At 60.2% G+C, this 114,437-nt stretch carries 110 protein-coding genes and 2 tRNA genes (2 of these 112 cut by a window edge); 46 read left to right on the forward strand and 66 right to left on the reverse strand.

Features of this window, described 5'->3' with window-relative positions; all coding sequences use genetic code 11:
* From BLR71_RS07420 to BLR71_RS07445, 6 genes are all read right to left on the reverse strand, one after another.
* On the reverse strand, nt 1-165 hold the 5' portion of the coding sequence (locus tag BLR71_RS07420) for a BolA family protein (protein WP_092524674.1). The gene continues 90 nt to the left of window position 1, outside the view; 165 of the gene's 255 nt are visible here — the first part of the coding sequence; its start codon is at nt 163-165; its stop codon lies beyond the left edge, outside the window.
* A 151-nt stretch (nt 166-316) separates the two neighbouring features.
* Complete coding sequence (locus BLR71_RS07425; RefSeq protein ID WP_092524676.1) at nt 317-667, reverse strand: STAS domain-containing protein; 351 nt, start codon at nt 665-667, stop codon at nt 317-319.
* Nucleotides 664-1,332 (reverse strand): MlaC/ttg2D family ABC transporter substrate-binding protein, encoded by a 669-nt coding sequence (locus BLR71_RS07430; protein ID WP_092525082.1) that lies wholly within the window; start codon nt 1,330-1,332, stop codon nt 664-666. The genes BLR71_RS07425 and BLR71_RS07430 overlap by 4 nt, the downstream gene beginning before the upstream one ends.
* A gap of 26 nt (nt 1,333-1,358) precedes the next feature.
* The gene (gene mlaD, locus BLR71_RS07435; protein ID WP_092524678.1) at nt 1,359-1,823 is read right to left on the reverse strand and encodes an outer membrane lipid asymmetry maintenance protein MlaD; all 465 of its coding nucleotides are present in this window, start codon (nt 1,821-1,823) and stop codon (nt 1,359-1,361) included.
* Nucleotides 1,820-2,602, reverse strand: coding sequence for a lipid asymmetry maintenance ABC transporter permease subunit MlaE (gene mlaE / locus BLR71_RS07440; protein WP_092524680.1), 783 nt, complete (start codon nt 2,600-2,602; stop codon nt 1,820-1,822). The genes mlaD and mlaE overlap by 4 nt, the downstream gene beginning before the upstream one ends.
* Complete coding sequence (locus BLR71_RS07445) at nt 2,599-3,420, reverse strand: ABC transporter ATP-binding protein (RefSeq protein WP_092524682.1); 822 nt, start codon at nt 3,418-3,420, stop codon at nt 2,599-2,601. The genes mlaE and BLR71_RS07445 overlap by 4 nt, the downstream gene beginning before the upstream one ends.
* Nucleotides 3,421-3,577: 157 nt before the next feature.
* Between BLR71_RS07445 and BLR71_RS07450 the strand changes: the two genes are divergently transcribed.
* The 11 genes from BLR71_RS07450 (at nt 3,578) to BLR71_RS07500 (ending at nt 11,810) form a co-directional block, all read left to right on the forward strand.
* Nucleotides 3,578-4,537 carry a calcium/sodium antiporter gene (locus tag BLR71_RS07450; RefSeq protein ID WP_340147961.1) on the forward strand — a complete coding sequence of 320 codons (960 nt, stop codon included), beginning with the start codon at nt 3,578-3,580 and terminating at the stop codon, nt 4,535-4,537.
* Nucleotides 4,538-4,568: 31 nt separating this feature from the next.
* Nucleotides 4,569-5,549 carry a KpsF/GutQ family sugar-phosphate isomerase gene (locus BLR71_RS07455; RefSeq protein ID WP_092524684.1) on the forward strand — a complete coding sequence of 327 codons (981 nt, stop codon included), beginning with the start codon at nt 4,569-4,571 and terminating at the stop codon, nt 5,547-5,549.
* Nucleotides 5,550-5,558: 9 nt separating this feature from the next.
* Nucleotides 5,559-6,143, forward strand: coding sequence for a KdsC family phosphatase (locus tag BLR71_RS07460; RefSeq protein ID WP_092524686.1), 585 nt, complete (start codon nt 5,559-5,561; stop codon nt 6,141-6,143).
* A complete protein-coding gene (lptC, locus tag BLR71_RS07465) occupies nt 6,143-6,724 on the forward strand; it encodes an LPS export ABC transporter periplasmic protein LptC (protein WP_092524688.1) in 582 nt (193 codons plus the stop codon). Before BLR71_RS07460 ends, lptC begins: the two co-directional genes overlap by 1 nt.
* Nucleotides 6,721-7,248 carry a lipopolysaccharide transport periplasmic protein LptA gene (lptA, locus tag BLR71_RS07470; protein WP_092524689.1) on the forward strand — a complete coding sequence of 176 codons (528 nt, stop codon included), beginning with the start codon at nt 6,721-6,723 and terminating at the stop codon, nt 7,246-7,248. The genes lptC and lptA overlap by 4 nt, the downstream gene beginning before the upstream one ends.
* Before the next feature lie 8 nt (nt 7,249-7,256).
* Nucleotides 7,257-7,982, forward strand: a complete 726-nt coding sequence (gene lptB, locus BLR71_RS07475) for an LPS export ABC transporter ATP-binding protein (protein WP_092524691.1) — start codon at nt 7,257-7,259, stop codon at nt 7,980-7,982.
* 205 nt (nt 7,983-8,187) lie between these two features.
* Complete coding sequence (locus BLR71_RS07480) at nt 8,188-9,600, forward strand: RNA polymerase factor sigma-54 (protein ID WP_092524693.1); 1,413 nt, start codon at nt 8,188-8,190, stop codon at nt 9,598-9,600.
* A 156-nt stretch (nt 9,601-9,756) separates the two neighbouring features.
* The gene (hpf, locus tag BLR71_RS07485; protein WP_092524695.1) at nt 9,757-10,065 is read left to right on the forward strand and encodes a ribosome hibernation-promoting factor, HPF/YfiA family; all 309 of its coding nucleotides are present in this window, start codon (nt 9,757-9,759) and stop codon (nt 10,063-10,065) included.
* A 4-nt stretch (nt 10,066-10,069) separates the two neighbouring features.
* Complete coding sequence (locus BLR71_RS07490; protein WP_092524697.1) at nt 10,070-10,552, forward strand: PTS sugar transporter subunit IIA; 483 nt, start codon at nt 10,070-10,072, stop codon at nt 10,550-10,552.
* A gap of 77 nt (nt 10,553-10,629) precedes the next feature.
* A complete protein-coding gene (gene rapZ / locus BLR71_RS07495; RefSeq protein WP_092524699.1) occupies nt 10,630-11,535 on the forward strand; it encodes an RNase adapter RapZ in 906 nt (301 codons plus the stop codon).
* A 5-nt stretch (nt 11,536-11,540) separates the two neighbouring features.
* On the forward strand, nt 11,541-11,810 hold the full coding sequence (locus tag BLR71_RS07500) for an HPr family phosphocarrier protein (protein ID WP_092524700.1): 270 nt from the start codon (nt 11,541-11,543) through the stop codon (nt 11,808-11,810).
* Between the two features lie 128 nt (nt 11,811-11,938).
* Here BLR71_RS07500 and pmbA read toward each other — a convergent pair whose 3' ends face one another.
* Nucleotides 11,939-13,279 (reverse strand): metalloprotease PmbA, encoded by a 1,341-nt coding sequence (gene pmbA, locus BLR71_RS07505; protein ID WP_092524702.1) that lies wholly within the window; start codon nt 13,277-13,279, stop codon nt 11,939-11,941.
* A 66-nt stretch (nt 13,280-13,345) separates the two neighbouring features.
* On the opposite strand from pmbA, the gene yjgA reads away from it, so the two are divergent.
* A complete protein-coding gene (gene yjgA, locus BLR71_RS07510) occupies nt 13,346-13,849 on the forward strand; it encodes a ribosome biogenesis factor YjgA (protein ID WP_092524704.1) in 504 nt (167 codons plus the stop codon).
* 114 nt (nt 13,850-13,963) lie between these two features.
* Here the strand turns inward: yjgA and tldD are convergent, their stop codons facing one another.
* From tldD to BLR71_RS07545, 7 genes are read right to left on the reverse strand one after another with little or no spacing between them, the layout of a single operon-like run.
* Nucleotides 13,964-15,430 (reverse strand): metalloprotease TldD, encoded by a 1,467-nt coding sequence (tldD, locus tag BLR71_RS07515; protein ID WP_245696384.1) that lies wholly within the window; start codon nt 15,428-15,430, stop codon nt 13,964-13,966.
* On the reverse strand, nt 15,430-19,368 hold the full coding sequence (locus BLR71_RS07520) for a YhdP family phospholipid transporter (RefSeq protein WP_092524705.1): 3,939 nt from the start codon (nt 19,366-19,368) through the stop codon (nt 15,430-15,432). Before BLR71_RS07520 ends, tldD begins: the two co-directional genes overlap by 1 nt.
* Nucleotides 19,369-19,378: 10 nt before the next feature.
* Nucleotides 19,379-20,842: a ribonuclease G gene (rng, locus tag BLR71_RS07525; protein WP_092524707.1), complete on the reverse strand. Its 1,464-nt coding sequence runs from the start codon at nt 20,840-20,842 to the stop codon at nt 19,379-19,381.
* A 33-nt stretch (nt 20,843-20,875) separates the two neighbouring features.
* On the reverse strand, nt 20,876-21,466 hold the full coding sequence (locus BLR71_RS07530; protein WP_092524709.1) for a Maf family protein: 591 nt from the start codon (nt 21,464-21,466) through the stop codon (nt 20,876-20,878).
* Between the two features lie 29 nt (nt 21,467-21,495).
* Nucleotides 21,496-21,984, reverse strand: coding sequence for a rod shape-determining protein MreD (gene mreD / locus BLR71_RS07535; protein ID WP_422730762.1), 489 nt, complete (start codon nt 21,982-21,984; stop codon nt 21,496-21,498).
* A complete protein-coding gene (mreC, locus tag BLR71_RS07540) occupies nt 21,984-22,880 on the reverse strand; it encodes a rod shape-determining protein MreC (protein WP_281241761.1) in 897 nt (298 codons plus the stop codon). The genes mreD and mreC overlap by 1 nt, the downstream gene beginning before the upstream one ends.
* A gap of 34 nt (nt 22,881-22,914) precedes the next feature.
* A complete protein-coding gene (locus BLR71_RS07545) occupies nt 22,915-23,952 on the reverse strand; it encodes a rod shape-determining protein (RefSeq protein WP_092524713.1) in 1,038 nt (345 codons plus the stop codon).
* A 207-nt stretch (nt 23,953-24,159) separates the two neighbouring features.
* Between BLR71_RS07545 and gatC the strand changes: the two genes are divergently transcribed.
* From gatC to gatB, 3 genes are read left to right on the forward strand one after another with little or no spacing between them, the layout of a single operon-like run.
* Entirely contained in the window at nt 24,160-24,447 is a 288-nt protein-coding gene (gatC, locus tag BLR71_RS07550; protein ID WP_092524715.1) for an Asp-tRNA(Asn)/Glu-tRNA(Gln) amidotransferase subunit GatC, read from the forward strand.
* Between the two features lie 44 nt (nt 24,448-24,491).
* Nucleotides 24,492-25,952, forward strand: coding sequence for an Asp-tRNA(Asn)/Glu-tRNA(Gln) amidotransferase subunit GatA (gatA, locus tag BLR71_RS07555; RefSeq protein ID WP_092524717.1), 1,461 nt, complete (start codon nt 24,492-24,494; stop codon nt 25,950-25,952).
* Nucleotides 25,952-27,406: an Asp-tRNA(Asn)/Glu-tRNA(Gln) amidotransferase subunit GatB gene (gene gatB / locus BLR71_RS07560; protein ID WP_092525089.1), complete on the forward strand. Its 1,455-nt coding sequence runs from the start codon at nt 25,952-25,954 to the stop codon at nt 27,404-27,406. The genes gatA and gatB overlap by 1 nt, the downstream gene beginning before the upstream one ends.
* A gap of 114 nt (nt 27,407-27,520) precedes the next feature.
* On the opposite strand, the gene BLR71_RS17390 is transcribed toward gatB, so the two are convergent.
* The 11 genes from BLR71_RS17390 to hemA form a co-directional block, all read right to left on the reverse strand.
* Nucleotides 27,521-27,691 (reverse strand): DUF6435 family protein, encoded by a 171-nt coding sequence (locus tag BLR71_RS17390; protein WP_139172560.1) that lies wholly within the window; start codon nt 27,689-27,691, stop codon nt 27,521-27,523.
* 95 nt (nt 27,692-27,786) lie between these two features.
* Complete coding sequence (locus tag BLR71_RS07565) at nt 27,787-28,362, reverse strand: glycine zipper 2TM domain-containing protein (RefSeq protein ID WP_092524719.1); 576 nt, start codon at nt 28,360-28,362, stop codon at nt 27,787-27,789.
* Nucleotides 28,363-28,753: 391 nt separating this feature from the next.
* Nucleotides 28,754-29,839 carry an ABC transporter substrate-binding protein gene (locus BLR71_RS07570; RefSeq protein ID WP_092524721.1) on the reverse strand — a complete coding sequence of 362 codons (1,086 nt, stop codon included), beginning with the start codon at nt 29,837-29,839 and terminating at the stop codon, nt 28,754-28,756.
* A gap of 103 nt (nt 29,840-29,942) precedes the next feature.
* A complete protein-coding gene (locus BLR71_RS07575) occupies nt 29,943-30,746 on the reverse strand; it encodes an ABC transporter permease (protein ID WP_092524723.1) in 804 nt (267 codons plus the stop codon).
* Nucleotides 30,743-31,666: an ABC transporter permease gene (locus BLR71_RS07580; RefSeq protein WP_092524725.1), complete on the reverse strand. Its 924-nt coding sequence runs from the start codon at nt 31,664-31,666 to the stop codon at nt 30,743-30,745. The genes BLR71_RS07575 and BLR71_RS07580 overlap by 4 nt, the downstream gene beginning before the upstream one ends.
* Nucleotides 31,663-32,814, reverse strand: a complete 1,152-nt coding sequence (locus tag BLR71_RS07585; protein ID WP_092524727.1) for an ABC transporter ATP-binding protein — start codon at nt 32,812-32,814, stop codon at nt 31,663-31,665. Before BLR71_RS07585 ends, BLR71_RS07580 begins: the two co-directional genes overlap by 4 nt.
* Nucleotides 32,815-32,991: 177 nt before the next feature.
* Nucleotides 32,992-33,744, reverse strand: a complete 753-nt coding sequence (locus BLR71_RS07590; protein ID WP_092524729.1) for a HesA/MoeB/ThiF family protein — start codon at nt 33,742-33,744, stop codon at nt 32,992-32,994.
* Nucleotides 33,745-33,843: 99 nt separating this feature from the next.
* Nucleotides 33,844-34,344, reverse strand: a complete 501-nt coding sequence (locus BLR71_RS07595) for an Lrp/AsnC ligand binding domain-containing protein (RefSeq protein WP_092524731.1) — start codon at nt 34,342-34,344, stop codon at nt 33,844-33,846.
* Nucleotides 34,345-34,579: 235 nt separating this feature from the next.
* Nucleotides 34,580-35,419, reverse strand: coding sequence for a peptide chain release factor N(5)-glutamine methyltransferase (prmC, locus tag BLR71_RS07600; RefSeq protein WP_092525090.1), 840 nt, complete (start codon nt 35,417-35,419; stop codon nt 34,580-34,582).
* Nucleotides 35,420-35,439: 20 nt separating this feature from the next.
* Entirely contained in the window at nt 35,440-36,528 is a 1,089-nt protein-coding gene (gene prfA / locus BLR71_RS07605; RefSeq protein ID WP_092524733.1) for a peptide chain release factor 1, read from the reverse strand.
* Nucleotides 36,529-36,553: 25 nt separating this feature from the next.
* Nucleotides 36,554-37,828, reverse strand: a complete 1,275-nt coding sequence (hemA, locus tag BLR71_RS07610) for a glutamyl-tRNA reductase (RefSeq protein WP_092524735.1) — start codon at nt 37,826-37,828, stop codon at nt 36,554-36,556.
* 232 nt (nt 37,829-38,060) lie between these two features.
* On the opposite strand from hemA, the gene BLR71_RS07615 reads away from it, so the two are divergent.
* From BLR71_RS07615 to BLR71_RS07660, 10 genes are all read left to right on the forward strand, one after another.
* On the forward strand, nt 38,061-39,833 hold the full coding sequence (locus BLR71_RS07615; RefSeq protein ID WP_092525092.1) for a tetratricopeptide repeat protein: 1,773 nt from the start codon (nt 38,061-38,063) through the stop codon (nt 39,831-39,833).
* Between the two features lie 37 nt (nt 39,834-39,870).
* On the forward strand, nt 39,871-40,467 hold the full coding sequence (lolB, locus tag BLR71_RS07620; protein WP_092524737.1) for a lipoprotein insertase outer membrane protein LolB: 597 nt from the start codon (nt 39,871-39,873) through the stop codon (nt 40,465-40,467).
* A gap of 1 nt (nt 40,468) precedes the next feature.
* A complete protein-coding gene (gene ispE, locus BLR71_RS07625) occupies nt 40,469-41,356 on the forward strand; it encodes a 4-(cytidine 5'-diphospho)-2-C-methyl-D-erythritol kinase (protein WP_092524739.1) in 888 nt (295 codons plus the stop codon).
* Nucleotides 41,357-41,447: 91 nt separating this feature from the next.
* Nucleotides 41,448-41,522, forward strand: a tRNA-Gln gene (locus BLR71_RS07630).
* Between the two features lie 69 nt (nt 41,523-41,591).
* Nucleotides 41,592-42,533: a ribose-phosphate pyrophosphokinase gene (locus BLR71_RS07635; RefSeq protein WP_175491630.1), complete on the forward strand. Its 942-nt coding sequence runs from the start codon at nt 41,592-41,594 to the stop codon at nt 42,531-42,533.
* A 123-nt stretch (nt 42,534-42,656) separates the two neighbouring features.
* Entirely contained in the window at nt 42,657-43,319 is a 663-nt protein-coding gene (locus BLR71_RS07640) for a 50S ribosomal protein L25/general stress protein Ctc (protein WP_092524743.1), read from the forward strand.
* A 154-nt stretch (nt 43,320-43,473) separates the two neighbouring features.
* A complete protein-coding gene (pth, locus tag BLR71_RS07645; protein ID WP_092524745.1) occupies nt 43,474-44,058 on the forward strand; it encodes an aminoacyl-tRNA hydrolase in 585 nt (194 codons plus the stop codon).
* 196 nt (nt 44,059-44,254) lie between these two features.
* Nucleotides 44,255-45,346, forward strand: coding sequence for a redox-regulated ATPase YchF (gene ychF / locus BLR71_RS07650; RefSeq protein WP_092524747.1), 1,092 nt, complete (start codon nt 44,255-44,257; stop codon nt 45,344-45,346).
* A gap of 124 nt (nt 45,347-45,470) precedes the next feature.
* Nucleotides 45,471-45,547 (forward strand) — tRNA-Met (locus tag BLR71_RS07655).
* Nucleotides 45,548-45,693: 146 nt separating this feature from the next.
* Nucleotides 45,694-46,632, forward strand: a complete 939-nt coding sequence (locus BLR71_RS07660; RefSeq protein ID WP_175491631.1) for a DMT family transporter — start codon at nt 45,694-45,696, stop codon at nt 46,630-46,632.
* A gap of 56 nt (nt 46,633-46,688) precedes the next feature.
* Here BLR71_RS07660 and BLR71_RS07665 read toward each other — a convergent pair whose 3' ends face one another.
* Nucleotides 46,689-47,987 carry a M18 family aminopeptidase gene (locus BLR71_RS07665; RefSeq protein WP_092524751.1) on the reverse strand — a complete coding sequence of 433 codons (1,299 nt, stop codon included), beginning with the start codon at nt 47,985-47,987 and terminating at the stop codon, nt 46,689-46,691.
* Nucleotides 47,988-48,117: 130 nt separating this feature from the next.
* On the opposite strand from BLR71_RS07665, the gene BLR71_RS07670 reads away from it, so the two are divergent.
* The gene (locus BLR71_RS07670; RefSeq protein WP_092524753.1) at nt 48,118-50,226 is read left to right on the forward strand and encodes a carboxy terminal-processing peptidase; all 2,109 of its coding nucleotides are present in this window, start codon (nt 48,118-48,120) and stop codon (nt 50,224-50,226) included.
* 497 nt (nt 50,227-50,723) lie between these two features.
* On the opposite strand, the gene BLR71_RS07675 is transcribed toward BLR71_RS07670, so the two are convergent.
* From BLR71_RS07675 to BLR71_RS07800, 26 genes are all read right to left on the reverse strand, one after another.
* Nucleotides 50,724-51,428 carry an RNA polymerase sigma factor FliA gene (locus BLR71_RS07675; protein ID WP_092524755.1) on the reverse strand — a complete coding sequence of 235 codons (705 nt, stop codon included), beginning with the start codon at nt 51,426-51,428 and terminating at the stop codon, nt 50,724-50,726.
* Nucleotides 51,429-51,563: 135 nt separating this feature from the next.
* Complete coding sequence (locus tag BLR71_RS07680) at nt 51,564-51,995, reverse strand: flagellar protein FlhE (protein WP_092524757.1); 432 nt, start codon at nt 51,993-51,995, stop codon at nt 51,564-51,566.
* Nucleotides 51,992-52,591: a hypothetical protein gene (locus tag BLR71_RS07685; protein WP_092524759.1), complete on the reverse strand. Its 600-nt coding sequence runs from the start codon at nt 52,589-52,591 to the stop codon at nt 51,992-51,994. Before BLR71_RS07685 ends, BLR71_RS07680 begins: the two co-directional genes overlap by 4 nt.
* Nucleotides 52,592-52,593: 2 nt before the next feature.
* Entirely contained in the window at nt 52,594-54,876 is a 2,283-nt protein-coding gene (gene flhF / locus BLR71_RS07690; RefSeq protein WP_092524761.1) for a flagellar biosynthesis GTPase FlhF, read from the reverse strand.
* Nucleotides 54,873-56,957, reverse strand: coding sequence for a flagellar biosynthesis protein FlhA (gene flhA / locus BLR71_RS07695; RefSeq protein WP_092524763.1), 2,085 nt, complete (start codon nt 56,955-56,957; stop codon nt 54,873-54,875). The genes flhF and flhA overlap by 4 nt, the downstream gene beginning before the upstream one ends.
* Before the next feature lie 38 nt (nt 56,958-56,995).
* On the reverse strand, nt 56,996-58,132 hold the full coding sequence (flhB, locus tag BLR71_RS07700; protein WP_092524765.1) for a flagellar biosynthesis protein FlhB: 1,137 nt from the start codon (nt 58,130-58,132) through the stop codon (nt 56,996-56,998).
* A 230-nt stretch (nt 58,133-58,362) separates the two neighbouring features.
* The gene (gene cheZ, locus BLR71_RS07705; RefSeq protein ID WP_092524767.1) at nt 58,363-59,049 is read right to left on the reverse strand and encodes a protein phosphatase CheZ; all 687 of its coding nucleotides are present in this window, start codon (nt 59,047-59,049) and stop codon (nt 58,363-58,365) included.
* Nucleotides 59,050-59,087: 38 nt separating this feature from the next.
* Entirely contained in the window at nt 59,088-59,477 is a 390-nt protein-coding gene (gene cheY / locus BLR71_RS07710) for a chemotaxis response regulator CheY (RefSeq protein WP_092524769.1), read from the reverse strand.
* Between the two features lie 57 nt (nt 59,478-59,534).
* Nucleotides 59,535-61,241: a methyl-accepting chemotaxis protein gene (locus BLR71_RS07715; RefSeq protein ID WP_092524771.1), complete on the reverse strand. Its 1,707-nt coding sequence runs from the start codon at nt 61,239-61,241 to the stop codon at nt 59,535-59,537.
* A gap of 55 nt (nt 61,242-61,296) precedes the next feature.
* Nucleotides 61,297-62,358, reverse strand: coding sequence for a protein-glutamate methylesterase/protein-glutamine glutaminase (locus BLR71_RS07720; protein ID WP_092524773.1), 1,062 nt, complete (start codon nt 62,356-62,358; stop codon nt 61,297-61,299).
* Nucleotides 62,359-62,499: 141 nt separating this feature from the next.
* Nucleotides 62,500-63,321 carry a CheR family methyltransferase gene (locus tag BLR71_RS07725; RefSeq protein WP_092524775.1) on the reverse strand — a complete coding sequence of 274 codons (822 nt, stop codon included), beginning with the start codon at nt 63,319-63,321 and terminating at the stop codon, nt 62,500-62,502.
* Between the two features lie 50 nt (nt 63,322-63,371).
* Complete coding sequence (locus tag BLR71_RS07730; protein ID WP_092524777.1) at nt 63,372-65,564, reverse strand: methyl-accepting chemotaxis protein; 2,193 nt, start codon at nt 65,562-65,564, stop codon at nt 63,372-63,374.
* A 95-nt stretch (nt 65,565-65,659) separates the two neighbouring features.
* A complete protein-coding gene (locus BLR71_RS07735; RefSeq protein WP_092524779.1) occupies nt 65,660-66,961 on the reverse strand; it encodes a methyl-accepting chemotaxis protein in 1,302 nt (433 codons plus the stop codon).
* A 342-nt stretch (nt 66,962-67,303) separates the two neighbouring features.
* Nucleotides 67,304-67,798, reverse strand: coding sequence for a chemotaxis protein CheW (gene cheW, locus BLR71_RS07740; protein WP_092524781.1), 495 nt, complete (start codon nt 67,796-67,798; stop codon nt 67,304-67,306).
* Nucleotides 67,798-69,954 carry a chemotaxis protein CheA gene (cheA, locus tag BLR71_RS07745; RefSeq protein WP_092524782.1) on the reverse strand — a complete coding sequence of 719 codons (2,157 nt, stop codon included), beginning with the start codon at nt 69,952-69,954 and terminating at the stop codon, nt 67,798-67,800. The genes cheW and cheA overlap by 1 nt, the downstream gene beginning before the upstream one ends.
* Nucleotides 69,955-69,993: 39 nt before the next feature.
* Nucleotides 69,994-70,923, reverse strand: a complete 930-nt coding sequence (gene motB / locus BLR71_RS07750; protein ID WP_092524784.1) for a flagellar motor protein MotB — start codon at nt 70,921-70,923, stop codon at nt 69,994-69,996.
* On the reverse strand, nt 70,920-71,798 hold the full coding sequence (motA, locus tag BLR71_RS07755; protein ID WP_092524786.1) for a flagellar motor stator protein MotA: 879 nt from the start codon (nt 71,796-71,798) through the stop codon (nt 70,920-70,922). Before motA ends, motB begins: the two co-directional genes overlap by 4 nt.
* Nucleotides 71,799-71,963: 165 nt before the next feature.
* A complete protein-coding gene (gene flhC, locus BLR71_RS07760) occupies nt 71,964-72,560 on the reverse strand; it encodes a flagellar transcriptional regulator FlhC (RefSeq protein WP_092524788.1) in 597 nt (198 codons plus the stop codon).
* On the reverse strand, nt 72,557-72,895 hold the full coding sequence (flhD, locus tag BLR71_RS07765) for a flagellar transcriptional regulator FlhD (RefSeq protein WP_092524790.1): 339 nt from the start codon (nt 72,893-72,895) through the stop codon (nt 72,557-72,559). The genes flhC and flhD overlap by 4 nt, the downstream gene beginning before the upstream one ends.
* Before the next feature lie 389 nt (nt 72,896-73,284).
* Complete coding sequence (locus BLR71_RS07770; RefSeq protein ID WP_092524792.1) at nt 73,285-73,557, reverse strand: EscU/YscU/HrcU family type III secretion system export apparatus switch protein; 273 nt, start codon at nt 73,555-73,557, stop codon at nt 73,285-73,287.
* Nucleotides 73,554-74,027 (reverse strand): flagellar hook-length control protein FliK, encoded by a 474-nt coding sequence (gene fliK / locus BLR71_RS17615; RefSeq protein WP_175491632.1) that lies wholly within the window; start codon nt 74,025-74,027, stop codon nt 73,554-73,556. The genes BLR71_RS07770 and fliK overlap by 4 nt, the downstream gene beginning before the upstream one ends.
* 854 nt (nt 74,028-74,881) lie before the next feature.
* Nucleotides 74,882-75,289, reverse strand: a complete 408-nt coding sequence (locus tag BLR71_RS07780) for a flagellar protein FliT (protein ID WP_092524796.1) — start codon at nt 75,287-75,289, stop codon at nt 74,882-74,884.
* Between the two features lies 1 nt (nt 75,290).
* Nucleotides 75,291-75,701 (reverse strand): flagellar export chaperone FliS, encoded by a 411-nt coding sequence (gene fliS, locus BLR71_RS07785; protein WP_422730765.1) that lies wholly within the window; start codon nt 75,699-75,701, stop codon nt 75,291-75,293.
* A gap of 66 nt (nt 75,702-75,767) precedes the next feature.
* Entirely contained in the window at nt 75,768-77,159 is a 1,392-nt protein-coding gene (fliD, locus tag BLR71_RS07790; RefSeq protein ID WP_092524800.1) for a flagellar filament capping protein FliD, read from the reverse strand.
* A gap of 169 nt (nt 77,160-77,328) precedes the next feature.
* Nucleotides 77,329-79,032, reverse strand: coding sequence for an HD domain-containing phosphohydrolase (locus tag BLR71_RS07795; protein WP_092524802.1), 1,704 nt, complete (start codon nt 79,030-79,032; stop codon nt 77,329-77,331).
* Between the two features lie 105 nt (nt 79,033-79,137).
* Nucleotides 79,138-79,371 (reverse strand): DUF2835 family protein, encoded by a 234-nt coding sequence (locus BLR71_RS07800; RefSeq protein WP_092524803.1) that lies wholly within the window; start codon nt 79,369-79,371, stop codon nt 79,138-79,140.
* A gap of 621 nt (nt 79,372-79,992) precedes the next feature.
* On the opposite strand from BLR71_RS07800, the gene BLR71_RS07805 reads away from it, so the two are divergent.
* The gene (locus BLR71_RS07805; RefSeq protein ID WP_092524805.1) at nt 79,993-81,177 is read left to right on the forward strand and encodes a FliC/FljB family flagellin; all 1,185 of its coding nucleotides are present in this window, start codon (nt 79,993-79,995) and stop codon (nt 81,175-81,177) included.
* A gap of 142 nt (nt 81,178-81,319) precedes the next feature.
* Nucleotides 81,320-85,786 carry an O-linked N-acetylglucosamine transferase family protein gene (locus BLR71_RS07810; protein ID WP_092524807.1) on the forward strand — a complete coding sequence of 1,489 codons (4,467 nt, stop codon included), beginning with the start codon at nt 81,320-81,322 and terminating at the stop codon, nt 85,784-85,786.
* A gap of 201 nt (nt 85,787-85,987) precedes the next feature.
* Here BLR71_RS07810 and BLR71_RS07815 read toward each other — a convergent pair whose 3' ends face one another.
* Both BLR71_RS07815 and BLR71_RS07820 read right to left on the reverse strand, forming a co-directional pair.
* Entirely contained in the window at nt 85,988-87,055 is a 1,068-nt protein-coding gene (locus tag BLR71_RS07815; protein ID WP_092524809.1) for an OmpA/MotB family protein, read from the reverse strand.
* Nucleotides 87,048-87,920 (reverse strand): motility protein A, encoded by an 873-nt coding sequence (locus BLR71_RS07820; protein ID WP_092525093.1) that lies wholly within the window; start codon nt 87,918-87,920, stop codon nt 87,048-87,050. Before BLR71_RS07820 ends, BLR71_RS07815 begins: the two co-directional genes overlap by 8 nt.
* 168 nt (nt 87,921-88,088) lie before the next feature.
* Between BLR71_RS07820 and BLR71_RS07825 the strand changes: the two genes are divergently transcribed.
* Entirely contained in the window at nt 88,089-88,481 is a 393-nt protein-coding gene (locus tag BLR71_RS07825; RefSeq protein ID WP_092524811.1) for a flagellar protein FlaG, read from the forward strand.
* Between the two features lie 198 nt (nt 88,482-88,679).
* Here the strand turns inward: BLR71_RS07825 and fliE are convergent, their stop codons facing one another.
* Nucleotides 88,680-89,009: a flagellar hook-basal body complex protein FliE gene (fliE, locus tag BLR71_RS07830; RefSeq protein WP_092525095.1), complete on the reverse strand. Its 330-nt coding sequence runs from the start codon at nt 89,007-89,009 to the stop codon at nt 88,680-88,682.
* A gap of 324 nt (nt 89,010-89,333) precedes the next feature.
* Here fliE and fliF point away from each other — a divergent pair, with 324 nt between their 5' ends.
* The 13 genes from fliF (at nt 89,334) to fliR (ending at nt 100,800) form a co-directional block, all read left to right on the forward strand.
* Entirely contained in the window at nt 89,334-91,124 is a 1,791-nt protein-coding gene (gene fliF / locus BLR71_RS07835; protein ID WP_092524813.1) for a flagellar basal-body MS-ring/collar protein FliF, read from the forward strand.
* Nucleotides 91,117-92,124, forward strand: a complete 1,008-nt coding sequence (gene fliG, locus BLR71_RS07840; protein ID WP_092524815.1) for a flagellar motor switch protein FliG — start codon at nt 91,117-91,119, stop codon at nt 92,122-92,124. Before fliF ends, fliG begins: the two co-directional genes overlap by 8 nt.
* Complete coding sequence (fliH, locus tag BLR71_RS07845; RefSeq protein WP_092524817.1) at nt 92,117-92,878, forward strand: flagellar assembly protein FliH; 762 nt, start codon at nt 92,117-92,119, stop codon at nt 92,876-92,878. The genes fliG and fliH overlap by 8 nt, the downstream gene beginning before the upstream one ends.
* A complete protein-coding gene (gene fliI, locus BLR71_RS07850) occupies nt 92,875-94,269 on the forward strand; it encodes a flagellar protein export ATPase FliI (RefSeq protein WP_092524819.1) in 1,395 nt (464 codons plus the stop codon). The genes fliH and fliI overlap by 4 nt, the downstream gene beginning before the upstream one ends.
* Entirely contained in the window at nt 94,266-94,724 is a 459-nt protein-coding gene (gene fliJ / locus BLR71_RS07855) for a flagellar export protein FliJ (protein WP_092524821.1), read from the forward strand. The genes fliI and fliJ overlap by 4 nt, the downstream gene beginning before the upstream one ends.
* A gap of 8 nt (nt 94,725-94,732) precedes the next feature.
* A complete protein-coding gene (locus BLR71_RS07860) occupies nt 94,733-96,145 on the forward strand; it encodes a flagellar hook-length control protein FliK (RefSeq protein ID WP_092524823.1) in 1,413 nt (470 codons plus the stop codon).
* Between the two features lie 183 nt (nt 96,146-96,328).
* Nucleotides 96,329-96,808 (forward strand): flagellar basal body-associated protein FliL, encoded by a 480-nt coding sequence (gene fliL, locus BLR71_RS07865; RefSeq protein WP_092524825.1) that lies wholly within the window; start codon nt 96,329-96,331, stop codon nt 96,806-96,808.
* Nucleotides 96,809-96,827: 19 nt separating this feature from the next.
* On the forward strand, nt 96,828-97,874 hold the full coding sequence (fliM, locus tag BLR71_RS07870) for a flagellar motor switch protein FliM (protein ID WP_092524827.1): 1,047 nt from the start codon (nt 96,828-96,830) through the stop codon (nt 97,872-97,874).
* Nucleotides 97,867-98,406, forward strand: a complete 540-nt coding sequence (fliN, locus tag BLR71_RS07875; RefSeq protein ID WP_092524829.1) for a flagellar motor switch protein FliN — start codon at nt 97,867-97,869, stop codon at nt 98,404-98,406. The genes fliM and fliN overlap by 8 nt, the downstream gene beginning before the upstream one ends.
* Complete coding sequence (gene fliO, locus BLR71_RS07880; protein WP_092524831.1) at nt 98,403-98,882, forward strand: flagellar biosynthetic protein FliO; 480 nt, start codon at nt 98,403-98,405, stop codon at nt 98,880-98,882. Before fliN ends, fliO begins: the two co-directional genes overlap by 4 nt.
* Nucleotides 98,879-99,658, forward strand: coding sequence for a flagellar type III secretion system pore protein FliP (gene fliP / locus BLR71_RS07885; RefSeq protein WP_092524833.1), 780 nt, complete (start codon nt 98,879-98,881; stop codon nt 99,656-99,658). The genes fliO and fliP overlap by 4 nt, the downstream gene beginning before the upstream one ends.
* 79 nt (nt 99,659-99,737) lie before the next feature.
* Entirely contained in the window at nt 99,738-100,007 is a 270-nt protein-coding gene (gene fliQ / locus BLR71_RS07890) for a flagellar biosynthesis protein FliQ (protein ID WP_092524835.1), read from the forward strand.
* A 4-nt stretch (nt 100,008-100,011) separates the two neighbouring features.
* Nucleotides 100,012-100,800, forward strand: coding sequence for a flagellar biosynthetic protein FliR (gene fliR, locus BLR71_RS07895; RefSeq protein WP_092524837.1), 789 nt, complete (start codon nt 100,012-100,014; stop codon nt 100,798-100,800).
* 191 nt (nt 100,801-100,991) lie between these two features.
* Here the strand turns inward: fliR and flgL are convergent, their stop codons facing one another.
* The 11 genes from flgL to flgB form a co-directional block, all read right to left on the reverse strand.
* Nucleotides 100,992-102,236 (reverse strand): flagellar hook-associated protein FlgL, encoded by a 1,245-nt coding sequence (gene flgL / locus BLR71_RS07900; protein ID WP_092524839.1) that lies wholly within the window; start codon nt 102,234-102,236, stop codon nt 100,992-100,994.
* Nucleotides 102,237-102,254: 18 nt separating this feature from the next.
* Nucleotides 102,255-104,150 carry a flagellar hook-associated protein FlgK gene (gene flgK, locus BLR71_RS07905; protein ID WP_092524841.1) on the reverse strand — a complete coding sequence of 632 codons (1,896 nt, stop codon included), beginning with the start codon at nt 104,148-104,150 and terminating at the stop codon, nt 102,255-102,257.
* A gap of 77 nt (nt 104,151-104,227) precedes the next feature.
* Entirely contained in the window at nt 104,228-105,274 is a 1,047-nt protein-coding gene (flgJ, locus tag BLR71_RS07910) for a flagellar assembly peptidoglycan hydrolase FlgJ (RefSeq protein WP_092524843.1), read from the reverse strand.
* Nucleotides 105,274-106,356 carry a flagellar basal body P-ring protein FlgI gene (locus BLR71_RS07915; RefSeq protein WP_175491633.1) on the reverse strand — a complete coding sequence of 361 codons (1,083 nt, stop codon included), beginning with the start codon at nt 106,354-106,356 and terminating at the stop codon, nt 105,274-105,276. The genes flgJ and BLR71_RS07915 overlap by 1 nt, the downstream gene beginning before the upstream one ends.
* Nucleotides 106,357-106,440: 84 nt before the next feature.
* Nucleotides 106,441-107,133: a flagellar basal body L-ring protein FlgH gene (locus tag BLR71_RS07920; RefSeq protein ID WP_245696374.1), complete on the reverse strand. Its 693-nt coding sequence runs from the start codon at nt 107,131-107,133 to the stop codon at nt 106,441-106,443.
* Between the two features lie 13 nt (nt 107,134-107,146).
* The gene (gene flgG, locus BLR71_RS07925) at nt 107,147-107,929 is read right to left on the reverse strand and encodes a flagellar basal-body rod protein FlgG (protein ID WP_092524847.1); all 783 of its coding nucleotides are present in this window, start codon (nt 107,927-107,929) and stop codon (nt 107,147-107,149) included.
* Between the two features lie 58 nt (nt 107,930-107,987).
* Nucleotides 107,988-108,737 (reverse strand): flagellar basal body rod protein FlgF, encoded by a 750-nt coding sequence (locus BLR71_RS07930; RefSeq protein ID WP_092524848.1) that lies wholly within the window; start codon nt 108,735-108,737, stop codon nt 107,988-107,990.
* Between the two features lie 20 nt (nt 108,738-108,757).
* Complete coding sequence (gene flgE, locus BLR71_RS07935; RefSeq protein WP_092524850.1) at nt 108,758-110,035, reverse strand: flagellar hook protein FlgE; 1,278 nt, start codon at nt 110,033-110,035, stop codon at nt 108,758-108,760.
* Nucleotides 110,036-110,155: 120 nt separating this feature from the next.
* Nucleotides 110,156-110,848 carry a flagellar hook assembly protein FlgD gene (locus BLR71_RS07940; protein ID WP_092524852.1) on the reverse strand — a complete coding sequence of 231 codons (693 nt, stop codon included), beginning with the start codon at nt 110,846-110,848 and terminating at the stop codon, nt 110,156-110,158.
* A gap of 4 nt (nt 110,849-110,852) precedes the next feature.
* Nucleotides 110,853-111,260, reverse strand: a complete 408-nt coding sequence (gene flgC, locus BLR71_RS07945; RefSeq protein ID WP_092524854.1) for a flagellar basal body rod protein FlgC — start codon at nt 111,258-111,260, stop codon at nt 110,853-110,855.
* 45 nt (nt 111,261-111,305) lie between these two features.
* Nucleotides 111,306-111,722 carry a flagellar basal body rod protein FlgB gene (flgB, locus tag BLR71_RS07950; protein WP_092524856.1) on the reverse strand — a complete coding sequence of 139 codons (417 nt, stop codon included), beginning with the start codon at nt 111,720-111,722 and terminating at the stop codon, nt 111,306-111,308.
* A 289-nt stretch (nt 111,723-112,011) separates the two neighbouring features.
* Between flgB and flgA the strand changes: the two genes are divergently transcribed.
* From flgA to ligB, 4 genes are all read left to right on the forward strand, one after another.
* Nucleotides 112,012-112,659, forward strand: a complete 648-nt coding sequence (gene flgA / locus BLR71_RS07955; protein ID WP_175491634.1) for a flagellar basal body P-ring formation chaperone FlgA — start codon at nt 112,012-112,014, stop codon at nt 112,657-112,659.
* A 117-nt stretch (nt 112,660-112,776) separates the two neighbouring features.
* Nucleotides 112,777-113,061: a flagellar biosynthesis anti-sigma factor FlgM gene (gene flgM / locus BLR71_RS07960; protein WP_092524860.1), complete on the forward strand. Its 285-nt coding sequence runs from the start codon at nt 112,777-112,779 to the stop codon at nt 113,059-113,061.
* Nucleotides 113,058-113,507, forward strand: a complete 450-nt coding sequence (locus BLR71_RS07965; RefSeq protein WP_092524862.1) for a flagella synthesis protein FlgN — start codon at nt 113,058-113,060, stop codon at nt 113,505-113,507. Before flgM ends, BLR71_RS07965 begins: the two co-directional genes overlap by 4 nt.
* Before the next feature lie 226 nt (nt 113,508-113,733).
* On the forward strand, nt 113,734-114,437 hold the beginning of the coding sequence (gene ligB, locus BLR71_RS07970) for an NAD-dependent DNA ligase LigB (protein WP_217629316.1). 1,012 nt of this gene lie beyond the right edge of the window; 704 of the gene's 1,716 nt are visible here — the first part of the coding sequence; it begins with the start codon at nt 113,734-113,736; the stop codon falls past the right edge of the window.

The raw sequence follows: 114,437 nt of genomic DNA on the forward strand, positions 1-114,437 counted from the left end.
TTCGGAAAGCGCGCCGTAAATCAGCTGCTGTCGCTTGACCGGCGTCAGGCCATTGAAGACCTCACCCACGGCGACGACCTGAAAGTTGCAGCCTTCACCCTGGATATGAAAGTCGCAGTCGGCAATGCGCGTCTCAAGCAGCGCCTTGACGTCTTGGGGTTGCATGGGGATGCCTCCTTGGAAACACGGGAAGGGTGCGGTGCAGACACGTCACCGCATCACGAGACGAAGAAAGGCTACATGGTAATCAAAAGCGCCGTCGATGGCGATGCCAGAAAGACACTGACGCTGTTGACCGGGGCCGAGGCCAAGCGGCTCAGTCGGCCATGGCGGTCTTGTGCGCGCCGGCCTGGGGCAGGAGCGCATCCAGACCGGCCAGCTCCGTAAGCTTGGCCAACGCCGGCGAAAGCCGCACCTCCGACACCTCGATCCCGGCACGCTGGGCGCTGCGCAGCCACTCGAGCATGACGCTCAGCGCAGCGCTGCTGACGCGATCGACGCCGCGCAGATCGAGCTCCAGCGCGCCACTAACCGGCTGATCGGCGATCCACTTGGCGCCTGCGGCGGCCAGCGGAGCGGCGGCCTCGAAGTCCACGTCTCCGCTGACGGCAAGCTTTCCCTCCACGGCGTCGAGGCATACATCATGTTCGTCGAAAAGACGGGTCATGCGCCCTTCCCTTCGTCAGTGACATCGACATCGGGCGACCAATTGTCGATGGTGGCATCGTAGTCGCGGCCGTTGTCGCGCATCGCCTGATCGAACTGGTTGCGGAAGGTCAGCCCCAGGTTGATGCCATTGACGATCACATTGACGACTTTCCACTGACCGTCGTCCAGACGCAACGAATAGCTGACCGGGTAAACGGTGCCATCGTTGGCGACCACTTCCATGTCGACACTGGCCTGATCGGCCTGACGGGATTCCTGCTGCTTATCGAGCACCCGCACCTCGCGGTAGTCGAAGGTCACCAGACCCTTGGCATAGGTATCGATCAGAGTCTGGCGGAAGGTATCGACGAAGCGCGAACGCTGGGCGGGCGTTGCGTTACGGAAATAGCGCCCCATGACGCTGGCGCCGATATAGCGAAAATCGGCCACATCCTTGAGGCTGTCGTTGACCAGTGACTCCAGCTCGCTGATGTGCTCGGAAAAGTAGCTGCGACGGCCCTCGATCTTGCCCATCAGATCGTCGATGCTGGTGCGAATCAGCTGCTCCGGCGTTTGGTCGGGCGCCTTCGACTGGGCCTGAGCAGGCAGCATCATCAGGCACAGCAACAGGGCCAGTACCGATCCGGAAAACCAGCGGGAAAAGAAGGTCGGTTGCGCTCGCATAAGTCGTCTCTCAAGGCAGAACATGATTAATCCTTGGCCATGTTGGCCACGAATTGCTGAATGAGTTGCTCCAGCACCAGCGCCGATTGAGTATCGGTGATGGTGTCGCCATCGGCCAGCATCTCTGGATCACCACCCACCGATAGGCCGATGTATTGCTCGCCGAGCAGCCCAGAAGTGAGGATCGACGCCGTCGTATCCTTGGAAAGCTGTCCCTCCAGACTGCTGTCGAGCGCCAGGGTCACACGAGCGTCATACCACTCGGTATCCAGCTCGATATTCTCCACGCGCCCCACGGTGACACCGGCCATGGTGACCCGTGCTCGCGACTTGAGGCCGCCGATATTGGCGAAGTTGGCCTGCAACGTATAAGTGTTTTTACCCCCGCCGACGGATAGGCCACTGACACTTATTCCCAGGAAAATAACCCCGAGAATCCCGGCCAGCATGAACAGCCCGACCCCAAACTCCATCATCTTGCTGCGCTTCATCCCAGTTCTCCAAACATCAGCGCGGTCAGCACGAAATCCAGTCCTAATACCGCCAGCGAGGAATACACCACCGTTCTTGTGGTAGCGCGTGAAATACCTTCCGAGGTTGGCACCAGGTCATAACCCTGGAATACCGCGATCCAAGTTACGACCAGGGCGAACACCAGACTCTTGAGCATGCCGTTGCCGATGTCGTCGACGAAGTCGACGCTTGACTGCATGTTGCCCCAGTAAGAGCCGTTATAGACGCCGAGCCACTCGACACCCACTAGGTGGCCACCCCAGATACCAATGACGCTGAAGCCAACGGTCAGCAGCGGCAGCGACACGAAGCCCGCCCAGAGCCGCGGCGCCACCACTCGCTTGAGCGGGTCGACGCCAATCATCTCCATGCTGCTCAACTGCTCGGTCGCCTTCATCAGGCCGATCTCGGCCGTCAGTGCCGAGCCGGCACGCCCAGCGAACAGCAGCGCCGCCACCACCGGCGCCAGCTCGCGCAGCAGCGATAGTGCTACCATCTGCCCCAGGGCATCTTCAGCGCCAAAATCCACCAGAATGGTAAAGCCCTGAAGGGCCAGCACCATACCGATGAAGAGCCCTGACACCAGTACGATGGCCAGCGACAACACGCCAATAAAGTGCATCTGACGCAGCCACAGCTTGAAGCCTTCGGCGGAGGGACGTCCCACCAGCGACTGTCCAAGGAACATGCCGGCGCGGCCCAACGCCTCGACTAGGTCGCAGCCATGGCGCCCAAGGCGAGTTATTCGCGTCATCATCGCCTCTCTCCCGCTTTACCCGCATTGAGCATATCGACATAAAAGTCGTCAGCCGAATAATGAAACGGCACCGGGCCGTCAGGCTCGCCGTGCATGAACTGGCTGACGCGAGGGTCCCGATCGACGTTGAGGCTCTCCGGCGTGCCATGCGCCATCACCTTGCCATCGGCGATCACGTAAACGTAATCGGCAATCGACAGCGTTTCCTTGATATCGTGGGAGACCACCACGGCGGTAAGTCCCAGCGCATCGTTGACACGACGAATCAGCTGCACCAGCACTCCCATGGAAATGGGATCCTGGCCGACGAACGGCTCATCGTAGAGGATAAGCTCCGGGTCCAGCGCCAGCGCCCGCGCCAGGGCGACCCGGCGGGCCATGCCCCCGGACAGTTCGGCGGGCATCAGCTCGCGGGCACCGCGAAGTCCTACGGCTTCGAGCTTCATCAGCACCACGTCGCGGATCATCGCGTCGGGCAGATCCGTATGCACGCGCAGCGGAAAGGCCACGTTCTCGAAAACGCTCAGGTCCGAGAAAAGCGCACCGCTTTGAAACAGCATCCCCATCCGGCGACGCAGCGCGAAGAGTTTCTTGCGGGACAGGGCATGGACATCATGACCGTCGATCGTCACTCGGCCGGCATCCGGCGTCAGTTGACCACCAATCAGCTTGAGTAGCGTCGTTTTGCCGGAGCCGCTCGGCCCCATGATTGCGGTAATTTTGCCGCGGGGGATGGTGAGATCCACGCCCCGAAAGATATCCCTATCGCCACGTGAAAAGCGCAGCCCTTCGACCACCACCAAGGGCGAATCATTCATGGCGTCCTAACCTCCACCCGAAAATTATCGAACATTGTATATTAACTGCCATGATCACCGCTAGCGCCAAGGGTGCGAGCGCCGATGTCACCTTGATTCGCGGCGCCCCAACGCGTTTAATTGGCCGCTCTTCACTGACCGACACGGACCCTTTTCGATGATGCTGCTACCCCTGTCTGCCGTCGCACTCGGCTTCGTTGGCCTGCTATGGAGTGCCGACCGCTTCGTGGGAGCCGCGGCCGCCACCGCTTACCGAGCGGGCATGAGCACGCTGCTGATCGGCATGACCATCGTTGCACTTGGCACTTCGGCTCCTGAAGTCATCGTCGCCATCATGGCCTCGTTGGACGGCACGCCCGATCTCGCCACCGGTAACGCCCTAGGATCCAACATCGCCAATATCGGTCTAGTGCTCGGGGTAACGGCCCTGATCGTGCCCATCCCGGTGCGCTTTTCGATCGTACGGCGTGAACTTCCCCTACTGCTCGGCGCCACCGGCCTTGCCGGCTATGCGCTGGCGGACGGCGACCTAAGCCGCTATGACGCCCTACTGCTCTTCGCCCTACTGGTATTCAGCCTGTGGTGGCTATTCCGCGCCGATGGCAACAGCGGCAGTGAGGAAACCCAGGACGGCGAAATTCCCGACATGGCGCTGCCCAAGGCACTGGCATGGCTAATAGGCACCCTGGTGCTTCTGGTCGCAAGCTCGCGGCTGCTGGTGTGGGGCGCCAGCGAAATTGCCAGCGCCTTCGGCGTCAGCGAACTGGTGATCGGCCTGACGGTCGTGGCCATCGGCACCAGCCTGCCAGAACTCGCCGCCTGCGTGGCCAGCGCCCTCAAGCGCCATCACGACATCGCCATCGGCAACGTCATCGGCTCCAACCTCTTCAACATGCTGGCCGTGCTGCCCATGCCCGGCCTGCTGGCGCCAGGCCCGGTCGATGCTCATGCGATCAGCCGCGATTACCCCACCATGCTGCTGCTGACCCTACTGCTCGGCTGCTGGCTGCTCTGGCAGCGTCACGGCAGCCTAGGCCGCATTCCCGGCGCCCTGCTGACCTTGATCTACGTTGGCTATCTGGGCCTATTGATCCAATCCAGCATCACGGGCGCTTGAGTGAAACCTGACAACGGGCAACAATTTCGCCATGACTGACACCAATGACTCGCCCCACCGGGCCAGTGCTCGCCGCACGCTGAACATCGAACGCGACGCCATCGAGGCTCTTAGCGCCCGCATCGACGACAACTTCGATCGCGCTTGCGAGCTGTTGCTCGGCTGCCAGGGCCGCGTGGTGGTGACCGGCATGGGCAAATCCGGCCATATCGGCGGCAAGATCGCAGCGACGCTAGCCAGCACCGGCACCCCGGCCTTCTTCGTCCACCCGGGCGAAGCCAGCCACGGCGATCTGGGCATGATCACACCGGGCGACGTGGTCATTGCCCTTTCCAATTCTGGCGAAACCGCCGAAGTGATGGCCCTGCTGCCGCTGCTCAAGCGTATGGGCGTTCCCTTGGTCAGCATGACCGGTCGCCCCGGCTCGAGCCTGGCCCGCCACGCTGAGGCTCACCTCGACGCAGGCGTGGAGCGCGAAGCCTGTCCGCTGGATCTGGCACCGACCGCCTCGACCACCGCGGCCCTGGTATTGGGCGACGCCCTGGCAGTGGCGCTGCTCGAGGCTCGCGGCTTTACTGCCGAAGACTTTGCCCTCTCGCACCCCGGTGGCAGCCTGGGCAGACGACTGCTGCTCACCGTTGGCGACCTGATGCACCAGGGCGAGCGTTTGCCCCAGGTACCGCTGGGCAGCCCACTGCGTGATGCATTGATCGAAATCACTCGCCAGGGACTCGGCTTTACCTGTGTGATCGACCGCGAAGGCCTGCTTGCGGGCGTCTACACCGATGGCGACCTGCGTCGCACCCTCGATCAGCACAGCAACCTGCACGCCCTGAGCGTCGATGAGGTCATGACCTCACCCGGCAAGCGTATCTCCGCCGACGTGCTTGCCGCCGAAGCCGTGCGTATCATGGAAGGCAGCCGCATCAGCGCGCTGGCCGTCGTCGATGCGCAAGGGCGCCCGATTGGCGCCCTGCACATGCACGACCTGCTGAGAAGCGGCGTCATCTAAGGAGATGTCATGACACCCGAGTCCACGCTCCCCCCGGAGCTCGTCGATCGCGCCCGCCAGATCCGCCTGCTGGCACTGGACGTGGATGGCGTTCTCACCGACGGCCGGCTCTATTTCCAGGCCGATGGCATCGAGATCAAGGCCTTCCACACCCAGGACGGCCATGGTATCAAACTGCTGCGCCAGGCCGGCATCGAGGTTGCCCTGATTACCGGGCGTGAATCGCCGATGGTCACCCAGCGCGCCGCCGCTCTTGGGCTAAAGCACGTCTTCCAGCACCGCGATGACAAACTCATCGCCCTGCGCGAACTGACACATAGCCTGGGGCTTGGCCTGTCTCAAGCCGCCTACTGCGGCGATGACCTTCAGGATCTGGCCGCTATCCAGGCCGCAGGCCTCGGCATCAGCGTGCCCAACGCCCCTTCCTACATGCGGCAGGCCGCCGATTGGGTCAGCGCACGCAGCGGCGGCCACGGTGCCGTACGCGATATCTGCGACACCCTGCTCGACACCCAGGGCCATTGGCCGGCGGTGCTCGAGTCCTATGCCGCCGGCGCATCGGGATACGCCACCGTGGCACCCGGTCGCTGCTGATGGCCATGCGTCTGCCTCGTCCCTCCCCCCGCGTCTGGCTAGCTCTGCTGCTGATCGTGCTGGGCGGCGTCCTGACCTTTATCGAGCAGAGCAACGTGCGCACGCCGGGGCCGGTGCCAACGGATAGTGCCGGCGAGCCGGACTTCTATCTCGAAGGCGTGAACCTGACCCGCTTCGATGCCCAAGGCCGGCCTCATCAGCGCCTGGCCACACCACGACTGGTACACACACCGCACAACGACATGACCCGTGCCGAGACCCCCAAGGCTCGCCTGCTCGACAATGATGGCGCCCTGTGGCTGGCCAGCGGCCAGGAAGGTACGCTGGGCGCAGATGGCAACCCGCTGGTGCTGCGCGGCGATGCTCATCTGGAGTCTCCAGGAGAAGGTTGGCAACTGGACACCAATGTTCTGCACATCGATACCGTCACCAACCACGCCTGGAGCGAAGGCGAAGCCCATATCACCCAGCCGCCCCAACGCATGCGGGGTGACAAGCTGGATGTATGGTTCGATGATGACCTGATGCGCCTGACCGGCAACGTTCACGGATTTCACCCTCCCAAGGAGCAAGCCCCATGATGAGACGCGACCTTAACCGCCGGGCTCTTGGCCTGCTGCTACCCGCCATGCTGAGCCTGGGCGCCGTACCGGCCCTGGCCCTCGAGGGTGATGCTAGCGCTCCCATCGAAATCGCCGCCGACCGCCTGGAACTCGACGACCAAGCAGGAACCGCCGTCTACACCGGCGATGTGGACATGCGCCAGGGCAGCATGAAGCTGACCGGCCAGCAGGTCACGATCAGCCGCACTGACCAGGGCGACGTGTCCCGCATCGAGGCCACCGGCAACCGAGCCTACATCGAACAGAAGCCAAGCCCGGATGCACCGCTGGCCAAGGGCTGGGGTCGCACCATCATCTATCACACCCTCGAGCGTCGAGTAGAGCTGATCAATCAGGCAGAGCTTCACCGCGGCCAGGACACCTTCACCGGTGCCAAGGTCGACTACTTCCTCGATCGTCGCGTGGTCGAAGCCACCAGCAATGGCGAGAGCGATGGTGGACAAGACCAGCGCGTCCGCATGACCCTGACACCTCAGCAATAAGGCCCGCCATGAAGACCCTGAGCGTTAACCACCTGGCCAAAAGCTACAAACGTCGCCGCGTGGTCAAGGACATCAGCCTGTCCATCGACCAGGGCCAGATCGTCGGCCTGCTGGGCCCCAATGGCGCAGGCAAGACCACCTCCTTCTACATGATCGTCGGGCTGGTGCGCGCCGATGCCGGCACCGTCCACATCGACGACCTGGACCTGTCCACCGCCGCCATGCACGAGCGCGCCCAGGCCGGCATCGGCTACCTGCCTCAGGAAGCCTCGATCTTTCGCAAGCTGTCGGTCAAGGACAACATCCTGGCCATTCTCGAGACGCGCCGCGACCTCAACCATGCCGGCCGCCAGGCCCGGCTCGAGGAACTGCTGAGCGAGTTCCACATCGACCATATCCGCGACAACACCGGCATGAGCCTGTCCGGTGGTGAGCGCCGTCGAGTCGAGATCGCCCGAGCACTGGCCACCGAACCGGCCTTTATCCTGCTCGATGAGCCTTTCGCCGGCGTCGACCCGATCTCGGTATCCGATATCAAGTCGATCGTCCGCGCCCTGCGCGAACGGGGTATCGGCGTACTAATCACCGACCATAACGTGCGCGAAACCCTGGACATCTGCGACAGCGCCTACATCGTGGGCGACGGTGAAATCATTGCCGAAGGCAATGCCGAGGCTATCCTCGCCAATCAGAGGGTCAAAGACGTCTATCTGGGCGAAGATTTCCGGCTTTAGCCCTCGCCGCAACACTTATTCAGTGCCTGAGTGAGGAGCCCAACGCCTGCCTTGGCGGCGGCGCAACGCCTCCACTTGGCACCAAGGGTGAAAATGCCCGTCTGTCAATGGCATGTTTATTGCAGACAAATCGCTCTCAGCGGCTTGCATGGTACCCGACCAGGGGCTAAGTTATTCATTCCATTTTGCTGACACCCGCCACGCCATGGTCATGAAACCCTCGTTGCAACTTCGCGTCGGCACCCAGCTGACCATGACACCTCAGCTTCAGCAGGCGATCGCCCTGCTGCAACTCTCGACACTGGATTTGCGCCAGGAGATTCAGCAGGCGCTGGAATCCAACCCGATGCTGGAACTCGATGAGGCCTATGGCGAGCAAGATGTGGCCGAGCCACGCGATGATGACTGGTCAACCGAGATTCCAAGCGAGCTATCGACCGACAGCGACTGGTCCGACACCTATCAGGACATGGCGTCGTCAGGCACCGGCTCAGAGGGCCCCGATCTCGATCGCAATGCCATCAGCGTCAGCCTGCACGACCATCTCGCCTGGCAGCTGGCCATGGCCGACGTCGATGACGTCGAACGCCAGATTGCCGAGAGCCTGATCGATGCCGTAGCCCCCAGCGGCTACCTGGAAGGCAGCCTCGACGAATTAACACAAGGCCTGCGTAGCCAGGGCCTCGACGGCCTCAAGGCCAGTGACGTCGAGCGGGTCCTGCTGCGCCTGCAGCAGTTCGAGCCCACCGGCATCTTCGCTCGCGATCTGCGCGAATGCCTGCTGCTCCAGCTAGGCGCCCTGCCGGCAGACACGCCTCTACTGCCCCAGGCCAAACGCCTGACTCGCCAGTTTCTCGAGGCCCTGGCCGGCGATGATCGCAAGCTGCTCAAGCGGCGGCTCAGACTCGACGACGAACAGCTTGACCAAGTGATCGAGCTGATCCGTACCCTCGACCCGCGACCCGGCCAGGCGTTCGACAGCGCCGGCAGCGATTACGTGATCCCGGACCTGATCGCCCGTCATAGCCATGAAGGCTGGCATATCGAGCTCAACCCCGAGGCACTGCCGCGGATGCGTATCCAGCCCGATTATGCCGCCCTGATTCGGCGTGCCGATAAAAGCGACGACAACACCTTCATGAAGCAGCATCTGCAGGAGGCGCGCTGGCTGATCAAGAGCCTGTCCAGCCGTAACGACACCCTGCTGCGCGTGGGGCGCGAAATCATGGCCCGTCAGCTCGATTTCCTCGATAAGGGCGAAGAGGCCATGAAGCCTCTGATCCTGGCCGACATCGCCGCGCAGGTCGACATGCATGAGTCGACGATCTCGCGGGTCACCACGCAGAAATTCATCCATACCCCGCGGGGCGTTTTCGAACTGAAGTATTTCTTTTCGAGCCAAGTTGGCGGCGAAGGCGGCGACGCCCACTCCAGTACGGCCATTCGCGCGCGGCTGAAGAAGCTGATCGGCAGCGAGCCGGCGCGTAAACCGCTATCCGACAGCAAGTTGGTCGATCTGCTGGCCGATAGCGGCATACAGGTCGCCAGGCGTACCGTGGCCAAGTACCGGGAAGCCATGGGCATTCCGCCATCCAGTGAGCGCAAGCGGCTTTCCTGATGCCGTCATTGATCTAGACTTGACGGCATAAACTATTGACCTGGCGGTGGAAAAACACCGAAAGTAGTGACGTTGGAAAAGCGCCTTGCGAAGGGGTATGCAGGGCGCCAAAAAGGGTTACAATCGATTGGCCAACCGCAGGATAAGGAGCGTGCCATGCAAGTCAACATCACCGGCCATCACGTCGAACTTACCGACGCACTGCGTGACTATGTGAACGAGAAGCTCGCCCGCCTGGAGCGTCACTACGACAACATCACCACCGTTCAGGCCACCCTTTCCATCGAGAAAGAGCGCCAGCAGGCAGCCTGCACCCTGCATGCAGCCGGTGCTGAATTGCACGCCGAAGCAGAAGACACCGATATGTACGCCGCGATTGACGCCCTCGCCGACAAGCTCGACCGCCAGCTTGTCAAGCACAAGGAAAAAGCACAGGCGCGCGCCCAAGGCGCAAGCGTTCGCTGACATCATGACGTTGGAATCCATCCTGCCCCCCGAGCGCGCCCTGTTCGGCGTGCCCGGGGGAAGCAAGAAGCGTGTGCTGGAATTCTTCAGCACCTTCATCGCCCAAAATACGCCCAGCCTGGACAGCCAGGAGGTCTTCAGCCGTCTGGTCGGCCGCGAGCGGCTGGGCAGTACGGGCATCGGCCATGGCGTTGCCATCCCGCATGCCCGCAACCCACACTGCAAGTCTCCGCTGGCCGGTTTCCTCAAGCTCAGCGAGCCCGTCGACTTCGATGCCATCGATGGAGAGCCCGTCGACCTGGTTTTCGTGTTGCTGGTGCCTGAACAGGCCGATGACGCCCACCTCGCCCTGCTTGGCCAGGTCGCAGCGGTCATGAACGACCCCAGTACACGCCAGCAGCTGCGCAAGAGCGAGACCCAGCGCCAGCTGTACGACACCTTGCTGGACGCCATCCGCCGCCACGCAAGCGAAGACCGTTCCGGCTAAGCGCCAGGCCTGCGTCTTACCGCACTCTCATACTCGTGATCACCACCGCCCTCTGACCCGGCAAGCAGGAGATACGCATGCAGCTCGTGATCATCAGCGGCCGCTCTGGTTCAGGCAAGTCGATTGCCCTGCAGGCCCTGGAAGACCTGGGCTACTATGCGATCGATAACCTGCCTGCCATGCTGCTGAGCTCCCTCGTCGACGAGCTGCAGCGAGACGAGACGCGGCGCGCCTTCAGTGCCGTCAGTATCGATGCCCGCAACCTTCCCGATGCACTGGAGCGCTTCCCTAGCCTGTTGGCCGACCTGCAGGCTCGCGGCATCCAGTGCCAGGTGGTCTACCTGACCGCCGAATCGAAGATTCTCCTCGAACGCTACTCGGCCACCCGCCGGCGCCATCCGCTGACCCGCGAGAGCCAGATGACGCTTGCCGAGGCCATCGACAGCGAAGAAGGCACGCTCGCCGGCATTCTGGATCTTGCCGACCTGATCATCGACACCTCGCGACTCTCGGTTCACGAGCTGCGGGGGCGTATCTGTGAACAGGTCGCCCAGCATCGCGACCAGCAAATGACCCTGACGTTCGAATCTTTCGGCTTCAAGGGCGGTGTGCCGCTGGATGCCGACACCGTATTCGATGCCCGCTGTCTGCCCAACCCCTACTGGGACCCGCGCCTGCGCCAGTCCACCGGACGCGACCCAGAGATCATCGAGTTTCTCGAAGGCTACGAAGACGTCGACCGGTTCGCTCGCGATACCATCGACTGGCTGACCCGCTGGCTGCCGGCCTATCAGGCCAGCCATCGCAGCTATATGACAGTGGCCATTGGCTGCACTGGCGGCCAGCATCGCTCGGTCTATCTCACCGAGCGGCTGGCCCGCCACTTCGCCACGCATCACCCTGGTGTGCGGCTGCGCCACCGTGAGCTGGGGATCCACACCTCCATCTCCAAGACCGACGCTTCAGGCCAGCAAGGACGCTGACAGCCATGCCAAAACGTGAGCTCACCCTCGTCAACAAGCGCGGCCTGCACGCGCGTGCAGCGACCAAACTGGTGCAGTGCTGCCAGGCCTATAAGGCCTGCGTCACCGTGTACCACCAGGGCCGAGACGCCGATGCCGCCAACGTCATGGCGCTGTTGATGCTCGCGGCCCCCTGTGGCAGCGCGCTGGAAGTTCACGCCGAGGGCGATGATGCCGAGGCGGTGCTGGAGGCGGTCGAGTCGCTCGTGGAGGCACGCTTCGACGAGGACGCCTGAACCACCGACGGCCACTATCGGCCGCACTCTTGCGCTCGTATTGCGACCGGCAAGAAGCCAAGAAGCCACCCCGAAGGGTGGCTTTCTTTTTGGCTAGTCTGTCACCGACCGAGGCCATCTTCTAGCGATCAGCCGCCGGCGATGGTCATCTCGTCGATCAACCAGCTGCCGCTATGCACGCTACCCCGCGTATCGATATCGTCACCGACGCCGATCAGCCCCGCGAACATCTTCGGCAAGCTGCCGGCAATGGTGAACTCTTCGACCGGGTACTGAATGCGCCCATTCTCGACCCAGAAGCCAGCGGCACCGCGGGAGTAGTCACCGGTCACGCCGTTGACCCCTTGGCCCATCAGCTCGGTGACCAGCACGCCACGATCCATCTTCTCAAGCAGCGCCTCACGGCTCTCGAGCGGCGCCTCCAGACGCACGTTTCGCGCTCCGCCGGCATTGCCGGTCGTGGTCATGTTCAAGCGCTTGGCGCTATAAGCCGACAGCATGTAGCTGGCGATGCGTCCCTGATCGATGAAGATATTGTCACGGGTATAGACGCCGTCATTGTCGAAGGGACTACTGGCCATGCCCCCCATCTCCCGGGGCCGCTCGAAGAGGCTGAACCAGTCAGGAAAGAGGCTGTCGCCGAGTCGATCGCAGAGGAAAGACGACTCGCGATACAGGGCGCCGCCAGCAAGCGCTGCCATCAGGTGGCCCACCAGGCCGCTCGCCAGGCTTGGATCGAACATCACCGGGAAACGGCCGGTGGTGGGGCGCTGGGCCCCTAGGCGGCGCAGGGTGCGTTCGGCGGCCGAGGCGCCGATCGCCTCGGCGCTGGCAAGCTTGCGTGGGTCCCGTTCGCTTGAGTAGTCATAGTCGCGCTGCATGCCGCTCTCGTCTTCGGCGATCAGCATGCAGGAGAGCGAATGGCGGCTGCCGCGCTGACTGCCGAGAAAACCGTGACTGTTGGCATAGACACGCACGCCTTCACCGCTGGAGAGCTCCGCCCCCTCGGACTTGCTGATGCCTTCCACCGCCCGACCGGCCGCCTCGCAGGCCAGGGCACGCTCGATGGCTTCATCGGTGGTCAGCGGCCAAGGGTGGTGGACATCCAAGTCCGGCAGCTCGCGGGCCATCAGCTCGGCCGGCGCCAGGCCGGCAAAATCGTCCTCACCCGTATGGCGGGCAATGGCCATGGCCTGATCGACGGCGGCGCGGATGGAGGCTTCACCGGCATCCGACGATGACGCCGTGCCCTTGCGCTTGCCCACATAGACCGTCACCGCGATGCCCTGGTCGCGGGACAGCTCGACGGTTTCCACCTCGCCAAGGCGCACGCTGACGCCGATCCCCTGATCGACGCTGGCACCCACCTCGCAGGCATCGGCGCCCAGGGAGCGCGCCTGGTCGAGCGCGGCCTGTGCCCGGGACTCCAGCAATGCCTGCTGGGCGGCGGCATCGAAAGCCTGAGTCATCTTGGTCTCCTTGTCGCGAGGCTGGCTGGTATACTGCGCCAACCTCCCAATGCTGATGGTAATGGCATGTCAATTGAAACGCCCGCCGACCACGACGGTCGGCAAAGCAAGACCCAGCGCAAACAGGAAATGCAGGCCCTGCAGGCGCTGGGCGAGAAGATCATCGCCCTCTCCGACGCGTGGCGTGCCCGGCTACCGCTCTCCGACGAGATGCTGGCCGCCGTCGAGGAAACCGCGCGTATTCGCTCCCACGAGGGGCGCCGTCGCCACATGCAGTACGTCGGCAAGCTAATGCGTCGCGAAGACGTGGCCGGCATTCAGGCGGTCTTCGACGAATTCGAGCAGGAGCAGCTGCGGCGCGACCACGCCTTCCACCGCCTGGAAGGGCTGCGTGACCGGCTGATCGACGATGATGACGCCCTCGAGCCCCTCATCGCCGAGTATCCCGACGTCGACCGACAGATGCTGCGTCAGCTGATTCGCAACGCACGCCGCGAGCGTCAACAGGAAAAGCCGCCCACTAGCGCACGCAAGCTGTTCAAGCTGATCCGCGTCACGGCCGGCATGTAAGCCCTCAAAGCGCCCTCTCGACCCGGCAGCGGCGTTGACGGTACTCTCAATGCTTTCAATGCCTGTGCCGGGCCGATGGCTCGCGCCGCTGGGGTGCGAGCTCAGCGGCATGCTTCACGAATCGGTGCCGCCGACGGTCAGCTCATCGAGCTTCAGCGTTGGCTGGCCGACCCCAACCGGGACACCCTGACCTTCCTTGCCGCAGACGCCGATACCGGTATCGAGCTCCAGGTCATGGCCGATCATCGACACGCGGCCCATGGCCTCGGGGCCGTTGCCGATCAGGGTCGCGCCCTTGACCGGCGCGGTGATCTTGCCGTCCTCGATCAGATAGGCTTCGCTCGCCGAGAACACGAACTTGCCCGAGGTGATATCCACCTGGCCGCCCCCGAAGCTGACCGCATAGATGCCCCGCTTGACGCTCTTGAGGATATCAGCGGGATCGTCTTGCCCGGCCAGCATGTAGGTGTTGGTCATGCGCGGCATGGGCATATGGGCATAGGATTCGCGACGCGCATTGCCGGTGGGCGACATGCCCATCAAACGCGCATTCAGCTTGTCCTGCATGTAGCCGGTCAGCACGCCGTCTTCGATCAGCGGCGTATACTGGCCCGGCGTGCCTTCGTCGTCGATGCTCATCGAGCCGCGGCGGTCGCTCAAGGTGGCGTCATCGACCACGGTCACACCGGGAGCGGCCACACGCTCGCCCATGCGTCCAGCAAAGGCCGAGCTGCCCTTGCGGTTGAAATCGCCTTCGAGGCCGTGCCCTACCGCCTCATGCAGCAGGATACCGGGCCAGCCCGCGCCCAGTACCACCGGTATCTGACCGGCCGGAGCGTCGATGGCCTCAAGATTGACCAGCGCCTGGCGCACGGCTTCGGTGGCGAAACGCTTGGGCGCGCCCTCGTCGCGCAGTCGCGCCAAGGGGTAGCGGCCGCCGCCACCGGCGCTGCCGCGCTCGCGGCGACCGTTTCGCACGGCGATCACGCTGACATTGAGGCGCACCAGAGGACGAATATCCGCGCCCAGGGTGCCGTCACTGGCGCGCACCAGCACCACCTCGTGCACGCCGGTCAGAGAGGCACTGACCTGGCTGACCGCCGGATCCGCCGCGCGGGCGACCCGATCGGCTTCCTTGAGCATCGCAATCTTGTCTTCCGCCGAGAGACCGGACAGTGGGTCGATCCCTGCATAGCGCTGCGCGGCGGTGGTCAATTGCGGTGCGACCTGGGTCAGCCGCGAGCCGCTTCGCGCAATCCCGGAGGCGGTGCGCCCGGTTTCACGCAGCGCATCGGCGCTGACCTGGTTGGAATAGGCAAAGCCGGTCTTTTCACCGGACATGGCGCGCACGCCGACGCCGCCATCGATGTTGTAACTGGCATCCTTGACCTCGCCATCTTCCAGCACCCAGCTTTCGTGCCAGCTGCGTTGGAAGTAGAGATCGGCAAAGTCGACGCCAGGACCCAAGGCATGCCCGAGGCCGGTGTCGAGCGCCGCCAGGTCGAGACCACCAGGGGCCAACAGGGTGCTGACGGCGCTGTCCAGCATGTCCTGGGAAGAGAGTTCGGAGGACTTGAGCATCATTCGGCACTTTCCAGAGAAATCCGCGGATCGGTCCATGGACCTTGCACGCGATAGTGGATTCGGGTCACGCGGTCGATGGCACGACCGAACAGGCGCTGGGCGAGGAACACCGCCCCGCCGATGACCGGACCACCGGCCACCAGCGCCGCCACGGGTAACGCCTGCGACACTGGTACTGTGATCGCCAGACGCTGATCGAGTTCACGCCGCGCCAGATCGACCTGACCCTCGAGACTGAACTGCGTCGCCGGTGCGTCGATCTGCACGGGACCGTGAGTCTCAAGAATCCCACCATACAGCGTCGCACTGCCGTTGACACGGTCGAAGGCCGTGCCCTGCCCGGTGACATCGGAGAAATCCAGCCGCAGCCGGCGCAGCAGATTATCGAAATTGAGCAAGCCTATCAGCTTGGCGGAACCCGACTGCAAGTTGAGGAAGCGGCCATCGAGCAGATTGACATCGAGACTCCCTCGGGAACGCACCAGCGCAAACTGCCAGGGCGCCCCTGGCCAGGCCAGCTGCGACTCGACGTGTGTCTCGGCATTGCGAATCGGCACGTCTTGGCCCAATGCGGCCAGCGCCGTGCCCAGATCTCCGCCATCCAGCCGCAGGCGAGAACGCGTCAGGCTCGAGTCGGAGCCAGCGGCTTCCCAGATCAGCTCGCCCCGGGCAGTTACCTGCCCAAGCGTCAGGCCAAGCGGCGCCAGCACAAGCTGAGACGGCGATGCCTGCCAGTTCAGGTTCAGTGGCCCGAGGGTGCTACCCAGCCGGGTCATCTCGGCGACCCGCAACCGGCCATCGGGCACTGCATCGATCCAGCCCGGCAGCGGCAGCGGCTCAGGCTCAACGGCGACCTCATCGAACACCTGGGTAGGCGCCTCGGGGGCCGGCCAGAGGCCGTCGAGTGACAACCGCGTAAGATCCACATTGACGGTTCGGGCCGCGGCGGGACGATAGTCGGCCTCACCCTTGGCGATACTGCCATCGAGGGTCATGTGCCAGTTACCGCCGCCCAGCGAATCGGCGTTTGCCTGGAGGGTTCCCAGACAGTGATTGTTCAGCGACAGGCAGGCCGTGGAAAGGCCGATAGTCGCCAGTGAATCTGCAGCCGCACGCTGGCTGCCACCTTGACGGCCGCTCAGGTGCTGCAAAGACAGGCCGCTCAGCGCGTCGACCCAGGGAGATATGGGCAGCCGGTTGGTCTGCCACTGCAGCGACCAGCCAGGACCGCGCGGCCAGCTCGGCTCGAGCGGCCAGTTCTCGAGCCATACCTGCCCCTGAGTGCCTGAAGGTGCATTGCGCCAGCGCAGGCGTGCGCGATCACGCAGAACCATCTCGCCGCGCTCCCGCGCCTGGTCAAAGTTAAGCGTTAGCGGGACCGCCTCACCGGCCCGCTTGCCAAAGGGGGGTGGCAGGTTCACGGCAAGACCCTCGAGGCGACTGTCCAAGGTCACGGTCGGCTTCTCGCCATTGATCGGCATACGCAGCGTATAGGGAAAATAGCCACTCACCAATGGCGCCAGATCAGGCGTGCCGGCCCATTCCAGCAGGCCGCGGGCCAGGGCACGGCCTGTTAGCGTCATCGACTGGGCATCGCCGTCAAAGTCAGCCAGCAAGGGGCCCTCGAAGGCCCGGGCGCCGAGCTCGCCGTACAAGCCTCCCTGGCGGTCGCGATAGCGATACGTCACATCGCCATTCACGTTGAAGACGTTGAGCCCTGCTGGGGCTAGCCCCAGACGAGGCTCATCGACGCTGGCACTGACATCCAGCGACAGCGCATCTGGCGCACCGAGATCCATGGCCAAATCGACCTTGCCGGCAAGGCTGCCTTGACCGCTCCAGTCTTCCCGACCGATATCCAGGTCGGGAATGGCGGCGAGAAAGTCGAGCAGCGCCGTGGTGCTGCCCTCGGCCTGACTGGAAACCTCCAGCTGCTCGTCGTTGAGGCTGACCGTTGCATCCCTAGCCTCGAGGCCGACCAGGCTGGCCTTTTCGACGTCGGCCGACAGCCGCTGATTGTCGAGGCGTAGCTGGCCCTCGACACCCTCGAGTGCCGGCCAGCCAGGAGCGAACGGCAGGGTGCCATCACGAATATCCAGCGCCAGCGACAGATCCACATCCTCGGTGTGCAGATCATCGGCCAGAGGCAGATTCAGCGACAGGCTGCCGTCATCGACGATGCCCGCCACGCCGAGCCCCAGCCACTCGGTAAGCTCCGCCGGAAGTGCCTTGACCGGCAACCAGTCGAGAAGGTCGATACGGCTGGCGTCGACATCGGTGAAGGCAAGATCCAACGCCAGATCACCCGGTGCGGTGCGCCCCGCTTCCAGGTCGAAGCTGCCTGTCACCGGTGCTCCCCGCCACTTGACCGCCAAGTCACGACCGGTAACGCTGACGCCCTTGTCCTGATAGACCCAACTGACCTTCCCGGAGGCCGATGACAGCGCCATCGGTGCGGCAAAGATGTCAGGGAAATTGAGCGCAGTCGGCGCGTCTCCGGTGTCGGCGAAACGGACGCTACCGGACAAGTCCTCTGCCTCGACCCAGGCATCCAAGGGACCGCCGCCCGGCGCGCCCTGCCAAGGGTCAACGGCCACATCATAAAGCGCGACCACAGCACGCCAATGGCCGTCGCGATGGCCGACCTCGAGGCCGCCCACCTGGCCTCTCGGCGCCAGACGACCCAGGACCCGCTGCAGGCCATCCGGCAAGGGAACACGGTCGCGCCAGGCCGCCAAGGCAGCAAGATCAAAGCGACTGGTCTTGAGCCACCAGCCATTTGCATCGCCGCTGGCCTGCCAGTGCCTGGGCAAGGGCCGCCCGGCCGCATCAGGCTTGCCACTGAGCGTCTCAGAGGCCCCTTCTTCAGCGCCTGAGCCTGTGCCAGCGCCTTGCGCGGCTTCATCAGGAGTGGCGTCTTGCTCCGCAGGCGCACCGGCATCGGTTGTCGTCACGTCGGTTTCCGAGTCGCCTCGCGTGTTCAACCAGGCCTGCCAGCCCTCGTCTCCTCGCAGCCACTGACCGGTCACGCGAATGTCCTGAAGGTCCAGCGGCTGCTGCTCGTGACTCAGTAGCAACCTGGGCACGTCCACGTCCAGGCGCACATCCTCCAGGGCACCGTGATGCCAGCGCCCCCAGAGCCTGGCCTCGCCCTGGGCCTCATCGACCTTCAATGGTTCATTCCGGCTCAACACACCGGCCAGTTCCACCAACTGATCGAGTTCCATCCGCGCCTGAAGGGCGGCATTGAAGTCAGCCAACCCACCCTGGCCGGGCAGTACTTCGAGCACCGCCGTCAGGGTCGCATCGGGATTGTTGGCCACGTGCAGTTGCCCCTCGATATGGGCACGACCGGCATCGCCGGCCATCAGCAGACGAGGCGCCTCAAATGCCAGGCGCCGATCGAGCCCGTGCAGCACGACACGAACGTTCTCGACCGCCAGACGCTGGCGCAGCAGAACGCCGACCCAATAATCGAGTCTCTCGAGGGTAAAACTGCCATCAGGGATGATTTCCGGCGGCAGCTCGGCTGGCTGCGGCCAGTGCCAGCTGCGATCCGGATTCTGATAGAGGTGCAGGGTGACGCCGCGAATCTTGGCATCATCGACCTGGGGCATGCCAAGCAGAGTGGCGATACCGTCGAGGCGCAGATGGGCACTGTCGATTTCGAGCAGCGGCCGCGCCGGCTCAGTCCGAGAAGCCAGGGTAAGCTGCCCAAGGCTCAGCGAAGGATCGAGGCCGTGAAAGCCGCCGCTGAGTTGCTCCATCTTGAGCTCGGCGTTGAACCGATCCGAGAGCAGGCTCTCGACTTCGGGGCGCAAGCGGTCAAGCTCGCTTGCCGCCAGCCGCAGGGTCAGCAGCAAAACGGCTAGCAAGGCCAACAGCACGGCAACGATGGTCAGTGCCCAGCGCGACAGGAGGCGAAACGGGCTCATGGCACGCCTCCTACATCAGTACGATATCGTACTGTTCCTGGGAATAGTGGGCTTCCACCTGGAAGCGGATCGTCTTGCCAATGAACACTTCCAGGTCGGCTACCGCGGCTGACTCCTCATCGAGTAGACGGTCGACCACCGCCTGGGCAGCCAATACCATATAGGTTTCAGCGCTGTAGGCTCGGTCTTCGCGCAGTATCTCGCGAAAGATCTCGTAACACACCGACTCCGGCGTCTTGAGCGTGCCGCGGCCATGACATACCGGACAGGCTTCGCAGAGAGTCTGCTCGAGGCTCTCGCGGGTGCGCTTGCGGGTCAGCTGTACCAGGCCGAGCTCGGTGACGCCGGTACACTTGGTCTTGGCATGATCACGCTCGAGCGACTTCTCAAGCATGCGCAGCACCTGGCGCTGATGCTCGGTATCGTCCATGTCAATGAAGTCGATGATGATGATGCCGCCGAGGTTGCGCAGCCGTAGCTGGCGAGCGATCGCCGTCGCCGCCTCGAGGTTGGTCTTGAAGATCGTTTCCTCGAGGTTGCGATGGCCCACATAGCCGCCGGTGTTGACGTCGATGGTGGTCATCGCCTCGGTGGGGTCGATCACCAGATAGCCACCCGACTTGAGCTGCACCTTGCGCCCCAGCGCCTTCTGGATTTCATCTTCGACGCTGTAGAGGTCAAAGATCGGCCGCTCGCCGGGATAGTACTCGATGCGCGACTCGGTGCCGGGCATGAACTCCCGGGCAAACTCGAGCAGTTTCTGGAAGTTTTCCCGAGAATCGATACGCACCCGCTCGATCTCGTCGCGCATCACATCGCGTAGGGTGCGGATGAACAGCGGCAGGTCATCATAGATCACGCTGGGAATACTGGCGGTATGCTTGCGCTCGCTGACCTTGCGCCACAGCCGCAGCAAAAAGTGCATATCGGCGTAGAGCTCGTCTCGAGTCACGCCTTCGGCGGCGGTGCGAATGATGAAGCCGCCGGTGACCTCTATCTCCTGCTCGGCCTGGCAGGATTCGGTCAGCTGGCGCAGGCGCTCCCGCTCGCCTTCGTCCTCGATGCGCTGGGAAACGCCGTTGTGAGACGCGTCCGGCATATACACCAGGTAGCGCGAGGGCACGGAAAGATGGGTAGTGAGCCGTGCGCCTTTCGAGCCAATCGGGTCCTTGGTGGCCTGCACCACCAGCGTCTGGCCCTCCTGAAGCAACTGGCTGATCGAGACCTGCTCGTCGGGCGGGGTGTTGGGCGCCATGACCTCATGAGCATGAATGAAGGCGGCGCGGTCGATACCAATGTCGACGAAGGCGGCTTGCATGCCGGGCAGTACACGCACCACCTTGCCCCGATAGATATTGCCGACGATGCCCCTGCGGCCGCTGCGCTCGATAAAGGCTTCCTGCAGGACGCCGTTCTCGACCACCGCCACGCGCGTTTCCATGGGCGTTAGATTGATCAGTACTTCACCGCTCATGCGGGCTTCCTTAATCATTTGCTCATACGGGTATTATGACACAGCTGCCGAATCGCTCATCCAAAGCGCCACGCCCTGGCGCTCGAGCAGTTCGGCGGTTTCATAGAGCGGCAACCCCACCACGGCGCTATGACTGCCTTCGATATGCGACACGAACACCGCCGCCCTGCCCTGAATGCCATAGCCGCCGGCCTTATCCTGAGGCTCGCCGGTCGCCCAGTAGGCGGCTGCCTCGGCGTGGCTGATCGCACGCAGGGTGACCCTCGTCGTGACGCAAATATCCAGCATCCCCTGTGGACCACTCACTGCCACCCCCGTCAGTACCTCATGGGTGTTGCCGGAAAGCATGGCCAGCATCTCGAGCGCATGGTCACGGTCACGGGGCTTGCCGAGAATTTCGCCTTCGAATACCACCGCCGTATCCGACCCTAGCACCGGAAGGTCAGAGAGCGCCGCCCCGGCACGCGCCTTCTCGCGGGCCAGACGACAGACATAGTCACGGGGCTGCTCCCCCGGCAGCGGCGTTTCGTCGATATCGACCGGGCGCACCTCACAGTCGACGTCGATCGATGCCAGTAACTCGAGTCGGCGTGGGGACGCCGAGGCCAGACACAGGATAGCCATGCGCTTCTCCTTTAGGTGACGGGCCTTCGTCAGGAAACGGCAAAGCGACGGCGCAGGGCCTGCAACATGGTGAACAACCAGGGCCACAGGACAGCACCGATCAATGACGGCAACAGGAAGGCCAGATGAATGGAAAAGGGACCAAACAGGGTCATCAGCCACTGATCGACCAGTTGCACGATGCCAAGCAGCACGAAGATCAGCACCGCTTGCTGCACCAGCGAATAGGCCCGCATGCGCTGATAAACCAGTGCCACCAGAAAGGCCAAGAGCGACAGCGTCAAGGCATTCAGCCCCAGCGGCGACCCCTCGATGAGGTCGAGCAGGATGCCCAGCAAGAAACCGTGAAATACGCCGACGCGCTGGGGCATCACCATGCACCAGTAAACCAGCATCAGACCCAGCCAGTCGGGCCGCCACATCAGCCACTTGTCGGCCAGCGGCATGACCTGCAGGCATAGCGCCAGCAGCAGCGTCGACCACACCAGCAGGTATCCACGCAGTCCCATGACAGCCATCAGCGCATCAACTCCTTGGGTAGGGGATCGAGGTCGAAGTCATCCGTCCAGAGCGCATCGCCGGCGGCAACATCGACATCGGGTGGAAACAGCAGCAGGAAGTGCCTGGCACGTTGCAGCTTCGCCACCGGCGTGGCCATCACCTTGGCAAAGGGCTCGCCAGGATCATGTGCCACCTCACTGACGCGCGCCACCGGGTAGCCGACCGGGAAGCGACCGGCGAGTCCAGAAGACACCAGCAGGTCGCCTTCGCGAATATCGGCGGTGTCCGGCACATGCAGTACGCGCATGGCGTCGAAACGCCCCGTGCCCTGGATGATGAATCGCAGCCCGTTACGGTTCACCTGCACGGGCATCGCATGATTGGCATCGGCGACCATCAGCACTCGACTGGTATAGGCGGACACCGAAGTGACCTGCCCCACCAGCCCTGACGCATCCATCACCGGCTGTCCCACATAGACGCCATCGCGACGACCGCGGTCGACGACCATCTGCTGGGTGAAGGGATCCGAATCCAGCGACAGGAGTTCTGCTGTGAGGAAGGGAATATCATCGCGCTGCGTGGCATTGAGGAGTTCGCGCAGCCGCACGTTTTCGGCGGTCAGGCTGGCCATCCGCTGGACGCGATGTGACAGCGTCAGCAACTGCTGGCGAAGCTGGCGATTCTCGTCGACAAGGGCACGCTGATCGGAGACCGCAAGCGAGCCCCATGACAGGACATCGCTGGGCAGGCTGACCAGCCACTGGATGGGCGCGACCGCTGTCGACAGCTGTGCCCGCAAGGCTTCGACCCGCGGCAGTCTATGTTCGGCAAACATCAACGCCAGAGCCAGAACCGCACACAGTAGCATGCGGTAACCGGGCACTGGCGCGTGCGTGAACAGCGGTTTGATAAGCGTTCCCCCGGGTCACGGCCTAGCGAACAGATCAGTCGCTGGAGAGCAGCTCGAAGGTATGCTGATCGATCATTTCCAGCGCCTTGCCGCCACCGCGCGCCACGCAGGTCAACGGGTCTTCAGCGACGATCACCGGCAGGCCGGTTTCTTCGGAAATGAGCTTATCGAGGTCGCGCAGCAAAGCACCGCCACCGGTCAGCACCAGGCCACGCTCGGCGATATCCGAGGCAAGCTCGGGAGGAGACTGCTCGAGGGCACTCTTCACGGCCGTGACGATGGCCCCGAGGGTTTCCTGCAGGGCGTCGAGGGCTTCATGGGAATTCAGCGTAAAGCTGCGCGGGATGCCCTCGGCCAGATTACGGCCGCGCACGTCGATTTCGCGCAGCTCGCCGCCCGGGTAGGCACAGCCGATTTCTTCCTTGATGCGCTCGGCGGTAGCTTCACCGATCAGGCTACCGTAATGACGACGCACATAGGCGGTGATGGCCTCATCGAAACGGTCGCCGCCGACGCGAATGGATTCCGAATAGACCACGCCGTTGAGCGAGATAATGGCAATTTCGCTGGTACCACCGCCGATATCGACGACCATCGAGCCCTGGGCCTCTTCGACCGGCAGGCCGGCACCGATGGCGGCTGCCATGGGCTCTTCAATCAGGAAGACTTCGCGGGCGCCTGCGCCCTCGGCAGATTCCTTGATCGCACGGCGCTCGACTTGCGTCGACATGCAGGGCACGCAGACCAGCACTCGAGGGCTCGGGGTCAGGAAGGTGCTTTGATGCACTTTGCGGATGAAGTGCTGAAGCATCTGCTCGGTCACGGTGAAATCGGCGATCACACCATCCTTCATCGGCCGTATGGCAGTGATATTGCCCGGCGTACGACCCAGCATGCGCTTGGCATCGATACCCACGGCAGCCACGGTGCGCATATTGCCCTGTTGGCGAATCGCCACCACGGAAGGCTCATCGAGCACGATGCCCCGTCCGCGAACATAGATCAGCGTGTTGGCCGTACCCAAGTCGATCGAGAGATCGCTGGAAAACAGCCCACGTAAACGTTTAAACATGGAAGTCTTTCACCTAGTGCAGACCGGAACCCTGTGCGGACGCAAACGGTACCATCGCCGCTTTAATGCAGCAAGCGACATCAGGAGCCAGTGCCAGAGTGCAGGCCCTGCCAGTTGGCCCAGGATATGGTACATTTTACGGTTATTTACTGCGGCAGACGCCAGCTCGGCGCCGCCGCCACGATCCATGCTCAAGGGATATCCACCATGGCGCTTGAACCGCAAGACGTGCAGCGCGCGGCGCATCTGGCCCGGCTGGGCCTTGATGACAACGACGCCGACCGCTATGTCGACGACCTGACCCGCATTCTCGAGATGGCCGACCAGCTTCAGGCGGTCGATACCGACGGCGTGGCCCCGCTGGCTCATCCTCTGGACGCGACCCAGCGCCTGCGTGCCGACGAAGTCACCGAAACCGACCAGCGCGAGCGTTTCCAACGCAACGCCCCGGCAGTCGAGAACGGCCTCTACCTGGTACCCCGCGTCGTCGAATGAGCCCTGCTCGCTGCCTGAATGCCTCATCTGGAGCCAAGCCTCACATGCATGACATGACCCTGACCGAGCTTGCCCGCGCCCTCGAGGCCGGCGAGTTCACCAGTCGCCAATTGACCGAATCACTGCTTGAGCGCATCGAACACCTCGACGGCGAGCTCAACAGCTTCATCAGCGTCACCGCCGAGCAGGCACTGGCCGCCGCCGATGCCGCCGATGACGCCCGTACCCGCGGCGAAGCCGGCCCGCTCACCGGCCTGCCGCTGGCCCTGAAGGACATCTTCTGCACCGAAGGCGTGAAGACCAGCTGCGGCTCGAAGATGCTCGACAACTTCATCGCCCCCTACGACGCCAACGTGGTCGAAAAGCTCAAGGCAGCCGGCACCGTTAGCCTTGGCAAGACCAACATGGACGAGTTCGCCATGGGCTCGTCCAACGAAAACAGCCATTATGGCCCGGTCAAGAACCCCTGGGACCTCTCCGCCGTGCCTGGTGGCAGCTCTGGTGGCAGTGCCGCCGCCGTGGCGGCGGGCCTGGTGCCTGCAGCGCTGGGTACCGACACCGGCGGCTCGATTCGCCAACCGGCGGCCTTCTGCGGCATTACCGGCCTGAAGCCCACCTACGGGCGCGTGTCCCGTTACGGCATGGTGGCCTATGCCTCCAGCCTCGATCAGGCCGGCCCCATGGCCCGCACCGCCGAGGACTGCGCACTGCTGCTGAGCGCCATCGCCGGTCACGACCTGCGCGATTCCACCAGCGTGGCTCGCGGCGTGCCCGATTACCGCGCCGAGCTTGGCACCTCGCTGTCCGGCCTCAAGATCGGCCTGCCCAAGGAATACTTCGGCGACGGCCTGGACCCGGCGGTGGAGAGCGCCATTCGCGAGGCGGTCAAGGTCTACGAATCGCTGGGCGCCACCGTGCAGGAAGTCAGCCTGCCGCATACCCACCATGCCATCCCGGCCTACTACGTGATTGCGCCGGCCGAGGCTTCCTCGAACCTGTCCCGCTATGACGGCGTGCGCTTCGGACATCGCTGCGACGCGCCCAAGGATCTCGAGGATCTCTATAAGCGCTCACGGGCCGAAGGCTTCGGCGATGAGGTCAAGCGCCGCATCCTGATCGGCACCCACACCCTTTCTGAAGGCTTCTTCGACGCCTATTACAAGAAGGCTCAGCAGGTCCGTCGCCTGATCCGCCAGGACTTCATGGATGCCTTCGAGGAAGTCGACGTGCTGATGGGCCCCTCGACGCCAACGCCGGCCTTTGACCTGGGCGCCAACAAGGACCCGGTGTCCATGTATCTGCAGGACATCTACACCATTGCCATCAACCTGGCCGGCATCCCCGGTATCAGCGTGCCGGCAGGTAACGTCGATGGCCGCCCGGTGGGCCTGCAGATCCTCGGCCCGCACTTCGCCGAATCGCAGCTGCTCAACGTCGCCCACCAGTTCCAGCAGGTCACCGACTGGCACCAGCAACGCCCGGCCTTCGGCAAGGAGAACGCATGATGCAATGGGAAACCGTGATCGGCCTCGAGGTCCACGTCCAACTGGCCACCCGCTCCAAGATCTTCTCCGGGGCCTCCACCGCCTTCGGCGCCGAACCCAATAGCCAGGCCTGCGCCGTGGACCTGGGCATGCCCGGCGTGCTGCCGGTGCTCAACGAGTCCGCCGTGGCCATGGCGGTGCAGTTCGGGCTCGGTATCGATGCCGAGATTCCCGAAGTCTCGATCTTCGATCGCAAGAACTACTTCTATCCGGACCTGCCCAAGGGCTACCAGACCAGCCAGATGTATCATCCGATCGTCGGGCCGGGCGAGGTCGAGATCACCCTCGATGACGGCGAGACGAAACGCATCCGCGTTCATCACGCCCACCTCGAGGAAGACGCCGGCAAATCGCTGCACGAAGACTTCCACGGCATGACTGGGGTCGACCTGAACCGCGCCGGCACACCGCTTCTGGAGATCGTCTCCGAGCCCGACATGCGCTCCGCCAAGGAAGCCGCGGCCTATCTGAAGGCGATTCACTCCATCGTCACCTACCTTGGCATCTCGGATGGCAACATGGCCGAGGGCTCGATGCGCTGCGACGTCAACGTCTCGGTGCGCCCCAAGGGTCAGGAGGCCTTCGGCACTCGCGCCGAGATCAAGAACGTCAACTCCTTCCGCTTCGTCGAGCGCGCCATTGCCTTCGAGGTCGAGCGCCAGGTCGAACTGCTCGAGGATGGCGGCAAGGTGGTGCAGGAGACTCGTCTGTACGACCCCGACGCCGACGAGACCCGCAGCATGCGCACCAAGGAGGAGGCCAACGACTACCGTTACTTCCCCTGCCCCGACCTACTGCCGGTGGTGCTCGACGACGCCTACGTGGATCACCTGCGCACCTCGCTGCCGGAATTGCCGGCCGAGAAGCGCGCGCGTTTCCAGAGCGAGCTGGGGCTGTCCGCCTACGATGCCGGCGTACTCTCGGCAACACGCGCCATGGCCGACTTCTTCGAGGGCGTGAAGGATGTCTGCGGCGATGCCAAGCTGGCCGCCAACTGGGTACAGGGCGAATTCGCCGGCCGCCTCAACAAGGAAGGTCTGGACATCGCCTCGAGCCCGGTATCGGCCACCCAGCTCGGCGAGCTGGTGGCCCGGGTCAAGGACGAGACCATCAACGGCAAGGCCGCCAAGCAGGTCTTCGCCGCGCTGTGGGACGGCGAAGGCGACAGCGCCGATGCCATCATCGAGGCCAAGGGCTTGAAACAGGTCACCGACACCGGCGCCATCGAAGCGATGATCGATCAGGTGATCGCCGACAGCCCGGTGCAGGTCGCCCAGTATCGCGACGCCGAGCCGGACAAGCGCGGCAAGATGATCGGCTACTTCGTCGGCCAGGTCATGAAGGCCTCACGCGGCACCGCCAACCCCCAGCAGGTCAACGGCCTGCTCAAGGAAAAACTCGACGCCCTGTGCTGAACCACCTAGGCCGCTAGATGGCAGACGCGGGCAGCGAGTGCCCCGCGCTAGCTGCAACGCAAGACGCCCCCTTTTCAGGGGGCGTTGTCGTATCTGGCAGTGGCGCAGGTCCGATCAGGCGTCCTTGTGCGCCTCGATTTCCTCGCGCAGGGCTTCCGCTTCTGCGGTCAGGCTCGCATTGGTGTGCATGTCGCCATTGCGGGCGGCCTCCATGGCCTGCTCGAGCTTGCGTTCATAGGCCTTCTGCAACTTCTTGGTCGGATCGCTCTTGAAGATCCCAAACATGGTGCCGCTCCTGCAGGAATGTACCCGTAGGCTACGCCAACATATGCACGATAGCTATACAAATATTGTACACCACCCTTGCAGCGACGAATCGACTAGCCTTGAGAATCGCTTCCGGCAGACGACTGGCCGACATGCCATTGGGGCTTACCATCCTGCATCAAGACGCGATCTCCCTGGGGCGCCTCATCGAGGCGGGCACTGAAGACCTGGCCATCGAGGCGGTACTCCACGTCATAGCCCAGGTGCTCCTGACGGGTGTCGGTGACGGTGTGGCACTCTTGCCGGGTAGTGGTGCTGGTCTGGCCGGATTCGATACGCCCTTGCACCTCACGCCCCGCCAGGCCACCGCCCACGGCGCCGGCCACGGTGGCAATCTTCTTGCCGCTGCCGCCACCGACCTGATTACCCAGCAGGCCACCAACGATGGCGCCAGCGGCGGTGCCGATGATGCGGTTGGGATCGCGGCTGGGCGCCTGCTGGCTAACCACCACGTCCTCGCAGACCTGACGCGGTGTTTCGACGGTTCGGGTTGCCGCATCGACCTGCAGGATGTCGGCATAGACCGGCTCGGGAGCCTGGGAATAGTTGCTGACCTGATAGGCCCCTACCGCCAATCCACCCAGGCCGAGAACTGACAGGGTGCTACCGATCACGATGGACTTGTTCATCACTCGCTCCTCACACGCAACAACAGGAATCGACCACACAAGGGTCGACAGAGAAATAAGAGTCGGCTCGGGGGAATCCAGGCATCGGAGTCTCGCCCCCCCCGGGGCACGCGCTGGCGCCAGGCGAGGTGACGGGAAAGGATGAGACGAGGACTCGGGCGACATCCTGCCGCTAACGAGTCGGAGACGGGCGGAGTATAGCCCAGGGATCATGCCGCAGACACAGGGCTCGCGCCAGCTGTGCGGTGTTTCCACACTTGCCGGCAGCCTGTCGCCATCCGCAGACGCGATGAGGCGCTGCCCCAAGCCCGCGACATTCATTCAATAGAACGAACAAGGGCCCGGCGCCGTAATGGCGGCCCCGAGCCCAGCAGAGATTATCCGTCGAGAATCAGCGCGCCTGCACTTCAGACCATAGCTGCTGGAAGATCTGCAGCTCGTCGCCTGAAAGGCTCGGGATAAAGCGCAGCCGCTGCATGTCCTCGTCGCTTGGCTGCACCGGCGGCTGGGTCAGTACCTCGTCCAGGTACGGCTCTGCCGCCGCGTTGGGGCTAGCGTAGTAGTTGTAGTTCGACAACTGGGCGCCTACCTCCGCTTCCAGCAGGAAGTCGATAAAGGCATGAGCGAGATCGGGGTTAGGCGCCTCGGCGGGAATCATCATGGCATCGACCCACATCTCGGCCCCTTCATCGGGGATCATGAAGGCGGTATTAGCGAAGCCCTCGGGATCTTCGTCCTTGAAGGCCAGATAGTCGCCGTTGAAGCTCATCGCCGCATGCACCACGCCGCGAGACAGCTGCTGCAGCGCCGGGGTGCCGTCGGTAAAGCCGCTGAAGTTGGCACGCCCTTTGGCCTCGATCAAAAGCTTCGCCGCCTCCCGCCAGGCATCCAGGCCGATGCAGTCATAGCCATGGCCCAGATAGGCACAGGCGCCGCCCATGGTCACCTGCCCATCGCCCGCTACCGCGAAGGGGTAATCCGGATTCTCGTTAGCATCGAACAATAGCGACCAGCTCTTCGGCGCGTCGGGGAAGGTGTCGGTGTTGTAGATGATGCCAGTGGTACCCCACTGGTAGGGCACGCTGTAGTCACCGCCCGGGTCGTAGCCGGGATCCTTGAAGGTATCCATGACGTTGCCGAGATGTGCCAGCTTCGACTTGTCCAGGGGCTGCACCAGGCCGGTCTCGATCAAGCGCGGCACATAGTAGTTGGACGGCACGATCACATCATACTGGGACACGCCGCCAGCATTGAGCTTGGCTAACATCTCCGGCTGCGAATTGAAGTAATTTTGCACCACCTCGACGTCATAGCGCTCCTCGAAGGCATCGATGATCGCCGGGTCCATGTACTCGGTCCAGTTGAACAGATAAAGCTTGTCGTCTGCGGCCTGAGCGCCGCCGGCCAGCATCAGGCCGACGAGTGGCAGGGCCGAAAGGGCCGAACGAAGGAAGGGGCGATGAAACGAGTGCGGCATGCGTGACTCTCCTGAGCAGCAGTGATGTGATGGTAAGCGCGATGAGATCGACGAAAGCGGCAGGGTGCCACGTCGAGGCCTCGCTGGCGACCTGTCTGGTTCGCTAGCCACGCCCCGCACGCTGACGGCCCAGCAGCAGGCTGGCCACGGCGACCAACGCCACGGCAGCGATCATCAGCGTCGCGATGGCATTGATCTCCGGAGAGACTCCCTTGCGGATCGCCCCCCAGATATAGATTGGCAGCGTGGCGCTCTCGGGGCCCGAGGTGAAGAAGCTGATCACGAAATCATCCAGCGACAGGGTGAATGACAGAAACACCCCCGAGATCAACGCCGGTCTCAGGGTCGGCACCAGAAAGTGGCAAGCCCGCTGCCAGGGCGAGGCATAGAGATCCTTGGCCGCCTCGAACAGGCTCGGATCGAGGCCCACCAGCCGCGAATAGACGATCAGCGCCACGAAGGGAATCTGGAAAGACACATGAGCGATGATCATGGTGCCAAGGCCCGGCGACAGCCAGCCGGTCAGACGCTCCACCTGCACGAAGAAGGCCATTTCGGCGATACCAAAGACGATATCCGGCAGCACCAGCGGCAAGTAGATCAGCACCACCAACCAGCCCAAGCGTCGCCAGCGATGATGGAACATGCCGTAGCCAATCAAGGTACCCAGCAACAGCGCAATCAGCGAAGACACCACCGCCAGCAGCAGGCTGTTGCCCAGCGCCGAGAGCAGCGCCTCATTGCCCATCAGGCGGTAATACCAGCGCAGCGAAACACCGGTAAAGTGGGCGGCACTATTGGAGGCGTTGAAGGAGTAGAGCACCACCACCGCCAGTGGCAGATAAAGAAATACCAGCGTCAGCCACCAGAAAACCCGCAAGCCGCGCCGCAGTCCATGACGGGTCATATCACCACCTCATTGCCACCGCCCAGACGCCGCCCCATACGGCGCATCACGTAGAGGCCGGCGAAGGTCGCCAGCAGCATCAGGATCGCGCCGGCGGCACCCAGCGGCCAGTTGGCACCCCCGGCGAACTGCCGCGCCACCAGGTTGCCGAGCAGCATATGCTTGCCCCCGCCCAGCAGCTCCGAGACGACATACATACCGAAGGCGGGAATCGCCACCAGTACGACGCCGGCCAGCAGCCCGGGCAGGGTCTGTGGGAAGACCGCGTGCCAAAAGGTGCGTAGCGGTGAGGCATAGAGGTCCTGCGCCGCCTCCACCTGAGAGATATCGAGCTTCTCGAAGGCGGCATAGAGCGGCAGCACCATGAACGGCAGGAAGTTGTAGACGAGCCCCAGGGTCACGGCGATATTGGACGGATAAAGCCCCATGTTGGGCGGAATCAGACTCAGCGATTCGGCCAGCCCCGCCAGCGGCGTGCCTGGCGCCAGCAGGTTCATCCAGCCGAAGGTGCGAATCACCTGATTGGTCCAGGACGGCACGACCAATGCCAGCAGCATCACCGGCCGCCAGCGCGCCTTGGCGGTGCTGATGTGGTAGGCCAGCGGATAGCTAATGGCCACCACCAAGAGGGTCGCGACCAGGGTCTGGGTGAGTGAGCGCAGCAGGGTGTAGAGGTTGGCCGGGCTCCAGCCCAGAATGCCGTAGCCGGCCAGCCGCTCGAAGGCATCCAGCGTCAGCGGCATCTGGGGCTGGCCATAGGGGCCGTTGGTCATGAAGGCCACGCTCATCAGATAGATGCCGGGCAACACCAGGAATATCAGCAGCCAGAGCGCCCCCGGTGCCACGGTCAGCAGCAGGTGGCCGGTCTCGCCAAGCGCCCTGCGCCCGCCGGGGGCCTGCGCAACGCGGGCCCCGCTCATGTGCCCGCCTCGCCTGCCAGCGTCACCAGATCCTCGGCCGCTACCGATACGCAGACGCGATCCCCTACGCTCGGCAACTGCCATCCCCGGTTATTGACCATCGCCTGCAGCTCGGCATCGCCCACGTCCAGGCGGTATTCGGCTTGGCTGCCCCGGTACAGGCAGTCGGTGACGCGAGCCGGCAGACAGTTGGTGCCGGCCTGATCCGGTGGCAGCAAATCGATCGTTTCGGGGCGTATCAGCAGCAGCGAGCCCTCGCCCGATGTCTCCGATAACTCGGCCTCCGATGCCTCGACCGTCAGCGCTCCCAATGCGGTGTTGAGCCGCACGCCGTCACGGTCAAGGATCGGGAAGAGGTTGTCATGCCCCATGAAGCGGGCCACGAAGGCATTCGCCGGCCGCTCGTAGATGTCTTTGGGCGAGCCCACCTGCTGAATGCTGCCCCCATTGAGCACGGCGATGCGATCCGACATCACCATGGCTTCCTGCTGGTCGTGGGTCACGAACAGGAAGGTCATGCCCAGGCGCGCCTGAACGCGCTTGAGCTCGACCTGAAGCTGGCCGCGCAGGCCGGCATCCAGGGCCGATAGCGGCTCGTCGAGCAGCAGCACGTTCGGCTCACAGACCAGGGCCCGCGCCAGCGCAATGCGCTGACGCTGACCGCCCGAGAGCTGATCCACCCGGCGCTCGATCAACCCGCCGAGCTGGATGAAGCGGGCGATATCGGCGACCCGAGCGTCCCGCTCGGCCTTGGAGACGCCCTGCATGCGAAGCCCAAAGGCCAGATTGTCGCGCACCGACAGATGCGGAAAGAGCGCATAGGACTGGAAGACGGTGTTGACGCTGCGCCGGTGCGCCGGCACCTGGGTGATATCGCGCCCACCAAGGGTCAGGCGACCGGCATCCGGCGACTCGAGTCCGGCGAGAATGCGCAAGAGGGTCGTCTTGCCGCAGCCCGAGGGGCCAAGCAGCGTGAAGAATTCCCCCTCGTGGATCGTCAGGTCGACGCCGTCCAGCGCCACGGAGTCGGGGCCGAAACGCTTGTGCAGGCCCTCGAGGTTGATCGCCGCCGCGGAGCGAGCGGCCGCCGGGGCTCGGTTGGTCAGGTCCTGGCGGGGCGGGGCACTCGCCGTGCTGGTCTCGCTCATCGCTCTCCTCGTCTTGTCGCATGCCGGCCTTCGCCGACCGGGTCATGGCCGGTCGCGCAGTCTATAGAAGTGTGCCGCCGGGACCAATAGGGACAGACGTCTTGCCGCCGTCACGCCGTATATTACTCACTTTGATCATCGCCAAACCTATCCACGGCGATGCGGGATCGCCTGGAATCAATACTGGCCGCAGACAGGGCAATCTGGGTCACGAGGCACACGAAAGCGTCGCCATTCACCTTTAAGGCCATCGAAGGTGGAAAGCCCTTGATGGGCGCTACCGGCACCGCTGAGCAGCTTGACCGCCTCCAGCGCCTGGAAGCTGCCGATCAGCCCCACCAAGGGCGCCACCACGCCGTTCTCGGCGCAACGTAGCTCCTCATCCTCCCCCGGCGCTCCGGGCGGATAGAGGCAGGCATAGCAGGGACTCTCCGGCTCACGAGGATCGAAGACCGCGAGCTGTCCGCCGAAGCGAATCGCCGCACCGGAGACCAGCGGCCGCCCCGCCGCCCGGCAGGCGGCATTGATGGCATAGCGCGAAGTGAAGCGATCGGTGCAGTCAAGCACCAGATCCGCCGCTTCGACGGCGCGTGCCAGCGCCTCGCCATCGAGGCGCTCGGTGATGGCGCTGATCCGGCAATCAGGATTGAGTGCCAGCGCAGCATCGCGAGCCGATTCGGCCTTGAGCCGGCCAATGTCCGCCTGGCCGTGGGCAATCTGGCGTTGCAGGTTGGAAAGCTCGACCGCGTCATCGTCGGCAAGCGTCAAGCGACCGACGCCCGCCGCCGCCAGGTAAAGCGCCACCGGCGAGCCCAAGCCGCCCGCGCCGATCACCAGCGCGTGGCTTGCAAGCAGGCGCTCCTGGCCTTCGATCTCGATCGGCTCGAGCATGATTTGGCGGCTGAAACGCAGCAGCGCCTGGTCGTTCATCGTCACGTGTCTTCTGGGCCTTTTCTCGGGTCATGTTCTCGGGTCATGCTCTGTGACCGGCCAGCGTCGGTCAGCAGGCGCGCCGCTCAGTACACATTCTCAGTATTCTTCGAGCTGCTCGACGTCCGGCACATGCAGGGTAAATTCTTCCTTGACCTCTTCCATGACCACATAGCTCTTCGACTCCTTGACGCCGGGCAGCGTCAGCACCACCTCGCCAAGCAGCTGGCGATAGGCCGACATCTCGGGAATACGGCACTTGAGGATATAGTCGAACTGCCCCGAGACCAGATGGCACTCTTGGACCTGGGGCAGCTTGCGCACGGCACGCCGGAACTCATCGAACACCGCCGGCGACTGGCTCTCGAGACTGATCTCGACGAACACCAGCAGCTTGGCCTTCAGGGCCTTGGGGTCGAGCACCGCCTTGTAGCCGCGGATGATGCCCGAGCGCTCCAAGCGTTTGACGCGCTCCAAGCAAGGCGTGGTGGAAAGGCCTACCTGAGCGGCCAAGTCGACGTAGGAAATGCGGGCATTGTCCTGGAGGGCACGCAGGATCTTCAGGTCGATACGGTCAAGCGAGCGGGTCTTGGCTTTCATGGTCATCCATTGTCCAAGCTCGAGACGCAGGCGACTGAGGTGCCGCCGCAGGATCGCCTGCGCTTCATGGCTTCAATAGTTGTTGGAAGGGGAAATGGACGAAAACCTCAGTGATTGGTCGGGCCAGATGCTGGCTTGTCAGAGGGCTTCGCCATTTTCTCCCATGTTTCCCATACAAGTACCATATCCGCTCTGGGCGGCGCGAGTCGCACCGCCAACGTTCTTTTCAAGGCGCCTATGCCGGCCAGCGCCCCAGGCTGACCCGATCGCGCGCGCCTAAATCCTCAAGGGTCGCGACGTCTAAATAGCCGGCGTCTTCGAGTGCCTGACGCACCGCCGCACCCTGCTCGAGACCATGCTCGAGCAACAGCCAGCCGCCTGGAACGAGATGATCCCGCGCCTCGCCCACCAGCCAGTAGAGGTCGGCCAGCCCCTCTTCGCCGGCCACCAGCGCCGAGCGGGGCTCGAAACGCACGTCACCCTGTCCAAGGTGGGGGTCGTCGTCGGCAAGGTAAGGCGGGTTGGCCACCACCAGCGAAAAGCACTCACCACTAAGCGCTGCAAACCAGTCGCTTTGCAGGAAGCGAACCCGGGATAGCCCCAGGGCTGCGGCGTTGTCTGCGGCCAGAGCAACGGCCTGCGGCGACAGATCGACCCCGGTCACCTGCCAGCCGGGGCGTTCACTGGCAAAGGCCAGCGCGATGGCGCCGGTGCCAGTGCCGAGGTCCACTAGCTGGCCCTTCTCGGCCGCGCCACGCGCGAGCGCCGCTTCGACCAGGCATTCGGTATCGGGGCGCGGAATGAGGGTGGCATCAGAGGTCTTGAGGGTCAGCCCCCAGAACTCTCGCTCACCGACCAGGTGAGCCACCGGCCGGCCCTGCGCCCTAGCGGCGATCAGGGCCTCGAAGCGCGCCCGCACCAGAGGTTCAGCGTCGCGGTCGCCCCAGGTGTAGAGCCAGGCACGGCTGACACCGAGCACATGGCACATCAGTACCTCGGCATCCAGCCTGGGGCTCGGCGAAGCCGCTGCCTTTAGACGCTCGGCGGCGCGGGCCAACAGCAGGTCGAGGCGCATCAGATTCTTCCCCTGCCCCATCAGGTTTCCTGCTGTAGGGCAGCGAGCTGCTCGGCCTGATACTCGTGAAGCAAGGGTTCGATGATCTCGCCAAGCTCGCCGGTCATCACCTCGTTAAGCTTGTATAGGGTCAGATTGATGCGGTGATCGGTAACGCGCCCCTGGGGGAAATTATAGGTACGAATACGCTCGCTGCGATCGCCGGAGCCCACCAGCGAGCGGCGCGTGTCGGCCTGCTCGCGCTGCTGATTCTCCAGCGCGCTCTGCTTGAGGCGCGCGGCCAGCAGCGACATGGCCTTGGCACGGTTCTTGTGCTGGCTACGTTCTTCCTGGCATTCGACCACCACGCCGCTGGGCAGGTGGGTGATGCGGATCGCCGAATCGGTGGTGTTGACGTGCTGGCCGCCGGCACCGCTGGAGCGGAAGGTATCGACGCGCAAATCGTTGCTGTTGATGTCGATATCGCCGACCTGGTCCGCCTCGGGCATTACCGCCACGGTGCAGGCCGAGGTATGAATACGCCCCTGAGACTCGGTGGCGGGTACCCGCTGCACCCGGTGGGCGCCGGATTCGAACTTGAGCCGGGCATAGACGCCGTCGCCCTTGATCCGCGAGATCAGTTCTTTATAGCCCCCCTGCTCGCCGTGACTGGCACTGACCACTTCGACTTTCCAGCCATGCTTCTCGGCATAGCGGGAATACATGCGAAATAGGTCGCCGGCAAACAGCGCGGCTTCATCACCGCCGGTGCCGGCACGGACCTCCAGATAGACACTGCGACCGTCATCCGGGTCCTTGGGTACCAGCAGCCGCTTGAGCGACTCCTCGAGGGCCGCCAGTCGCTCCTGGCCTTCGGCCTGTTCAAGCTCGGCAAGCTCGCGCATCTCGGCGTCGCTATCCTCGAGCAGGGCCTGGGCGGCCTCGACATTGCCCTCGGTCTCGCGGAATTCCTGCCAGGTGGCCACCAACTCTTCGAGTTCGGCATACTCACGGGAATAGTCGCGGAAGCGCGGCTGGTCGGCGATAACGTCGGGCTCGGCCAGCAGGGCCGAAAGTTCCTCGAAACGCTCGGCAAAGGTATCCAGGCGCTGACGCAATGTGGCTTTCATGAAGGGTCCTGTAGTCTGGTGTCGATCATCGAGGGTCCTGAGGGCCACGCTCGGCGTCGAAAAGCAGCGCCTCGGCGGCATCGATCAGATCCTGGCGCTCGGCTCCGGAGGCCTCGCGCAAGCCAAGGGTGGGAGCGTGCATGAGCTTGTTGGTCAGCTGACGAGCCAGGCGTGCGACGACCTTCTGCGGATCATCACCGCGGCTCAATTGCGCCAGCGCCTGCTCCTCGGACTCGGCGCGCATCTGCTCGCCCTGCTGCCGATAGCGGCGAATCAGGTCACCGGCGCCGCGCACTCGACGCTCGTGCTGCCAGCTACCGACACCGTGCTCGATCAGTACTTCGGCCTGGTCGGCCGCCACCTGGCGATGACGACGATTCTCTTCGATGACCTCCTGAAGGTCATCGACGGTGTAAAGGAAGACATCATCCAGTTCGCCGACCTGCGGCTCGATGTCACGGGGTACGGCAATATCGACCATGAACATCGGCCGGTGGCGACGCATCTTGATCGCCCGCTCGACCATGCCCTTGCCGAGAATCGGCAGCGGCGCCGCAGTAGACGAGATGACGATGTCGGCACGGGCCAAGGCATCGGGAATCTCATTGAGAGACATCGCCTCGCCGCCGAAGGAGTCCGCCAACTGCGCGGCCCGCTCACGGGTGCGGTTGGCCACGATCAGGGTGCGCACCCCGGCCTCTTTCAGATGACGGGCGACCAGCTCGATGGTTTCACCCGCACCTATCAACAGCGCCGTGGAGCGCTTGAAGTCATCGAAGATGCGGCTGGCCATGCTGACCGCCGCATAGGCCACCGACACCGGGTTTTCACCGATGCCCGTCTCGGTGCGCACCTGCTTGGCGACCGCAAAGGTGTGCTGGAATAGCCGCTCGAGCTCACCGCCCAGCCCTTGGTGACTACGCGCCACCTGGTAGGCATCCTTGAGCTGGCCAAGGATCTGTGGCTCGCCGAGCACCATGGAGTCGAGCCCCACGGCGACACGCATCAGGTGGCGAGCGGCGTCGCCGTCTAAATAATGATAGGCCGCCGCCGACAGTTGCTCGACGCTGAGCGCATGGAAGCGACTCAGCCATTCGAGGATCGCCGCCTCGCCGTCACGCTCGATCACGCAATAGAGTTCGGTGCGATTGCAGGTCGACAGCAACGCAGCCTCATGCACCTCTTTCAGAGCGCCTAGTTCGGTCAGAGCTGCTTCCAGCTGCGCCGGGGTGAAAGCGACTTGCTCGCGCACCTCGACCGCCGCTGTCTTATGATTGATGCCAAGGGCCAAAAGCGTCATGCAATCAGAGTCTTCGCTCAAGGGAGTGGGTGCGAATCACGGCGCGCGCCATGAGGCGCAGCAGGACAGCAGAAAAGCCTGCGTGAGACCTATATCAACGCCTGGAAAGTGGCCGCCGGATCGTCCGAAGGGGGTAATTCTATCACAGCCGACCCTTGGGACACGCCCCCATGGCTTTGCCCTTGCCCAGCAAGCCGTTATGCTGAACGCTGATTCCCTTGACGAGACGATCATGCGCGCACGCCTGCTCAAGACGGCCCTCATCACGGCGACCCTCGCGCTGCTTACGGCTTGCCAGGGCATGCCGATGACCCAGAGTGCCAACGACTCCGGTATTGACGACCCGATGCGGGGCGCGCCGCCGATTACCCAGGGCCTGGATGCTCAGGGGCTGCAGACCCTGCTGGTGGCAGAACTAGCCGGCCGTCGCGGTCAGTATGAGCGCGCCGCTCAAGGCTATCTCGACGCCGCCGAGCGCTATGATTCCGCCGCGCTAAGCGAGCGCGCCACCCTGGCGGCCCGCTTCAGCCAGCAGCCGGCGCTTTTCGAGACCGCCGCCCGCCGCTGGCATAAGCGCGCTCCCGACGCCGAAGCTCCGCTGCGCCTGCTGGCGAGCCTTGCCCAGCAGCGCGGTGACTGGCAGGCCGCCCTGGACTCTCGGCTGGCACTGGTCGCACAAGGCCATCCCGGGGAACTGGCAAGTTTTGCCGAACAGGCGCTGACTCAGGACGCTGACCCGCAGCCACTGGCCATTCGTCTGCGCCAGCATCTGCTAATAGCCGATAGTGATGCCCCCTACGCGTACGATGCGGTGCTGGCGACCGCCCTGCTCGAAGCCGCCAATGGCGAAGCCGCACAAGCCGATTCACGGCTAGCAGAGCTGGCCCTCACTCATCCCGAGCTCCCCGCGTTGTGGCTCACCCGCGCACGCATTGCCATGGAGCGCGGAAACCCGACGGCTGCGCGCCGCGCCGCCCAGCGTGGCCTGGACATCTCCCCCGACGACACTCGCTTTTTGCTGCTGCTGGCGCGAAGCGAGCTGGCACTAGGCCGAGTCGAGGCCGCGGAACGCCAGACCGATCGCATACTGACGCAACAGGGAGAGCAGCCGGAGCTGCGCGTGGGGCTGGCCCGCCTGTTCCTCGAAGCCGACCAACCCGCTCCGGCCCGCCGTCTGCTGCTACCGCTGATCGACGACGACACCACGCCTCCGGTGGCCTTCCTGCTGCTGGGCAGCATCGCCGAGCAGCAGGGCGAGATCGACAACGCCCTGCTCTATTACCGCCAGGTGCCAGAGAGCGATCAGTTTCTCAGCTCCCGCCTGCAGGCGGCGCGCATGTTGATCGATGCCAACCGTCTGGCCGACGCGCTGGACTTCCTGCGACTCGAGCGGCTGCGCCATGATGACCAGGCCACCGATATCGTTTCCCTCGAGGTCGAGCTGCTTGATCAAGAGGGAGAGCGCGCCGCCGCCGATGACGTGCTCGCCGAGGCCCGCGCTCGCCATCCCGACGACAACGGCCTGCTATACATGCAGGCCATGCGCAAATTCAACGACGGTGATCTGGAGGGCATGGAAGCCGACCTACGCGAGCTGATCGAGCGCCGCCCCGACAACGCCATGGCCTTGAACGCGCTCGGCTTTACCCTGGCCGACATGACCACGCGTTTCGGTGAAGCCTATGAGTTGATCGAGCGGGCCCATCGTCTGGCGCCCGACAACCCGGCCATTCTCGATAGCCTGGGCTGGGTCCTGCACAAGCAGGGCGAGAACGCCCGTGCACTGCCCTATCTCGAGCAGGCCTTCGCGATGATGCCGGATCAGGAAATCGCCGCCCATCTCGCTGAGGTGCTCTGGTCACTCGAGCGTAGCGCCGATGCGCGTCGCCTGGTCGAACGCAGTCTGGCTCGCTTCGAGGATCACCCCAAGCTCACCGAGCTGATACAGCGTATTCCCGCCCTGGCTCCTGAGGGCCTCGACGGAAATATCGACCCGCTACCCTGACCGACATTCTTGACCGCCCCTTGAACGAGAGCCCCCGATGACTCGACGCTTCGTCCTTTTGATCGCCCTGGCCCTACTGGCCGGCTGCGCCACCCGTGGCCCCGTCACCAGCGACAGTGCCGAGCGCGGCCCCTGGCAGGACCAGGTCACTCGCGTGCAGGCGCTGACCAGCTGGACGCTGGCCGGCAAGGTGGGGCTGAAGACCGCCGATGAAAGCACTAGCGCCAATTTGGACTGGCGTCATACGCCCAACTATTATCGACTGCTGATCAGCGGCCCCTTCGGAGCCGGCCGCAGCACCCTCGAGGGCACCGCTGAAAAGGTAACGCTGACCACCGGCGAAGGCCGCGTGAGTGCCGTAAGCGCCGAAGCGCTGCTTGACCAGCAGTTGGGCTGGTCGCTGCCGGTGTCATCGCTGGATCACTGGATTCGCGGCCTGCCGGCACCAAGCGATGCCTTTGAGCGTGAAACCGATGCCCTGGGCTACCCCTCCCAGATTCGCCAGGACGGCTGGACCATCGACTACTCGGACTGGATGCCAGCCGATGGACTATGGCTGCCACGCAAACTGAAGATGCAGCGCCCCGGCATCGAAGCCATCCTGATCATCAACGACTGGCAGCCGGAGGCCTAGGATGACTGAGGCAGGGACATCAGGGGCGGCCATTCGCCTCTCTCAGGACACGCTCAGCCTGCCGGCCCCCGCCAAGCTCAACCGCATGCTGCATATCACCGGGCGCCGCGCCGACGGCTATCATGAGCTGCAGACCCTCTTCCAGTTCCTGGATATTGGCGACACGCTGCATTTCACGCCTCGCGACGATGACGCCATTCAGCTGACACCGACGCTTGCCGGCGTGCCCGCCGAGGACAATCTGGTGGTGCGCGCCGCCCGGCTACTGCAAGCCGAGACGGGCTGTCGCCGCGGTGTCGATATCCATTTGGAAAAATGCCTGCCGATGGGCGGAGGCCTTGGCGGCGGAAGCTCCAATGCCGCGACCACCCTACTCGCCCTGAACCGACTCTGGGCGCTCGACCTCGACGAGGAGCGACTGGCCACCCTTGGCCTGAGCCTCGGTGCCGATGTGCCCGTTTTCGTGCGGGGCCATGCTGCCTGGGCCGAAGGCGTCGGCGAACGCCTGACGCCGGTCACCCTGGATACCCCCTACTTCGTGGTGATTCACCCCGGCGTATCGGTCGCCACGGCACGGGTCTTCCAAGCGCCTGAATTGACACGCGACACTGCGCCCATTAGACTTTCGCGCGCACTTGAGGGGGGCGCGTCGTGCTGGAAAAACGACTGCGAGACCACGGTTCGCAGGCTTTATCCGCAGGTCGATGAGGCCATCAACTGGTTGGCCCAGCGGGCGCCGACCATGCTGACCGGCACCGGCGCTTGTCTGTTCGGGCGTTTGACGAACGTCGAAGAGGCCGCTAGGATAGCGCGCCAAGTCGACCCACGCTGGCACGCTTTTACGGCGCGAGGCGTGAACATCTCCCCTCTGCATAAGGCTCTGGGGTGAGGCAATCAGCCTAGATTGCCCGCACGACGGCTGTTGTTCCCAGGCATTGATCTTGGGCAAGAGTGCAAGCTGAGTCGACAGGCAAGGTTACTGGGGTATAGCCAAGTGGTAAGGCACCGGTTTCTGGTACCGGCATTCGCAGGTTCGAGTCCTGCTACCCCAGCCATTCCCTCCCGAGTCGACCGCCCGTCAACATCCCTCATAGAGATTCCCAAGACTCCAAAGGTGGCTGCGCGTGTCTAAATTGATGGTTTTCGCCGGGAACGCCAATCCCGAACTTGCCCGCAAGATTGCCGAAGGACTCGACAATCGCCTCGGCCATGCCACGGTAGGCCAGTTCAGCGACGGCGAAATCGCAGTCGAAATCAACGAGAACGTTCGTGGCAAGGACGTCTTCGTGCTGCAGTCCACCTGCGCGCCCACCAACGACAACATCATGGAACTGGTCCTGATGATTGATGCGTTGCGTCGCGCCTCTGCCGCCCGCATCACGGCGGTGGTGCCCTACTTCGGCTACGCTCGCCAAGACCGCCGCGTCCGCTCGGCCCGCGTCCCCATCTCAGCCAAGATCGTCGCCGACATGATGGTCAAGGCCGGCGTTGACCGGGTGATGACCATGGACCTGCACGCCGACCAGATTCAGGGCTTCTTCGACGTGCCCGTCGACAACGTCTACGGCTCACCGATCCTGCTCGACGATATCGAACGCCAGAACTACGAAGACCTGGTCGTGGTCTCGCCGGACGTGGGCGGCGTGGTTCGCGCCCGCGCCATTGCCAAGCAGCTCAATGCCGATCTCGCCATCATCGACAAGCGTCGCCCCCAGGCCAACCAGGCCCAGGTGATGCACATCATCGGCGAGATCCAAGATCGCACCTGCGTGGTGGTGGACGACATGATCGATACCGCCGGCACCCTGTGCAAGGCCGGTGAAGCGCTCAAGGATCATGGCGCACGCCGCGTGGTGGCCTACGCCACTCACCCGATCCTGTCCGGCCCGGCGGTCGACAACATCACCGGTTCGGTACTCGACGAGGTCGTGGTGGCCGATACCATCCCGCTGTCCGAATCAGCACGCCGCAGCGGCAAGATCCGCCAGCTGTCGGTGGCCGGCCTGATCGCCGAGGCGATCCGCCGTGTCAGCAACGAAGAATCCGTCAGCGCGATGTTCCACTGACGCCCTGCTAAGGGGCATAGGGAATATCGCGCAGGATACGCGCGCCGTCAGGCGCTCTTGGAAACGTCAACGCTTGGTCGCGGGCTTGGCGTTCTCCTCATCAAACCACTGAGGTTTCATTCAATGTCCGATTTCAATCTTAATGCCAGCGTTCGCCACGACCTGGGGAAAGGTGCGAGCCGCCGCCTGCGTCGTGCGGACCTCTCCATTCCGGCGATCATCTACGGCGGTGAGACGGCTCCCAAGTCCATCGCTATCGACAAGGCCCCGTTCTACAAGGCCATCGAAGATGAGTCCTTCTTCTCCTCTGTGATCACACTGGACGTCGAAGGCAAGAAGGAGCAGGTCGTGGTACGCGACCTGCAGCGTCACCCCTTCAAGCCGCTGGTGACTCACGCCGACTTCCTGCGCGTCGACGCTACCCACGAGCTGACCCTGCACATCCCGCTGCACGTGGTCGGTGAAGACGCGAGCAAGGCGATCAAGGAAGAGGACGGCGAGCTGCACCAGCTGGCGTCCGACGTCGAGATCAGCTGCCTGCCGAAGGATCTCCCCGAGTATCTGGAAGTGGATATCAGCAACCTTGAGCTGGGCACCACCCTGCACCTGTCTGACCTGACCGTACCGGCGGGCGTGACCCTGGTCGCACTGACTCACGGCGAAGATCACGACAACGCCGTCCTCAGCGTGACCAAGGCCAAGGTTCGTGACGAGGAAAGCGAAGAAGGCGAAGAAGCCGAAGCACCGGCTGATAAGCCGGCTGAAGACGAAGGCGACGCCGAGTAATCGGCAGCGCCTGCGGGCATGTCGGCCAGCCGTCATGCCCGTTATCTTCTGAAAATCAAGCGCCTCGGCGCTTGATTTTTTTTGCCTGTCCCAAGCCTCGCCACCCACCTCGGCTTTTTACCCACGAGCGTCTAACACACGTGAGGACACCGGCATGAGTCAGATAAAAGCGATTATCGGCCTTGGCAACCCGGGTGCCGACTACGACGCCACCCGGCACAATGCCGGCGCCTGGCTGGTGGAGTCCCTGGCACGCGATCATCACGCTGCCCTGCGCCCAGAGCGCAAGTTCCTGGGCCTCTATGCCAAGATCACCCTGGCCGGCCAGGACCTGCACCTCTTGTACCCGCAGACCTTCATGAACAAGAGCGGCGGCTCCGTGGCGGCCCTGGCCAAATTCTTCAAGCTTGCACCCGAAGAGCTACTGGTCGCCCACGACGAGCTCGATATCGCCCCCGGCACGGCACGCTACAAGCAAGGCGGTGGACACGGCGGCCATAACGGCCTGCGCGATATCATCGCCGCCCTTGGCAACGCCAAGGACTTCCACCGGCTGCGTATCGGCATCGGCCATCCCGGCGAAGCCCGCCAGGTGGTGAACTATGTGCTGGGTCGCCCCGGCAAGGCCGAGCGCACCGCCATCGATGCCGCTCTGGACGAAGTCGAACGCACCCTGCCGGATGCCGTCGCCGGCGACTGGGCCAAGGCCATGAACCGCCTGCACAGCTTCAAGGCGTAAGAGAGAAGACGGAAGGGATAAGAGCGCGGCTGCGCCGCTGGAAGAAGGAAGACAGGCACTCCATGGCTGGATAGAGGCCCGCCGAGAGCCTCTTCCTTCTTCCCTCTTCCGACTTCCCCCTTCTGGCTCGCGCCGAAGGCGTCCCGTAGAATACAGGCCAATCACCATCATCGAACACTCTTTCCAGGAAGATCCCATGGGTTTCAACTGCGGTATCGTCGGCCTGCCCAATGTCGGCAAGTCCACTCTTTTCAATGCCCTGACCAAGTCGGGTATCGACGCCGAAAACTTCCCCTTCTGCACCATCGAGCCCAACGTCGGCATCGTGCCGATGCCGGACCCGCGCCTCGACAAGCTGGCCGAAATCGTCAAGCCCCAGAAGACCCTGCCCACCACCATGGAGTTCGTCGATATCGCCGGCCTCGTCGCTGGCGCCTCCAAGGGTGAGGGCCTGGGCAACAAGTTCCTGGCCAACATCCGCGAGACCGACGCCATCGCACACGTGGTGCGCTGCTTCGATAACGACAACGTCATCCATGTCGCCAACCAGGTCGATCCCGAAGCGGACATCGAGATCATCAACATGGAGCTCGCCCTGGCCGACCTGGATACCGTGGATCGCGCCATTCAGCGCCTGGTGCGCGTCGCCAAGGGCGGCGACAAGGAAGCCATCGCCACCAAGGCGATTCTCGAACGCATCCAGCCTCACCTGGCCGAAGGCCAGCCGCTGCGCAGCTTCGGCCTGGATGCCGATGAACAGCAGCAGTTGAAGAGCTTCGGCTTTCTGACCCTTAAGCCGACCATGTACATCGCCAACGTCAACGACGATGGCTTCGAGAATAATCCTTACCTGGACAAGGTCCGCGAGATCGCCGCCGCCGAAGGCGCCATGGTGGTACCGGTATGCAACCAGATCGAGGCCGAAATCGCCGAGCTCGAGGACGAGGAGCGCGCCATGTTCCTCGACGAACTGGGGATGGACGAGCCGGGCCTTGATCGCGTGATCCGTGCCGGCTACGAGCTCTTGGGTCTGCAGACCTACTTCACCGCCGGGGTCAAGGAAGTCCGCGCCTGGACCGTCAAAGTCGGCGCCACGGCACCCGAAGGCGCCGGCGTGATCCACACCGACTTCCAGAAAGGCTTCATTCGCGCCGAAGTGGTCGCCTATGACGATTTCGTGTCACTGGGAGGCGAGCAGGCCGCCAAGGATGCCGGCAAGTGGCGCCTGGAAGGCAAGGACTACATTCTCAAGGACGGCGACGTGGTGCACTTCCGCTTCAACGTCTAAGCAGTTGATGCCTCACCGCTAGCCCAAGCGACGGGGTCTCCGCTCAAAGGCGATGAAAAAAGCCGGTGTATCATGCCCTTATGGTTGACGAAGCACAGGCTCTTGAGTAGTATTCATCGCCGTTGGCTACATAGCTCAGCTGGTTAGAGCACATCACTCATAATGATGGGGTCCCCTGTTCAAATCAGGGTGTAGCCACCAAAATCCGAAAAACGCCCGAACGGCCAGCCGTTCGGGCGTTTTTTTTGACCCCTTCAGCCATACGTGACATCAATAGCGCTTAGCCCTGCATGCGCGCCCGCCACGAGTTCGGGCCATAGTGCGAGTCAATACGAAGGATTGTGATGATGTGGATTCCGCTGGCCTTCGTGCTGCTCTTCTCGACCGGCTTCATCTGCGCCCGACTGGGCACCATGGATGCCGAACCCTTCACCCTGCTCCTGGTACGCAGTCTGCTGGTACTTCCGGTACTGGGCATCATCCTGTGGGCACGCCGCGCGCCTAACCAGTGGGGCAACCGCGCACAGCGAGGCTGCCAAATGGGCGTGGGCATGCTGCTGCACGGCGCCTATCTGGGTGGCGTCTTCGCCGCGGTCAAGGCCGGGCTACCCGCTGGGCTCACGGCGCTGCTGGTCAGCCTACACCCACTAGCGACGGCCGCCCTGTCGTTGCCGTTGCTCGGCGTGCGCCTGGGCCCCAAGCAATGGTGCGGCCTTGCCTTGGGCGCGACGGGCGCCAGTCTGGTGCTAAGCGGTGGCTTGGAGGCATCTCACGGCTGGCCCCTGGTGGGTCTGGCTTGGTGTTTAATGGCCCTGGTTGGCATTTCCAGCGCCACTCTGTGGCAGAAACGACTGAGTGGCGGCATGGGAATGGTCGAGGGGTTGATTTTCCAGTACCTGGGGGCCGCACTGGTCTTCAGCGTCGCGGCCACCTGGATCGGCAGCTTCACCTTCGATCCCACTCCCCGCCTACTGCTGACACTTGCCTGGCTGGTCGGCGCAATCTCGGTGGGCGCCATCTGGCTACTGATGATCATGATCGCCCGCGGCGAAGCGCATCAGGTCGCCCGCACCTTCTTCCTCGTCCCGCCATGCGCAGCGGTCATGGCCTGGCTAATGTTCGACGAGCAGTGGACGCTGCCGATGATCATCGGCGCCGCCCTGGTGGTGGCGGGCCTGGCACTCGACCGCCCGGCGGCTAACCAGGCCAATGCTGCCCGAGGCAACGCCGCCAAGCCTAGCGCCAACCAAGGCAAATCAACGCACCCCGAGCAAACCACTAAATAGAGCGCCCGAGCCCACTCTTAGCTAAGTCGGAGGCCGGAGCACAGCCAACCCGCTTCTCAAACCAGCTCGGCGCGATTCAGATAGGCCGTCAGCACGCGAATCAACCGCTCGGCGTCTTCGCTGCCGGCCGTCTCGCGAATCGAGTGCATGCCCCACTGGGCGACGCCCACATCCAGCGTCGGCACACCGAGTTCGGTGGCGGTGATCGGCCCGATGGTGCTGCCACAGCCCATGTCGGCGCGGGTGACGAAGGTCTGCACCGGCACCTCGGCTTCCCGGCAAAGGTCGTGAAACAGCGCCGAGGTGGCACTATTGGTTGCATAGCGCTGGCTGGCATTGACCTTGATCACGGGGCCGCCGTTGATAGCAGGCCCATGGCCGGCATCATGCTTGTCCTTGAAGTTCGGGTGCAGCGCGTGAGCATTGTCGCAGGAGATCATTCTCGATGCCTGGATCAGGCGAATGAAGCCCTCGTCGCCCGCTTCGCCGAGCTGGGCATTGACGCGCCGCAGCACATCACCGAGGAAGGGCCCCTGGGCACCTGAGGCGCTGGCGCTACCCACTTCTTCATGGTCATTGGCCACCAGCACGGCGCCTTGCTCACCGTTGCAATCAAGCAAGGCTTCCAGGCCGATGAAACAGGACAGCAGGTTGTCGAGACGAGCACTGGCGATGAGCTCGCCCCGAGCACCTACGCGTGCCGGAGGCTGGGTGTCATAGAGCGCCAATTCGAAGTCCAGCGGCTCGGCGTCCTGAATGCCGTGCTGCGCGTCAAGCCAGCCTTTCAGCAGGCCATTGAAATCATCGCTGTCGCCACCTTGCAACAAAACCGCCGCCATCTCGGTCTGAGGGTTGATGGCGCGACCGCTGTTGGCCTCACGGTCGAGATGAATCGCCAGACTCGGCACGGTCGCCACCGGCCAGTCGACGTTGAGCAACACCCCCTCGATACGCCCATCGGGATGGCGCAGGTGCACTCGGCCGGCAAGCCCCAGATCACGATCGAACCAGGGTGCCAGCAGCACACCGCCATAGACCTGCACGCCTAGCTGCAGCCAGCCGGCGCTATGCTGGGCGGCATGGGGCTTCAAATGCAGCCCCGGGCTGTCGGTATGGGCCCCGATCATGCGCAGCGCTTCTAGCCGCCCCTTGGGCAGCTGCAGCGCAATAATCGAGGCGTCGTTGCGGGTCACGTAGACCCGCTCACCGGCCGCCAGGGTCCAGGGTTGTGTCTCATCCAGGCGGCGATAGCCGGCAGCTTCCAGGCGTTCCGCCATGTTGGCTACCGCATGCCAGGGGGTGGGAGAACGCTCGAGAAAGTCGAGCAGTCGATCCACGGGGGAGGCGTGATGCATGTTCATCCTCTTGAAGGGTCTGTGTCTGGCGACACAGGCTGCTACAATGGCCTCTCGGCTGTCGAGAGGCGGGTGACGAGCCGGGCTCAGCTAGGGACGAAGTGTACATGAAACCGGGAGTGCTTCATTGATGAGACGGATTGCAGCCATTGGGCGGATAGGCGCCATCACCCTGATGCTGATGACGCTGAGCGCCATGGCGATGGCCCAGCCGCACCCGAGCGAGGCGCAGGTACAGGTAGCGCCCGAAATCGCCGACTCCCTTCGCTACGGGCACTACGCGGATGTCAGCCTGACCGACAGCTGGTCGCAGCGTGCCTTCCAGCGCTACTTGGATATCCTCGACCCACAGCGATCCTACCTGCTCAAGCGTGACGTCAACGAGTTCCGCGACAGCCTAAGTGAGCGCATCGACGACGCCCTTTACGACGGGGACCTGGAACCGGCTTTTGCGCTCTATGAGCGCTATCAGGAACGCCTAGAGGCACGCCTGGAGTGGATTCTAGCCAAGCTCGATGACGGCCTCGACTACCGCTACGATACCGACGAGCGGCTGGCACTGGATCGCAAGGATGCGCCTTGGGCCGAGAAACAAGACGCCCTCGACGAGCTTTGGAACAAACGCCTCAAGAACTCGGCCCTGACCATGATGCTCAGCGGCCAGGAGGAGGCCGAGGTCGAAAAAACGCTACGCGATCGCTTCGAAGGCCAACTGAACCGCGTGCACCAGACCAACACCGAGGATATTTTTGGCCTGTTCATGGCTGCCGTGACCGGCACCATCGATCCTCATACCGAGTATCTGTCACCGCGCCAGGGCGAATCCTTCGATATCCAGATGCGCCTATCCCTCGAGGGGATCGGAGCCCTGCTGCAAGCCGATGGTGAATACGTCAAGGTCTCGAGTCTGGTAGCGGGTGGCCCCGCCGAGAAGGCCGGCGTTCTGCAACCCGCCGACCGTATCATTGCCGTCGGGCAAGGCGATGACGGCGAGATGACCAACGTGGTCGGCATGCGCCTCGATGATGTGGTCGACCTGATTCGCGGCCCCAAGGGATCAAAGGTGCTGCTGGATGTCGTGCCGGCCCAATCGGTGGACACCACACGCTCGCATATCGTCGAAATCGTGCGTGATACCGTCAACCTAGAGGACCAGGCAGCCAGCAGCGAGGTCATCGAGGTCAAGCGCGAAGACGGCACTCATCGCATCGGCGTGATCGACGTTCCCACCTTCTACGTCGACTTCGACGCCTGGCAGGCCGGCGAAGAAGATTACCGCAGCACGACCCGCGACGTGGCCAAGGAGATCCGCTCTCTCAAGGCGCAGAATGTCGAAGGGATCGTGCTCGACCTGCGCGACAACGGAGGTGGCGCCCTGCAAGAAGCCAACTCGCTGATCGGCCTGTTCATCGATCGCGGCCCCACCGTGCAGGTGCGCGACGCTAGCGGGCGCATCAGCCTGTATGGCGACACCGACAGCGGCGTTCTCTATGACGGCCCGCTAACGGTGCTGGTCAATCGTCTGTCGGCCTCAGCATCCGAGATCCTGGCGGGCGCCATTCAGGACTATGGTCGTGGCCTGATCGTGGGCAGCCGGACCTTCGGCAAGGGCACCGTGCAGACCCTCAACGAGCTCAGTCACGGCGAGGTCAAGCTGACCCGGGCCAAGTTCTATCGGATCTCCGGGGAAAGCACCCAGCACCGTGGCGTTGAGCCCGATATTACCTTCCCGAGCCTGATCGACCCGGACGTGATCGGTGAAAGCAGCCTCGACAACGCCCTGCCCTGGGACACCGTGCGTGCCGTGCAGTACCGGCTCTACGGAACGCCCTGGCGTCACCTCGAGGCCCTGGCCGCGTCGCATCGCGAGCGCATCGCCTCGCACCCCAATTTCGTCTACCTGGAAAAACAGGCCGAGCTCTCCCGCCAGCTACGCGATCAGCTCACCAGCGTCAGCCTGAATCGCGAGCAGCGTCAGCGCGAGATGCAGGCCCAGGAAGCCGAGCAACTGTCGCTGGAGAATCAGCGCCGTCGCGCCCTGGGGCTCGAGGAACTCGAAGACTGGAGTGATGCCCGCGGCGCCACCGATGAGTCAGAGACGGGTGCCGCACTGGATAGCGAGGAGTCCGCTCCCATCGACCGTGCCCAGCTCATCGAAAGTGCCAACATCCTGCTCGACTATTCTCATCTCAGTGAGGACGACAGCATGGATGGGCGCCAAATCAGCGGCATGCAGTAATCTCTGCCTCGGCAAAGGGCGCACCCAGCGGGTGCGCCCTTTTTCTAGCTCTCCTGTAACGCCCTCCCCGCTTTTTTTCTGATATCGCCTCCACTGACAGCGCCCACAGTCGACTTGCCCTGCTTTCTGGGCTGACAGCTCTCCTTCTGTGTCTCAGTAGATGCTCATGCGCGCCTGCCGGAAGCTCAATATGACGCCAGGTCTTACACCATCCGCCGTTCTTTCGCCGGTTCCATCACTGAACCGCGCACGAAGCTCGATCGGAAATGGACGGCTTAGGTGATGTTTTCGGGGCACGTCGCAGCGGTAAAACAGCGGAGCAGCGCGGGGAGAAAAGAGGATAGGCAGTCGGTCACTAGCATCCTGAAAGCGCGCTCAAGGCCGCCGGACGAGTGGTTGGCGCTCAGCAATACGAGGTTTATTGCCAAGCCAGGCTAGCGTTCAGGAGAGCCAGAGACGGGGATCGGAAAAGCCGCTAGCGAGCCACGGTACTGGCGTCAGTTATCGGTCACCATTCGCGCCCTAAGGCGACTCACGGCCTGACTGTGCAGCTGGCAGACACGGGATTCGGTCACGCCGAGTACTGCACCGATTTCCTTGAGGTTGAGCTCTTCCTGATAGTAGAGCGCCATCAGCTGTTTTTCACGCTCCGGTAAGGCACCAATGGCCTCTACCAGCTGCTCGCGCTGCTGGCTGTCGACCAGCGCCGCAAAAGGGGATTGCGGCGCGCCGGCCCCCGCCTGGGGCTCTCCGCCTTCGGTGACCAACTCCTCGAACGGCAACAGATGACCGTTATTGGTGTCGCTCAGTAACTGGCGATAGACATCCATCGGCATATCGAGATCAGCGGCAATTTCCCGCTCCTCCGGTGGCCGGCCCAGCTCCTGCTCGAGGCGACGCACGCTGGCATCCACGCTGCGGGCATTGCGCCTGACGCTGCGTGGCATCCAGTCCCGGGTTCGTAGCTCATCAATCATGGCGCCGCGGATACGCTGGCTGGCGAAGGTCGTGAAACTTGCGCCCGCCTTGGCGTCAAAGCGCCCCAAAGCATCCAGCAGTCCCACCATACCCGCCTGAATCAGGTCATCCAGCTCGACCGCCGCCGGCAGCTTGACCTGCAGCGAGAGTGCCTGACGCCGGACCACGGGCAGGTACTGTTCAAGCATTGCGTTTTGATCGATCTTGCCCTGTGCCGTGTACATCCTGTTGCCTCAAGGACCGACATGGAGCCGGAAAGCGTGGTTAGGACGACGCTCCGTACAACCGGAGTTCGATGAATTCTATTATTAAGCCTGTCTCACTCGATAGAAGGGCGAAATAGCCCCTAATGATGGCGGTTATTTCACTGATGAAGCGCCTCGGTTGCGATAGTTGACGATCACCTGCAGCCCCTCGACCTTGACCGCGCGGCGCTGGCCGTTAGGTAGCAGGAAGCGAAAGTGCAGCTCACTGCCAGCCTGCCAGGACATGGGGGCGGTGCGCCGCCCTCGGGTAGAAGTCAATGACAGGCACTCGCTACCCTGGCATAGCCATGCACGAAGCGCCCGGTCAGAGGGTAAGCGAAACCGCCAGCTAACCTCGCTGACCTGCCGGCCTGCCAGCCGTGAAGGATTAGCCGCAGAGAGAGCCTCAGAGCTTGTCACCCGCCCCGGCACGGCGACGGTCACCGAAGGGGCATTGGCCACCCAACTGCCGGCGGCCAGACACGCTGGCGCCATTCCGAGTATCATGGCGATACCGAGGAGTCGGATTGCCCAGAACTTGTTCATGGCGCCAGCACCAGCAGGTCGATATCGAAGGCTTCGCGTGCCATCTGCTGCAGATTGTTGAGCAAGCCCCGCCGCGAGGCGACCGGCGGATGCAGTGCCAGCATACGCTGGGGGCCGCCATTACGCCGCACGGCCTGCAGCACATTGAAGGCCTCGCGAAAACCATCACCGCCGGTCTCGACCCACAACGCCCAGCGTTTTTCCTGGCTGGCCAGTTGGGCCAGCCGCGAACTGTGGGCATCGCAGGCCACGACCTGCCAAGCCGCCGGATCCCCCACCCAGCGCCGTCCTTGCCGTGACCAACTGACCAAGGCCGCCTGCGCTTGCTCGACGCCACCGGCTCGTGGAAGCCCCACCACCATCAAAGGAATGGTCGGGACAGGCTCCGGTTCTGGTTCGGGCGTTGGCTCGCGTTGCGGTGCCGGCTCGGGTTCCGACGCCTGGTCCGGTTCCGGCATGACCGGGGCATCCACTGCACGGTCGCGAGCACCCGCCGGCGCCTGATCATCGGCGCGCACGGCCTCACCCAAGGCTTCATCGCCCGAGGCTCCACGCGCCTGAGCCCAGCGGCGCAGACCGGCTGCCTGGTCACTCATACTCAACGCCCTGCCTGTTCACTAAAGTGGCGAATCGCTTCACGGGCATCCAGCACCTGTATCAAGCCCTCGAGCAGGCTCTTGGCACGGCGTGGGCGACGACCCGCTTGCAGTCGCAACAGATGCGCACGCACGTCCATGGCCCAATCCTCTTCGGCATGCTCAAGATGCAGCGCCAGGGCGGCAATGCCGGTCGCCATGAATACCCGCAGCTCGCTGTCGATGGCGAGCGGGCCATGCCCGGCAAGCTGCCGCGATGCCTGGCGAGCAAGCGTCGGCAGCTCATCGTTGCCAAGCTGCTCGAGCAATGCCGCTCGCCCAGCCTCGACCGACCACCAGGCCGGCGACAAGGCGTAACGACGAGTCAGCACCATGCCGCTATCGCGTCCACGCACTTCGGCGAACCAGGCACACAAGGCATCGCCGCCATCTTCCCCAGCCCCATGGCTCAAGACCTCAAGCCGGCTCAGCATGACCTTGGCCACCTGGCCACGATAGCGAATCAGTGCAGGCTCGATGGTCTGTGCCTCTTCAGCCAACCCGCTAAGGGGCAGGCGCTCGCCGCGATACAGCACGCGGTTATTGCCCTGTGCTTGGCTCATCCAGCCGCTGCTGCGCGCTTTAAGCCAGGCTCTTGTTCGCACATCCGGCAGCCGTGGGAGCAAGTGAGCGCCTACTTTTAACGTCGTCTCGGCCCACTCCATGCGAGCGCATTGGCCCGCCATCAGCCGGTGCTCGGGAAACGGCTGCACCGCCGGACGCCCGTCGCTACCGAGGGCCAGATGAGGTAGCGCCCAGTCTTCCCCCTGAAGCGTCGACGAACGCGCCCACAATAGCGTGGTCACCGGTGCCGGCACCCGCGCATGTAGAGGCGACAAGCGCTCTGAGTGCAGGCTGGGCGGAAGTGAACTGATCGCCCAGGCATCGGCAAGGGTGTCGAAGCCGGGCACCCGGGCATGCAGCATTTCCCAGATACTGCCAAGCGCCCTGCCCTGGCCTAAAAGCGCCGGCGCGCCTCGACTGGTGCTGGCCTGTGGCTCATCGGCCTGGGCATCGGCGAAGGGTGAAGGAGTCCCTGCGGCCAGCGCCTCTCGGATCAATTCTTGTCCATCAGCCAGTGCCAGGTCTTCGGGGACCCGCTGGCCATGAGACACGAAGTGCAGCGTCAAGCCATGCCGGATCAGCGTATCCAGCGCGCCACCCAGCCTAGCGGCTTCGTCCTGCTTGGTGAGAATGGCATCCTCTAGGCGTCCGCCTACGGCGCGGGCAGACTGTAAGTAAGTGGTCACCACCTCGTCGATTGTCTCGCCTTGGCTTGCGGCATTGAGTAGCAGCACCAAGCGGACGTCACGACTGTCGCCACGCAGATGCGCAATCTGTTCAAGCAGCCGGCGATCACGCTGGCTCATGCCCACGGTATCGACGATGACCAAGTGCTTGTCTACCAGCTTGGGCAAGAGACTTTCCAGCGGTCGGTCGGCTTCGAGCGCATGCATTTCGATGCCCATCAGGTCGGCATAAATACGCAGTTGGTCCTGGGCACCGATCCGGTAGGCATCGGTAGTGACCAGCACCGCCTGCTCTGGACCATGGCGCATCACATAGCGGGCGGCGAGCTTGGCCGTCGTGGTCGTCTTACCCACACCGGTAGGCCCCACCAAGGCAATCACTCCCCCCTGGTCGAGCAGCGCCTCGGGCTCCGATGTAACGGCAAGCCGGGCCACCAGTTGGCGTTGGACCCACGCCCGCTGATTCTCCTGGGACGTGTCAGCGAGTTCTGCAGGCAAAGCCGCCAGCAGCTCGGCGACCAACTCGTGGCCAAAGCCCGATGCCAACAAGCGGCGACGCAGATCGGAGGCAGGACCAGGCCCGGCGCGGTCTTGCTGCCCGAGCATCTGGCGCATTTCCTGCATTTCACCCAGCAGTTGTTGGCTGAGGGCGGCGAAGTCCTGGGGCGAAGAAACACTGGCGGCTGGCGCAGCCGCGGGCGGCTCGACGGCTGGCCGAGCATGCGCCATCAGCCCTGAAGAGGCGCGATGGGCGGCTCGCCAGTCAGGAACGCCGTCGCTTCCAGCGGAGGGCGCCGATTGCGAGGCAGACGGTGCCTGACGGGCAGCCGGTTCTGGTATCGCTGTAGCATCGGCGGCGTCATCGGCCATTGCCAGTATCTCGACGCCGTCTGCGACCGGACGATTCGCGAGGATAAGCGCATCGTCACCCAGCAGTGCCCGCACCTGGCGCATGGCCTCACGGCTGGTCGCCCCCAGGAAGCGTTTCACGCTCATCGATCACCTCCCACCATGCTGGTAATCCTTAGCGTCCGATCGTCGGGTATTTCGGCCTGAGACATCACCACCAGATGGCGCAGGCGTCGGCGCAGGAAGCGTGAGAGCAGCGCACGCAGGCTGTGCTGGACCACCAGCACCGGCGGCTCGCCGCTCTGCTCCTGACGTTCCAACGCCTTGGTGGCTTGCTCCATCAGGGTCTCGGCGAGGCCAGGCTCCAGAGCGCCACCGCTGTTCATGGCCTGCATCAGCACCTGTTCGAGCTTGGCATCCAGCCCGATCACATTCAGATCTCCCTGGGCCGGGAACCATTGTTGGGTGATCGCACGCCCCAGGGCGACACGCACCATGGCCGTAAGATCGCTGACGTCCACCTGGCCACCGCCATGTTCCGCCAGCGTATCGAGAATGGTGCGCATGTCGCGAATCGACACATCTTCCTCGAGCAGTTGCTGAAGCAGCCGCTGCAGCTGGGTGAGGTTGACGATCTTCGGCACCACATCTTCTACCAGGGACTTGTCCTCCGCGCTGAGCTTGTCGAGGAGCTGTTGCACCTCTTGGCGCCCCAACATCTCGCCGGCATGCTGATGCAGCAAGTGGTTGAGGTGCGTCGCGATGACGGTGCCGGCATCGACCACGGTGTAACCATAGACTTGGGCGTGCTCGCGCTGCGCGGCCTCAATCCACACGGCGGGCAGCCCAAAGGCGGGATCCTCGGTCCGAGTGCCTTCGAGCTGACCCGAGACCTGGCCGGGGTCGATGGCCAACCACTTGCCGGGATAGGCTTCGGCTTGACCGATTTCTACCCCCTTGAGGGTGATCACATAAGTATTGGCGCCCAATTCGAGGTTGTCGCGGATATGCACGACTGGCGGCAGGAAACCGACTTCCTGGGCATATTTCTTGCGCACGCTCTTGATGCGCCCCAGCAGCTCGCCCTGCTGACGGTGGTCCACCAGAGGGATCAACCGGTGCCCCACCTCGAGGCCAAGGGTGTCGACCAGTTGGACATCGTCCCAGCTGGCTTCGGGGGCTTCCTGAGCGGGCGGTGGGGCAGTTGAAACCGCTTCTTCGGTGACGCGTTTTTGCTCGTTACGCTGCAGCCACCAGGCCAGGCCGCCGAGCAGCACGGTAAAGATCAAGAACACCAGGTTGGGCATGCCCGGTACCAGGCCCAGCAGCCCCATGACCCCGGCGGCCAGCCACAATACCTGGGGGTTGATGAATAGCTGGCTGATCATCTGCTGACCGACATCTTGATCGGTGGTCACCCGGGAGACGGTCACGCCAGCAGCGGTAGAGATCACCAGCGCAGGGATCTGTGCGACAAGGCCATCGCCGATGGTCAGCAGCGTGTAGGTCTTGGCTGCGGTAGCGAAGTCTAGGTCATGCTGCATCATGCCGATCAGCAGCCCGCCGATGATATTGACCACCATGATGACCAGGCCGGCCATGGCATCGCCACGCACGAACTTGCTGGCACCGTCCATGGAACCGTAGAAGTCGGCTTCCTGAGACACATCGGAGCGACGCTGGCGAGCTTCGTCCTCACCGATCAGGCCGGCATTGAGGTCGGCATCGATGGCCATCTGCTTGCCGGGCATGGCGTCGAGCATGAAGCGAGCGCCCACCTCGGCGATACGCCCGGCGCCCTTGGTGATGACCATGAAGTTGATGATGACCAGAATCAGGAACACCACCAGGCCAACAGCGAAGTTGCCGCCGACCAAAAACTGACCAAACGCCTCGATGACCTTGCCTGCCGAATCGCCCCCCTCATGCCCTTCCATCAGCACCACACGGGTCGAGGCCACATTCAATGACAGACGCAACAAGGTGGTAAACAGCAGCACGGCTGGAAAGGCCGCGAAGTCGAGCGGCTTCTGGGTGAACATGCTGACCAATAGCACCATCACCGCCAAGGCGATGTTAAAGGTGAAAAGAAGGTCCAGCGCGAAGGGAGGCAGCGGCAGGATCATCATCGACAGAATCATGATGATCAGCAGTGGGCCTGCCAGCAGCTTCATCCGCATGTCACCCAATAGATCCATGCGGCCCAGATAGTCTGTCAGCGCTCTCATCGAGGCTCCTTGGTCATTTCATCGCTCGGGGCGTCAGGCTAGGACCCATCATCCAGCTCGCTGGGGACCGGCAGATCATGAGGCGTCTCCGGCAACTCGCCGCCCTCTTCGCGAACACTCTTGAGGCGCATGGACCAGGCCAGAACCTCGGCCACGGCTGTGTAAAGCGCCATGGGCACCTCTGCATCGAGATCGACATGGCCGTGCAAGGCGCGGGCCAACGGCGGCGCTTCGAGCATCGGGACACCATGCTCTTCGCCCAACTCACGGATCCGCTTGGCGACCTCATCGGCGCCCTTGGCCACTACCCGCGGAGCGGCCATCTTGCTCTGGTCGTAGCGAAGTGCCACGGCATAGTGTGTCGGGTTGGTCACGATAACGTCGGCTTCCGGGACCTTGCTCATCATCCGGTTACGCGCCATGGCCTGTTGCTGCGAGCGAATGCGACCCTTGACTTGCGGATCACCCTCGGACTCCTTGTGCTCCCGCTTGACCTCGTCCTTGCTCATGCGCAACTTCTTGGTATGGCTCCATAGCTGAAAGGGGACATCGATGAGCACCGCCACGATCAGCGTCAGTATCATCAAACCGCTGGCCGTAGCGGCCAGGCTCATGGCATTGGCCAGGGCTTGCTTGACCGGCTGACTCATCAGCGACATGAACTCGCCTAGATGAGTCACCAGAAACCATGCCCCCACGCCGCCTACCAGCACCGACTTGGCAATCGCCTTGGCAAGCTCAGCCAGGGCTTGAGTCGAGAAAAGTCGCTTCAGGCCCTTGAGAGGATTCAGCTTGGAGAGCTGCGGCTGCAGCGACTTGGCCGATATCAACCACCCCCCCAGCAGAGCCGGCGCGGTCAAGGCCACGAACACCAGTAGCAGGAACAGCGGCAACAGCGAGAACAAGGCATTTTGCCCAAGCGTCCAGGCGTGGGTCAGCATGGGCATCACTTCGAGTGCCTGGCGACGCTCGAACAGAAACGACTGCTCCATCACCGTGCCAAGCTGGTTGTACAGACTGCTGCCCATCGACCACAGACCAATGACACCCGCCAACAAGAGCATGAAGGTCGCAAGCTCTCGCGAACGGGCTACTTGGCCGTCTTCACGCGCCTTCTGTTCTCGTCGGGGCGTAGGGTCTTCTGTTTTTTCGTCATCACTGCTTTCATCGGCCATAAGCCATAACCAGCGGGCCTTTGCGGAGAGGGCAATTCGATGCTGATCATTGTCGAGAAAGCGGGGAAGGGGCGATGCGTCAAATAACGCGACGTATTAGGCCTTATTCAGGCGCATGCGTCTTACCACTAAGCTTGAACAAGCATCAGTGAGGCGGGAGGAATGACCCAATGCGGTCTTTCATGCATGAAACTCCGCCGAACATGACGATGTTCGGCGGAGCTCAGGATTTAGAAACCCAGTTCATCCAGGAGGTCATCGACCTGGTCCTGACTGCTGACCACATCCGGCGCCTCCGGCTTGACCTGAGGGCCATTGAGAAGTGAGGCCTCACGCTTAGCATCAGCCTCCCACTGCCCTTCGGCGCGACGCTTCATCTCGTCGCGTCCCTGTTCGGCGGGCACGCTGTCGAGCAGCACCTGTACCAACTGATGCTCGATCTCGCGGATGACATCCATCATCTTCTTGATCACCTGGCCCGTCAGGTCCTGAAAGTCCTGGGCCATCATGATTTCCATCAGTTCCTTCTGCGTCCCTTGCGTGTTTTCGGGCACCTCAGCGAGATAGCTACGGGTATCAACCACCAGTTCGCGAGCTTCATCCAACTCTTTCGGCGCTTCGAACCACTCAGCCCAGCGCTTGTCGAGCGCCGTGGCCCGGGACTCGAGGTCATCCTGCAGCGGCTGGGCGCGATCAATGGCATTGAGTGCTCGGTCCGCCGCCTGTTCGGTCATCGAGGCCACGTAGTTCAGACGATCCCGCGCGTCCGGAATCGCCTCGGCCGCCTTCTCGATTTCCTGGTCAAGCCCGAGCTCGCGCATGTTCTCGCGCAGCATGCGCGTCAGTTGCCCAATGCGCTTCACCAGGTCTTCGCTGCCACCGCCGGTGGTAGACGCCTGTTGAGCATTTTCGCTCATGATCGTTTCTCCTGCCGAGGGCAAGCCCCTCGTCGTGATTACATGCCGAGCTTTTCGAAGATCTTGTTCAGCTTCTCATCGAGCGTCGCGGCGGTGAACGGCTTGACCACATAGCCATTGGCGCCAGCCTGAGCGGCGGCGATGATGTTTTCCTTCTTGGCTTCGGCGGTCACCATCAGTACCGGCAGATCTTTGAGGCTATCGTCGCCGCGAATCTGCTTGAGCATCTCCAGACCATCGAGATTCGGCATGTTCCAATCCGATACCACGAATTCAAAGCCGCCTTGCTTGAGCTTATTCAGCCCGTCCTGACCGTCCTCGGCCTCTTCCACATTCGTGAAGCCCAGTTCCTTGAGTAGGCTGCGCACGATGCGCCGCATGGTGGGAAAGTCGTCCACCACCAGAATTCTCATATCTTTATTGGCCATTTCAACCTCTTACGTCATGTCGTCATTATCAAGGCCGGCGGACGTGCCGGCCCGTTATCAGAATTCTTCCCAGTCGTCTTCGGCCGTGGCCTTGTGACGGGTTGCCGGCACCTGATGCGCGGGCGCCGAGCGCGTCAGTCCAGAGCGGCGCTCTTCCGAACGCCCGGGCTGAAAGGCCGTCTTCTCAGCGGGCAGTGCCTGAGCGGTGCCGCCCGCCAGACGGAAGACCGCCACCGCCTGCTCGAGACGACTGGCCTGCTCCTCGAGAGAAGCCGCTGACGCCGCCGCTTGCTGGACCAGCGACGCATTCTGCTGCGTCACCTGATCCATCTGGCCAACGGCCTGGGTGACCTGCTCGATACCGTCGCTCTGTTCCTGCGAGGCCGCCGAGATTTCATCCATGATGTCGGTCACACGCTTAACGGCATTCACCACTTCCTGCATGGTCTGCCCTGCCTGCTCGACCAAGGTGGAGCCTTGTTTGACCTGGCCCACAGAGTCGTCGATCAGGGTCTTGATTTCCTTGGCGGCCGAAGCGCTGCGCCCCGCCAAATTACGCACCTCTCCCGCGACCACGGCAAAGCCTCGGCCCTGCTCACCGGCCCTTGCAGCCTCGACAGAGGCATTGAGCGCCAGGATATTGGTCTGGAAGGCAATCGAATCGATAACGCCCGTGATATCGGCAATTTTCTGAGAGCTTTGCGAAATCCCCTGCATGGTGGTGATGACGCGATCAACCACCTCACCGCCCTTACCTGCCGTGCTCGATGCCTCTAAGGCAAGACCGCTGGCCTGACGGGCGTTGTCGGCATTCTGCTTAACGGTGGTGGTTAGCTCTTCCATGCTCGAGGCGGTCTGTTGAAGTGACGCCGCCTGCTCTTCGGTGCGCGATGACAGATCGGCGTTGCCGCTGGCGATTTCCCGCGTTCCGACATGAATCGAGCTGCTACTATCGCGCACCGTCCCCACGGTTTTAGCAAGCCCCTGCTGCATGTCGCGCATGGCCGCGAACAGCTTGCCGATCTCACTTTTCGTGGTGGCACGTATATTTTCAGTGAGATCCGCCTTGGCGATGCGCTCGAGCGTCACTACTGCCGAGTTCAGCGGTTGAATCACCATGCGGCGCATGGCCACGTAGATCAGCACCAGAATGGCCGCCGCCAATAGCAGGGCAGCAAGGCCGATCAGCTCGAAGGTCTGGGCACTGTCGTGGTAATCATCGGTAAGCGCGTCACCGCGCTGACCCGCATAGCGCACGAAGCCGGTAATGGCTTCGTCCAAGGCATCACTTGGCTGCGCCAGATCCCTGGTCAGGCTGTCGAACTGCATGATGTTGCGTGCGTCCAACGCCTCATGCTCGGAGCGAACCATTTCCAGTACGGTAGGGAACTGCGCCTTGACCTGTTGAACGGCCTCAGCCCCGGACGTGGTCACCGGTACGGAAACGAAGTTCTGGTAACGCGCCTCGGCCCGCTCGTACTGGTCCTTGGCGTCGGCTAACTTGGCGCTTGCCTGATCGGTTCGCCCCACCAGCAACAGCTTAGAGGCCGTCATCAATTCCAGCCGAGCCCCTGTCAACAAGGCATCGGCGCGATTGAGCTCGTTGAGCTGCTGGACATTGATCTGATCGATGGTGGCGAAGGTCTCTCCCGCCTTTTGGTTAGCCGTCTGCCCCAGGAAAGCAACCAACCCGATCAAAAGAGCAAAGACCACCAGTACAGTGGTAATCAACGCGTGAATACTTAGGTTTCTAAACAGCCGCATTGTCGTGAACTCCTTTTCATATAACCGTGTTGTTTTGATGATTATGGAGCCGATATCACACGCGCTGTGCGCGGCCTGAAGCTGCCACCAATTTCAGTAAACGAGGCGCGATGGCATCGAGAGGCAGCACTTCGTCGGCGGCCCCCAAGGCGATGGCTTCACGCGGCATACCAAAGACAACACAGCTTTCCTCGTCCTGAGCCACCGTGGCGGCACCGGCATTGCGCATGGTCAATAAACCGGCGGCACCATCCTTGCCCATGCCGGTCAGCAGCACCCCTATGGCGTTGCGTCCGGCTTGCTTAGCGGCCGATTCAAAGAGCACATCGACAGAGGGACGATGACGATTGACCGGCGGGCCGCTATCGAGGCGTACCACATAGTTGGCGCCGCTGCGTGCCAACTCGAGGTGCTGATCGCCCGGAGCAATATAGGCATGGCCCGGTAACACACGCTCCCCGTCATGGGCTTCCTTGACGCGAATCTGGCACAGCTTGTCCAAACGTTCGGCGAAAGAGCGCGTGAAACCGCCCGGCATGTGCTGAGTGATCAAAATTGCCGGCGCATTGGACGGCAAGGGCTCGAGCACATGGCGAATAGCTTCGGTCCCCCCGGTTGATGCCCCGATGATCAATAGCTTTTCGCTGGACATCATCGGCGCCTTGAGGGTTTGCGGCGTCGGGCGGTCTTTCTGGCGCACTTGACGTGGCCGAGAACGCGCAGCGGCGCGAATTTTCTCAGCGATCAGCTCGCCATACTCCATCATCCCGCTGCGAATACCCATGGAGGGCTTGGCGAGGAAGTCCAGCGCTCCAAGCTCCAGGGCACGCAATGTCACCTCTGACCCCGCCTGAGTCAGCGACGAGACCATCAGCACCGGCATGGGTCGCAGGCGCATCAGCCGCTCGAGAAAGTCCAGGCCGTCCATGCGTGGCATTTCCACGTCCAGGGTCAGCACATCAGGGTTATGCTGCTTGATCAGATCCCTTGCCACTAGCGGATCGGGGGCCACAGCCACCACTTCCATGTCCGAGTGCTGGTTAATGATTTCGCTGAGCAGGTCGCGTATCAGCGCCGAATCATCGACGCAAAGCACCTTGATCCTGGCTGAGCTCAAGGCAAATCTCCTTTGTTAAGTGCCGGCTGTCGCAACGAAGGCGTCATCAAGCCGGCATCTTTTATGTTATCGGCTGCCGTGAGGCCAGCTTTAACCGCCCAATGCACCGGCAAACTAAACGAATCCGCAACTGCCACTGCATTAGGCTCGCGGTGAGAGGGTATAGACAGTCTGACCACGCAGTCTGAATGCATCGCTGATATAGGAGAAGTTCTCCGAATGCCCGGCGAACAGCAGACCATCGGGCTTTAACAGAGGTGCAAAGCGCTGAAGAATCTTCGCCTGCGTGGTCTTGTCGAAGTAGATCATCACGTTACGGCAGAAGATGGCATCGAAGGGGCCCTCGATCGGCCAGCCCGGAGCGAGTAGGTTCAAGGACTTGAACTCGACCATCGAGGCCACCTCGGGGCGCACCCGGGCAAACCCGGCCCGCCGTCCGCTCCCCTTCTGGAAGAAGCGCTTGATTCGCCCTTCATCGAGCTTAGCGACCTGGTCCATGGCATAGATGCCATCCCGGGCTCGATTTAGCGCATCGGAATCGATGTCGGTAGCCACCACCTTGCATTGCTCGGCGCGTGACCCCAAGGCTTCCCGCAGCGTCATGGCAATCGAATAAGGCTCTTCACCCGTTGACGCAGCAGCACTCCAGACGCGCACAGTGTCTCGCCGCTCGGCCACATGCTTGGACAGCAGGGGGAAGTGATGCGCCTCGCGAAAGAATGCCGTCAAGTTGGTGGTCAGGGCATTAGTGAAAGCCTCCCATTCACGTGCCTCGGGCTGCCGCTCGAGGCGGGCCAAATAATCACTGAAGTGAGTCAGGCCATGATGACGCAACCGCTTGGCAAGACGGCTGTAGACCATCTCGCGCTTGTGCTCCGCGAGCACGATTCCCGCTCGCTGATAGATGAGCTCACGGATGCGGGTAAAGTCCTTCTCGGTGAGCACCAGGTCTCGCTCGGCCATGGAGGCCGACCAACCTCCCTGGCCGGCCGCCTCATGGGATACATGACTGTTCAAAAGGCCTCCCAATCATCGTTGGCATTCGCCAACTGACGATGCTGCTTCAACGCCTGGTTTGAGCTACGCGAATGCTGCTCACCTGATGACGACTTCTTAGCACCTGCGGAGGACTGCCCCAACGCCGGCGCGTTACTGACCTTGCTGGGGACCCGCTGGACTTTTTCCGCACCTTCGCCGCGCAGACGGAACGCAGCAATGGCCGTACTCAAAAGAAGGGTCTGGTGTTCGAGCTCTGAGGCGGCGCGCGCCGAGGACTGCACTCGAGTGGCATTCTGCTGGGTCACCTCGTCCATCTGGGCGATCGCCTGGTTAATCTGGGTAATACCGCTGCTCTGCTCCTCTGAGGCAGCAGTGATCTCGCCCATGATGTCGTTGACACGCGTCGCCGCAGACACGACCTCGCCAATGGCCGCTTCTGCTGATTTGACCAGCCCCGCACCGCTGTCGATTTCCGTTGCCGATCCGGAGATCAGCTCGCGAATCTCCTTGGATGCCGAACTGCTTCGACCCGCCAGGCTGCGCACCTCTTCGGCGACAACGGCAAAGCCACGACCGTGTTCACCGGCTCGAGCCGCCTCCACTGAGGCGTTGAGCGCCAAGATATTGGTCTGGAAAGCAATCGATTCGATGACATCGATAATCTCGGTCATCTTGCGCGAACTTGCCGTAATGCGCTCCATGGTATCGACGACCTGGTTCATCAGCTCGCCGGCATTGCCTACCTGGGTGGCATTTTCCACGGCAAGGGTGCTGGCCTGACGCGCATTTTCGGCGTTCTGTCTGACCGTAGTGGTCATCTCTTCCATGCTGGAGGCCGTTTGTTGCAACGAGGCGGCCTGCTGCTCGGTGCGCGATGACAGATCTTCGTTACCCTGCGCGATATCGCGAGCCGCTGGCCCAACCACCTCAACGCTGCCATTGACGTCACCAATGATAGTGCCGAGGCTCTTGCGCATCGTATTCAGTGCGACGATCAAGCGACCGGTCTCATCGTCGCGATGCGTCGGAACATTAGCCGCGAGGTTGCCCGCGGAGATTTGCTGAGTGAACTGCATCGACTCACGTAGCGGCTTGAGCAAGGCGCGAATGGTCAGCATGCCGAGCAGCGCAAGCACCAGCAGCCCGACCGCAAGCAATCCCCCCTGAATCAGGACCATCCGTTGCTGATCTTTCTCAGCCAGGTTAGCCAGGCTGGCGGCGTGTGCCTGTTTGTCAGCCACCAGTTCATTGATGGTATTGGAGAGTTCATCTCCCTTGGGGCGCAACACTTCATTGAAGGCGACATAGCCGTTGTAAAAGTCTCCCGAGTCAAGCGCTGCTACGACCGCATTGAGACCGTCATTAATATAGACATCGAGACCGTCGGCGAACGCCTGCTCAGTCGGCGAGAGGGTGGCACCTTCATCAATAAAACCGCCCCAGGCAGCGTCAAGCTTTACCACCAGCTCATCGACCGTGACCTTGAGACTATCCACATCGGCAGACATCGGGTTGCTGACAGGCTCACTGAGCCGGTCGCGTGCCTGAGTCATCAACTGCTCGATACGCTGTAAACGTGCCACATCTTCCAGGCCATCCTGATTGATCTCATTGATGCGCTCGCCGGCAACATTGAGACTAAAAAGCCCCAAGCCGCTGCTAGCCAGCAGCAGGAACGCCGAAACGGCGACCATGGTCGTCAAGCGAGCACGCATACTGCGCAGGTTGATTTGCCGCAGCCGGCCAAACACACCTCGACGCCGCAATCTACCTCGGTCGAGTGTCAAATGCTTGCCGCGACCCTCACGAATAAGCGCATAACTCCGCTCTGCTTCCTCTATCGCCTCGCGTGTCGCCTGAACTCTTAACGAGGCATAGCCGACTAGCTCTCCCTCTTCGATGATCGGGGTGACGCTAGCATGGACCCAGTAATGATCCCCATTCTTACAACGGTTCTTGACCAGCCCTGACCACGATTCTCCTGACTTGAGGGTCTCCCACATGTTGGCGAAGGCTTCCACCGGCATGTCGGGATGGCGGACCAAGTTGTGTGGCGACCCTAGCAACTCTTCTTGGGAGAAACCGCTGATCTCGATAAAGCCAGGGTTGGCGTAGGTGATGCGCCCCTTGGTATCCGTTCTCGAGATCAGAAAGTCATCTTCTTTCAGTTCTACTTCTCGCTGCGTCACAGGCTGGTTATTGCGCATCTATTCCTCCTTGCATCGGACCTTGTGGGCCCTAGCAGGCTTGCTTGTTATATTCAGATTCAGTGGTCTAGCGTGGGCTAGGCATTTTTAAACGCCTAAAAGGACGACCAATCCTCGTCAGGAGACGCAGAGGATCTGGCCGTTCGATTCGATTGGTGGTCAGCCTTGCCGACGAGCTGAGGCATCCAGCGCGCAAGCTCCGCATCATCGTCGTGTCGATGATTCGCGGTCGCCGTGTCGGTGCGAAAATCGGATACCGGCTCGCTGGACTGGCTGCCAAGACGGAACGTCGCAACGGCCGTATGCAACTGCTCGGCCTCTCGCTCCAACTCGCTGGCAGCATTGGCGGCCTGCTCGACCAGCACGGCGTTCTGCTGCGTCACCTGATCCATCTGGGTCACAGCCTGGTTGACCTGACCGATGCCATGACTCTGCTCCTGGGAGGCGGCCGCAATTTCATCCATGATGTCGCTGACACGCTGAACCGCGGAAACGATCGCCTCCATGGTCTGGCCCGCGCGATCGACGAGCGCGGTGCCTTCTGTTACGCGGGCCACGGAGTCTTCAATCAGGCCGCGAATTTCCTTTGACGCGCCGCTGCTGCGTCCAGCCAAGTTGCGCACTTCTTCAGCGACGACAGCAAAGCCGCGACCATGCTCACCTGCCCGCGCCGCCTCGACGGAGGCATTGAGTGCCAGGATATTGGTCTGAAATGCGATCGAGTCGATCACCTTGATGATCTCGCTGACCTGGTGCGAGCTGTCGTTGATACCGCGCATGGTGCCAACCACTTCGCTCACCACCTCTCCACCGCGGCGTGCGGTATGAGACGCATCAACAGCCAACTGGCTGGCCTGACGGGCATTATCGGCGTTCTGACTGACCGTCGAGGTCAGCTCTTCCATGCTCGAGGCCGTTTCCTGTAGAGAGGCCGCCTGCTGCTCGGTACGAGACGACAGGTCAGTATTACCTTTTGAAATTTCCTGCGAGTGACGGTGAATGGTCTGGCCTCCTTGGCGAACCTTGCCAACGGTACGCCCAAGGCTTTGCTGCATGTGATCCATCGCCGCGAAAAGACGACCAATCTCATTGTTCCCGCGCTTTTCAACGGCGCCAGAAAGATCCCCTTTAGCCATGCGCTCGAAATGCCCGACAGCCCGTTCCAGTGGGCGGATGACATTCACCGTGACGCCCCAAAGCACCAGAGCAATGGTGATAAAGGTCACACCCAGTACGAGAAAGATGCCAGCCTCGACCAGTCCGGCTTTCTCATCCACCGCCCCTGTATCACTCACGGCATAAAACCCAAGCGCACTGAGCACGAGGATCAGGCTGGTGAACATGAGCAGCACCAATCCCCAGCTCATCCGCACCGTCATGTTGTCAATCAACTTCATGCAAACCCCTTCCCTTTAGTAGCGTCTTGCATCCACTGACGCCGTACTTAATTGAGCGTCGCAACCGCCCTCTCAGGCCAGAAGCAACAGCCCTCGCCGTTCCGTCAGGGCGAAATGATGGGGCGACTGTCATAGTTATTGTGTTGCTAATAGCAATTGTTGCTTCCAGCTTTTCTCATGGACGAACTCGTCACATGTGAGCGCCTTCTCAAATCTAAAGGGATTATCGGCCGGAGGGGGGCAGGTCTTTAGGGAGGAAGTGCAAGGCAAGAAGAAAATCGCACCAAAACGACATCGCCCGGCGATGGCCGGGCGATGAGAATGGCGAGATCAAGAGCAATATCAGGCGTCGATGGTATCGACCAGCGCCATTTCTTCGCTGGTCAGTAGCTTGTCGATATCGACCAATACCAACATGCGATCTTCGAGGCTGCCGAGACCACTCAAGTAATCGGACGACAGGGTAACCCCGAATTCCGGAGCAGGTTTGATCTGCTCGGGCGTCAACGTCATCACGTCGGAGACACCGTCCACCACGATACCCACGATGCGCTCGCCCACATTGACAACGATCACCACCGTCTGTCCGCCGTACTCGACATTTTCCAGGTGGAACTTGATACGCAGATCGACGATCGGGACGATCACGCCACGCAGGTTGGTCACCCCTTTGATGAAGTCCGGCGCATTGGCAATGCGCGTGACATTCTCGTAGCCGCGAATCTCCTGCACCTTGAGAATATCGATGGCATATTCTTCATCACCCAGCGAAAACACCAGGAACTCACGGCTATGCGCCTCTGTAGCAGCGGCACTGGCGGCATTTAGGTCTGTCATTATACTTCTACCTCCTTGGCAAGCGGGGTCTGGCGACTGGCGCTCTGCGCCTCTCTCTTGGTACGACTCAGGCGGTGTAGGTCCGTGACATCCAGGATCAGAGCCACGCTGCCATCGCCGAGAATGGTGGCAGCGGACACGCCGGACACCTTGCGATAGTTGGTTTCCAAGTTCTTGACCACCACTTGCTGCTGGCCGATCAAGTCGTCAACCAATAGGGCATAACGGCGACCTTCACCCTGCACGATCACAGCGATGCAATTGGTAGGCTCGGTCTCGGCGTCGGCGACATCCAGGGCCTGATGAACGGCGACGACCGGCAGGTACTCATCCCGTACCTTCATCACCACATCATCACCGGCCATGGCATAGATGTCTTCTTTGCGCGGCTGTAGTGATTCCAACACCGTGCTGAGCGGGAGAATGAACATCTCGTTGCCGACCTTGATCGACATGCCATCTAGAATCGCCAAGGTAAGCGGCAGCACGATACGAGTGGTGGTGCCCTGCCCCTGACGAGATTGAATCTCGACATGACCGCCCATGGCCTGGATGTTGCGCTTGACGACATCCATGCCGACACCGCGTCCAGAGACATCACTTACCTGATCAGCGGTAGAGAAACCCGGCGCAAAGATCAGCTGCCAAACGTCGTCATCACTCATGTTCTCAGCGGTCGGGACGCCGTTGGATGCCGCCTTCGCCAGCAACTTCTCGCGGTTCAAGCCGCCGCCATCGTCCTTCACCTCAATCAGGATATTACCGCCCTGATGTTGTGCAGAGAGGGTCAGCCGTCCGGTACGAGACTTGCCCGCCGCTTCGCGCTTATCCGGAGACTCGATGCCGTGATCGAGGCTATTGCGCACCAGGTGCGTAAGCGGGTCGATGATGCGCTCGGTAAGGCTCTTGTCGAGCTCAGTGGATTCCCCCTCAGTGACCAACTCCACGTTCTTGTCGAGCTTGGCGGCGAGATCACGCACTAGGCGCGGGAAACGGCTGAAGACATAGTCCATCGGCACCATGCGGACCGACATGACGGCCTCTTGCAGGTCGCGAGCATTGCGCTGCAAAAGGCTCATGCCATTGACCAATGCACCGCCCTGAGTCGCATCCATCTCACTGACGGTCTGATCTAGCATTGACTGGGTAATGATCAACTCACCGACCAGGTTGATGATCTGATCGACCTTGTTGACCGGCACGCGGATTGAGGACTCAGCCCCGGCGGCGGCCTTGGGCTTGGCCTTGGCTTTATCTTGCCCCTTGGCGGCCGGCTTGCCGGGTTCGGCTTTGGCGGGCTGCTCTGGTGTCTTGCTCGGTGACGCCGCTTTCGCCTCACTGTGCTGGCCGCTTTGCGCAGACTCGCCAGAATCAGACTTGGCCGCAGCGTCTGAAACATCCGCCGCCGGGGCGCCGGCCGCTGGACCGCCAGCCGCAACTATCTCCAGTTGCTCAGGCTCGACGATGAAGCACATCACCATTTCGATATCATCGATGCTCGTCGAGGTTTCCAGCACCACCTCGTAGCGACTGCTGTCTCCGCGGCGCTCGATGATTTCACCGAAATTGGCCAGCTCTTCTACCAGTAAATCGCGATCCTTATCGGCGATACCAAGCAGTGCAATAGTCAGCCGCCCCTCGGCACCACCGTCACCATCGCTTACGCCAGACGACGCTTCTTTGGACTTCTCCTCAGGCTGAGAAGCCTGTTCAGGCTCAGCCTTGGCTGCTGGCGCAGCGCCCGGCGCATCATCACCGACCTTCTTGCCCATCTCATCAAGAGCGAGCTGTTTCAAGGTCTGACAGATGCGCTCGAAGGCTTCGGGATCAGGTTCCTCGCCCTGCCGATAGGCATCAAGTTGATCGTGCAGCATATCCTTGGCTTCCAAAAAGGTGTCGACGATATCTCTGCGTAGCACTAGCTCGCCATGACGCGTGTGATCGAGCAGGTTCTCGAGCAGGTGAGTGGTGTGCTGCAAGACATCGAAACCGAAAGTGCCCGCGCCGCCCTTGATTGAATGCGCCGCTCGAAAGATTGCATTTAGCTGCTCGGCATCAGGCTCATCGACATCCAGCTCAAGCAGATGCCTCTCCATATCACCGAGCAACTCTTCGGCTTCTTCGAAGAATGTTTCGTAAAATTCACTGATATCCATGTTCGTCCCCGAACTGATCATATAACCGGCCGACAGGGGTCATTGAGCACCCAGTGTCTCGCGCAGGCCCTCTAGGAATTCTTGAGTCGGCAATTCATTGCCCTGCCTGTTGATGGCGGGCGGCAATCCGATATCCCCCCCCTGAGCCCCATTTCGGATGTGATCGGCCACTTGCTGGTACAACACCACTAGCGAAATTCGACGGTTAATGGCATCACCAGGCTCGCTATCCGGCATCGGCACCTGATCTCCCATACCCGCCACTCTAAGCAGCCGGTCGGGCTCAAGCCCTCCAGCGACCAACTCCCTGCGCGACGCATTGGCCCGGTCGCTGGAGAGTTCCCAATTGCTGTATCCCTTCAGTCCACCCAGGTACGGCACACTGTCGGTATGTCCGCTGATACTGATCGGGTTTGGCACCTCATTGAGAAGTGGCGCCAATGTTCTAAGCAAGCGGCGCATATAGGGAGCCACCTGATCACTACCGAGTTCGAACATGGGTCGCTTATCCGTATCGACCAACTGTATGCGCAAACCTTCGCGTGTCGTATCAAAGCGCAGCTGGTTGCGCAATTCACGCAACACTGGGTCGGCTTGGATCGCGCTCTCTATGCGACGACGCAAATCCTGGAAGCGCCGCCGCATCTCGGTTGGCCGGTTTTCTATGCGCCGATCAATGCGCTGCCTTTCACCTTCGGTTGTGGTCGGGTCAGGGCCACCACCGGGGATCACATTGCTCGTATTAGCCTGTTTCTCACCGCCAGCAATGGCCGTTAGTAATGGCGTACTAAAATACTCGGCCACGCCCTCTCGCTGCTCCTGAGTCGCCGAGGAGAGAATCCACAGGACCAGAAAAAGCGCCATTAGAGCGGTCATGAAATCGGCCAGGGCGATTTTCCAGCTGCCACCATGGTGGCCATGTACGACCTTCTTGCGGCGGATGATAATAGGGGGGCCCTGCGAACTCATGCGCCTCCCGTTCCAGCAGAGGCCTTGGCTGATCGCACATGCTCTTCAAGCTCGGCAAAACCAGGGCGCTCATCGCTATGCAGCGCTTTACGACCGAACTCAACCGCTAGCTGCGGCGCAAAGCCATTGAGGCTAGCCAACAGCGTCACGCGAATGCACTGCAGCATCTTGACGCCTTCCTGAACTTGTCGGTCAATGCGGCTCGCAAGGGGGTTGAAAAAACCATACCCGAGCAAGATACCGAGAAAGGTCCCGACCAAGGCATGAGCAATCATCACGCCCATCTGCTCGGCGCCGGCATCCGCGGAACTCAGTGCTTTCACCACCCCCATGACCGCCGCAACGATACCGAATGCGGGAAGACCATCACCGACCTTTGCCAAGGCATCAGCGGGTATATGCGCCTCGTGTTCGAAGGCCTCGATCTCATGGAGCATCAGTTCATCCAGCTGATGCGGATCCATGCCACCACTCACCATCAGACGCAAATAGTCAGTGATGAAATTCATGATCATCGGGTCATTCATGACCTTTGGGTGCTCCGTGAACAGCGGGCTATCCTCAGGCGAGTCGATATCTCGCTCGATGCCCAGCATCCCTTCACGACGGACCTTGCTCAGCAGTTTGTACAACACTGCCATCACTTCCATGTAGGTCTGTTTGTCATACTTGGCAGTGCGCTTGAGCTTGGAAAAGCTCTTGATCGTCGCCTTCATTGCCTTGCCGTTGTTGGCAGCGATGAAGGCGCCAAAGGCACCACCGAAAATCATCAGAAATTCGGTCGGCTGATAAAGAGGGCCGAGCTCGCCCCCCGCGAGGGCAAAACCACCGAAAACCGACAGCGTTACGATAATGAACCCGAGAGGTATAAACACAAGCTACGTCCTTCACTGCGGCGATTAGCGTCTTACATACCTATCGGCAGTGTGTCGAAGGCCTTGAGGCCCAGAAGGGAAAAAACGTCAGTTAGCGCCTCCCAACAAAAAAAGCCCTGGCAATCAAGCCAGGGCCTCAGCAGGGAAGCTACTTCTCGGTTTTGCTCACGACATAGATGATGCGGATACGCGACGCGCCGGCGCGGCTACGCTTGCAGTGCGAGTATCGTCGTTTCCTTTGGCCATGCGCTTGCGAGTCTTACCAGCCCTGGAGGGAGGCTGACAGATTCCGCACACGAATTCCTGAGTGGGCGTATGGGCATGAGCGACGAACTGAGCGCTGCACGACGTGCAGGTTGCCAGTTCCAGGAGCTCACTCTCAAAGAAGCGCACCAGCGTCCAGGCTCGCGTAAGCCCCAGAACCGGCTCAGCATCATCCAGACTGACTTGTTCAAGGTACAGCCTAAAAGCTTTAACAAAGGCTTCCATGCGATCGCATTCACAGTCTTCCAATAGACGGTGATAGTAATTATAGAAGAGAGAGGAATGAATATTAGGTAGCCAAGTAATAAACCAATCGGTGGAAAATGGCAGCATCCCCTTGGGTGGAGACATGCCACGCACCTCTTTATAGAGCCTGATTAGCCGGCCACGGCTGAGGTCAGTCTCGGTTTCCAACACCTGCAGGCGAGCACCGAGCTCAATCAGCTCAACGGCCATCTGAATCTGCTGCATCTCCATCACCAGACTCTTTTCGCTCATGCCGAACCTCCAGCCGATTGGCTTAGCGAAGTAGAGGGAGTCTGTGTCAGGATCATCGACGCATGGGTGTGAATAAGACCCTGCTCGCGCCTCTGCTTGAGTAAGGCCTGCAACTGAGTCTCGTCACTTAGACTGAGTTGGCAAAGCAACTGATTGGTGCGGGAGAGCTGCCCCAGCTGTCTGGCCGAGAGCGAGGCAAGAATATCTGCCATCTCTCCATCGACCTTGAGCCGGAACATGGCCATCGCCCGGTCTTCGGCCAACAGGCGCTGAGCCAACAGCAAATAGGATAGGTTCAAGTCTTGGATTTCATCCAAGAGTTGCTCATTTATCATTCTCGACCCCTGCGAAGGCGTACAATTATTAAACGATCATGACATTTACTGACTAGACGCATCAGTTTTTTTTATGGTCTGCCTGATCTTTCTTTCCGCCATTGTTAGTTTTTTAGGACTACATTTTCAACCGTACGCAAGCGAACCTTCGTGAAGAGAGTTACAAATTGACAACCGAAGAAAAACAAGGAAGAAAGGCCGTAGCATGCGGATCAAGCTACATACAAACAGGGCAGAAGAGTTAACCGCCAGCATTAAAAATTTCTTTAAAACACATTTTTTTTCCTTTCGTTACAAAATAGATATTAGCTTGCTTACCAATAAGAGCCCTAGACGCAAAATGCATGAGGATCGGAATCATTAGCAACGCCATGTCACCCACCGATAAGTCAATCGGACTCGGGCACCAAATCACGCACCCATACCAGTAATTCAGCAATCACCTGATAGAGCTCAGGCGGAATCTTTTCATCCAGGTCGAGCTGCATAAGCATGTTGACCAATGCAGGCGCATCATGGACAAAAATATCGTTTTCCTTCGCGGCCTCGATGATTCGTGACGCCATGTCACCATAGCCCTTGGCCACGACATGCGGCGCCCCATCACCTTGATACGCAAGGGCCACGGCTTGGCGTCGCTCGTGCTGTGAATTATCACTCATACCGAGCCTCTCTCGTCCTGCCGCTCGATCATCTGCAAACCAACAGCCTCATAGCCACAGGCCTGCAAACGGGTGCGCAAATCAGCCTCACCGCTATGCAGCCTGGCCAGAACCGCCTGGTTTTCAGCCACCAGGGAAATATCCAGCTGCTTAGGGGCAAAGCGCAACTTCACATCCAGCTTGCCCAATCCATTCACCTGCAGCGACATTTGTGTCTGCCAGGCACCCTGATCCGCGTCTTCGTCACGTTCGTCGGATGCCGACTGCTCTCCGTCCCGCCGTCCTCCTTGGGGCATCTGTACGACGAGCGCCATGAATACGCCTGACCAGACGTCGCCTTCCCAGCGCAACACCGGCGACGGCGTGGCAAGCATTTCCAATTGATGGCGTACCACGTTCTGCTGTGCGTCATCCAGCTCCAGGGTACTCGCCGGGGCATGATGTGAACGGTCCGCTGAAGCGTGTGGCATAGGCATTTCTGCACGCTCAGCTCCACCCACTTGTTGGTATGCCTGAAGCGCCGGACTTCCAGAAGAGTGAGGGCTTACACCTGAGCTCTGTGGCATCGAAGAGCTATTGGGCACAAGAGAGGCACCGGCTGAGGAACCTGCTGCCTGGTTGACTGGCCCGCTCGTTGCGGAAAATGCCGACTGCCCCCCGGCCCCCTGAGCCGTGACGTCTGGGCCGCCAACGGGCACGGAGCCAAAAAACATGCTCGTCCAGGCGGAGCCTGACATGGTCGCAGGCACCGGTAATGGCACCGACATCGGCGAGGGTGCCGTGGTAACCGGTGTCAGCTGTTGGAAGAGGTTGGCGCTATTAGCTCGATGCATTTGAGGCTCAAGCGCCAGCTGCTGCCTAGGCAGCTCACCACGGTACCATTTCGACAAATGCGATTCGTAAAAAAGCCCGCTTGTCTCAATGCTCTGCTGTAAACGAGAGGCTACTTGAGTCGCTGGGGCAGTACTCGCCTCGGCTGGCAGCAAGGGGCCTTGCACGCGCAGCGTAGAAGCGGGCGCCGGAAAACGTTCGAGCACGCTGGCGATGGTTTGCGCCGAAGGACTGAGGTGCGTTTGCGTTGAGGGCTGAGCCCCTGGCCGGGATAGATCTGAGGGCGATACCCCCTGACCAAGCGAGCGGCCAACTAACGGGGATGACACCGTGCCCTGTCGAGGATCTAGCCGAGAGTCGCTACGCAGTGCTTGAACCGCATCGCCTGGACTCGAAGGCTGCACGGGAGCATTGAGCTCCCGAGGCACGGGCACATCAACCCGCTTCCCTAATACTTGATGGAGCAGGGTATCGATCAAAGGTGTTATGCCACTCAAGCATCACCTTTCTTGAATCGCCCAGGGCCACCAAGAACCTGGGGCCCTGCAGCTCCTCGATATGCGCTGTCGACCGAACGCTTTCGCTGGCTGGCATGCAGCAGTTCACCTAACTCGTCGCGCCGCTTGCTTAGTCGACGCCGAATCTCCAGATCTCCTTCCAGAATACGCTCAAGCAGTAATGCCTTACGCTGGGCAAAGCTCGCATCCAGCGTGTGCTCTGCCTCGATTCTGGAGAGTCGCTCGACATCGATGACGTATTCAGCCTCCTCTTCAAGCAGGCGGCTCCAGTCTTCTTCGCAGGCAAAGGCAAGCATCCGGGTTGAGCGTTCTAACAGCGCTTCGTAACCCGAAATGATGTCTTCATTAGTACCCTTGCCTTGTTCGAACCGCGGCTCAGTCATGTCATACCTCGCCAGGCCGTTCGCCGATCTCTCGCCAAGCAGAACCGATATTTTCTAAAAGCCTCGATGCCTCATCCAAACGCTCGGGATCATTGCGTAGATTAGCCTCCAGCAGCAGACGGGCAATATAGTCGTATAGCGACCATAACCGATCTGCGACCTCCCCGCCCTTCTCCGCATCGAGAGCAGCCTGCAGGCCGTTATTGACGATATCGAGAGCCTTGGATATGGCTTTGCCTTTTTCTGAGATGTTGCCATCCAACATATGAATACGCGCAGTACGTATGGAGGTTTGCGCACCGTCGAAAAGCATGGTGATAAGCTGATGCGGTGAGGCCGACATCACACTGCTTTCAACGCCAACTCGGGCATAGGCCTTAGCTCCCTTGCCGTAGGCAGCGGCCCCTTTCATGGCATTCACAATCGTTTCCTCATGTTCGTCATCAGTTTGACTGACCTTGGCGAGACAACTCAGTGATCAGTTACGCCCAAGCTGGGCATTCATATTGCTGAACTGTTGGGTGAGGTAACTGCTGGTCGAGTTCATGTTCGCAATCATGCTATCCAATTGAGAAAACTGCTCTCGATAGCGCGCAATCGTGTTGGCGATACTTTCCTCGGTGCGAGAATATCGCTCACCAAGCCTGTCAACACTGTCTTCAAGGCCCTGCGTCGAATTCGCAATCAGGCCATTGTCACTCAGCATCCGTTCCAGCACGGCATCTACTTGCCCAGCAAAGCCACCCGCCTCATCGTCTCCCGTGAAGAACGTGCTCAGTGCCCCAAGGTCGTCAGCCACCACATCACGCAACGCCTCTTCATCAAGCTCAAGCTTCCCATCAACCTTCAGGCTGACCCCAATGTCCGAAAGCATCTGGATAGTACCGCTCTCGGCCGCGTTCCCACCGAGTGCATTACGAAGTCGAGACTCTACGCTGCGCAGCGTGCCATCGCCCAGCAATTCACCCGCCTGACCAGTTTCTGCATTGAAACTGGTGAGATCGGCCATTTTCGACTGCAGTTGGTTATAGCTACTGACGAAACTGCTGACTGCCGACTCAACGGAGGCATTGTCACGCTTGACGGTCAGGGTCGCAGTATCCACTTCGGCAACCGATAGGGTCACGCCTTGCACCGCACCCTCGACAGTATTGGACTGGCTGGTGATATCGATACCATTGACGCTCAATTCTGCGTTCGCGGCGGAAACCGTCTCTGTCAGGGCCGAGGTATTCCCCATTAGCCCTTCCAGCTCACTGGTGGTCCCGCCATCACCATCATCAAAACTCACTGCGATTTCTGACTCGGTGCCGGTCTCTTCTGATGTCAGCACCAGCCGATAGGGCTGACCTGCGCCGCCAGCACCGCCATCATTAACGATGGATGCCTGCACACCGACACCCGCTGCATTGATACTGTCGCGAACATCTTCCAAGGAGCTGCCAGCTGCGATCTCAATGTCCGTGCCTGCACCACTGCCGATTCCCAAGGTGAGGGTGCCTGCTGATCCCAAGGAGCGTGAGCTGTCATCTACGCCATCAGCCGCCAGGCTCTGGGCCCTAGCAAGCTGAGTCACCTCTATATCGTACCTGCCGGGTGCCGCATCAGTTCCACCAGCTGCCGTGACGGCGCTGCCGGTAACTTCGCTGGTCACCCCCTTGAAAAGATCTGCATCATTGAGCTTGGCGGCGGCGTCCTGAAACTTCGACAGCGCACTCTCAAGTTGCCCATAGGCAGAAATCTGCGACTGATAACTCTTCTGTTGCTGCGTGATAGGCTTCAGTTGCTCTCGCTCTGCGCTTTTGAGCTGATCCAGCAGCCCATTCAGATCGAGCCCCGAGCCGATGCCCAAGGATGAAATAGTCGCCATGTCGGAGTCTCCTGTTGAGAGCCATTCTGCCAAGTAGAGCGCCACCGCGAGGGGCCGAATAGCTTCTTAAATTGCCGTTATTTCACCTATCGGCGCTAAGCATGAGAACTTGAGGGGCAAACCGGTCAGTCTGACATCGCGCACTCTGCCCTCCACTTTGCCCCTCTCATCAATCGCTTACCGGTACGACCAATTTTTCAGTCGGCCTGCCAAGTTGTGCCAGCGCCCTGCCTTCCAGCATGGCACCTAGCGTCTTCGGTTCAGGAGCAGCGATATGCTCAGTCAGCAGGACGCGAGAAGGCTGCCCCTGCGCATCCACCCGCAATACCCAGGCCAACTCACCACCGGCGTAGCGCACCAGGGTACCGATAGGAACGACACCAAAATGACGGACATAGCGCTGAACCCAGCGCTGGTCGAATAGCTGCGGCTGCTCCAGCAGGTATTTGTAGATGGCATCGATAGCCCAGGCAGCACGATCAGGGCGCTCACGCCCCATCGCATCGACGACGTCCACCACCGCCATTAGTCGGGTAAGCTCATGCAGCTGTTCACTTTTCACCCCACGCGGGTAACCCGAGCCATCCAGGCGCTCGTTGGCACCGCCAACCACCGCCTGGATGACCGCACGAGACAACCAGTTACATTCCGCAAGACTACGCATGACACTTTCGACATGAACCTGAAGCGCGCGGTACTGAGCCTGATCCAGTGAGGCTGCCTTGCGCAGGTCATCGGGCAGTAGCGCCTTGCCCAAATCATGCACCATTGCACAGGCCAACAAAGCCTTGCGCAGATCCCGGGGCATGGAGTGCTGCCCGGCAATATCCGCCAGCCGAACGGCCACGGCTAACCCATGTTGAACCAGCAGCGATTCATGTTGCATGCAGACAAGGGCAAAAAGCACCGCCTCACGGTCCTCGTCAAGCAATGCCAACAGCCGATCGGCATGACGCGACAATTGGGTGGAATCCAAATTGCGCCCCTGCTTTAGCGCAAAGAGCTGATTATCCAGGTAGGCGGCAAGACGTGACAGCCTTCGCGCCATTGGCGTGGCATATTCATTCTGATGAGATGCCGCGCGAACGGGCTTCCGCTCACTTGACTGGAACAAGGGGGATGGCTCCTTTGCGGCCCCCGCCTCACTGGCACTTTCCCTGGAGCGCCGAGCGGCTTCACGCTCGATCTCACGCACGAAGAACCACAGCTGCCTTTCTTGCTCGGGGCTGCACCCGATGAACTCGAAACCTGCCAACATGACCTGCCGATCATGGTCAGATTGATCGTGACGCAGGGCTCCACTGACCTCCAACTGACTGCCATTGGGAAAGATCAGTTTGAGCGGGATGACGGATGATGCAGCCGCCAGCACCGCGCCAGACCCCAGTGGCAGAGCGACCAACGCGCCTTCAAGCGAGAGGTTCTTGAGCACACCTTGCAAAGGCTCACGGTCTTGTGCCTTGCCCAGCAGCACAGTGGCTTCCATGCTCATGTTCAACTCAGCGCGGAAATTGTCACGACGCTGCAACACCTCCAGCTGCTCAGGATAAGGCACCTCACATAGCAGCCGGCCTTCAAGCTCATAAGCCTGCGCTATATTCAGCACCGGCGTTCGCACCAGTTTGGATCGCGCCTGGCCCAGGAGGCGAAAACCGAGCCCACGCTTCAAGCCCACCGCCACCTCGCGAATGGCACTGATATCCAATATCAGTGCTTCATCCACACGAACATCCATCAATAAGACAGGAAGCGGCTGCCCCCCTGGCTTATCAAGCATCAGCGAAGCGCCACCTGGCTCACTCAAGACGTCGAGCAAGTCTTGTATATCGCGCCCACTACTGACCGGCTCGTACTCACTAGTTGTTTCTGCCATCCCACCCTCATCTCTTCAATTGCGCGTCCCGTGCCTAACTGCTTGCTCGCACGCAGAAACATCCATGTTGGCCATATCGGCTGGATGCAACCAACCTTTATTGCCTCACCGCCCCAAGATCGGCACCTTCTCTAGCGACTCGAACCGCCCTTCATCAGAAAAACTCAGCCGGTAATACCCTTCCACACCTTGCTTGCCGACCACTTTATTCAGCACACGGGCAGGGAAGGCCACGCGGCGCCCATCCAGCGACTGGGCATATACCTGCTGCACCTGCCCCTCGTAGTAATCCAAACATTGCTTACGGCTTAGGCTCAGCCAGATATCCACACTCGGCACTGCGTATTCCTCAATCCAATATCATGGTTTTGACATAAAAAGCCCGTAAACCCGATCCGGCACCGCACACAGGTCAAAATGGTGGATGCGATGGTGGCGCGCAAGGCAAGCCCGCAACACCGCCTTAGCAAGGACGCGGGACTTTGGGACCAAGGATGGCCGCGCGCCTCATGCTAGAATGACTCAAGGTTACTGACGGCAAGCAGCCCACCGGAATACGCGCAAGGCAACAAAGAGCGCTCTCGCCTGTAACAAAGCTAGCGAAGCTTGCTCTGACATCAGCAGCAAGCTTGTGCCGCCACCCTGGCTAGCACCAAACCGCCACTGCTGGAAACACGTCTTTGAATTACCAGGACAGGAAATCGAGATGAATGCGGCTGGAGCAGATCACATCATGCGTAGAGCCCCGCACCAACGCTAATGAACGCAGCAAAGCAGGCTGACCACAGCCCCCATGACAGCACATGATCGCCCACTCATAAAAAAAATCTGCTCAAGGTCTAAAGCTTTTTGCACATGTCCCGATAACTAGGGTAACGGCCAACGGCGCCGTTACGGCAGGCCCGAGGTAAGGAACCACGGCCAGCCAATGGAGCCCTCTACAGTTAAAAGGAACATCACATGTCCGTGATCAATACCAACATCACCGCGATGATCGGCCAGCAAAACCTGAGCCAGTCACAGAGTGCGCTGAGCACCTCCATGGAGCGCCTGTCTTCTGGTCTGCGCATCAACAGCGCCAAAGACGACGCCGCTGGTCAGGCCATCGCCAACCGCATGTCCAGCCAGATCACTGGCCTGTCCCAGGCTCAGCGTAACGCCAATGACGGTATCTCTGTCGCTCAAACGACAGAAGGCGCCCTGAACCAGGTTAACGATAACCTGCAGCGTATCCGCGAACTGAGCGTTCAGGCCGCTAACGGCACCAACAGCCAGGATGACCTCAACTCCATTCAGGACGAGATCAACCAGCGCCTGAACGAAGTTGACCGCATCTCCCAGGAAACTAGCTTCAACGGTGTCAAGGTACTGGCCTCCGAGCAGAGCCTGTCCATTCAGGTCGGCGCCGAAGACAACCAGACCATCGACATCCAGCTGGATGAAATCAATGCCAGCACACTTGGCCTTGATAGCTTCAACATTTCTGGTCCGCAGGGCACACCTGCAGCAGCAACTGGCGCTAACTTCCGTGACTCTTACGGTGATACCACCCAGATCGCTGACTCTTCAGTCAACGACTTCGGTGCCGACCTGGCGACTAACCTCGGTATCGCTTCCGGTAGCATCACCGTGGCTACTGCCGACGCCGTAGTGGACGACGAAGGCAACTACTACGCTGAGGTGACCGTCAACACTACCTCTGCGGCCGAAATCGCCACCCTGGGTGCGAATGGCCTTAACGTGGAAAGCGGCGTCACTGCTACTTACTATGTGGCACTGGATCCGCAGGATGCAGCTACCACTAACACCACAGCAGCGTTTACAGTTGCGGCTGGCGACGCGACTGCCGACGCGCTGAGAACCAAGGGCACCACCGACCCGATGGCTACCCTTGACAGCGCCCTGCAACAAGTCGATAGCCTGCGCTCTGACTTGGGTGCCCTGCAGAACCGCTTCGATTCTGCCATTACCAACTTGAGCACCACAGAGACCAACCTCTCTGCCGCACGCTCTCGCATCGAGGATGCTGACTACGCAACAGAAGTTGCGGATATGACCAAGAACCAGATCCTGCAGCAAGCCGGCACCTCTGTTCTGGCCCAGGCTAACCAGCTGCCCCAGAGCGCTCTGTCCCTGCTGGGCTAATCACCCGCTCCAGAGCCCCTCAAGCCTAGTAAATTTTAGGCTGCAAAAGAACGGGATAGCCATTGGCTATCCCGTTTTTCTTCGTTTCGAACGCGGCAAAGTTGTTTACTATGAAAAGAATGCTATTCATAGGAACCGCAAAATGTCGAAGCGTAATCGTCAAAAAGACAGCACTACACGCAGGCCGTCAGGGAAAAAAAATGCACACGATAAAAAACACGCAGCACTATTAAAGAAAGCGCAAAAGCTGACGGATGCCGGCGATCATCGAAGGGCTTGCGAATTATTAGAAGATGTAATCGAGAACGAGCCACGCCACCCTGAGGCGCACGCCCTACTGGGTCGTGCCATGCACCGCCTAGGCAAGCTAGAATCGGCTTACGACCACTTGCAGCTAGCAGTGGACAATGACCCTACCTATGCATACGCACACAACTACCTTGCGTACCTGTATAGATATAGTGATAGAAAGCAACTATCGTTAGAGCACGCTAAAAAGGCATGTAAATCTTCAGATAAAAACGCCGACTACCATGTCACGCTAGGTAATGCCTATGGTGCACTCCATTATTACAAAGAAGCACAGAGCGCCTACGAAAAAGCACTATTAATAGATAACAAAAGTTTTTCCGCTGCCAATAACCTTGCAAACATCCTGAAGAGCTCTGGCGATCTTGAGAAATCATTAAAATATTACGACTTAGCGCAAAGCATCAAACCTGACGCATACTTTGTTTTTTCTAACAGGATCACAACGCTTCATTACATCCCCAACTACCCATATGACGCCATCGCCAACGAGTGCAAGCGATGGAATACACTTTTTGCCCCCGCCACGACACCCGAGCGCCCCAAAACAGACACTAGCGAGCCTACGCGAACATTGCGTATTGGCCTTTTCTCAGATGGGTTTCGTCGCCACCCTGTAGGTTACATGTCGCTGAATGTCATGAAACACCTATCAAAATCGTCTTTCGAGCTCATTTACTACAGCTCGAACAACGACGAAGATGGTATCACGAAGGGGTTTAAAAGTACTGCCACAAAATGGCAGCCCATACAGCATCTGAATGACCAAGACTTCTACCGTCAAATAGTAGACGATAAGATCGATATCTTAATCGACATGACCGGCCACAATGCTGGCAACCGCATGTTGACTGTATCGATGGAACCCGCCCCCGTAATCGTTAAATGGATTGGCGGCTTAATCAACACCACCGGCGTTCGCGCTATAGATTATTTGATCAGTGATGCTATTGAAACACCTGAGGGTGTGGACCAGAATTATACTGAAAATCTGATTCGACTTCCCGACGACTATATTTGTTATACGCCACCACAGCACGCACCAGACATTGGTGTCTTGCCGGCCACGCAGAGCGGCGTAATAACTTTTGGCTGCTTCAACAACCCGGAAAAAATCAACGAAGACCTAGTGAGAGAGTGGGCAAAATTACTACACCAAATCCCCAACTCACGCATCTACTTAAAAGGAATGCAGTTCGAAAGCCCAGCCAAATGTCAGCAGATAGAAACTGCCTTTTCAAATAATGACATTCCTGTGGATAGGCTGACAATTGAAGGGCCATCAGGCCACAGAGAACTATTAGATTGCTATAATAAAGTAGACATCGCCTTAGATCCTTGGCCTTACTCAGGTGGTCTTACGACCTGTGAAGCCCTATACATGGGCGTTCCTGTTATCACCTTGCCTGGCCCCACCTTCGCCGGCCGCCACAGTGCCACCCACTTGGTCAATGCGGGACTGCCAGAACTAGTAACAAATAGCTGGGAGGAATACCGGCAACGCGCAGAGGAGTTGTCATCGGACCTTGATAGCCTTTCCACTATCCGCGAGAACCTGCGGGATATCTTGCGTCAGTCACCTGTGTGCGATAACCCAAGCTTCACCCGACACTTCAAGACAATGCTACGCGCCATATGGCAGCGTCATTGCGACGAAAAGCCCCCTGCACCTCTTACATTCAATAAAGCTGGAGAAGCTCAGTTTAAAGATGAGAAAACTCCTGTAAGAATTCAGAGCGCTGACGTCTCAGAAGCAGAAAATGATGCCACCTTCCAATGGCAGTTCGACGGTAAACTCATCGCTGTGGATAACGGCGGACAACTTCTTCACAACGATGTAATTCGTCAACTGCTACAGCGCAACGCTCTGGAACTCATAGCCTTTGACCCCAGCAGCATAGCCTTGGAAAGCTCACTCAAACAACATAATGGGGTTCACTACTACCCCAATACCTCCCTTGGGAATGGCCAGCAAGGGGTGCTGCATGCCTGCTTAGATCCAAAGCTCAGCTCCACGCTGCCACCACTTGGCAATGATGATCAGCAGGAAGCCACCTACAAAGACAGCCAAGTACTGACTCGACTGCCACTCAATACCATTGCGATTGACAGTATCGAGGGTCTTCCATCAATTGACTGGCTGGTTCTGGATGAACTTAACGATGCAACTGACATCCTTGACAACGGTACTAAAGCATTAAAAAACACTCTATTACTCCACGTAAGAGTCGCTTTTCAACCCACTCACGAACGTCAGCCTAACCTAGGGGAGGTACAGCACTGGGCCAGCAGACACGGATTCCGTTTCTACCGGCTACACGAACCACGGCACCGCAGTCAAATCCCCAGCCGAAAGGATTTGAAAGAGCGGCAGGCCACCAACCTAGTCAGTGCTGATGCACTGTTCATACCAAGTCAAAATCGCCTGCGAGACCTTACGGATAGCCAGCGCCTAAAGCTGGCATTCCTACTTCATAACGCCTATGGCATAAAGGATCTAGCGTATAGCCTTATCAATCAGGCCGATCAAGCCGCCTCGGAGAAGTATCTAGCAGCTCAGGACATGATTTCTGGCGCAGAGTTTTTATCTGGCAATAAGCAAGCGGTCACAAGCTACGATGAGGATAAGCGTAAAGTAGAAGCGCAACTTAAGAATCAGAGCCAGCCACCCCAGTTAACGGACGACAATAAAAAAGAAAGCAGCCGAATTACAAAAGAGGTACATCGCGCCCCCTTGGGCGAGCCCCCACAGCAACCGCACTATGACTGGTGCATAGACAAGCAAATACAAGTCGTCGACATTGGTGCCAACCCAATTGATGGTACACCACCATATACAGGGCTTCTCGAGCAAGGAGCGGTTAGCCTTGTCGGCTTTGAACCACAACGAGAAGCTCTCAAAAAACTTGAAATGCGCAAGGGTCCCCACGAAACATATCTTCCTTACGTGGTCGGAGATGGAGCGGAAGCCAGCCTGTACCTGTGTAAAGCACCTGGCATGACATCGACTCTCAAACCCAACAAAGCAGTACTAGATCACTTCCACGGCTACCCTGTATGGGGCACAGTGGAGAAAATCGAGCGGGTTGATACAAAGCGTCTCGACGACTTAGAAGAGGTAGGGGATATTGACTGGCTAAAAATCGATATCCAAGGCGGCGAGCTTACCGTATTTAAAAATGCGAAAAACAAGCTATCTAACACTCTCGTCATACAAACCGAGGTCAACTTCATACGGCTTTATGAAAATCAGCCGCTTTTTGCTGAGGTCGACCAATGGATGCGAGAGCAAGGTTTCATGCTCCACGCTCTACTTGAGCAGCGCAAGAGGCTATTTGCCCCCTTGGTCATCAATCGCCAGGTTCACAATGGCATCAACCAACTGACAACAGCGGATGCTGTATACATTCGAGACATCAACCAACTCGAAAGTATTAGCGATGATGAAAAAAAGAAAATGGCTCTTATTCTCCATGCAGCATACGGAAGCTATGACCTGGCCTATCGCATCTTGCAGGACTGCAAAAACATAGACATGGAGTCTTATGTAAAAAACATAAAATCAGACATCAACATCAACATTGGAAAAGAAAAGAAAATAGAGAAAAACGTATTCGTGGTGGGATGTGGACACACTGGCACCACCCTAATGGCTAGCATCTTGGGTGCCCATTCCGCAATTCACACCGTAATGAGAGAAACCAACTGGTTTCTTTCGAATGGCGAAAGCTTTCCTTCCGAGTACAATAATGAAGCACTACATGCCGAAGCACAGGGAAAAACAATACTATGCGAAAAAACCCCTCGGCACCTATATAAAATAGAGGAGATGAGAAAAAAACTCCCTCAATCAAAATTCATCATCATGGTTCGAGATGTTAAAGATGTCGTATTTTCACTCAAGAACCGCTCAGGCGATTTTTCCTCTTCCTTGAGAAGGTGGATAGATGACAATAGAAAGGCCATGACACACCTTAACGATGAAGACACTCTCCTAGTCTATTACGAGGATATAGTGGCTTCTCCTCAGGAGACTTTGAAGAAAGTTTGCAGCTTCATTGGAGTCCCATTTGAAACTACTATGCTAGATTTCAGCGAGTCCAATAAGACCTGGTTCGGCGTTACGCCAAAAGAGACGGATGGCAAAGGCGAGAGGAACCACCTCCAGCGCCGAGCTTGGCAAATGACACAGCCATTACAAGATCGAAGAGGCATCTGGAGAGGAGAACTCTCAGATGAAGAAGTCTCGATCATCAATCATGAGACAGATGACATCATGAGGTGCTTGGGGTACTCATAAACTTCTGACATAAAAATTCTCGGATGATCTATGAACCCAAGATAGATCATCCGAATTATTTATCATTTTCCTGAAAATGAAGCACCCTCCCATAGCTGCAGAGGCTATAGCCGGGTAACAGTTAACTCCTGATACTGAAAAAGCACAAACATGGGTGAGGCACAAAAAAGTAATCACCCATGCCACCCGCCCCGGAAAACCCTACAAATGCACAATCACTTCCACGCGCCGGTTAGCCGAGCGCCCTTCTGATGTATCGTTGCTTTCAAGCGGCCGCGTATCACCATAGCCAATCGCTCTTAGCCGTTTGGCGTCTACCCCGGCCGCCTGCAGCTGACGAAGAATCGCCGTAGCGCGGGCAGCAGACAGCTCCCAATTAGATGGGAAGCGCTCGGTGTCGATGTCACGACTATCGGTATGGCCTTCCACCGATACAGTGCCGTCGTAGCGCTGGATGATATTCACCAGGCGATTGACGACATCTTCTCCAATCTCGGTCAGGTCTGCGGCAGCAGATTCAAAAACCAACCGGTCTTGGATACGCAGATTAATGCCTTCGGAAACGCTGGAGACTTCCACGCCCTCCAGACTTGGCAGCACTTTGGCGTCGGCGAGCTGGGAATCGATGGCTTCGCTAAGGTCTCTCGCGGACGCCACCGCCTCAGGCGATAAGCGAGCCGTATTGGCGGGCGCAGCGGGGGTGATGACAACTTTCATATCACCGAGCGCTGCTAGATTGAGGCGCTGATCGAGCATCACCGGAGGCAGAGCGGTAACGGCCGCAACTGCGCTAGAAGGTGGTTGAAGTGCCAGGGCACCAGACGGATCAATCTGCTTGACCGGAGAGGGCAGGTGTTCTGCCAGAGCCAAGGGCTCGCGAGTAGCGACCTGTCTTCCAGACTGAGCGGCAGCCATTCCGTCCACCGCATTCTGCTGCCAGGCCTGGATGGCACCGGCTAACATCAGCGCACCCTCGGCCTGGACACGCGGCGCATCATCTGAAACGAGCGCAGGCGCTCCGTTGCCGATACCCAGTGCCACCACGATAGCTCCGGGCGATACCTGTTCTGCTAAGGGGCCATCCGGTATCTGCTGGTTTGGCGCATCGGCGCTGTTCGCGGCGGCGACCGCTAGTAGCAGGGCAAACAGGGCGACCAGCAGGGTCATGACATCGATGTAGCTGAGCATCCATACACCGCTGGTGTCCTCGGGCCCGGCGTCGTCGAGAATATCGTGCTTGCCAGTTCGCCCGCGCTTTACCTCACGCATTGTGGCGAGCCTTTCTCATCATCTTGGGCAACCGCCGGCGTGATTTTTCGCTGTTTACCTGAGTACCTGCGGGGCTATCGGATTCTTCACTCAGCTCATCACGAAGCTCGTCGTGATGGTTGGCCATTAACGACTTGAGCGTCTCTTCAATGAACGACGGCAAACGGCGGCGCGACATTAACGATACGCCTTCGAGGATCATGTTCATGGCGATCAAGCGTTCTTCGGTGCGTCGCTCGAGCTTCACCGCGATCGGCTTGAAAATGAGGTTTGCCAACACGATGCCGTAAAAGGTCGTCAGCAGTGCTACGGCCATGCGCTCACCGATCACGCCAATCTGTGCGGCATCCATCCCCTCCAGCATATTGACCAGCCCGACCAGGGTGCCAATCATGCCGAAGGCCGGCGCATAAAGCGCCATGGTACGAAAGATCTGAGCTTCGGCTCGCTCGCGGGCTTTTAGGCGGGCAATCCGCCAGCTCAGCAAGTCTATGATTTCTTCTTCCCGGGTATTGTCGATAACCAATTGAATACCGGTGCGCATGAAAGGGTTGCGTAAGCTGTCCAGCCTTTTCTCGACCCCTCGCACATCGCCTGAAAACCAAAGCTTCGCCAGCCCCACCAGTTCTTGAAGGTCTTCTTCGACGCGGCTGTTCTCGCGACGAAATACCAGCCCAACCAGGCGAACGACCCGCACCACCTCGCGCAAGGGGTAACTAATGAAAGTGGCGGCCAGCGTGCCGGTCAGTACGATGGCAAGCCCGGGGAGGTTGATGAAGCTCGCAGGTGTCTGGGCACTCAGCAGTAGCACACTTGCCAGCATCATCAAGCTGGCCGCAATACCAATCAGTGTGGAGGGGTTCATGATCTGGATATCCGCCTGGGTCGCTGATAAGAAAAAGGGAAAACCGCTGGAGCGATGCAAGGGTCACGTGCATGACAAGGGAGCTAACAATATCTCCCTAAAGTTTTGGCTTCCTCTGTCGATAGTGAACTGCAGGGGATCAACGTCTGCACACAGAGGGATATGGCCATGACGTCACCGATCAATGAAACAGGCGCTCTGAACACGGCACCGGCGCTAAGTGAACTCACTGCTCGCCAACGCATCGACAGCGCTCTCGCGCAGTTATCACCAGCCGACGAATCAGCCGTTGATGGCCGTGCCGCACCGACGGCAAGCTCGTCTGCCGCTATCGGCTCGCCCGGTGCAGGCGAACTCGTTGCCCCCATCCAGCGCATCAATGAGGTCATGCGCAGTTACGGGATCGAGTTTTCACTCGATGAACACCCGTCTCGAGTGGTGACACGAATCGTCGACCGCGTCAGCGGTGACGTCATTCGCCAGATCCCATCAGAAGAAGTGCTGCGAATCGCAGAGCAGCTCGACGAGATGCAAGGCCGCCTGATCAGCTTCGAAGCATGAGCAGGCTATATAAGCCTCGGGGTTCAGGCCTGGCTTTGGCTTCTGGATACTGAGGCTCTTGTGTACCTCCCGGCTTGCCACGCGATGCAGGTATGGTCAAAGCACTCTCAAGCCTCTCAGGAAAGCGGTCTACAAGACTCGCATCTGCACCAAAAGTGTAAACCGCGAGTCAGCCCCACCTAATGCCGACAGGCCTTACTAGACCTGCATGTTCATCACGTCCTTGTAGGCGGTAACGAGGCGGTTGCGAACCTGCACGCCCATTTCAAATGCCACACTGGCTTTCTGCATGTCGACCATCACGTCGTTCAGCGCAACGTCCTTGTCCCCCGACAGGAAGGCGGTGCGCTGGCCGGCCGCCGTTTGCTGCATCTCATTGATGCGCTGTAGCGACGAGCTGAGCTCATCGGCAAAGCCCCCCTGCCCTACCGACGTGGACACGGACTGCCCCTTGAGCTGCTCGCCGCTGGCCTGAGCGGAAAGGCTCTGCATCTGTTGGAGCGCCGACTGAATCGAAGGAGAACTCATGGGCTTAGCCTCATCGTGGGAGTAATGGGTGAAGCCTAGCAGGAAGATCCCGCATCCCATTCAGCCAATTGGCGACAAAACAACAGGCTTTTCTGACCTTTGTCGTTGCCGTTGCTGAGGATAATAGCGTTCATCATAGTACTGACAAAATTGCACTGGCAGACACAGTACTGACGGAAACAGTACTGATGAGAAGTAGCACTGCCCGAACTAGTACCGCCCGACTCGGGACGGACACCCGCGATGAACGGATGTTGACATGTCTTCTGCCCACACCTTTGAGCACATCACGACACGCACTGCCGATCGCTGCCGGAGGCTTTCATGAGCAACGGGGCCACGGCCACCGATTCTGCACGCCAGGGCAATACGTCCTCTGCCAGCGCACAGCGCGGGGCGGCACAGCCAGCTTTCGATCGAATCAAGGATCAGTTGAAGCGCAACCCCATGTTGCCACTGCTGATCGCTCTGGCCGCAGTGATTGCGATAGTGATCGCCCTGCTGATGTGGGCCCAGTCACCGGACTACCGAGTGCTCTATAGCAATTTGAGCGAGGCAGACGGCGGGCGCATCATCAACGAACTCGACAGTCGCCAGGTGCCCTATCAATTCGCTGCCGGGGGCAGCGCCCTGCTGGTGCCGAGTGACAAAGTCAACATGCTGCGCCTGCAACTGGCCGAGCAAGGACTTCCCCAAGGGGGCAATGTCGGCCTAGAGATTATGGACGACCAGGCCTTCGGCATCAGCCAATTTGCCGAACAGGTCAACTTCCAGCGCGGGCTTGAGGGCGAACTGGCAAGCTCAATGGAGGCCCTGGGCCCCGTATCAAAAGCCCGCATCCACTTAGCGATGGCCCAGCCGTCGGTCTTTGTTCGCGAAGAGAAACCCGCCAAGGCATCGGTCGTTCTGACCCTGCAGCCTGGCAGAGTCCTGGGTGAGGGGCAGATCAACGCCATCACGCACATGGTGTCCAGCAGCGTTCCGGACCTGGCGTTAGAGAATGTCACCGTTGTCGACCAGAACGGCCGCCTGCTGTCACAGCCGGACGGGGCCAATAGCGGTCTCAACGGCACACAGCTAGATTACGTCTCCGAGGTAGAAACCTCTTATCAACGGCGCATAGAAAATATTCTCAAGCCCATCCTGGGTGACCGCAACATCCATGCCCAAGTGACGGCCCAGGTCGATTTCTCGCGTCGTGAGGAAACGGCTGAGCGCTATGGTCCCAACCAGGACCCCAACCAAGCCGCCGTCAGGAGCGCGCAGGTCAGTGGCACCTATTCAGGCGGCAATGACCTCGCTCAAGGGGTCCCAGGCGCACTCACCAACACCCCCCCGGGCGCCGCCGCCTCGCCGGTCGACCAGGCCAACGCGGATGCTGGTGCTGGAGGTAATGCGGGAGCCAACGACAATGGCGAGAACGATGGTGGTGACCCGCCAAGTCGTTTGAGCCAAGACAACGTCATCAATTACGAAGTTGACCGTAACGTTACCCATATCCAGTACCAGCGCGGTGATATCCAGCGCCTGACTGCCGCGGTGGTGGTCAACTACCGCGAAGAGATGAACGACGAAGGCCAGTTGGAAATGGTTCCGCTGGACGATACTGAGATTGCCCAGATAGAGCGCCTGGTGCGGCAAGCCATCGGGTTCTCGGAAGGCCGCGGTGACGCTATCGAAATCGTCAATAGCCCGTTCACAGGCCGCAATGACGACGCCGTGCAGCTGGCGTGGTGGCAGCAGTCCGACATCCAGCAATTGGCCTTCAAGCTGGGGCGTTACCTGCTAGTGGGCCTTGCCATCCTACTGCTGTACCTGTTGATTCTGCGCCCGCTGATCAAGCGCTACACAGAGCAGCCAAGCCTGCCTGGCGCCGGCCAGATGTCCAGCGCCGGCCAGACCATTAACACCTCGGTCGGCCAGGACGGTGATCAGGGCAATTTCGACGGTGCCGAAGGTGGCGATGAGGGCCCGGCTGAAACCTATACAGCGCCCAGACGTCCGCGCAAGTCCGCGACCTATGAGCAAAACCTTCAAGATCTTCGTGAAATGGCACAAGAAGATCCCCGCATGGTCGCGATGATCGCACGCAGCTGGATGAACAAAGATGAGTAAAGACGCAAGCAAACTCAGTGGCGCCCGCAAAAGCGCCATCCTCATGTTGTCACTGGATGAAGACAGTGCCGCCGAGGTCTTCAAGTTTTACTCGGCGCAAGAGGTTCAGAGCATCAGCCAGCAAATGGCTGAACTCGGCCAGATCTCGCATGAAGATATGCGCGTGGTACTCAATGAGTTCCGCAAGGAGATCGACGAATATGCCTCTATCAACGTCAATTCCAGCGAGCATATTCGCTCTGTGCTGACCAAAGCGCTGGGCAGTGAGCGCGCGACGAGCCTGATCGAGGACGTGCTTGAATCCAAGGGCGCGAGCTCTGGTATCGATGCACTGAATCTAATGGAAGCCTCGGTGGTGTGCGAAATGATCCGCGACGAGCATCCGCAGATCATTGCCACCATCCTAGTGCACCTGGAACGCGGCCAGGCCGCCGATATCCTAGAGCTTCTCGATGACAAGCTACGCAATGACGTGGTCCTGCGCATCGCCACCTTCAGCGGTGTTCAACCGGCGGCGTTGCAGGAATTGACCGAAGTGCTGGGCAATATGCTGGACGGCCAGAACCTCAAGCGCAGCAAGATGGGCGGCGTAAGAACGGCGGCCGAGATCCTCAACCTGATGAACTCCAATCAGGAAGAGACCGTTATCGAGACCGTACGGGCTCACAGCGAAGACTTGGCACAGCGCATCATCGACGAAATGTTCCTGTTCGAAAATCTGGAAGACATCGATGATCGCGGCATTCAGATGCTGCTCAAGGAAATCGAGACCAATTCTCTGGTCGTGGCACTGAAGGGTGCGCCAGATACCCTGATGGAGAAATTCATGCGCAACATGTCGCAGCGAGCTGCCCAGCTGCTGCGCGAGGACATGGAAGCTCGTGGCCCGATTCGCCTGTCTCAGGTAGAAGCCGAGCAGAAGTCCATTCTGCAAGTCGTCAGGCGCCTTGCCGATAACGGCGAACTAGTACTGGGTGGAGGAGACGACAGCTATGTCTGACCCTGACGACCGCTGGAATGCTCAATGGCGCCCCTGGCAAATGGACGAGTTAAAGGAGCGCGCACGTACCGCCTCTGCGGCACGTCCTGCCGACCTTGAGCGCCAAGCGAGAATCCGGCGTCGCGCTCAGGAACATCAAGCAGCTCTTGAGGCCGAGCGGCAACGGGTACATGACGAAGCACGCGAAAAAGGCTACCAGGATGGCTTCGAAGCAGGACGCAAGAAAGGACATGAAGAGGGGCTAAAACAAGGCCGTGCCCAAGGCGAAGAAGAATTACGTCAGAAGATGCATGACACCATAGCCCCTTTGCAGCCCCTTGCCTCTCGCTTCGGCGAAGCCATCGCGCAACTGGATGACGAGATTGCCGATGCCCTGGTCAACCTGGCCATTGCGACAGGACGTCAACTGGCAGGGGATGCGCTAAAGGCGAGTCCCGAGCAGATCCTAGACATCGTGCGTGAGCTGATTCATGTCGAGCCGGCCCTGTCCGGTAAGCCAAGACTCTGGCTGCATCCAGAGGACATGGTCATCGTGGAAGAGCAGCTTGGCAACGAGATCGAAGGTGCAGGCTGGCAGCTACAACCCGACGATCAGCTCAGCCGGGGTGGATGCAGGGTCACGAGCCAGAGCGGCGAACTGGATGCCAGCTGGGAATCGCGCTTCGAGGCTATCGCTGACCAGATACGTCAGCGGCTACCTGCTCACTCGGTACTCAATAATCAGCAGGAGCAAGACCAGGAGACCGAAGCATGAATGCCGCCGAGCGCGCGACCACACACCAGACCCACTGGCGAGAAACTCTCGACCGGGTCATGGCGCGCGTCGAGGCATTGCCCAGCTACCGGGCCAGCGGCCGCATTACGCGCGCAACGGGGCTAGTGCTTGAAGCCGTAGGGCTTCGCGTGCCGCTGGGAAGCGCTTGTCGTATCGAATTGAGCACGGATAGCCTCCATGCCAAGGCGCGCTACGCCGAAGCAGAAGTGGTGGGGTTTTCCGGCGAAAAGCTGTTCCTGATGCCACTCGCGGAGATCAGCGGCCTGACGCCAGGTGCTCGTGTGCTTCCGCTTGGCGATGGCGGAACACAAACCGCTCGGCGCTTTCCCTTGGGAGCATCGCTGCTCGGGCGAGTCGTCGATGGCAACGGCAAGCCACTGGACGGCGAGAGATCACTGCAGGACGTCCCCCATGCGCCACTGGCAACGCCACCGCTCAACCCGCTGGCACGGGCGCCTATCGATGAACAGATTGATGTCGGTATCCGCGCCATCAATGCGTTGCTGAGCGTAGGCCGCGGTCAGCGCATGGGGCTTTTTGCTGGCTCCGGCGTTGGTAAGTCAGTGCTGCTTGGGATGATGGCCCGATACACCAAAGCCGACGTGATTGTCGTAGGGTTAATTGGTGAACGTGGCCGAGAGGTACAGGACTTCATCGACAACATCCTCGGTGATGAAGGTCGCAAGCGGTCCGTGGTCGTGGCGGCGCCTGCCGACACTTCTCCTCTGCAACGTCTGCAGGGTGCCTCCTATGCCACTCGTCTTGCAGAAGGCTTTCGCGATGAAGGCAAAAACGTACTGCTGATCATGGACTCGCTTACGCGCTATGCCATGGCACAGCGTGAAATTGCCTTGGCGATCGGTGAGCCCCCCGCGACCAAAGGCTATCCCGCCTCGGTGTTCGCCAAACTGCCCGGGCTGGTCGAGCGCGCAGGCAATGGCGAAAAAGGCGGCGGATCGATCACTGCCTTTTATACGGTCTTGACCGAAGGTGATGATCAACAAGACCCTATCGCCGATTCGGCGCGTGCCATCCTGGACGGCCATATCGTGCTGTCGCGCGCTCTTGCTGAATCGGGCCACTACCCTGCTATCGACATCGAAGCCTCGATCAGTCGTGCGATGGGTGCGATCACGGATCATGCACAGCAACATCAGGCACGGCTTTTCAAGCAGCATTTTTCACGCTATCAGCGCAACCGCGACCTGATCAGCGTAGGCGCTTACAGCCCCGGCCATGACCCGCAGCTTGATCAGGCCGTGCAGCTATTCCCACACTTGGAATACTTCCTGCAGCAACAGATTGACGAACGAGCGGACGTGGCGGAAGCCAGACAGTCCTTATCGGCTATCGTTGGAGGTGGAAAATGAGTGCATCTTTACCGCTCGATACCCTGACAGAGCTGGCCAGAGAGGCACGAGATGCAGCCGGCCAGACGTTGGCCAACGAACGACGCTCCCAGCAGCAGGCCTCAACGCAACTCGATACGCTGCGACGCTACCGACTCGAATACGCCACTCGCCTGCAGAATGCCATGCATAAAGGCATAGACCCGGCGACGCTGCACAACTATCAGCAGTTCCTGGCCTCCCTCGATGCCGCGGTAGACCGAGCTCGTGCGGCGCTCGAGGATCACGCGCAGCGTGTCGAAGGCTGCCAGCAGCATTGGCGGGAAGAGCAGAAGCGCTTGACGTCCTACGATACCTTGGCAAATCGCCGCCAGGAAAAGGCTCGTCGTATCGAGCAACGCCAAGAACAACGCCACAACGATGAAATGAGCAGCAATAGTCTGCTGCGTCGCACACCCGATGATCGGGGCCTCTAGGAGATTACATGGATATCATAGACGTAATGTCAGCCCCCGGCTCCTCAAGCAAAGCCACAGGACGGCAGGCGAATGGGGCACAGCAAGGCGCCGCTGAGGACTTCGGAGCACTGCTGTCTCAGCGCCAGACCCTCAGCGACGGCAAACAAAATGCTTCTTCGGCCCAGGCCCTGTCGCACTCTCAAGACACACCGCTAGCGCGCCTTAAGCAGGCGGTTTCGGCGCTGAGCCCAGAGCAGCTGAGTGCCTTGAAGGAACAGCTTCAGCAGGATCCAGCCCAGAATGCCCTCACCGCTTCACAACGAGAAGCACTGGCCGCCCTTCTCGACGGTAAGCCGCTGGGCGAGAAAGCCTCCCAAGACCTTAGCCAAGTTCTGTCGGCACTTGAGGCACTGCCAAATCATGCTCAGAAGAACTCGACGTCAGACCTGGATGGCTCACAGACCTGGCTGAGTGACGTCGACACGGGTACGACTGACTCATCCATGGCGAACGGCGCCTCACCCGATGCGACGCCAAGCACCGACGTCAACGATGGACCGCTTGGCCTCGCCATGATTGCCGCGCGGATGAATCTCATCGACCAGGCTGGCAGTTCCACCAGCAATGGCGAGAAATTGGCGCTGGCGGGCCAAGCCACCGCGAATGCCGATGCACGTCGGGATCAGGCGCCTCTCAGCCAGGCGGCACTCAATACAGATTGGTTGAATCGCAGTGCGATGGCTCAGGCAGTCAGTGACTCTGCTGCGACCGCTGCCAACCGCCAGAGCATGGCAGGGTTCGTCGCCTCGGATAGCGCGGCAGCCTCGCTATTGGCAGATAGAGCCGATGCTCGCGGCGCAGCCTTTTCTTCATCATCCGCTAGCTCGGATTTGCTGGCGGCGCTGTCATCCGGCGATCGCCTTAGCGGTATGGCCGGAACGGGCGCCACCCCGGCCTCCCTCGCCACATCTGCTCAGGCCCAAATCGGCAGCGGGGCCTTGACCGCACCTATCGCCAGCCAACAATGGCAGCAACAACTCGGACAACAACTGCTTGGCATGACCCAGCGCGGCGATCAGCAGATGGAATTGAAGCTGCACCCTGCCGACCTCGGTCCGCTATCCGTTAGCCTCAAGGTCGCAGAACACGGTGGTGCGCAAGCACAGTTCCTTTCTGCTCATGCCCAGGTTCGCAACGCCCTTGAACAGGCCATCCCTCAGCTGAGAGATGCACTGGCCCAGCAAGGCATCACCCTTGGCGACACCTCGGTAGGACACCAAGCGTCCGGCCAACAGCCCCAGGAACAGAGCCTTGCCGGTCGTCAGTCACAGGGGCCTGGCATCCTCGGAGATACGGATGAAGGCGCTGTGGACCCACGCTCGATGCTGAGCTCGACGACCACCAACCTGATGGATGGACGCGTCGACCTGTATGCATGAGGGGAGCTTTTTCCTTCACGACAAGGCTCCACCTTGCGTCGTTGTCACCACCTGGCAGGTGGGAGACTGACCACAAAATCGTGAGTTGAGTGCTTTACGGTGGCCTATTCGCGCCACCGTTTTATCTCATTAGCCGGCATACTCCACATCCAAAGGGCATCCTTTACGACAACGGCGGAATAAATGGCAAAATCTTCGACCTCCTCAGGAAAAAAATGGCTTCTGGTCGTGTTGCTGATGGTTCTTGTGTCATCGGCGACGGCAGCTGGTGTCTATCTTTTGCTAGATACTGACAGCCAGGCGCAAGCCGCGGAAAATGCCGAACCTGAACCCGTTGAGGCTCCAGACCCCATTTTCGTCAAAATTGATCCCTTCACTGTCAATATCAGTGGCGAGGACTACGGCAACCGCTTCCTCTACATAGGCCTGACGCTGCAGGTCGCCGATGAAAAAACCCGCGACCTGCTGATAAACCACATGCCTCAGGTCCGTAGCCGTATGCTGATGCTATTTGCCGATCAAAGCGTTGAAGATTTGACCTCACCAGACGGTAAAACTCGTCTGTCGGCTGAGGTATTGGGGCTGTTTGATACCCCCTTGACCGAGCCACAACCCGAGCTGGCGATCAGTGATGTGCTGTTCACCGATTTCATTGTGCAATAACTCATAGTGCCCAAGCGCCATGTCTCAAGATGATCTGCTATCGCAGGAAGAAATCGACGCTCTGCTCAAGGGCGTAAGCGGCGAAGAGGACAGTTCCTCAGACGCCGCTGGCAATGAATCGCGGATAAAACCTTTCGATCCGGCCAACCAACACCGGGTGATCCGCGAGCGCCTGCATGCGCTGGATATCATCAATGAACGCTTCGCGCGGCACTTCCGCATGAGCCTCTTCAACCTGATCAGGCGCAGCGCAGACATCACTGTCGACTCCGTACGCTACCAGAGCTACAGCGATTTCACTCGTAACGTACCCGTCCCGACCAATATCAACATGATCACCATGAAGCCACTGCGCGGCTCGGCGCTGGTGGTATTCCCCCCGAGCCTGGTATTCATGGTCGTAGACAACCTTTTCGGGGGCGATGGTCGCTTCGTGACCAAATCCGAGGGGCGCGAGTTCACCAATACCGAGCAGCGCATCATCCAGCGGATTCTGAATTTGGCCATTGAAGCCTACCAGGAGGCTTGGAGATCGGTATATCCGCTCGAGATCAGCTACATGCGCTCCGAGATCCAGGCCAAATTTGCCAATATCACCAATTCTCCCAATGAGATCGTGGTCAACACCACTTTTCATCTCGAGGTCGGCAACCTGGCAAGCGACTTCCAGATTTGCATGCCCTATTCGATGATCGAACCGCTCAGGGATATTCTCACTAACCCACAAAACGACAGCTTCGGTAACGGCGACAAGACCTGGAATAAGCGAATGGCAGGTGAGATACGCCACTCCGAAGTCGAGCTGATTGCTGGATTTGTCGATATCCCCACGCGCATATCTCGCGTCATGAGCCTGCAAGTTGGCGATGTGCTGCCAATTGAGCTTCCTCAGACCGTAGGCGCCAGCGTCGATGGCGTACCGGTCATGGAGTGTGAGTATGGCAGTCAGAAAGAACAACGAGCACTGCGCGTGCTGCGAATGATCGATCACGCCTCAATGTCCGGCAACACCCCGGATGCCTTCATCAAGGGATCCGCGACATCCAAGGAAAGTAACGATGAGTGACCCGAACAACCCCGATCAGAACTCCATCCCCGATGATTGGGCCGACGCCATGGCCGAGCAAGAAGAAGCCACTGCTTCGGGTGACGAACAGTCGGCCGACGACGATCCTTGGGCGGCAGCACTTGCAGAACAGGATGCAGCCGAAGCGGGTGACCAAGGGGATGCCAAAGATCAAGACGCGGCAGCAGGGGCAGGCAGTGAAAAAGAAGCGACCTCTGCGGGTAGTCAAGTCTTCCGCCAGCTAGGTGACGGCGCCGACAGTGGCACGGCTCGCGACCTTGATATGATCATGGACATCCCGGTCAAGCTGAGCGTGGAGCTTGGCCGCACCAAGATAACCATCAAGCAATTGCTTGAACTTGCACAGGGTTCCGTGATCGAGCTGGATGGTCTCGCTGGTGAACCGATGGATATCCTGATCAACGGTTACCTGATCGCCCAGGGCGAAGTCGTGGTAGTCGACGACAAATATGGCATTCGCATCACCGAGATCATTACGCCGTCGGAGCGGGTACAGAAACTGAACCGATGAGCCTGTCAGCACCCACCACCGGCTCCGCTGCCGATATGTCGTCGACTGGCATCGACACCCTGGCTTCAGGCGGCGATAGCCTGATCGGGCTTGCCGTTATCGGCAAGGTCGGACTGGCCCTCGCCCTCATCATCGGTGTGATCTTGCTTGCCAGTCGCCTGATACGTCGAATAGGCCCTCGCGGTTTAGGTTTCGGCCAGCGCATCAAGGTCGTCAGTTCGGCGGCCGTCGGACAACGCGAGCGCGTGGTCATCGTCGAGGTTGAAGGCACCTGGTTAGTGCTGGGCGTGGGCGGCGGCCAGATCAACAAGCTGCATGACCTCAAGGCTCCCGAGCCCGCTGAGCCGGCGTCATCTCGCCCTTCGACATCCGAGGACAGCGGCAAAGGCTTCGCCGAACGCTTTGCCAGCGCCTTACGGCATAATACTGGCAGCATGCTGAAGAACCATCGAGATAACGGACGGAAGGACTCATGAGCCCACTTTCCGATTCCAGAATCTCTACCTATGCCCTGCCCGTTGGCCTGGTGGTCATCGCGCTCCTGGCGACCCTGCTGCCCGATACGGCTTGGGCCCAATCGCTTCCCGGCATCGTATCGCGTCCTACTGGGGATGGCGGCCAGCAATGGTCGATCAAGTTGCAAACATTGCTGCTGCTCAGCAGCATGGCCTTTCTGCCGGCCGCCTTGCTGATGATGACCTGCTTCACGCGCATCATCATCGTTCTGGGCCTACTGCGAACCGCCATGGGCACGCAGTCTGCACCCCCCAATCAGGTCTTGCTCGGCCTCGCCCTCTTTCTGACCTTCTTCGTCATGTCACCGGTGCTCAACGATATCTACCAGACGGCCTGGCTCCCTCTGAGCAATGATGACATCGCCTTTCCACGCTTCTTCGAGCTGGCAAGTCAGCCGTTGCGTGAGTTCATGATGGCCCAAACCCGTGAACCCGACCTAGCTCTGTTCGCCCGCTTGGCCGACATAGGCCCCATGCAAGGCCCCGAGGACGTGCCAATGCGCGTGTTGCTGCCGTCTTTCGTCACCAGTGAACTAAAAACCGCTTTTCAGATTGGCTTCACCCTGTTTATCCCTTTTCTGATCATCGACCTTGTCGTTGCCAGCGTGCTGATGGCGCTGGGCATGATGATGGTGCCCCCTGCGACGATTTCCCTGCCCTTCAAGCTGATGCTGTTCGTGCTGGTCGATGGCTGGCAACTGTTGATGGGCTCACTGGCGCAGAGCTTTTATCTATGACACCGGCACCATCTAACGAGGCGAAGGGCACCGGCGATACGTCTGATTTTCAACGTCCAAGCTGTAAGGAGGAACGCCCATGAGCCCAGAGATGGTAATGAGCATGGCCTATCAGGGCATGCGCGTGACCCTGTTCATGGCCGCCCCATTGCTGCTGACAGCACTGCTGATTGGTTTGCTGGTGAGTCTTTTCCAAGCAGCCACGCAGATCAACGAAATGACGCTTTCCTTTATCCCGAAGATACTCGGGGTATTCGGGATGTTAGTACTGCTGGGTCCCTGGCTGCTCAAACTGATCATAGGCTTCACCCGTGAGCTGATTCAAAATATCCCTCTCATGGTCAGCTAGGACCATGGTCGAAATCACCTTTGACCAACTGCATGGCTGGCTAGTCGCCTTCCTGTGGCCTTTCATGCGCCTCTCTGCTTTCGTCATGGCATCACCGCTCTGGGGCCACTCCAGCGCCCCACGCCAGGTAAAAATTGGCCTTACTGCTTTAATCTGTGTCGCCATCACCCCAACCCTTCCGCCCATGCCCGAAGCCCCCATCATGTCGTGGGCTGGGCTTGGCATCATGGTCGAGCAAGTGATGATCGGGGCTGCGATGGGCGTGGTCATGCACGTCATCTTTGCTACCGTTCAAGCGGCCGGCGACTTCATCGCGCTACAAATGGGGCTGGGCTTCGCTACTTTCTTCTCGCCGGATACCGGTACCAACACCATGATTCTGGCGCGGGTGTTCTACATGATCACTCTGCTGATGTTTCTGGCCATGAACGGCCACCTGGTCGCCCTCGAGATCCTGGTCAATAGCTTCACTAGCTTGCCCATTGGCTCCGGCGTGAACCTGAATGCCTTCGAACTGCTGGCGCGCTTTGGTAACACCGTCTTCGTATTGGGTTTGAAGCTAGCGTTACCTGTCGTCTCGGCCCTTCTGATCATCAACCTGTCGCTTGGCATACTTAACCGCTCGGCCCCACAGCTCACCGTCTTCTCCATCGGCTTTCCGATGTCACTGACGGCTGGCGTCTTCCTGCTGATGGTACTGATGACCGACCTGGACCGTTATCTAGAACAATTGTTTGCGATAGGGCTTGGCTTTATGCGCAACCTGCTGACGGCCATGGCACCTCTTGTCTAACTCCAGCATAGGGAGATATCTGAAAGGCCATATCAACACAAAAGCCCCGACCGGCGTCTTTTCCCGGTTGGGGCTTTTGGTAGGCACCGCTGATAACGATTATCGGATCCTGTGTCAGCCAGCGGCATGTTTCCGTGGCTCTAGTTCACATGCCCCATCTCTACACGCTTACGGACTGGCCTTGATAAGCATCAAATCTGATCAAAGAGAGACATGCCCTGAATATCGGCAAAAGATTTTTGCGCCGCCTGTAAACCCACTTGACGCAAGCTATATTCAGAGATCGCCTCCACATAGTCCAGATCGACCAGATCTGACCGAGTCTGCTCATAGCTCAGCTTGCGATTACTGCTGACCTGATCCACCACATCCAACTCATTGAGCCGGGCGCCTACAGAGGCACGGGTAGTGAGCACGTTATCCAAGCTGTTATCCAGCTCGCGCATGGAGGTGGCGATCGTGTTTTGCTGATCTGCCTTAAGGCTAGGATCACCGTCAATGGGTACCTTCAAGGCATCAATAGCCGACTTGAGGGATGCAAAGACATCCTGATTGGCATCTGAACCATCAGCAGGATTGACCTTGATGCTATCTCCCCCGGCAACGTCAGGCTTACCCTCGAGCGTTATCGACAAGGCACCACCACCGAGTTCGATGGTTTGCCCGCTGGTGTAATTTTCTGCAGGGGTAGTTGTCGTAGTGCCATCGGGGGCAGTGGTCACGACTTCATAGGTACTATCATCGAGAAAGTTGATCTGGTAAGCGTCATCCCCATACCCAGGCAGCGAGGAATCAAGACGATTCGGACCCGAGAAGGTCACGTTGCCATCGCCTGCTGAATCACGTGCCGCAGTCGCCACATAGCCGGCACCACTGGGCACGCTGTTAAAGATGGCATCGCCACTATCCGATACAGGCATGAGACGCGACGAGTCGATGCGCTCCTCACGGTTGAAACTGTCGCCAATATAGGCCACGTCACCGCTAGCATCTTGAACGAAGGGCGGGGCATCGTCCTTATAACCACCGAACAGATAAGATCCGTTGCCATCAGTGGCATTAGCCTGACCCAGCATGGTGTTATAGATGCCTTCCAACTCACTGGCCACAGATTGCCTATCGGCATCGCTGAGCGTGCCGTTAGCGGCCTGCACCAGCAACGTTTTGGCGCTAGTGATCGCCTGGCTAACACTATTGAGCACACTTTCTTCTTGTGAAAGCGAATTACGTGCGCTGACGCGGGAGTCGGTATATTGCTGAGTCACCGCCAGCGACTGAGACACGCTAACTGCCTGAGAGGCCGCCTGGGGATCATCCGAAGGATTAACCACACGGCGCCCGCTAGCGATCTGCTGGCCGACGTCCATAAACTGACTTTGTTGCCGGTTCAGACTGCCCACGCCCTGCTCAAACATCGTAACGGTACTGATACGCATGATACGAAACTCCTATGATCAGGTCCGCAGGCCAAGAATGGTATCGAACACGGTAGAGGCGGTCTGAATGACCTTGGAATTGGCTTGGTAATACTGCTGGAAACGAATCAAGTTGGCGGCTTCTTCATCGAGGTTAACCCCGGACTCAGACTGCTGGACGCCACGCAACTGTTCGGTAAGGCCACTCTGCGCCTCTAGGTTCACCTGCACGATATTCGTGCGATTACCGACATCGCTGACCATCGATGCATAAGACCCATTCAGCGTCGCAGACCCTGCAACCAACTCACTGTCCTGCAGGTCCTGCAGTGCAATCGCATTACGATTGTCGCCGGTACCGGCACCATTCAATCCCAGACTTAGTGTTTGACCATCCTTCAGGTTGCCGAAGGTCAGCGTCACACCGTCCAAGGTTATCTCGTCACCAGACTGCACACTGAAGTTCTGAGCCGCACCAGTGTCAGGGGTGGCCACGATATCGAAGTTGCCGCCACCAGCGTCGCTGACGCTGAGTGACCAAGGCGCATCACCCGAAGCCAGAGCGTTGCCGGGCTCCCCCGTGATGGACTCAACGACTTCGGTATCACCGTTCAATATGCTGCCCGCCGCGATCTTGTCCAGATCGCTAATTTCGGTCTGCATATCTCGGCCCGCCCGGCGTACTGGCTGTGCTTCGAAGCGATCTCCCTGCAGGAGAGATCCTCCATCGAAGGTGATGACCACGCCGCCAAACGTCAGCTCATCGCTGCCGTTGAACGTAAAGTCACTACCCGCCGCAAGCTCCTCACCCGAATCTTTACGGGTGATAGTGAAGTCGCTGGCCGCAGCCGGGTTGTCATTATTGACTCGGATCTCGTAGTCGGTCGCAAGCAGGTTAGAGGTGTCACCAAATGTCGTGGAGGCGACATCGCCGGTGCCTTCATTGTCGGTATGGGCGTAGGCACGCGGTGAGCCGATGCTGAAGAAAGCGCCGCCGACATTGCCATCGAGATCAATACCGGCCGCATGCTGCTCATTGAAACCCGAGACAAGCGATACCGCGAGCTGACCGATCTGGTTCTGGGTCTTATCAAGCGTTTCGGTGCGGAAGTTCAGCAGACCACCGAGACTACCGCCGGTGATGCGATCCTCATTGAGCTCTACCATATTACCGCCGGAATCCTTGTACCCCACCACCGTGCGCTGGGGGTCGGCAGTAGAGCTAATGGCCTCTAGCTGGAAGCCCCTGGTGCCGGCAACCAGCGGCTGACCGTTCGACAGGGTCACATTATAGGTGCCGCCGTCCTGAATATTGAGTTTGATATTCAGTCGCTCGCTGAGATCGTTTACCAGTTTATCGCGCTGGTTAAGCAAGCTGTTGGGCGCCTCGCCGTTCTTGGCTTCGGCAAGCACGATTTCACGATTAAGCGTCGCGAGCTGTTTGGTGGTGTTATTGATCTGCGTGACTTCATCACCGATCTTGGCATTGATCCCCGTTTGCATATCCTGGAGATAAGCATCGAAAGATCGCACCTGGGCGCTCAATGTATCGGCTGCCCCCAGCACACCCTGCCGGGCAGCAGGATCCGATGGCGAACCCGATAGATCGCTCATCGCCGAGAACAAATCCTGCATCAGCGGTGAGAGCCCGGCCCCGTCGTCGGCCAGCAGATTATCGATCTGGCTGACTTGCGTCTGGTAAGTCTCCAGCGCAGACGACGTGCTGGTCGCATCATTGAGCTGATCGGCCACATAGCGATCGAACTGGCGCTGGATATCGCTAACTTTCACACCACCCGCGCTATTACCCTCGGTGAGGATCGTCAGTTCCCGGTTGTAGCCCGGTGTATAGACATTGCTGATGTTGTTACTGGTGGTATTGAGGGCATTCTGCGCGGCATTCAGGCCGCTGAGGCCGATAGAAAACATGCTCATGACGGGGATCCTTTACATCAATAATCAACATATCGGCCGGGGGCCCGCAGACTTGATAGTGGCGCAACGCAATCGTGCTAGCGTTCTCCAGTTGAACCAGCTGCCAGGCTTTGCTGGCTCTCAGGCGTCAGCGGACCCAGCGTGCCCATGACGGCAATCAATTTATCGGCATAGCGGGGGTCGGTGGCGTAACCACCGGCCTGCAGGGCGCGGGCAGCCTGACCGGCATCCGGCGCGGTCAAGACACCGGCATAGCGCGGGTTATCGCCGATCAATCGCGCATAGTCGGTAAAGGCTGCTTCGTAAGAGTCGTAGACCCGGAAGCTATCGGTGATCGCCACCCGCTTGCCATCGATCACCTCATGGGTCCTTATATCGGTCGTCTCACCCTGCCAATTACTGCCAGCCTTGATGCCAAAGAGGTTATGGCTATTGCTACCGTCTTGAGTCGTTATGGAGTAGCGCCCCCAGCCGGTTTCCAGGGCAGCCTGGGAGAGTATGAGCTCGGCTGGCACGCCGGTCGTCCGGCTCGCTCGCTGGGCCGGCTCTTCGAGTAGCGCCCTGAAGTTCTCGACATGCTCGAGGCGAGACGCCTGACGAGCCGCCTCTCGCTCATTGCTGGGCGCTGCCCCAGCGACTGCATCAGTCGAGTTGCTTGCCAGCTGGGCATCCACTGCATCCAGGAAGTTCTGCGGTGTTGCGGAGCCTTCTATGCTTTGAACGTTCACTGACGGCTGTCCTGCTCCTGAACGGGTCAGCTGCTGCATGGGCTCGCCACGGGGGATGCCCGAAATAAGGCTATTACTGCGGGTATCGACGGTATGACGACCACCACCGAGCTGTTTCTCCAGCATCTCGGCCAGACCAAAGCCCTGACCCGCGAGGTGCTGCGACCACTGCTGATCGAGTAGGGAGGTAAACATCTCGGTTTGCTTGCTGTTGAAAAGGTCACTCTTGGGGATCGCATCACGCATGCTGGTCATCATCTTCTGCAGAAACAGCGCCTCGAACTGCTTGGCCGCCGCCTGCCTACCAGCATCCTCGTCCACCCGTGCCGTGTGTTTAAGGCGCTGGAACCCCTGCATATCGAGGGCAAACTGACCGCTCATGTCCTGAATCGTCATTAGATAATCTCCAACTCGGCACGCAGCGAACCGGCAGCCTTCAGTGCCTGGAGAATGGACATCAGATCCTGCGGGGATGCCCCGAGCGCATTGAGTGCATCCACGACCTCTGACAGGTCGGCCCCCTCGACCTCTCGTAGATACGCCTCCTGCTGCTGAATGCCGATATTGGTATTCGGCACGACGGCTGTCTGTCCGCCCTGACTAAAGGCATTGGGCTGGCTGACCTGGAAGTCGGTATCGATGATGATCGACAGACTGCCATGGGCCACCGCCGCATGCCGCAGCGTGACGCGACTGTTCATGACCACCGACCCCGTCCGCGAGTTGATGACCACCTTGGCAGCCGCTTCGCGCGGATTGATCTCCACGTTCTCTACCCGCGCCATAAAGCCGACCCTGGCATTGTCGTTCAAGGGGCCCTGCAACTGAATGACGCGCCCGTTGAGCGCTGAGGCCACCGGGCGCCCGAACTCCATATTGATCGCCGTCACAGCGCGCTGGGCGGTGCCGAAATCCGTATCCCTGAGCAACAGCTCCAGCATTCCGCCCTGGCGACCAAGTTCGAGCGGCACTTGGCGCTCGACCAAGGCACCACCGGGGATGCGTCCATTGGCCTGCTGATTGATCTGAACACTGCTGCCACCAGCCTGTGCACCCACGCCAGATACCAGCAGGTTGCCCTGCGCCATGGCGTAGGTCTGCCCATCGGCGCCCTTCAGAGGCGTCATCAACAACGTTCCACCGCGCAGGCTTTGTGCGTTACCCACTGACGACACCACGATATCGAGCTCTTGGCCCTGGCGGGCGAAGGCCGGCAGTTTGGCCGTGACCATCACAGCCGCTACGTTGCGCAGCTGCAGGTTGGTGCCCTGAGGCACCGTAATCCCCAACTGAGACAACATGTTGGTCAGACTCTGGCTGGTGAAAGGCGCCTGGGTGGTCTGGTCACCGCTGCCATCAAGCCCCACGACCAGGCCATAGCCAACGAGAGCGTTATCGCGCACACCGGCGAAATCAGACAGCTCACGCAGCTGCTCGGCACGTGCAGACAATGCCCAAACCAGCAGCAGGGCAAGCATCAGGCCTTGCCGAAGAACACAAAACTCTCGAGAAACGAAAAATGCACGCATCATTCAGGCCTTGCCAAGGAAGTCGGATAACACCTAGAACGGCGAAATATTGAGGAAGAAACGCTGCAGCCAACCCATGTGCTGCGCCTCGTTGATATAGCCGTCGCCCACGTACTCGATACGCGCATCAGCGACCTGAGTCGAAGGCACGGTATTTTGTCCGGTAATGGTGCGAGGGTTCACCACGCCGGAGAAGCGTATGAACTCGGTTCCCTGGTTGATGGCGATCTGTTTCTCACCCCTCACTCGCAGGTTACCGTTGGGCATCACGTCCAATACCGAGACGGTAATGGTCCCGGTGAAGGTATTGTTGGCTTCGGAGCCGCCACCGCCGGCGAAATCACTCTGCCCGGAGAGATCGAAGCCGTATTCGGCCAGCTGTTCAAGCGCATCGGGGGCGCTATCGATGGTCAGTCCAGCAGAGCCGGAACGATCGGCGTTACTTTGCGAGTTCTTGCTGGCACTGACCTCTTCATCGAGCACGATGGTCAGAATATCGCCGATGGCTCTAGGCCTGCGATCTTCAAAAAGCGGCTGATAGGCATAGCCAGCGTTCGCTTGATAAATGGAGCCGTTAGGTACAGGCGGCCGCGGTTCGGCGATGTTGACCTGCTCCTGCTCACCCACTACCGATGCTCGCGGCAGCTGTGCGCAGCCGGACACCAGCAGACACAGCACCATTACCAACGCCCAGTGCCTGACCGGCATACACCCCTTGAAGATCATGACCGCCCCTTGGTTACAGCTGTGCCAACCGGCTTAGCATTTCATCGGACGTCTTGACGGCCTTGCTATTGATCTCGTAGGCACGCTGGGTCTGGATCATGCTGACCATTTCTTCGACGACATTGACGTTGGAGGTTTCCACATAGCCCTGATAGATCGTCCCCAGGCCATTAGCGCCCGGGATGTTTTCGTTACGCGGCCCTGAGGATGCCGTTTCCAGGTATTGGTTTTCGCCGATGCTCTCGAGACCGGCCGGGTTAACGAAGCTGGACAGCGTCAACTGACCAATTTCGCGGTTGCCTGCCACACCCGGCTCGGTCACCGAGACGATACCGTCTTGCCCGATGCTGACCGAAAGCGCATTTTCCGGAACGACAATCGCTGGCTGAACGGGATAGCCGCTCGAGGTCACCATCTGGCCGTTGGCATCGAGCTGAAAACTGCCATCGCGAGTATAAGCCGTAGTGCCATCGGGTCGCAGTACGTTGAAAAAACCGTTGCCGTTAATCGCCAGATCGCGGGAGTTCTCGGTTTGCTCGATGGCGCCTTGGCTATGCAGCCGCTCGTTGGCCACCGGACGCACGCCGCTACCCACCTGCAAGCCCGAAGGCAAGGTGTTCTGAGCATCGTTCTGGGCACCCGGCTGACGCAGGTTCTGGTACATAAGGTCTTCGAACACGGCCCGAGACTTCTTGAAACCGTTGGTGCTGACGTTGGCCAGATTGTTCGAGATGACGTCCATCTGAACCTGTTGGGCCTCGAGCCCCGTCTTGGCGGTCCATAATGATCGAATCATGGAAAATCTCCTGAAATAAGGCGCCTATCGGAATAGAACGCCTGAAATTAGAGCGCTATCAGCTAATCGATAAAAGGCTGTTGGCACGCTGAGCATTCTCGTCGGCGCTGCTGATAACCTTCATCTGCATTTCGAAGCGCCGCGCCGTATCGATCATCGACACCATCGACTCGATCGCACTAACGTTACTGCCTTCCAAGGCACCGGAGGCAACGCGGACGTCTTCGTCACGGCCAAGCACCTGTGGCTGACCATTGGGCCCTGCACGAAAGAGGCCATCCTCGCCACGGGTCAAACCGGCATCACCGGGAGAAACGAGCTTCAGGCGTCCCACATTGACGATGGCATCGGGATTTTGGCCGGCACCAATCGCACTGATGGTACCGTCGCCGCCCACGGCCAGCTTGGCTTCCAGAGGAACGGCGATGGGCCCGCCATCGCCCAGCACGGGACGTCCACCACTAGTCAGCACGCCGTTACCGTCTATTTGCAGGTCGCCGCGGCGGGTATAGGCCTCATTGCCACCGGCATCCTGAACGGCAAGCCAGCCATCACCCCGAATCGCCACATCGAGATCACGGCCGGTGGCGTTGACAGGGCCAGGGCTAAAGTCCGACCCCGGCGTGCTGGCCGCCACCGAGGCGCGCGTATCCAGAACGCCATCACCCTGAACGGGTACAGCCCGCATGGCATGAAGCTGCGCGCGGAACCCCGATGTCGAAGCATTGGCCAGGTTATTGCTGACCACTGCCTGTTGCTGAAGACTCTGACTGGCACCGCTCATAGCGGTATATAGCATGCGGTCCATTATCGGCTCATCCTCACCCGTTAACGCAGGTTAACAGCGCTCTGCAGAATCTCATCCTGGACCTTGATGGTCTGGGAGTTCGCCTGATAGGCGCGCTGTGCCACGATCATGTCGACCAGCTCGGAGGCCATATCGACGTTGGAGGTCTCGACCGCACCGGCAGTCACACTGCCCAGCACCCCGGTCCCCGGCTGTCCGACCAGCTCACCGCCAGACGCAGCGGTCTCGGTCCAGGCGTTGTCACCGGCCGCCTTCAAGCCTTCCGGGTTGCGGAAGTTGGCCAGGGCAATCTGCCCTGCGGACTGGGCCTGCTCGTTGGAAAACTTGCGTACGATGCTGCCATCGTCTTCGATCTCGATGCCGACCAGGGTGCCAGCGGTATAGCCGTTCTGGGTCAACTGGTCGCTGGTGGAGTCTTTAGCAAACTGCGAAGTACCGGTGAGACTGAGTTCCACACCAGCCATGTCGGCAGCGCCCCCACCAAGCTGAGCCGCAGTGAAGGTAAAGTTAGTGGCGTCGGCCCCAGCGGTCCCGTTCACACTGCTCAGCGCACCACTGGAATCGAACTCAAGCGTAAACTCATTAACGTCATCGCCCGGGGTACCACCGTCATTGACTTGCCCATCAAGCGCAACGTTACCCTGCCAGGTATTGGCGCCGGTTTTTTCGTAGTAGACCGTCACATTGCGGGCATTACCCAGCGAGTCGAAGGTCGTAAAACTGTTGGAGTAGTGATAGTCGATATCCTGGGTACCGCCGCTATCTTCTACCGTCGCCGTTTCTAGCTGGTCAGGATCGCCCGCGACAGAGCTGGCATCCAGGTTATAGACGGCATTGATCTGTGTGGTTGCCTGAGCGGGCATACCGGCCGCCGGCACACGCAGTACTTCGGGCTGACCGCCGGCCACGACATCCGAGAAGGGATCATTGGCGTCCGAAAGGCCATACCCCATCAGCCGTGCGCCCTGAGCGTTCACCAAGTAACCATCGGCGTCCATGCTCAACTGACCGTTACGCGAATAGACGGTTTCGCCATTCTGCTGCATGCGGAAAAAGCCTTCGCCGCTAATGGCCAGATCCAGCTCACGACTGGTGCTTTCAATGTTGCCGTCGCTGAAATCCTGGCGCACGGCCGACACCTGCGTGCCCAGGCCGACATCGGCATTGGCGAAAACGTCGGCGAAAAGCGTCGTCGACGACTTGAAGCCAACGGTCTGGGAGTTGGCGATGTTATTGCCCAAGGTATTCAGATTGGCCTTGGCGGCATTCAGGCCACTCAGCGCTTGTGAAAAGCCCATGGTTCATTTCCTTTATAGCGATGTGAAGATGCGATATGAGAGACGGGTACTTTTTCTAAACCAGCTTTCTAGCCGAATAGCCTGGGCTGAGAGCACTCGCTGAGCGCCAGGCCGGAGGCTTTAGAGAATCTGCTTGACGTCATTCAGGCCGATCTGTCCGTAGACGGCACCGAGATCAAGCAAGACATCTCCGTTTTCCTGAGGCGTCACAGCCCCTACCTGTGCATAGTTAAGCGTCTGGGAATTGATGGGGCTCTCACCACGTGTCGCCTGCAAGGACACGTTATAGGCACCTTCCGGCGCTTTTTCGCCAGAAGACAGTTGGCCATCCCAGGAAATATTCGACACTCCAGCCTTGGCGCTACCCGCGTCATACTGGTCGATGACCTGACCGGAACCATTGGTGATGGTCACGCGTACATTATCGGCGGGCTGATCAAGCTCAATGCCGATAGGCGTGGTAGTCACTCTTCCATCCACTTGACTGGTCAACACCTTATTGCCCGGCACCATCACGCCAGAGCCGACCAGCCCGGCGGCTTCAAGCGCTCGGCCTTGATCGATCTGATCCGTGATGGACGAGAGGGTGGTGTTGAGTTTCTCGATGCCGCTGACGGTGTTGATCTGCGCCAGCTGGGACGTCATCTCAGCATTCTCCATGGGGTTCATGGGATCCTGGTTCTTCAACTGCGTCACCAGCAGCGTCATGAACCGATCGTTGAGATCGTCAGACTCGCGGTTGGCGGCCTTGCTGGCTTGCCCGGCGGTGCCGTTGACGCTATTCAAGACATTCGAGTCGATGCTAGTAGCCATGTAATCAGCTCTCTCCCAGGGTCAACGTTTTGGTCATCAGCTGTTTGCTGGTGTTCATTACCTCAACATTCGCCTGATAGGAACGTGACGCCGAGATCATGTTGACCATCTCATTGGTGGGATCCACGTTGGGCATGGTCACGTAGCCATCATCGTCTGCAAGCGGATGGTCAGGGCGATATTCCATGCGCATCGGCGACGGATCATCCACGACGCCGGTAACGCGCACGCCACCGACCTCAGAGCCACCCTGTTGCTGGGCCTCGAACCAGACTTGCTTCGCGCGATACGGCTCGCCATCGGGTCCTGCCACGCTATCCGCGTTAGCGAGGTTGCTGGCGGTCACGTTCATCCGCTGCGCCTGCGCGCTCATAGCGGAAGCAGATATGTCAAAGATCGAAAACATCGACATGCTTAGCTCACTCCTTAGGCTCGGAGGCCTCCATCATTCTGATGATCATTCCGATTGCATGGATGACTTGAGGCCCCGGATACTACTGTTCAGCATCGACAGGGAGGCTTGGTAGCGGACAGCATTATCGGCGAACTCTGCCCGTTCACGATCCATATCGACCGTATTGCCATCAAGGCTTGGCTGGGCCGGCACGCGATACATCAGGTCATGCACCTTGCTGCTGGAAGCGCCATGGCCTTCAATATGACCCGCCGAGGTAGTCGATAGAGAAAGACCGCCTTGAGCCGCGCGCCCACCTTCCATCGCTCGCGACAGCTCCTGCGAAAAGTCAAAATCGCGCGCCTTGTAATTAGGCGTGTCGGCATTGGCGATGTTACTGGTCAAGACCTCATGCCGTTGTTGGCGGAGGCTGAGGACTTCCTGCTGGAAGTTCAGCGCCGACCCAAGCTTATCGATCATTTGTGCACCCACAATCGCGAAATGGGGAAATGTTGAGAGTGCAGAATAGCGATGCCCCCGTCATCTCAAAGGATCAAACAGACCCGCATTTCGCGCCCAATTCCGTTATTGACCCGGCCAGCAGCCGAGTAGAATCGGCGTAAACCCGATACCTAGCCTCCTCGAGCCAGTGATTGCCATGCCCCAAATGTCCCGCAAACCTGCCTCTCGATCCCGCATCGCGAGCGCCTCTCGCAAGAGACGCTTGCGCCTCACCCTGTCCCTCTCTCTCCTGATCTGGATAGCGGTAATGGCGGCACCTTCACTCGCGCAGGATCAAGCACCGAACCAGGACCAAGCATTGGTCGAGGCCGTAAAGCGTTTTCTACTGAATCAAGCTTCCGAGGACGCTGACGAGGTCAGGGTCAAGGTGTTTCCGCCCTCTGCACAATTCGGCGCCTGCTCATCGCCACGGCCTTTCTTTCCCAATAGGCACCAGCGCCAGTGGGGCCGTGTATCGGTAGGCGTCGAGTGCTCGGGCTCTCAGGATCGCTACCTCCAGGCAGAGATAGAGGGCATCGGCAGTTACGTCACGGCAGCCGAACGCATGGAGACCGGCACCGTCATCGATCAAGGCATGCTTATCATGCGCCAGGGAAGCCTGGGGCGACTGCCATCCGGCACGATTCGCCATATAGATGAGGCGATCGGCAAGATGACGAGGCGCACGGTCTCCGCCGGCTCGACCCTGCGAGAACACCAATTGCGCAATATCCCTCTGGTCGAACAACGCCAGTCCGTATCGGTGGAGGCTCAGGGTGGTGGCTTTCGCGTCTCGCGGGAAGGAGAGGCACTGGAGGACGGAGGAATGGGAGATGAGGTTAGAATTCGCCTCTCACGACGTGAGATCATTACCGGCGAAGTGATTGGTTCCGGTCGCGTCGCCGTCGATTTCTAAAGGCGCCGTCGATTTCTAAAGTCATCATGCGGCAGCGACAAAAAAAGCCCGCTAGGATTAAAGATACCGCCCAACTGGCCGATACCATGGGCAAGCACCACTGACGAGGCCACTCCCTTGAAAATCGACAGCACACAGTCTTTGACCCGCCTCCAGCAGACGGATCAGACCCCAAGCAAGCCCGCTCCCGCTGGCAGCTCGCAGGCATCGGCAACGCCGAGTTCTGCATCTGTCTCACACCTGAGCACAGGCAACCAGAATGCAAGTGGCGACATCGACACCGCTCGGGTCGAAGAACTGCGCCTTGCCATTAGCGAAGGCCGCCTGGAAATCGACGCCGACAAGATTGCCGACGGCCTTATCGCCAGCGTCCAGGATATTCTCAGCGGTGAATCTTCATGAGTTTGAGAGAATCTCTCGAACGTCAGCGGCAGCGCATCGCATCACTCGAGGCACTCTTGAACGATGAGCGTCAGGCATTGTTCGAAGGCCGCGTCGACGGTGAGCTACTCAATCGCATTGCCGCCGACAAGCAGGAAATGCTGAACCAGGTCGAGCGCTTTGAAACTCAGCGCAGCCAGGCACAGCAACGCCTGGGATATGGTGCCGGCCTTGAAGGTGCTGCAAGGGCGGCCTCCGATGCTGGCTGCCTGCCTGTCTGGCAAGCATTGCTGGAGGATGCACAACGCACGGCACGCCTCAATGCCATCAATGGCGGCATGATTCGCCAGCGCCTCGAGCAAAATCAGCGCATGCTCAATGCGCTACGCGAAGCCGCAGGCAACAGCTTATATGGCCCCAATGGCCAATCTGAACCTCGTCGCAGCCTGGTGTCCTCGCGCGCCTAACACCCTTCTCCTTCACTACCCTCACGCTATCACGACCAGCATGCCAAGATGGTAGCCCCGCCTTAACGTACAAAGCCCGTCATTCCACACGATTGATTTAACGCACTACACTCATACAGTGAACGCCAATGTTAGGCGCGCACCGAGCTGCGTCGCCGCCAATGCGTCGTTACCAAAAAGCCACTCATGGATTGAGTGCGGCCACTAGCAGCCAGGGAGGCACCACATGCCCGACAACCCTCGCGTCCTTGCCCGACTAACGCTCTTTCTGTGCTTGATGTGGCTGGCTACGACGCCCTCAGTGGCAGACGACTGCCCAGACTGGTCACGCCCCGCCGCCCAAAATGCCATCGACACCCTTGGCCAGCGCCTTGCTGAATGGAGCAATGCCTATTATCGCGATGGCAAACGCTTGGTCGATGACGCCACCTACGACCAGGCTCAACGACACTACCACCAATGGCAAGCCTGCTTCGACATTCAAGCAGCCGAGACTCCACCCCCTCCCCCAGCAGGCTCGACCCTTCGACACCCCTACCCGCTAACGGGCCTCAACAAGCTCGACGACCTAGCCGCGCTTACTGACTGGATGACAAGGCGCCAAGAACGCTCGCTATGGGTGCAGCCCAAAGTGGATGGCGTCGCCGTCACCCTGGTTTATGAGGCCGGGGAGTTGACGCGCGTGATCAGCCGCGGCGATGACCTAAGGGGGCAGAATTGGTACAGCAAGGCCCAAATCATCGCCGCCATTCCCAAGCAGCTACCCGCACCAGCACCGCCGCAAGTAACCCTACAGGGCGAGCTCTATCTGCGCCTCAAGGATCACATCCAAGCCGAATCAGGCAGCGCTGGGGCCCGCAGCGCCATTGCTGGACTGATGGCCAGAAATACGCTGACCGCCGATGCCGGCGCCAACATCGGCCTCTTCGT

The organism is Onishia taeanensis, assembly GCF_900100755.1.
Lineage (GTDB): Bacteria > Pseudomonadota > Gammaproteobacteria > Pseudomonadales > Halomonadaceae > Onishia > Onishia taeanensis.

What these genes read in the sequence shown, in the direction of transcription:
- BLR71_RS07530 (WP_092524709.1), bottom strand. Translation starts at nt 21,466, where the DNA reads ATGGCTATCCTGTGTCTGGCCTCGGCGTCCCCACGCCGACTCGAGTTA.
- BLR71_RS07445 (WP_092524682.1), bottom strand. Translation starts at nt 3,420, where the DNA reads ATGAATGATTCGCCCTTGGTGGTGGTCGAAGGGCTGCGCTTTTCACGT.
- BLR71_RS07640 (WP_092524743.1), top strand. Translation starts at nt 42,657, where the DNA reads ATGTCCGATTTCAATCTTAATGCCAGCGTTCGCCACGACCTGGGGAAA.
- lolB (WP_092524737.1), top strand. Translation starts at nt 39,871, where the DNA reads ATGACTCGACGCTTCGTCCTTTTGATCGCCCTGGCCCTACTGGCCGGC.
- lptB (WP_092524691.1), top strand. Translation starts at nt 7,257, where the DNA reads ATGAAGACCCTGAGCGTTAACCACCTGGCCAAAAGCTACAAACGTCGC.
- BLR71_RS07915 (WP_175491633.1), bottom strand. Translation starts at nt 106,356, where the DNA reads ATGCTTGCCCTGCTGCTGGTTTGGGCATTGTCTGCACGTGCCGAGCAG.
- cheZ (WP_092524767.1), bottom strand. Translation starts at nt 59,049, where the DNA reads ATGAGCGAAAATGCTCAACAGGCGTCTACCACCGGCGGTGGCAGCGAA.
- BLR71_RS07570 (WP_092524721.1), bottom strand. Translation starts at nt 29,839, where the DNA reads ATGCCGCACTCGTTTCATCGCCCCTTCCTTCGTTCGGCCCTTTCGGCC.
- prmC (WP_092525090.1), bottom strand. Translation starts at nt 35,419, where the DNA reads ATGCGCCTCGACCTGCTGTTGGCCCGCGCCGCCGAGCGTCTAAAGGCA.
- BLR71_RS07450 (WP_340147961.1), top strand. Translation starts at nt 3,578, where the DNA reads ATGATGCTGCTACCCCTGTCTGCCGTCGCACTCGGCTTCGTTGGCCTG.
- BLR71_RS07500 (WP_092524700.1), top strand. Translation starts at nt 11,541, where the DNA reads ATGCCAAAACGTGAGCTCACCCTCGTCAACAAGCGCGGCCTGCACGCG.
- BLR71_RS07680 (WP_092524757.1), bottom strand. Translation starts at nt 51,995, where the DNA reads ATGAACAAGTTCTGGGCAATCCGACTCCTCGGTATCGCCATGATACTC.
- BLR71_RS07770 (WP_092524792.1), bottom strand. Translation starts at nt 73,557, where the DNA reads ATGAGTGATAATTCACAGCACGAGCGACGCCAAGCCGTGGCCCTTGCG.
- ychF (WP_092524747.1), top strand. Translation starts at nt 44,255, where the DNA reads ATGGGTTTCAACTGCGGTATCGTCGGCCTGCCCAATGTCGGCAAGTCC.
- cheY (WP_092524769.1), bottom strand. Translation starts at nt 59,477, where the DNA reads ATGGCCAATAAAGATATGAGAATTCTGGTGGTGGACGACTTTCCCACC.
- tldD (WP_245696384.1), bottom strand. Translation starts at nt 15,430, where the DNA reads ATGCTCAAGTCCTCCGAACTCTCTTCCCAGGACATGCTGGACAGCGCC.
- mlaD (WP_092524678.1), bottom strand. Translation starts at nt 1,823, where the DNA reads ATGAAGCGCAGCAAGATGATGGAGTTTGGGGTCGGGCTGTTCATGCTG.
- lptA (WP_092524689.1), top strand. Translation starts at nt 6,721, where the DNA reads ATGATGAGACGCGACCTTAACCGCCGGGCTCTTGGCCTGCTGCTACCC.
- fliF (WP_092524813.1), top strand. Translation starts at nt 89,334, where the DNA reads ATGAGCAACGGGGCCACGGCCACCGATTCTGCACGCCAGGGCAATACG.
- BLR71_RS07810 (WP_092524807.1), top strand. Translation starts at nt 81,320, where the DNA reads ATGTCGAAGCGTAATCGTCAAAAAGACAGCACTACACGCAGGCCGTCA.
- cheA (WP_092524782.1), bottom strand. Translation starts at nt 69,954, where the DNA reads ATGGATATCAGTGAATTTTACGAAACATTCTTCGAAGAAGCCGAAGAG.
- mlaE (WP_092524680.1), bottom strand. Translation starts at nt 2,602, where the DNA reads ATGATGACGCGAATAACTCGCCTTGGGCGCCATGGCTGCGACCTAGTC.
- fliO (WP_092524831.1), top strand. Translation starts at nt 98,403, where the DNA reads ATGAGCCTGTCAGCACCCACCACCGGCTCCGCTGCCGATATGTCGTCG.
- BLR71_RS17390 (WP_139172560.1), bottom strand. Translation starts at nt 27,691, where the DNA reads ATGTTTGGGATCTTCAAGAGCGATCCGACCAAGAAGTTGCAGAAGGCC.
- flgJ (WP_092524843.1), bottom strand. Translation starts at nt 105,274, where the DNA reads ATGACGATTCAGGACATGAGCGGTCAGTTTGCCCTCGATATGCAGGGG.
- BLR71_RS07425 (WP_092524676.1), bottom strand. Translation starts at nt 667, where the DNA reads ATGACCCGTCTTTTCGACGAACATGATGTATGCCTCGACGCCGTGGAG.
- fliI (WP_092524819.1), top strand. Translation starts at nt 92,875, where the DNA reads ATGAATGCCGCCGAGCGCGCGACCACACACCAGACCCACTGGCGAGAA.
- pmbA (WP_092524702.1), bottom strand. Translation starts at nt 13,279, where the DNA reads ATGACTCAGGCTTTCGATGCCGCCGCCCAGCAGGCATTGCTGGAGTCC.
- flgA (WP_175491634.1), top strand. Translation starts at nt 112,012, where the DNA reads ATGGCGGCACCTTCACTCGCGCAGGATCAAGCACCGAACCAGGACCAA.
- BLR71_RS07565 (WP_092524719.1), bottom strand. Translation starts at nt 28,362, where the DNA reads ATGAACAAGTCCATCGTGATCGGTAGCACCCTGTCAGTTCTCGGCCTG.
- gatC (WP_092524715.1), top strand. Translation starts at nt 24,160, where the DNA reads ATGGCGCTTGAACCGCAAGACGTGCAGCGCGCGGCGCATCTGGCCCGG.
- BLR71_RS07460 (WP_092524686.1), top strand. Translation starts at nt 5,559, where the DNA reads ATGACACCCGAGTCCACGCTCCCCCCGGAGCTCGTCGATCGCGCCCGC.
- cheW (WP_092524781.1), bottom strand. Translation starts at nt 67,798, where the DNA reads ATGACAGACCTAAATGCCGCCAGTGCCGCTGCTACAGAGGCGCATAGC.
- BLR71_RS07615 (WP_092525092.1), top strand. Translation starts at nt 38,061, where the DNA reads ATGCGCGCACGCCTGCTCAAGACGGCCCTCATCACGGCGACCCTCGCG.
- BLR71_RS07480 (WP_092524693.1), top strand. Translation starts at nt 8,188, where the DNA reads ATGGTCATGAAACCCTCGTTGCAACTTCGCGTCGGCACCCAGCTGACC.
- BLR71_RS07520 (WP_092524705.1), bottom strand. Translation starts at nt 19,368, where the DNA reads ATGAGCCCGTTTCGCCTCCTGTCGCGCTGGGCACTGACCATCGTTGCC.
- flgE (WP_092524850.1), bottom strand. Translation starts at nt 110,035, where the DNA reads ATGGGCTTTTCACAAGCGCTGAGTGGCCTGAATGCCGCCAAGGCCAAT.
- yjgA (WP_092524704.1), top strand. Translation starts at nt 13,346, where the DNA reads ATGTCAATTGAAACGCCCGCCGACCACGACGGTCGGCAAAGCAAGACC.
- BLR71_RS07580 (WP_092524725.1), bottom strand. Translation starts at nt 31,666, where the DNA reads ATGAGCGGGGCCCGCGTTGCGCAGGCCCCCGGCGGGCGCAGGGCGCTT.
- BLR71_RS07965 (WP_092524862.1), top strand. Translation starts at nt 113,058, where the DNA reads ATGAGTTTGAGAGAATCTCTCGAACGTCAGCGGCAGCGCATCGCATCA.
- BLR71_RS07675 (WP_092524755.1), bottom strand. Translation starts at nt 51,428, where the DNA reads ATGTACACGGCACAGGGCAAGATCGATCAAAACGCAATGCTTGAACAG.
- BLR71_RS07795 (WP_092524802.1), bottom strand. Translation starts at nt 79,032, where the DNA reads ATGGCAGAAACAACTAGTGAGTACGAGCCGGTCAGTAGTGGGCGCGAT.
- BLR71_RS07545 (WP_092524713.1), bottom strand. Translation starts at nt 23,952, where the DNA reads ATGTTTAAACGTTTACGTGGGCTGTTTTCCAGCGATCTCTCGATCGAC.
- flhB (WP_092524765.1), bottom strand. Translation starts at nt 58,132, where the DNA reads ATGGCCGATGAAAGCAGTGATGACGAAAAAACAGAAGACCCTACGCCC.
- fliN (WP_092524829.1), top strand. Translation starts at nt 97,867, where the DNA reads ATGAGTGACCCGAACAACCCCGATCAGAACTCCATCCCCGATGATTGG.
- flhF (WP_092524761.1), bottom strand. Translation starts at nt 54,876, where the DNA reads ATGAGCGTGAAACGCTTCCTGGGGGCGACCAGCCGTGAGGCCATGCGC.
- lptC (WP_092524688.1), top strand. Translation starts at nt 6,143, where the DNA reads ATGGCCATGCGTCTGCCTCGTCCCTCCCCCCGCGTCTGGCTAGCTCTG.
- fliS (WP_422730765.1), bottom strand. Translation starts at nt 75,701, where the DNA reads ATGAAAGGGGCCGCTGCCTACGGCAAGGGAGCTAAGGCCTATGCCCGA.
- flgC (WP_092524854.1), bottom strand. Translation starts at nt 111,260, where the DNA reads ATGTCGATGTTTTCGATCTTTGACATATCTGCTTCCGCTATGAGCGCG.
- rng (WP_092524707.1), bottom strand. Translation starts at nt 20,842, where the DNA reads ATGAGCGGTGAAGTACTGATCAATCTAACGCCCATGGAAACGCGCGTG.
- BLR71_RS07920 (WP_245696374.1), bottom strand. Translation starts at nt 107,133, where the DNA reads ATGATCTTCAAGGGGTGTATGCCGGTCAGGCACTGGGCGTTGGTAATG.
- hpf (WP_092524695.1), top strand. Translation starts at nt 9,757, where the DNA reads ATGCAAGTCAACATCACCGGCCATCACGTCGAACTTACCGACGCACTG.
- flgB (WP_092524856.1), bottom strand. Translation starts at nt 111,722, where the DNA reads ATGATCGATAAGCTTGGGTCGGCGCTGAACTTCCAGCAGGAAGTCCTC.
- BLR71_RS07595 (WP_092524731.1), bottom strand. Translation starts at nt 34,344, where the DNA reads ATGAAAGCCAAGACCCGCTCGCTTGACCGTATCGACCTGAAGATCCTG.
- rapZ (WP_092524699.1), top strand. Translation starts at nt 10,630, where the DNA reads ATGCAGCTCGTGATCATCAGCGGCCGCTCTGGTTCAGGCAAGTCGATT.
- fliG (WP_092524815.1), top strand. Translation starts at nt 91,117, where the DNA reads ATGAGTAAAGACGCAAGCAAACTCAGTGGCGCCCGCAAAAGCGCCATC.
- BLR71_RS07805 (WP_092524805.1), top strand. Translation starts at nt 79,993, where the DNA reads ATGTCCGTGATCAATACCAACATCACCGCGATGATCGGCCAGCAAAAC.
- BLR71_RS07735 (WP_092524779.1), bottom strand. Translation starts at nt 66,961, where the DNA reads ATGAAGTTGATTGACAACATGACGGTGCGGATGAGCTGGGGATTGGTG.
- flhC (WP_092524788.1), bottom strand. Translation starts at nt 72,560, where the DNA reads ATGAGCGAAAAGAGTCTGGTGATGGAGATGCAGCAGATTCAGATGGCC.
- BLR71_RS07940 (WP_092524852.1), bottom strand. Translation starts at nt 110,848, where the DNA reads ATGGCTACTAGCATCGACTCGAATGTCTTGAATAGCGTCAACGGCACC.
- BLR71_RS07825 (WP_092524811.1), top strand. Translation starts at nt 88,089, where the DNA reads ATGACGTCACCGATCAATGAAACAGGCGCTCTGAACACGGCACCGGCG.
- fliK (WP_175491632.1), bottom strand. Translation starts at nt 74,027, where the DNA reads ATGCCACACGCTTCAGCGGACCGTTCACATCATGCCCCGGCGAGTACC.
- BLR71_RS07585 (WP_092524727.1), bottom strand. Translation starts at nt 32,814, where the DNA reads ATGAGCGAGACCAGCACGGCGAGTGCCCCGCCCCGCCAGGACCTGACC.
- fliR (WP_092524837.1), top strand. Translation starts at nt 100,012, where the DNA reads ATGGTCGAAATCACCTTTGACCAACTGCATGGCTGGCTAGTCGCCTTC.
- BLR71_RS07815 (WP_092524809.1), bottom strand. Translation starts at nt 87,055, where the DNA reads ATGCGTGAGGTAAAGCGCGGGCGAACTGGCAAGCACGATATTCTCGAC.
- fliH (WP_092524817.1), top strand. Translation starts at nt 92,117, where the DNA reads ATGTCTGACCCTGACGACCGCTGGAATGCTCAATGGCGCCCCTGGCAA.
- BLR71_RS07930 (WP_092524848.1), bottom strand. Translation starts at nt 108,737, where the DNA reads ATGGACCGCATGCTATATACCGCTATGAGCGGTGCCAGTCAGAGTCTT.
- mreD (WP_422730762.1), bottom strand. Translation starts at nt 21,984, where the DNA reads ATGGCTGTCATGGGACTGCGTGGATACCTGCTGGTGTGGTCGACGCTG.
- flgL (WP_092524839.1), bottom strand. Translation starts at nt 102,236, where the DNA reads ATGCGTATCAGTACCGTTACGATGTTTGAGCAGGGCGTGGGCAGTCTG.
- gatA (WP_092524717.1), top strand. Translation starts at nt 24,492, where the DNA reads ATGCATGACATGACCCTGACCGAGCTTGCCCGCGCCCTCGAGGCCGGC.
- prfA (WP_092524733.1), bottom strand. Translation starts at nt 36,528, where the DNA reads ATGAAAGCCACATTGCGTCAGCGCCTGGATACCTTTGCCGAGCGTTTC.
- motB (WP_092524784.1), bottom strand. Translation starts at nt 70,923, where the DNA reads ATGAGTTCGCAGGGCCCCCCTATTATCATCCGCCGCAAGAAGGTCGTA.
- fliM (WP_092524827.1), top strand. Translation starts at nt 96,828, where the DNA reads ATGTCTCAAGATGATCTGCTATCGCAGGAAGAAATCGACGCTCTGCTC.
- fliQ (WP_092524835.1), top strand. Translation starts at nt 99,738, where the DNA reads ATGAGCCCAGAGATGGTAATGAGCATGGCCTATCAGGGCATGCGCGTG.
- BLR71_RS07715 (WP_092524771.1), bottom strand. Translation starts at nt 61,241, where the DNA reads ATGCGGCTGTTTAGAAACCTAAGTATTCACGCGTTGATTACCACTGTA.
- flhD (WP_092524790.1), bottom strand. Translation starts at nt 72,895, where the DNA reads ATGATAAATGAGCAACTCTTGGATGAAATCCAAGACTTGAACCTATCC.
- BLR71_RS07685 (WP_092524759.1), bottom strand. Translation starts at nt 52,591, where the DNA reads ATGAGTGACCAGGCAGCCGGTCTGCGCCGCTGGGCTCAGGCGCGTGGA.
- fliL (WP_092524825.1), top strand. Translation starts at nt 96,329, where the DNA reads ATGGCAAAATCTTCGACCTCCTCAGGAAAAAAATGGCTTCTGGTCGTG.
- hemA (WP_092524735.1), bottom strand. Translation starts at nt 37,828, where the DNA reads ATGACGCTTTTGGCCCTTGGCATCAATCATAAGACAGCGGCGGTCGAG.
- flgG (WP_092524847.1), bottom strand. Translation starts at nt 107,929, where the DNA reads ATGATTCGATCATTATGGACCGCCAAGACGGGGCTCGAGGCCCAACAG.
- BLR71_RS07820 (WP_092525093.1), bottom strand. Translation starts at nt 87,920, where the DNA reads ATGAACCCCTCCACACTGATTGGTATTGCGGCCAGCTTGATGATGCTG.
- fliD (WP_092524800.1), bottom strand. Translation starts at nt 77,159, where the DNA reads ATGGCGACTATTTCATCCTTGGGCATCGGCTCGGGGCTCGATCTGAAT.
- BLR71_RS07590 (WP_092524729.1), bottom strand. Translation starts at nt 33,744, where the DNA reads ATGAACGACCAGGCGCTGCTGCGTTTCAGCCGCCAAATCATGCTCGAG.
- BLR71_RS07860 (WP_092524823.1), top strand. Translation starts at nt 94,733, where the DNA reads ATGGATATCATAGACGTAATGTCAGCCCCCGGCTCCTCAAGCAAAGCC.
- BLR71_RS07660 (WP_175491631.1), top strand. Translation starts at nt 45,694, where the DNA reads ATGTGGATTCCGCTGGCCTTCGTGCTGCTCTTCTCGACCGGCTTCATC.
- gatB (WP_092525089.1), top strand. Translation starts at nt 25,952, where the DNA reads ATGCAATGGGAAACCGTGATCGGCCTCGAGGTCCACGTCCAACTGGCC.
- BLR71_RS07490 (WP_092524697.1), top strand. Translation starts at nt 10,070, where the DNA reads ATGACGTTGGAATCCATCCTGCCCCCCGAGCGCGCCCTGTTCGGCGTG.
- BLR71_RS07575 (WP_092524723.1), bottom strand. Translation starts at nt 30,746, where the DNA reads ATGACCCGTCATGGACTGCGGCGCGGCTTGCGGGTTTTCTGGTGGCTG.
- BLR71_RS07665 (WP_092524751.1), bottom strand. Translation starts at nt 47,987, where the DNA reads ATGCATCACGCCTCCCCCGTGGATCGACTGCTCGACTTTCTCGAGCGT.
- BLR71_RS07730 (WP_092524777.1), bottom strand. Translation starts at nt 65,564, where the DNA reads ATGCGCAATAACCAGCCTGTGACGCAGCGAGAAGTAGAACTGAAAGAA.
- BLR71_RS07455 (WP_092524684.1), top strand. Translation starts at nt 4,569, where the DNA reads ATGACTGACACCAATGACTCGCCCCACCGGGCCAGTGCTCGCCGCACG.
- BLR71_RS07780 (WP_092524796.1), bottom strand. Translation starts at nt 75,289, where the DNA reads ATGACTGAGCCGCGGTTCGAACAAGGCAAGGGTACTAATGAAGACATC.
- fliP (WP_092524833.1), top strand. Translation starts at nt 98,879, where the DNA reads ATGAGCCCACTTTCCGATTCCAGAATCTCTACCTATGCCCTGCCCGTT.
- BLR71_RS07725 (WP_092524775.1), bottom strand. Translation starts at nt 63,321, where the DNA reads ATGGCCGAGCGAGACCTGGTGCTCACCGAGAAGGACTTTACCCGCATC.
- pth (WP_092524745.1), top strand. Translation starts at nt 43,474, where the DNA reads ATGAGTCAGATAAAAGCGATTATCGGCCTTGGCAACCCGGGTGCCGAC.
- flgK (WP_092524841.1), bottom strand. Translation starts at nt 104,150, where the DNA reads ATGAGCATGTTTTCTATCGGCCTCAGCGGCCTGAATGCCGCGCAGAAT.
- fliE (WP_092525095.1), bottom strand. Translation starts at nt 89,009, where the DNA reads ATGAGTTCTCCTTCGATTCAGTCGGCGCTCCAACAGATGCAGAGCCTT.
- flhA (WP_092524763.1), bottom strand. Translation starts at nt 56,957, where the DNA reads ATGAGAGCGCTGACAGACTATCTGGGCCGCATGGATCTATTGGGTGAC.
- BLR71_RS07430 (WP_092525082.1), bottom strand. Translation starts at nt 1,332, where the DNA reads ATGCGAGCGCAACCGACCTTCTTTTCCCGCTGGTTTTCCGGATCGGTA.
- fliJ (WP_092524821.1), top strand. Translation starts at nt 94,266, where the DNA reads ATGAGTGCATCTTTACCGCTCGATACCCTGACAGAGCTGGCCAGAGAG.
- BLR71_RS07670 (WP_092524753.1), top strand. Translation starts at nt 48,118, where the DNA reads ATGAGACGGATTGCAGCCATTGGGCGGATAGGCGCCATCACCCTGATG.
- ispE (WP_092524739.1), top strand. Translation starts at nt 40,469, where the DNA reads ATGACTGAGGCAGGGACATCAGGGGCGGCCATTCGCCTCTCTCAGGAC.